90 protein-coding genes, 1 rRNA gene and 2 pseudogenes (2 of these 93 running past the window's edge) are annotated in these 115,343 nt (G+C 46.3%); 50 read left to right on the top strand and 43 right to left on the bottom strand.

The window, feature by feature from the left end; translation table 11 throughout:
* The 11 genes and pseudogenes from L21SP3_RS06705 to L21SP3_RS06660 form a co-directional block, all read right to left on the bottom strand.
* Window positions 1-309, bottom strand: a pseudogene (locus L21SP3_RS06705) (RloB family protein); its annotated part reaches 66 nt to the left of the window's first position; the annotation flags it as partial.
* On the bottom strand, window positions 294-530 hold the full coding sequence (locus L21SP3_RS12220) for an RloB domain-containing protein (RefSeq protein WP_161488128.1): 237 nt from the start codon (window positions 528-530) through the stop codon (window positions 294-296). The pseudogene L21SP3_RS06705 and the gene L21SP3_RS12220, both read right to left, overlap by 16 nt.
* A gap of 13 nt (window positions 531-543) precedes the next feature.
* A complete protein-coding gene (locus tag L21SP3_RS06700; protein ID WP_227806744.1) occupies window positions 544-1,797 on the bottom strand; it encodes an AAA family ATPase in 1,254 nt (417 codons plus the stop codon).
* A gap of 157 nt (window positions 1,798-1,954) precedes the next feature.
* Window positions 1,955-3,016 (bottom strand): VWA domain-containing protein, encoded by a 1,062-nt coding sequence (locus L21SP3_RS06695; RefSeq protein WP_077540116.1) that lies wholly within the window; start codon window positions 3,014-3,016, stop codon window positions 1,955-1,957.
* Entirely contained in the window at window positions 3,009-3,992 is a 984-nt protein-coding gene (locus tag L21SP3_RS06690) for a hypothetical protein (protein ID WP_077540115.1), read from the bottom strand. The genes L21SP3_RS06695 and L21SP3_RS06690 overlap by 8 nt, the downstream gene beginning before the upstream one ends.
* Window positions 3,989-4,876, bottom strand: a complete 888-nt coding sequence (locus L21SP3_RS06685) for a DUF58 domain-containing protein (protein WP_077540114.1) — start codon at window positions 4,874-4,876, stop codon at window positions 3,989-3,991. Before L21SP3_RS06685 ends, L21SP3_RS06690 begins: the two co-directional genes overlap by 4 nt.
* Window positions 4,877-4,910: 34 nt before the next feature.
* Complete coding sequence (locus L21SP3_RS06680) at window positions 4,911-5,900, bottom strand: AAA family ATPase (RefSeq protein WP_077540113.1); 990 nt, start codon at window positions 5,898-5,900, stop codon at window positions 4,911-4,913.
* A 130-nt stretch (window positions 5,901-6,030) separates the two neighbouring features.
* Window positions 6,031-7,242 (bottom strand): putative porin, encoded by a 1,212-nt coding sequence (locus L21SP3_RS06675; protein ID WP_161488127.1) that lies wholly within the window; start codon window positions 7,240-7,242, stop codon window positions 6,031-6,033.
* Window positions 7,243-7,358: 116 nt separating this feature from the next.
* Window positions 7,359-8,714 carry an ISH6 family transposase gene (locus L21SP3_RS06670; RefSeq protein ID WP_077540111.1) on the bottom strand — a complete coding sequence of 452 codons (1,356 nt, stop codon included), beginning with the start codon at window positions 8,712-8,714 and terminating at the stop codon, window positions 7,359-7,361.
* 385 nt (window positions 8,715-9,099) lie between these two features.
* A complete protein-coding gene (gene gap / locus L21SP3_RS06665; RefSeq protein ID WP_077540110.1) occupies window positions 9,100-10,122 on the bottom strand; it encodes a type I glyceraldehyde-3-phosphate dehydrogenase in 1,023 nt (340 codons plus the stop codon).
* Between the two features lie 496 nt (window positions 10,123-10,618).
* Window positions 10,619-12,156 (bottom strand): 16S ribosomal RNA (locus L21SP3_RS06660).
* A gap of 390 nt (window positions 12,157-12,546) precedes the next feature.
* On the opposite strand from L21SP3_RS06660, the gene L21SP3_RS06655 reads away from it, so the two are divergent.
* Window positions 12,547-14,031: a CRTAC1 family protein gene (locus tag L21SP3_RS06655; RefSeq protein ID WP_161488126.1), complete on the top strand. Its 1,485-nt coding sequence runs from the start codon at window positions 12,547-12,549 to the stop codon at window positions 14,029-14,031.
* Between the two features lie 60 nt (window positions 14,032-14,091).
* On the opposite strand, the gene dnaK is transcribed toward L21SP3_RS06655, so the two are convergent.
* The 5 genes from dnaK to L21SP3_RS06625 form a co-directional block, all read right to left on the bottom strand.
* Window positions 14,092-16,023, bottom strand: coding sequence for a molecular chaperone DnaK (gene dnaK, locus L21SP3_RS06650; protein ID WP_077540108.1), 1,932 nt, complete (start codon window positions 16,021-16,023; stop codon window positions 14,092-14,094).
* A 347-nt stretch (window positions 16,024-16,370) separates the two neighbouring features.
* Complete coding sequence (gene gltA / locus L21SP3_RS06640) at window positions 16,371-17,846, bottom strand: NADPH-dependent glutamate synthase (RefSeq protein ID WP_077540106.1); 1,476 nt, start codon at window positions 17,844-17,846, stop codon at window positions 16,371-16,373.
* A complete protein-coding gene (locus tag L21SP3_RS06635; protein WP_077540105.1) occupies window positions 17,846-18,688 on the bottom strand; it encodes a sulfide/dihydroorotate dehydrogenase-like FAD/NAD-binding protein in 843 nt (280 codons plus the stop codon). The genes gltA and L21SP3_RS06635 overlap by 1 nt, the downstream gene beginning before the upstream one ends.
* A gap of 92 nt (window positions 18,689-18,780) precedes the next feature.
* A complete protein-coding gene (locus L21SP3_RS06630) occupies window positions 18,781-19,386 on the bottom strand; it encodes an ATP-dependent Clp protease proteolytic subunit (protein WP_077540104.1) in 606 nt (201 codons plus the stop codon).
* A 48-nt stretch (window positions 19,387-19,434) separates the two neighbouring features.
* A complete protein-coding gene (locus L21SP3_RS06625; RefSeq protein WP_227806743.1) occupies window positions 19,435-20,043 on the bottom strand; it encodes a ClpP family protease in 609 nt (202 codons plus the stop codon).
* A 228-nt stretch (window positions 20,044-20,271) separates the two neighbouring features.
* Between L21SP3_RS06625 and L21SP3_RS06620 the strand changes: the two genes are divergently transcribed.
* From L21SP3_RS06620 to L21SP3_RS06540, 18 genes are all read left to right on the top strand, one after another.
* Window positions 20,272-20,784, top strand: coding sequence for a sigma-70 family RNA polymerase sigma factor (locus tag L21SP3_RS06620; RefSeq protein WP_077540103.1), 513 nt, complete (start codon window positions 20,272-20,274; stop codon window positions 20,782-20,784).
* The gene (locus L21SP3_RS06615) at window positions 20,785-22,497 is read left to right on the top strand and encodes a FecR family protein (RefSeq protein ID WP_077540102.1); all 1,713 of its coding nucleotides are present in this window, start codon (window positions 20,785-20,787) and stop codon (window positions 22,495-22,497) included.
* Between the two features lie 35 nt (window positions 22,498-22,532).
* Window positions 22,533-25,205 (top strand): LamG-like jellyroll fold domain-containing protein, encoded by a 2,673-nt coding sequence (locus L21SP3_RS06610; protein ID WP_077540101.1) that lies wholly within the window; start codon window positions 22,533-22,535, stop codon window positions 25,203-25,205.
* A gap of 24 nt (window positions 25,206-25,229) precedes the next feature.
* Window positions 25,230-25,751 (top strand): sulfatase-like hydrolase/transferase, encoded by a 522-nt coding sequence (locus L21SP3_RS12215; RefSeq protein WP_261340794.1) that lies wholly within the window; start codon window positions 25,230-25,232, stop codon window positions 25,749-25,751.
* Window positions 25,741-26,652 (top strand): sulfatase-like hydrolase/transferase, encoded by a 912-nt coding sequence (locus L21SP3_RS06605; RefSeq protein WP_261340793.1) that lies wholly within the window; start codon window positions 25,741-25,743, stop codon window positions 26,650-26,652. The genes L21SP3_RS12215 and L21SP3_RS06605 overlap by 11 nt, the downstream gene beginning before the upstream one ends.
* A 33-nt stretch (window positions 26,653-26,685) precedes the next feature.
* Entirely contained in the window at window positions 26,686-28,101 is a 1,416-nt protein-coding gene (locus L21SP3_RS06600; RefSeq protein ID WP_227806742.1) for a sulfatase family protein, read from the top strand.
* Between the two features lie 222 nt (window positions 28,102-28,323).
* On the top strand, window positions 28,324-30,468 hold the full coding sequence (locus L21SP3_RS06595; protein ID WP_077540100.1) for a LamG-like jellyroll fold domain-containing protein: 2,145 nt from the start codon (window positions 28,324-28,326) through the stop codon (window positions 30,466-30,468).
* Window positions 30,469-30,505: 37 nt separating this feature from the next.
* Window positions 30,506-32,674 (top strand): LamG-like jellyroll fold domain-containing protein, encoded by a 2,169-nt coding sequence (locus tag L21SP3_RS06590; protein WP_077540099.1) that lies wholly within the window; start codon window positions 30,506-30,508, stop codon window positions 32,672-32,674.
* 245 nt (window positions 32,675-32,919) lie between these two features.
* Entirely contained in the window at window positions 32,920-33,615 is a 696-nt protein-coding gene (locus tag L21SP3_RS06585) for a DUF502 domain-containing protein (protein ID WP_077540098.1), read from the top strand.
* Window positions 33,616-33,663: 48 nt separating this feature from the next.
* Complete coding sequence (hpf, locus tag L21SP3_RS06580; protein WP_077540097.1) at window positions 33,664-33,978, top strand: ribosome hibernation-promoting factor, HPF/YfiA family; 315 nt, start codon at window positions 33,664-33,666, stop codon at window positions 33,976-33,978.
* A 26-nt stretch (window positions 33,979-34,004) separates the two neighbouring features.
* Window positions 34,005-34,475 carry a PTS sugar transporter subunit IIA gene (locus L21SP3_RS06575; RefSeq protein WP_077540096.1) on the top strand — a complete coding sequence of 157 codons (471 nt, stop codon included), beginning with the start codon at window positions 34,005-34,007 and terminating at the stop codon, window positions 34,473-34,475.
* Window positions 34,476-34,494: 19 nt separating this feature from the next.
* Window positions 34,495-34,782 (top strand): HPr family phosphocarrier protein, encoded by a 288-nt coding sequence (locus L21SP3_RS06570; protein WP_077540095.1) that lies wholly within the window; start codon window positions 34,495-34,497, stop codon window positions 34,780-34,782.
* A 30-nt stretch (window positions 34,783-34,812) separates the two neighbouring features.
* Window positions 34,813-36,555 carry a phosphoenolpyruvate--protein phosphotransferase gene (ptsP, locus tag L21SP3_RS06565; protein WP_077540094.1) on the top strand — a complete coding sequence of 581 codons (1,743 nt, stop codon included), beginning with the start codon at window positions 34,813-34,815 and terminating at the stop codon, window positions 36,553-36,555.
* A complete protein-coding gene (locus tag L21SP3_RS06560; protein WP_077540093.1) occupies window positions 36,555-37,205 on the top strand; it encodes a TIGR03936 family radical SAM-associated protein in 651 nt (216 codons plus the stop codon). Before ptsP ends, L21SP3_RS06560 begins: the two co-directional genes overlap by 1 nt.
* A gap of 133 nt (window positions 37,206-37,338) precedes the next feature.
* Window positions 37,339-38,856 carry an Rne/Rng family ribonuclease gene (locus L21SP3_RS06555; protein WP_077540092.1) on the top strand — a complete coding sequence of 506 codons (1,518 nt, stop codon included), beginning with the start codon at window positions 37,339-37,341 and terminating at the stop codon, window positions 38,854-38,856.
* On the top strand, window positions 38,853-39,836 hold the full coding sequence (locus tag L21SP3_RS06550; RefSeq protein ID WP_077540091.1) for a KpsF/GutQ family sugar-phosphate isomerase: 984 nt from the start codon (window positions 38,853-38,855) through the stop codon (window positions 39,834-39,836). Before L21SP3_RS06555 ends, L21SP3_RS06550 begins: the two co-directional genes overlap by 4 nt.
* A 2-nt stretch (window positions 39,837-39,838) precedes the next feature.
* Window positions 39,839-40,372 carry a KdsC family phosphatase gene (locus L21SP3_RS06545; protein ID WP_077540090.1) on the top strand — a complete coding sequence of 178 codons (534 nt, stop codon included), beginning with the start codon at window positions 39,839-39,841 and terminating at the stop codon, window positions 40,370-40,372.
* A gap of 4 nt (window positions 40,373-40,376) precedes the next feature.
* Window positions 40,377-42,965 carry a hypothetical protein gene (locus tag L21SP3_RS06540; RefSeq protein ID WP_077540089.1) on the top strand — a complete coding sequence of 863 codons (2,589 nt, stop codon included), beginning with the start codon at window positions 40,377-40,379 and terminating at the stop codon, window positions 42,963-42,965.
* Window positions 42,966-42,967: 2 nt separating this feature from the next.
* On the opposite strand, the gene ispG is transcribed toward L21SP3_RS06540, so the two are convergent.
* The 9 genes from ispG to L21SP3_RS06495 all read right to left on the bottom strand — a co-directional run bounded on the left by ispG (window position 42,968) and on the right by L21SP3_RS06495 (window position 55,348).
* Window positions 42,968-44,044, bottom strand: a complete 1,077-nt coding sequence (ispG, locus tag L21SP3_RS06535; RefSeq protein WP_077540088.1) for a flavodoxin-dependent (E)-4-hydroxy-3-methylbut-2-enyl-diphosphate synthase — start codon at window positions 44,042-44,044, stop codon at window positions 42,968-42,970.
* A gap of 8 nt (window positions 44,045-44,052) precedes the next feature.
* Window positions 44,053-44,682 (bottom strand): transcriptional repressor LexA, encoded by a 630-nt coding sequence (gene lexA / locus L21SP3_RS06530; RefSeq protein WP_161488125.1) that lies wholly within the window; start codon window positions 44,680-44,682, stop codon window positions 44,053-44,055.
* Window positions 44,683-45,063: 381 nt separating this feature from the next.
* Window positions 45,064-46,182 (bottom strand): DNA-processing protein DprA, encoded by a 1,119-nt coding sequence (gene dprA, locus L21SP3_RS06525; RefSeq protein ID WP_077540086.1) that lies wholly within the window; start codon window positions 46,180-46,182, stop codon window positions 45,064-45,066.
* On the bottom strand, window positions 46,175-47,353 hold the full coding sequence (locus tag L21SP3_RS06520) for a hybrid sensor histidine kinase/response regulator (RefSeq protein ID WP_077540085.1): 1,179 nt from the start codon (window positions 47,351-47,353) through the stop codon (window positions 46,175-46,177). Before L21SP3_RS06520 ends, dprA begins: the two co-directional genes overlap by 8 nt.
* The gene (locus L21SP3_RS06515) at window positions 47,337-50,360 is read right to left on the bottom strand and encodes a response regulator (RefSeq protein WP_077540084.1); all 3,024 of its coding nucleotides are present in this window, start codon (window positions 50,358-50,360) and stop codon (window positions 47,337-47,339) included. Before L21SP3_RS06515 ends, L21SP3_RS06520 begins: the two co-directional genes overlap by 17 nt.
* A gap of 403 nt (window positions 50,361-50,763) precedes the next feature.
* Window positions 50,764-52,185 carry a monomeric [FeFe] hydrogenase gene (locus tag L21SP3_RS06510; RefSeq protein ID WP_077540083.1) on the bottom strand — a complete coding sequence of 474 codons (1,422 nt, stop codon included), beginning with the start codon at window positions 52,183-52,185 and terminating at the stop codon, window positions 50,764-50,766.
* Window positions 52,186-52,443, bottom strand: a complete 258-nt coding sequence (locus L21SP3_RS06505) for an NAD(P)H-dependent oxidoreductase subunit E (RefSeq protein WP_077540082.1) — start codon at window positions 52,441-52,443, stop codon at window positions 52,186-52,188.
* The gene (locus L21SP3_RS06500; protein ID WP_161488124.1) at window positions 52,440-53,546 is read right to left on the bottom strand and encodes a PP2C family protein-serine/threonine phosphatase; all 1,107 of its coding nucleotides are present in this window, start codon (window positions 53,544-53,546) and stop codon (window positions 52,440-52,442) included. The genes L21SP3_RS06505 and L21SP3_RS06500 overlap by 4 nt, the downstream gene beginning before the upstream one ends.
* Window positions 53,547-53,620: 74 nt before the next feature.
* Entirely contained in the window at window positions 53,621-55,348 is a 1,728-nt protein-coding gene (locus L21SP3_RS06495) for a [Fe-Fe] hydrogenase large subunit C-terminal domain-containing protein (protein WP_077540080.1), read from the bottom strand.
* Between the two features lie 392 nt (window positions 55,349-55,740).
* Here L21SP3_RS06495 and L21SP3_RS06490 point away from each other — a divergent pair, with 392 nt between their 5' ends.
* From L21SP3_RS06490 to L21SP3_RS06440, 11 genes are all read left to right on the top strand, one after another.
* Complete coding sequence (locus tag L21SP3_RS06490; RefSeq protein ID WP_077540079.1) at window positions 55,741-56,865, top strand: alpha-L-fucosidase; 1,125 nt, start codon at window positions 55,741-55,743, stop codon at window positions 56,863-56,865.
* Between the two features lie 64 nt (window positions 56,866-56,929).
* Window positions 56,930-58,420 (top strand): glycoside hydrolase family protein, encoded by a 1,491-nt coding sequence (locus tag L21SP3_RS06485; protein WP_077540078.1) that lies wholly within the window; start codon window positions 56,930-56,932, stop codon window positions 58,418-58,420.
* A gap of 31 nt (window positions 58,421-58,451) precedes the next feature.
* On the top strand, window positions 58,452-59,108 hold the full coding sequence (locus L21SP3_RS06480; RefSeq protein ID WP_077540077.1) for an SGNH/GDSL hydrolase family protein: 657 nt from the start codon (window positions 58,452-58,454) through the stop codon (window positions 59,106-59,108).
* A gap of 91 nt (window positions 59,109-59,199) precedes the next feature.
* Window positions 59,200-61,050 (top strand): alpha-L-fucosidase, encoded by a 1,851-nt coding sequence (locus tag L21SP3_RS06475; RefSeq protein WP_315850246.1) that lies wholly within the window; start codon window positions 59,200-59,202, stop codon window positions 61,048-61,050.
* Window positions 61,051-61,793: 743 nt separating this feature from the next.
* Window positions 61,794-62,465, top strand: a complete 672-nt coding sequence (locus L21SP3_RS06470) for a redox-sensing transcriptional repressor Rex (protein WP_118084524.1) — start codon at window positions 61,794-61,796, stop codon at window positions 62,463-62,465.
* Window positions 62,462-62,725, top strand: a complete 264-nt coding sequence (locus L21SP3_RS06465; protein ID WP_077540075.1) for a (2Fe-2S) ferredoxin domain-containing protein — start codon at window positions 62,462-62,464, stop codon at window positions 62,723-62,725. Before L21SP3_RS06470 ends, L21SP3_RS06465 begins: the two co-directional genes overlap by 4 nt.
* 24 nt (window positions 62,726-62,749) lie before the next feature.
* Window positions 62,750-64,495, top strand: coding sequence for a [Fe-Fe] hydrogenase large subunit C-terminal domain-containing protein (locus L21SP3_RS06460; protein ID WP_077540074.1), 1,746 nt, complete (start codon window positions 62,750-62,752; stop codon window positions 64,493-64,495).
* The gene (locus L21SP3_RS06455) at window positions 64,479-65,669 is read left to right on the top strand and encodes a SpoIIE family protein phosphatase (RefSeq protein WP_161488123.1); all 1,191 of its coding nucleotides are present in this window, start codon (window positions 64,479-64,481) and stop codon (window positions 65,667-65,669) included. The genes L21SP3_RS06460 and L21SP3_RS06455 overlap by 17 nt, the downstream gene beginning before the upstream one ends.
* Window positions 65,670-65,714: 45 nt before the next feature.
* Entirely contained in the window at window positions 65,715-66,209 is a 495-nt protein-coding gene (locus L21SP3_RS06450) for an NADH-quinone oxidoreductase subunit NuoE family protein (RefSeq protein ID WP_077540072.1), read from the top strand.
* Window positions 66,209-68,104: an NADH-ubiquinone oxidoreductase-F iron-sulfur binding region domain-containing protein gene (locus L21SP3_RS06445; protein ID WP_077540071.1), complete on the top strand. Its 1,896-nt coding sequence runs from the start codon at window positions 66,209-66,211 to the stop codon at window positions 68,102-68,104. Before L21SP3_RS06450 ends, L21SP3_RS06445 begins: the two co-directional genes overlap by 1 nt.
* Window positions 68,105-68,108: 4 nt before the next feature.
* Complete coding sequence (locus L21SP3_RS06440) at window positions 68,109-70,127, top strand: NADH-dependent [FeFe] hydrogenase, group A6 (RefSeq protein WP_077540070.1); 2,019 nt, start codon at window positions 68,109-68,111, stop codon at window positions 70,125-70,127.
* Window positions 70,128-70,250: 123 nt separating this feature from the next.
* On the opposite strand, the gene lpdA is transcribed toward L21SP3_RS06440, so the two are convergent.
* From lpdA to rfaD, 18 genes are all read right to left on the bottom strand, one after another.
* Window positions 70,251-71,630 carry a dihydrolipoyl dehydrogenase gene (gene lpdA / locus L21SP3_RS06435; protein ID WP_077540069.1) on the bottom strand — a complete coding sequence of 460 codons (1,380 nt, stop codon included), beginning with the start codon at window positions 71,628-71,630 and terminating at the stop codon, window positions 70,251-70,253.
* Window positions 71,631-71,646: 16 nt separating this feature from the next.
* Entirely contained in the window at window positions 71,647-72,201 is a 555-nt protein-coding gene (locus tag L21SP3_RS06430; protein WP_077540068.1) for a hypothetical protein, read from the bottom strand.
* Between the two features lie 2 nt (window positions 72,202-72,203).
* Complete coding sequence (locus L21SP3_RS06425; RefSeq protein WP_227806838.1) at window positions 72,204-73,568, bottom strand: AAA family ATPase; 1,365 nt, start codon at window positions 73,566-73,568, stop codon at window positions 72,204-72,206.
* A 118-nt stretch (window positions 73,569-73,686) separates the two neighbouring features.
* Entirely contained in the window at window positions 73,687-76,440 is a 2,754-nt protein-coding gene (polA, locus tag L21SP3_RS06420; protein WP_077540067.1) for a DNA polymerase I, read from the bottom strand.
* Between the two features lie 34 nt (window positions 76,441-76,474).
* Window positions 76,475-77,374, bottom strand: coding sequence for an HAD-IIB family hydrolase (locus tag L21SP3_RS06415; protein WP_077540066.1), 900 nt, complete (start codon window positions 77,372-77,374; stop codon window positions 76,475-76,477).
* Window positions 77,375-77,380: 6 nt separating this feature from the next.
* Complete coding sequence (locus L21SP3_RS06410) at window positions 77,381-78,061, bottom strand: potassium channel family protein (RefSeq protein ID WP_077540065.1); 681 nt, start codon at window positions 78,059-78,061, stop codon at window positions 77,381-77,383.
* Between the two features lie 98 nt (window positions 78,062-78,159).
* The gene (locus L21SP3_RS06405; protein WP_077540064.1) at window positions 78,160-80,037 is read right to left on the bottom strand and encodes a hypothetical protein; all 1,878 of its coding nucleotides are present in this window, start codon (window positions 80,035-80,037) and stop codon (window positions 78,160-78,162) included.
* 69 nt (window positions 80,038-80,106) lie between these two features.
* Complete coding sequence (locus tag L21SP3_RS06400; RefSeq protein WP_077540063.1) at window positions 80,107-81,153, bottom strand: serine/threonine protein kinase; 1,047 nt, start codon at window positions 81,151-81,153, stop codon at window positions 80,107-80,109.
* Between the two features lie 21 nt (window positions 81,154-81,174).
* Window positions 81,175-82,284 (bottom strand): CvpA family protein, encoded by a 1,110-nt coding sequence (locus L21SP3_RS06395; RefSeq protein ID WP_077540062.1) that lies wholly within the window; start codon window positions 82,282-82,284, stop codon window positions 81,175-81,177.
* 22 nt (window positions 82,285-82,306) lie between these two features.
* On the bottom strand, window positions 82,307-83,938 hold the full coding sequence (locus tag L21SP3_RS06390; protein ID WP_077540061.1) for an ATPase, T2SS/T4P/T4SS family: 1,632 nt from the start codon (window positions 83,936-83,938) through the stop codon (window positions 82,307-82,309).
* Between the two features lie 57 nt (window positions 83,939-83,995).
* Window positions 83,996-85,129 (bottom strand): type IV pilus twitching motility protein PilT, encoded by a 1,134-nt coding sequence (locus L21SP3_RS06385; RefSeq protein ID WP_077540060.1) that lies wholly within the window; start codon window positions 85,127-85,129, stop codon window positions 83,996-83,998.
* 181 nt (window positions 85,130-85,310) lie between these two features.
* A complete protein-coding gene (alr, locus tag L21SP3_RS06380; RefSeq protein ID WP_077540059.1) occupies window positions 85,311-86,450 on the bottom strand; it encodes an alanine racemase in 1,140 nt (379 codons plus the stop codon).
* Window positions 86,450-87,178, bottom strand: coding sequence for a glycosyltransferase family 2 protein (locus L21SP3_RS06375; protein ID WP_077540058.1), 729 nt, complete (start codon window positions 87,176-87,178; stop codon window positions 86,450-86,452). Before L21SP3_RS06375 ends, alr begins: the two co-directional genes overlap by 1 nt.
* Window positions 87,172-89,478 carry a hypothetical protein gene (locus L21SP3_RS06370; RefSeq protein WP_077540057.1) on the bottom strand — a complete coding sequence of 769 codons (2,307 nt, stop codon included), beginning with the start codon at window positions 89,476-89,478 and terminating at the stop codon, window positions 87,172-87,174. Before L21SP3_RS06370 ends, L21SP3_RS06375 begins: the two co-directional genes overlap by 7 nt.
* Window positions 89,463-90,650, bottom strand: a complete 1,188-nt coding sequence (locus L21SP3_RS06365; RefSeq protein WP_077540056.1) for a pyridoxal phosphate-dependent aminotransferase — start codon at window positions 90,648-90,650, stop codon at window positions 89,463-89,465. The genes L21SP3_RS06370 and L21SP3_RS06365 overlap by 16 nt, the downstream gene beginning before the upstream one ends.
* A gap of 135 nt (window positions 90,651-90,785) precedes the next feature.
* The gene (locus L21SP3_RS06360; RefSeq protein ID WP_227806741.1) at window positions 90,786-91,565 is read right to left on the bottom strand and encodes a DNA-methyltransferase; all 780 of its coding nucleotides are present in this window, start codon (window positions 91,563-91,565) and stop codon (window positions 90,786-90,788) included.
* Window positions 91,566-91,668: 103 nt separating this feature from the next.
* Entirely contained in the window at window positions 91,669-92,052 is a 384-nt protein-coding gene (locus tag L21SP3_RS06355; RefSeq protein ID WP_077540054.1) for a hypothetical protein, read from the bottom strand.
* Between the two features lie 121 nt (window positions 92,053-92,173).
* Complete coding sequence (rfaD, locus tag L21SP3_RS06350; RefSeq protein ID WP_077540053.1) at window positions 92,174-93,154, bottom strand: ADP-glyceromanno-heptose 6-epimerase; 981 nt, start codon at window positions 93,152-93,154, stop codon at window positions 92,174-92,176.
* Window positions 93,155-93,384: 230 nt separating this feature from the next.
* On the opposite strand from rfaD, the gene accB reads away from it, so the two are divergent.
* The 20 genes and pseudogenes from accB to L21SP3_RS06250 all read left to right on the top strand — a co-directional run.
* Window positions 93,385-93,894 carry an acetyl-CoA carboxylase biotin carboxyl carrier protein gene (accB, locus tag L21SP3_RS06345; RefSeq protein WP_077540052.1) on the top strand — a complete coding sequence of 170 codons (510 nt, stop codon included), beginning with the start codon at window positions 93,385-93,387 and terminating at the stop codon, window positions 93,892-93,894.
* A 14-nt stretch (window positions 93,895-93,908) separates the two neighbouring features.
* A pseudogene (gene accC / locus L21SP3_RS06340) lies at window positions 93,909-95,251 on the top strand (acetyl-CoA carboxylase biotin carboxylase subunit).
* A gap of 148 nt (window positions 95,252-95,399) precedes the next feature.
* Window positions 95,400-95,834 carry a DUF6941 family protein gene (locus L21SP3_RS06335; RefSeq protein ID WP_077540051.1) on the top strand — a complete coding sequence of 145 codons (435 nt, stop codon included), beginning with the start codon at window positions 95,400-95,402 and terminating at the stop codon, window positions 95,832-95,834.
* Between the two features lie 268 nt (window positions 95,835-96,102).
* Window positions 96,103-96,390 carry an HU family DNA-binding protein gene (locus L21SP3_RS06330; RefSeq protein ID WP_077540050.1) on the top strand — a complete coding sequence of 96 codons (288 nt, stop codon included), beginning with the start codon at window positions 96,103-96,105 and terminating at the stop codon, window positions 96,388-96,390.
* 67 nt (window positions 96,391-96,457) lie between these two features.
* Window positions 96,458-97,681: a competence/damage-inducible protein A gene (locus tag L21SP3_RS06325; RefSeq protein ID WP_077540049.1), complete on the top strand. Its 1,224-nt coding sequence runs from the start codon at window positions 96,458-96,460 to the stop codon at window positions 97,679-97,681.
* 87 nt (window positions 97,682-97,768) lie between these two features.
* Window positions 97,769-99,481 carry a GspE/PulE family protein gene (locus tag L21SP3_RS06320; protein WP_077540048.1) on the top strand — a complete coding sequence of 571 codons (1,713 nt, stop codon included), beginning with the start codon at window positions 97,769-97,771 and terminating at the stop codon, window positions 99,479-99,481.
* Window positions 99,482-99,525: 44 nt separating this feature from the next.
* Window positions 99,526-100,662, top strand: a complete 1,137-nt coding sequence (locus L21SP3_RS06315; protein WP_077540047.1) for a type IV pilus twitching motility protein PilT — start codon at window positions 99,526-99,528, stop codon at window positions 100,660-100,662.
* Between the two features lie 175 nt (window positions 100,663-100,837).
* Window positions 100,838-102,586 carry a GspE/PulE family protein gene (locus L21SP3_RS06310; RefSeq protein WP_077540046.1) on the top strand — a complete coding sequence of 583 codons (1,749 nt, stop codon included), beginning with the start codon at window positions 100,838-100,840 and terminating at the stop codon, window positions 102,584-102,586.
* A gap of 10 nt (window positions 102,587-102,596) precedes the next feature.
* Entirely contained in the window at window positions 102,597-103,850 is a 1,254-nt protein-coding gene (locus L21SP3_RS06305) for a type II secretion system F family protein (RefSeq protein ID WP_077540045.1), read from the top strand.
* Window positions 103,851-103,973: 123 nt separating this feature from the next.
* Window positions 103,974-104,945, top strand: a complete 972-nt coding sequence (locus L21SP3_RS06300; RefSeq protein ID WP_077540044.1) for a type II secretion system protein — start codon at window positions 103,974-103,976, stop codon at window positions 104,943-104,945.
* 66 nt (window positions 104,946-105,011) lie between these two features.
* Complete coding sequence (locus L21SP3_RS06295; RefSeq protein WP_077540043.1) at window positions 105,012-105,629, top strand: type II secretion system protein; 618 nt, start codon at window positions 105,012-105,014, stop codon at window positions 105,627-105,629.
* Between the two features lie 18 nt (window positions 105,630-105,647).
* Window positions 105,648-106,607: a prepilin-type N-terminal cleavage/methylation domain-containing protein gene (locus L21SP3_RS06290; RefSeq protein WP_077540042.1), complete on the top strand. Its 960-nt coding sequence runs from the start codon at window positions 105,648-105,650 to the stop codon at window positions 106,605-106,607.
* Window positions 106,608-106,640: 33 nt separating this feature from the next.
* Entirely contained in the window at window positions 106,641-107,492 is an 852-nt protein-coding gene (locus L21SP3_RS06285) for a type II secretion system protein (protein WP_077540041.1), read from the top strand.
* Window positions 107,493-107,543: 51 nt separating this feature from the next.
* Window positions 107,544-108,338 carry a hypothetical protein gene (locus L21SP3_RS06280; protein ID WP_077540040.1) on the top strand — a complete coding sequence of 265 codons (795 nt, stop codon included), beginning with the start codon at window positions 107,544-107,546 and terminating at the stop codon, window positions 108,336-108,338.
* Window positions 108,338-109,108 carry a type IV pilus modification PilV family protein gene (locus L21SP3_RS06275; RefSeq protein WP_077540039.1) on the top strand — a complete coding sequence of 257 codons (771 nt, stop codon included), beginning with the start codon at window positions 108,338-108,340 and terminating at the stop codon, window positions 109,106-109,108. The genes L21SP3_RS06280 and L21SP3_RS06275 overlap by 1 nt, the downstream gene beginning before the upstream one ends.
* Window positions 109,109-109,112: 4 nt before the next feature.
* On the top strand, window positions 109,113-110,147 hold the full coding sequence (locus tag L21SP3_RS06270) for a hypothetical protein (RefSeq protein WP_077540038.1): 1,035 nt from the start codon (window positions 109,113-109,115) through the stop codon (window positions 110,145-110,147).
* A gap of 22 nt (window positions 110,148-110,169) precedes the next feature.
* Window positions 110,170-113,208: a ComEA family DNA-binding protein gene (locus tag L21SP3_RS06265; protein WP_123785152.1), complete on the top strand. Its 3,039-nt coding sequence runs from the start codon at window positions 110,170-110,172 to the stop codon at window positions 113,206-113,208.
* A gap of 71 nt (window positions 113,209-113,279) precedes the next feature.
* Complete coding sequence (locus tag L21SP3_RS06260; protein WP_077540036.1) at window positions 113,280-114,122, top strand: serine/threonine-protein kinase; 843 nt, start codon at window positions 113,280-113,282, stop codon at window positions 114,120-114,122.
* On the top strand, window positions 114,115-114,969 hold the full coding sequence (locus tag L21SP3_RS06255; RefSeq protein WP_077540035.1) for a metallophosphoesterase: 855 nt from the start codon (window positions 114,115-114,117) through the stop codon (window positions 114,967-114,969). Before L21SP3_RS06260 ends, L21SP3_RS06255 begins: the two co-directional genes overlap by 8 nt.
* A gap of 12 nt (window positions 114,970-114,981) precedes the next feature.
* Window positions 114,982-115,343, top strand: partial view of a glycosyltransferase gene (locus L21SP3_RS06250; protein WP_077540034.1) — the start only. 853 nt of this gene lie beyond the right edge of the window; the window shows 362 of its 1,215 coding nt (coding positions 1-362); its start codon is at window positions 114,982-114,984; its stop codon lies off the right edge, out of view.

The following is a 115,343-nucleotide window of genomic DNA, read 5'->3' as shown; positions in this document are numbered from 1 at the left end:
CTGTTTTGGCCAGCCGGCAGGATTGCTGTTTTGTCTTTTAGCCCTTTCTACAGCTTTCAATATCATTTTGCGGTTAATTTTTGCTGGGTTGATATTTTTTCCATCAACAAGATATTTCTTCAGCCTTTTGGTGCAGGTTTTAGAATCGGAAGCTTTTTTTCCGTCTTCGAAATGAAGCAGCAGCCAATATTCAAATTTGGGATTGCTCACAGCGAGCCCATAATTTTGTCTTTGATCTGCCCATTTTAAAAGCGAAAGCAGCTGGGCATCTTGCCAATTGTCCTTATCTACTACTAACCACGCCTCGTCAGTTTTTTTAAGTTTTCTTCTTTCAGAGCGTCTTTCATTCGTTTCAAAACTTTCTGAGGCGCACTTTTGCTTTTCGCTTTGATTGAGCGTATTGAAATAGCTGAGGCATCGCTGTTAAATAAACTGAAATACTGCGGCTCAGTTTTCTGGCCTTCAACCGACAGCAGGAAAAGCTTTTTGTATCTTCTTCTTTTGGTTGGCCTTGAGAGTTTACCAGCCATAGACTTTCCCCTTTCATCGCGCAGAAACCAAAGGACCTATATTCGGCACGCCGCCCATACGCCCCTGCAGATAGCTCTTTCTGATATCCTTGTCGTATCTGACATCCTCAAAATCGCTTATTGAATAAAGCTTAGAAACGCCTTCTTTATTCCTCTCAGTAAGCCACATTTCATCACGCCTGAATATGCTTTGGTCGAAAAGAGTTAAATCGTGCGTTGTAAACAAAAGCTGAGATCTTGAATCCTTTCCAAAGGCCGAAAGGAAAAAAGAAATCATATTCCTTGAAAGCAGTGAATGAAGGCTCCTGTTGAGCTCATCGATAATGTAAACCCTTGCTGATTTTCTGCTTGAGAGATCAAGGAATGCAGGCAAAAGCTCTACAGCCCTTTTAGAACCGTCTGATTCCTGATTGAGTTCAAATTTATGCTCTGTGCCGTTCTTGTTTTTGTGGTATGTAACGAGCTTTTTGGCAGACAGCCTGCCCTTGTTTTTTGTTACAATAATCCTCTCGTCCTCGAGTCCTGCAATAATAATTTTCGCAGCCTTTCCTTCAGGTATCTCCTCGAGAAGATTATCTTTTTTGCCCTCCGGCAGCGGCAGATTATCTACAGCCACTGTTTCCCCGCCTATATGGTCGATGCCTGTGTCAAGGCCGGAAATAATCTCGTTTATGCTGTCATAAATTTGGCTTTCCTCATTCATCATCTGCTCAAAGGATCCGAATCTTGTGTCAGGTGCGATAAGCATAAGTTTATCCTTGAACCAGTCGTAAACAGGCTTGAAAATTTCTATTCTCTGAGAAACTGAATTGGTAAGAAAAAGCTGGTTTTCTCTTGTCCCTTCAAAAGCAAATTTTAGATGCTGATTTGCTGAGAGAGAACTGCCCAGCTTAAGCTCGCCGTTTATTCTTTCATATAGAAGCTTCTCAGATGAGGGCTTTATCTGGGTTAGTTTTTCCGTTAAAACCTTTTCTGAATTAACAGAAAATTCCAGCTCATAAACTTTACCTTCAGAAAAAACAGCAATATTAAACCAGCTTGGACTTTCCGCAGACTCTTGGTCTAAGCAAAAATTTTGAACAGGGATTGATGTTTCTGGTCTTGTGCCTTCCACAATAAATCTCTTGAGAAATCGGAAGGCCTTGAAAAAGTTCGTCTTGCCCGAGGCATTCCCGCCGTAAACAGCAGAAATTGGAAGCACATTTTTCTTTACTGTCTCAAGTTTTGCAAGCCTTTCTCTGTGCTGTTTTTCTCTTGAAGCAATCATGGAAAAATTTGCTTCATCACGAAATGACATCCAGTTTTTTAAGGAAAAATTCAGCAGCATTTTGTCCCTTTCGCTTAAAATTTCTTATTTAGCTTTGATATTATACGCTTATAAGACAAAAAATCAAAGTGAAAGAGAAAATTTCTCGTAAAATAGCTTAAGGCAGTTTTCTCAGGAGGGTTGTTCTCAGGATAATTTCCAGCAGAAGAGCAGCGAAAGCAGCCATTGCGAAGGGCTCAAACTTCTCTGCATAGTTGTAGTAGGCAACGGATTTGATTTCGGTTTTCTCTAAGCGGTCTATTTTTTCGTATATTTCCCGCAGCTGTTTTGGGCTGTCTGCCCGTGCATAGAATCCGCCTGTTTTTTCGGCAATTGAATTCAAAAGCCTTTCGTTTATCTGGGCTCTGCCTATATTAAAGAACGACCTTTGAGGCATATTAGAGCCTATCCCCACAGCGTAAATCTTAATTCCCCACTCTTCAGCGAGCTGGGCAGCCTTCTCGGGTGTTCTCTCGCCTGCATTGTTCATCCCGTCAGTAAGCAGTATAACAGCCTTGCTCTTGATTTTGAAATCATTGCTGAGCTCTTCGCCGGTGAGCTTTTCAGAGGTTTGTGAAATCTGCTTTTCCGCCTCCTGCAGACGCGCTGCTGCGAGGGCTATCGCATCGCCGATTGCTGTGCCGTCTTCCTGCTTGTATTTCACCGTTTCAGACTGTTTGAGAAAATCTATCAGGATGCTGTGAGTTAGCACGAGCGGGCAGAGCGTGTCGGGGTAGCGGGCGAAAGACACAAGCCCGATCATATCGCCGCTTCTGCCTTTAAGGTTTCCCTTGCCGCCTTTGATGAAATCTTCAATTACCATCTTCACAGCATCGAATCGGCTTATCTTCTGCCCCTTATACACCATCGGCTCATTCATACTGCTCGAACGGTCCACAACCAGCTGCATAGCAACGCCTTCAGTTGATACGTTTGAAAGCTCTGTGCCTTCCCTCGGCCTTGCAGCTGCAAACACAAGCAAAACAAGGCATACCCATCGCAGAAAATCCGGCAGCCATATAAGCCTGCTTCGCCAGCCTGTCCCGCAGTTTGCGAAAACACTCAAATCCGAATACCTTAAAAAGCTTTTCTGCTTTCTGCCCCTGAGCCTCTTCCAGACCAGCAGAAGAAAAACAGCAGCCAGAAGAAGAAACGCAAGCGGGCTGTGAAACTCAAACATCTTCGGCCTCCAGGGCTTTCCCTATAGATTTGGCCTCATCCTCCGGTACAAGGAAGTTATAGTCCTCGGTGGTTCTGATAAATTCCTTCGCAGATACCATCATATCCAGAGCCTGCTGCTGAGAGGGAGAGAATCCCGCAAACTTCACAAGATCGGCCTTTTCAAGAAAACTTTGAAGCGTTTTCCTCTGCTCGTCGGTAAATATGCCTCTGCCGGAAGCGTCTTCGAGGAATTCCTCCGTTGTCATATCCGTTGCAGGCAGACTGAAACGAACCTGAATATAGCTTCGTAAAAGACTGCTGAGGATAAACACGTATTCCTTCATCTGCCCGTTTTGAGGCTGGTTGCGGAATTTGAGCGCTTCGAGGAATCTGTAAGCGGATTTATGGGGCAGGGCGTATTTTACCTCTTCCCGAGCCTTCTTCCTGCGTTTTGAGATGAAGAGCCATATTCCTGCTGCTGCCAGAATCAGCCCGGCAGCCCAAGCGGCAACAGCAAGCTTGTTTATCGGCACCTCAGCAGGTTCAGGCTCAGGGCTTATTCTTTCAACGAGCTTCTCTGCGCCTTCGTTTTCGAGCGTCTTTTTTTCTTCGCTTGTAAGGGCGGATACCGCTTTAAGCTCAATCTTGCCGAAAGGCTGCACCACCTCCTTGTCTTCAAAATCGGTGTAAACAAATTTGAACAGAACCTCAAAGCTGCCCATCTGTTCGGGCTCGATCTCGTAAACGAGCTCTGAGCTGGCTCTGCTTTTCTCGCTCAGCGTTATCTTATCACTGCCCGCCTCGAGCTTTGCCCTGCTTATAACCATTTCACCCTTGCCGGAATACTGCACAACAGCTTCTGAAGTGCTGCCGAAGGTGATTTGGGTGGTCTCAATAGTGAGCGAGGCTTCTATATCCTCGTTTGAGAGCTTCAGATTTGCCGCAAGGCATACCAGCCCCGCAGAAAGTATTAATAAAAAAGCCCTTCTGATCATCTGCGTTTTCTCCGCATATGAAAGAACTTAATAAAATCATTGATATAAGGCTCGCCCGTTTCCACGTCTATAAAGTCGATTTTTGCCCCTCTAAGCTCTGTCTGAAGCTCTTCCTTCCACCTGCGGGACATTTCTTCGAACCTTCTGCGAAGTCCCTTATCCGAACAGTCAACGGTGATTGTCTCGCCTGTTTCGAGGTCTTTCAGGTCTATAAGCCCCGCTGCGGGGAGCCTCTTTTCCATCCTGTCCTGAACGCATATACCCACAACATCATGCCTTCTTCTAAGCAGGCTCAGCGGTCTGATGTAGCTGTCTTTCGCTGAGGGCAGAGGGAAGTCTGATATAAGGAAAACTGTAGAGCGTTTTTTGGCAATCTTTCCTAAATAGTCCAAAGCCGAGGAAATATCCGTTCCCACTCCTTGGCCTGAAAAGCTCAGGATTTCTCGTATTATCCTGAGAACGTGCTTCCTGCCTTTCCTCGGCGGGACAAAAAGCTCGATTTTGTCTGAGAACATCAAAAGCCCCACCTTATCGTTGTTTCTGGTGGCAGCGAAGGCAAGCACAGCTGAGATCTCTGCTGAAAGCTCATTTTTCCGGCGGTCTTTTGTGCCGAACTCGCCCGATGCGCTCACGTCCACAGCGAGGATAACCGTGTTCTCACGCTCCTCCACAAACCGCTTCACATAAGGCTTGGACTCTCGGGCAGTTACGTTCCAGTCTATATCACGCACGTCATCGCCCGGAACGTATTCACGCACGTCTTCAAACTGAATCCCCCGCCCCTTGAAAACGCTCTCATATTCGCCGGCGAAGCTCGCACTGACAAGGTGGGAGGTGTAAAACTGAATTCGCTTTATCTTTGCTGTGAGGTCTTTATCTAACATACCTAAAACCGCTCAAAAGCCATCTGCGTGCTCGCTACGGCACTTCCACATTGTCGAATATCATCTTCACCACATCCTCGCTGGTGATCTCCTGCGCCTCGGCCTCATAGCTAACGATAATCCTGTGCCGGAGCACATCCATTCCGATAGTCTTCACGTCCTGCGGGGTTACGTATCCTCTTCCCTTGAGGAATGCCTGAGCTCTTGCAGCGAGTGCAAGGGCGATTGTAGCTCTCGGGGAGGAACCGAAATTGATAAGCGAGGCAAGGTCTGCATTGATAACCGATGGATGGCGGGTTGTATGCACAACCTCAACGATATAATCCTTCACCTTCTGGTCTATGTAGATCTGCGAGATCACCTCTCTAAGCTCAAATATAGAATCCGGCGAGATAACCGAATTTATCGCCTCGGCTGTCTTGGGATTTGTTTTGAGCTCAAGGATCTGCCTCTCCTCTTCTTTTGTTGGATATCCCACGCTTATCTTAAGCATAAATCTGTCCAGCTGAGCCTCGGGCAGCGGATATGTGCCTTCCTGCTCGATAGGATTCTGCGTTGCAAGAACCAGAAACGGCTGAGGTAGCTGGAAAGATTCATCTCCAATAGTAACCTGCTTTTCCTGCATCGCCTCCAGAAGGGCGCTTTGCACCTTGGCAGGAGCCCTGTTGATCTCGTCTGCAAGGATTATATTTGCGAAAACCGGTCCCTTTCTCGTGTAAAACTCCCCGTCAGACTGTCTGTAGATCTGCGTTCCCGTGAGGTCGGCAGGCAGCAGGTCGGGAGTGAACTGAATCCTGCGGAAATCTGCCTTAATCGCCTGCGAAAGTGCAGTAACAGCGGTGGTTTTCGCAAGCCCGGGCACACCTTCAAGCAGGATATGCCCGTCGCAGAGGATCGCAATCAGCATCCTCTCAAGCATATAACGCTGCCCGATAACAGCTTTTGAGGCCTCTGAAAGAAGAGGCTCTATTATACTGCTTTTTTCCTCAATTTGAGCATTTATTCTGTCAATATCAACCGGCATCTGTAAATCTCCGTTAGAAATAATTTTTGAGCTGAAAGCACGGGCAGAATTATATTTCAGCTCTTATTTAATGCAAGCAGTGTGAAAGCTTTAGAGAACAAAACAGATGCCGGCCGGAGCGTCAAATCTTTCAGAATTTAAGCTTCAAATCCAGCTGGAAGCGGTCGTAGCTGAGCTGAGGCTCTGAAATTTCACCTGTAATAAATGCTGCACCCAGCGAAACATTTTTGTTAAGGGCGTATTTGGCCTGTATTTTGTGGCCGTCGCCGCCTAATCTGCCGCCGAGGAAGTCTGAATCGGTAAATGCGCTCATAGCTGAATCAGATTCAACATCACGGTAGTTGTAGCAGAAGGCCATATCACCTTTCTTCTTCGCGCTGCCCAGCTCGATTCCAGCAAGCCAGCCTGTATCTTCCTGCACGCCCGAGGCGGTGTTGAGAACGTAGTCGCCGAAAAGGGTTATCGGGAATTCTGTCGGCAGGCTAATCTCCCCAAACGCTTCGAAGAGGTTGTAGTCGTAGATGTATTTCTCGATGCCTGCGTCTGAGTAGGTGGAGTTTCCGCCGCTTTCATTAACTTCGTAGATTGTTCGCGAGTCCTGCACATTTCCGTAGTCGAAATAGCCGGCACCAACTAAAACCTCTGTTTCGCCAAGCTTCATTTCGATACCGCCCTGAAGGCCGAAGAGGTCTTGGTCAACATCGCTGCTGTTTTCCTCAACCCACATCCCGCCGGCATTTGCGAAGATGTTCGCCTCGCCGAGCTTGCCGCTGTATTGCAGCGCAGCACCTTCGGGATTTACATCGCTGTCCCAGAGCAGCTGGCTGCCTCCCGGACAGAAAAACGGATTCGATGTTTTACCCAGATTAAGCTGCCAGCCTTCTGCAGGCCGCCATTTCATATATGCCCTGTCCAGCCAGAAATCCTTGCTCGCAAAGCCGCCGTCTAAAGACTGATTCGCTGATACGGGATCATCATTGCCGCTTGCAAGACGCAGATGATAGCTTATCTGATTGGTAATTATCGCCTTCAGGCTGATTCTCGCCCTTATTCTGTTGCGGTGTCTTGAATCTTCGCCTTCCTGATCAATGCTCTCATAGCGATAGCGAAAATCCCCGCTGACCTGCATATCTTTCGTCCAGCCGAAGCCCTCTTCGATCTCTGCAGTCTTTTCCTGCTGGAGCTGCTGTTCGCTTTCGATTTTGCTGAGTCTGGACTTGAGGCTTGCTATCTCCTCGCGGAGCATCTCGATCTCTTCTGCGCTTGCGCTGCCTGAAGCGAAAGTACCGCTCGCTATCACACCGCAAATGGCCGCTGCAATCAGCTTAGTCTTAATCTGCATTTCGTTAAACCTTTCTAACATTAATATGGAATTAGGAAATTATTAGGTTTATAATTGCAGATTGTTAGGCCGAAATTTGCTAATTGTTAGCAGTTGGTTAGAAACGCAAATATTTATTAACGTCCCAAAGTTTGTGGGTTCTGTACTTTTATAGTCTTTAGAGCAAGCATTACATTGTCCAATAACCTCAGTTTTTCGTGCCAGTATTTTTCCCATTGATTTTCTGAAGTAAATCTTTTAATGATAATTCTGGCCATCTTTGCCGCTCCTTCTTCGCTCCAGCCAAATGCGATGCGTTTAAGGCGTCGACCAAGCTCTCGCATCATCCGTTCTATCATGCTGGAAACCCGCGGAGTTACAATACCTGTCTCCAGCCAGCGGCGAGCATAGCTGAACATATTTTTAGCTGAACGGTTCAGGTAATCGGCTGCTATTTTATATTCCTTCTCCAGCAGTTTGCCTATCAGCTTATGAAGATCACTTTCGGCACTATTGACAGCATCTTGCAAATCTTTCTTGTCATCATCACAGACCTTTTCAAAATCTTCCTCGGGAATTTCAATACCAATTACGGCATTCAATTCTTTCTGCTTTTGCTTACGTTCAAGTTTGCCGGCATCATCCTTCCACATCGTATAATCCAGATCCCGAACCAGGTGCCAATGGCTTCTTTGGCTATCATTGCAAAGTTTGGCCAGACTCTTAACCAGACCTGTTTCGCCCTCGCTTACAAGCATATCGGCAACAAGCTCTTTGTTCTTACGTTCGCCCTTGACCAGCGAGGATATCTCGTCCCAGCTTTTACCGCTGAATGCCCCTAAAGGCACCACAGAACTACTTCTGGTGACTCCTAAGGCAACTCTGAGCTCACCGCGATTACTTATGCGTTTGTCCTTATCGGGCCGACGCTTAAAGCCGGTGCCGTCAGCAAAAAGAAGACTGAATGTATCTGTGCCGGTATCAATCTGATCGCACTCGGTCTGTACAACCCAGCGATGGGCAGTGCTCTTTGGAACAGGTATGCTGCCGATAGATTCAAGATGAGTGCTGCTTCGGCGATAACTTTGTTCGCTTACAATTTCTGTAACCAGCTTTTCCAACTCCAATGTCTTTGACTGGTAGGGTGCAAGGCCTAAAAAATCTCTCAAAGGAGTTATTGTCTTGCCGCATTTAACGCACTTTAAGCGACGCCAGCTAATCTTGACTGTGCCGACAGAAGTCCTGAACTGGCGAAGAGACCTGTCATGATATTCAAACCGCTCATTGCAGCAGCATGATTGGCCGGTATTATCCGATTTACCTTGAACAATGTTCATACATATTCGCTCATCAATCAACTGAAGAATCAGGCTTACAAAACCTGCCATAGCCTCAGTTTCAAATAACTCTTTGGTCCTGAAAACCAATTCATCTAAAGAAAATCCATTTTCTGATGTGGCACTTATCAGTTCTAATGATATAATGTTCTGCATGGCTTGAGACTCCTGTGATAAAAGTATTATCTTATCTATAACACTATATCACTTCTCAAGCCTTTTGCAATTTATCCACAAACTTTGGGACGTTATCAAATATTTTTCTAATCTGCCTCTAATGCCGATTACAGCTTGATAATTTTGTTGTATCTTTTCCGAACCAGCCTTGCAGGAGCTTCTCACTAGAGCTGATGAAAGCACGTTTTAACCACGTAATAAGGGTTGTATGTCGTGATAGAGCGGTATGGTTTTGGTGCTGAAGCTGGGTTTGTTTGGTTGTCTTTACCCAGCTGAAAGCCTGTTTAAAACGTGCGCATTAAAAAAGCGGGCAATTTAAAACTGCCCGCTTCTGTATTCTGGTTATTCAAGCATTAAGCCTGATTTACAGCATAGCAGCCATTTTGCTCATAAGGTCTGCTGCGCGGTTTGAGTAGCCCCATTCGTTGTCGTACCATGAGATTACCTTAACCATATTCCCGTCGATAACCATCGTGCTGAGTGCATCGAAGATGCTTGAGTGCGGATCGCCAACGATATCGCTTGATACGATCGGGTCCTCGCAGTAAGACATAATGCCCTTCATCGGGCCTTCAGCGGCCGCTTTAACAGCAGCATTCACGTCTTCAGCAGTAACGTCTTTGCCCAGCTCTGCTGTGAGGTCAACGCATGAGCCGTCAATTACCGGAACACGCATAGCACCGCCGTTGAGCTTGCCGTTAAGGTCAGGAATAACCTTCCCTACTGCAGCAGCAGCTCCTGTGGTGGTCGGGATGATGTTGTCAGCAGCAGCACGTGCCCTGCGGAGGTCCTTGTGGATCATATCGCCAACGTTCTGGTCGTTGGTGTATGCGTGGATAGTTGTCATAAGGCCTCTCTTGATGCCGAAGCTGTCGTTGAGAATCTTCGCTACCGGAGCAAGGCAGTTTGTTGTGCAGCTTGCGTTTGATGCGCAGTCGATGTCTTTTGTCAGGTCTGAGTCGTTTACGCCCAGAACGATTGTGCCGTCGATCTCATCCTTTGCCGGAACAGAAAGAACAACTTTCTTAGCGCCCGCCTTGATGTGATCGCCGTAGCCGCCTTTCGGGCCTTCTTTTGTACGGAAGATACCGGTTGACTCGAGAACGATATCAACGCCCATCTCTTTCCAAGGAAGCTCTGCAGGACTCTTAACAGCAGTAACCTTAATGTCCTTGCCGTTTACAACAAGACCGTCTCCGCTTACGGATACTTCCCCGTCCCATTTGCCCATAACTGTGTCATACTTGAACAGGTGAGCAAGAGCTTTTGGGTCTGCAAGATCGTTGATAGCTACCAGATCAAGGCCGAGGCCTTTGTTCTGGAGGATAACACGAGCTACAGCTCTACCGATTCGACCGAAACCATTGATCGCAACCTTTGTTGCCATAGTTCAATCTCCTATAATATTAAACGTTAAATATATACGTATATACGCACTTTTGATGAACGTACTACAAACTCAGGCAAGTATATTTAAAGTGGTGCAGCAGTCAAGTAAATAATAGCTCCAGGAGGTTGCCGGCGATGGGCAATATTTTTTAGACAGGATTGACAGAGTGTTTTTAAACCAAGAAGGGAGCGAAGGACACGAAGATTTTTGTAAGATATTTTATAGCAATGATTTACATTCATAAAATTATCTGTGCGATCCGTGTCATCTGTGGATAATAAACTTTGATGCGGCATAAATCTGCGAGATTTTTTTTCCGAGCTGCGTTTATAATGCGGCCAAGCCTGTGGGCATTAAAAAAAGCTCGGCGATATTACTCACCGAGCTTTAAATTTCTTATCAGGGCACTGAATCGTTAAGGAGTCTGACGTAAAAGGCTAAGCAGCTAAAATTTTGGCCTAATTGCCTTACTGCTTAGTTTTTCATCCCTTAGAAAGGAGGTGATCCAGCCGCAGGTTCCCCTACGGCTACCTTGTTACGACTTAGTCCCAGTTACCGAGTTCACCGTAGGCAGCCGTCTCTCCGAAGAGTTGACAAGCCGACTTCGGGTGCTCCCGATTTCCATGACTTGACGGGCGGTGTGTACAAGGCTCAGGAACATATTCACCGCGTCATTGCTGATACGCGATTACTAGCGATTCCAACTTCATGTTCTCGAGTTGCCAGAGAACAATCCGAACTGAGGCAGACTTTGTGCGATTTGCTCAACCTCACGGCTTTGCGTCGATCTGTATCTGCCATTGTAGCACGTGTGAAGCCCTGGGCATAAAGGCCATGAGGACTTGACGTCATCCCCGCCTTCCTCCGGTTTAACACCGGCAGTCCCGTTAGAGTCCCCAGCTTAACCTGCTGGCAACTAACGGCAAGGGTTTCGCTCGTTCAAGGACTTAACCCAACATCTCACGACACGAGCTGACGACAGCCATGCAGCACCTGTGTAAGTTTCACTCTCCGAAGAGAGCAGCCCGGTCCTGTTTCCAGGAAGGCATCCAAACATGTCAAACCCAGGTAAGGTTCTGCGCGTTGCTTCGAATTAATCCACATGCTCCACCGCTTGTGTGAGCCCCCGTCAATTCCTTTGAGTTTTAGCCTTGCGACCGTACTCCCCAGGCGGTGCACTTAACACTTTTGCTACGCCCGCAATAATGTCAGAATTACTGCGAACCAGTGCACATCGTTTACGGCATGGACTACCGGGGTATCTAATCCCGTTCGCTACCCATGCTTTCGTACCTCAGCGTCAGGTCATACCCAGCGGGCCGTTTTCACCTCTGGCGTTCCTCTTCATATCTACGCATTCCACCGCTCCACGAAGAGTTCCACCCGCCCCTGTATGCCTCAAGTTTTCCAGTTCGCCCCCCAATTCCCCGGTTGAGCCGGGGGATTTCAGAGAACGCTTAGAAAACCGCCTGCGTACGCTTTAAGCCCAGTGATTCCGAACAACGCTCGCCACCTTCGTATTACCGCGGCTGCTGGCACGAAGTTAGCCGTGACTTCCTTTAGAGTAGTTCTGCTTGCGCTTACTTGCTCTTGACAGCAGTTTACACCCCGAGGGGCTTCTTCCTGCACGCGGCGTCGCTGGGTCAATCTTTCGATCATTGCCCAAGATTCGTTACTGCAGCCCTCCGTGGAGGTCCGGGCAGTGTCTCAGTCCCGATATGGCGGACCAACCTCTCAGTCCCGCTACCCGTCGTTGCCTTGGTGAGCCGTTACCTCACCAACTAACTGATAGGGAATAGGCCGCTCCGATGCCGATAAATCTTTGATTGCCTGCCCTGCAGCTGGCAATGTTATCAGGTATTACCGCCCCTTTCGGTAGAGAGCAAGCTCTCGACGCTATACCTGTGCATCGGGTACGTTACCTATCCGTTACTCATCCTTTCGCCACTAGCCATGAAAGGCTCGTGCGACTTGCATGTCTTAACCACGCCGCCAGCGTTCGTTCTGAGCCAGGATCAAACTCTTCAATTTAAATCCTTATCTCATAAATCTACTGTTTAAGCGATTTGTGTGATTTCTTTTTTACGGATGCTTCACACTCCAGTTTCTCGCAAGGAGTATGATTTATAACACACCTGTGTTATTATTTAAGCCTTAATTATGCGGTGCGAGCCGCAAAAATTAAAGCACTCCTAACGATTCTGGTCTGTACCCTGTTAAGTTGTTAAAGAACTCCTCGACAGCCTTCGCTGACAAGGAACGTGGAATTCTATAGAATTGAGAAGCTAAGTCAAACCAATTCTAAATAAAATTATGAAAAGATTAATTTTTTTATGTTCTATTGGCTGTGAAGGATTAAAATAATGCCCGAAAAGAGTAATGGGGGAGTATAGCTTACTTGGCTTTCAGAGAGAGATTAGATTGAAAACTAATGCTGTAATTATTATTTTTGCTGTTTCTGCATTATTCGCAGAAGTCAGGTTTGAAAACAAAACTTCTCAGCTCGGTCTGAAGCTTAGAAGGGGGCAAACAGCCTGCGCAGACTATAACCGCGACGGCTGGACAGATATATGCAGCAGCGGCGAGCTTTGGCGAAACAATGAAGGCAGAAATTTCGAAAAGGTTTTTCAAAGCCGAGGCAGGGCGGTATTTGCAGATTTCAACAACGACAGCTTCCCGGATATGTTCGTTTACAATAAGCATAAACTGCTGATAAATCAGAGCGGAGAGGGATTTGAAGAAGCAGAATTTCCTGACCTTGAGATTGATTCAAGCCTTGCGGCCTGCTGCGCAGATTTCAATTCAGACGGTTTTACGGATGTTTATGTTGCCGGCTATGAGAACTGGAAGAAAGGGATCACATATCCTGATGCGCTGGTTGTAAATCAGAAGGGCAAAGGCTGGAAGAAGCTTTGGACTGAGAAGAAATATCGAGCCAGAGGGGCGTCTGCCTGCGATTTCGACCGAGATTCAGATGCTGATATTTATGTGTCAAATTACAGGCTCCAGCCGAATCTGCTGCTGATTAACAAGGGCAGCGGTAAATTTGAGAACAAGGCGAAATTTTACAAAGCAGAGGCAGGGAGCAGAAAAATCAGCGGGGGGCATTCGATAGGTGCAGTGTGGGCGGATTTTGATAACGATGGGCTGTTTGATATATTCGCAGGAAATTTCGCCCATAAGGATTCAAGGGGAAGGCAGCCCGAGTCGGTTTTTTTGAGGAATAATGGCTTGCAGAATGATTTCCGATTCGAAAATATGGGGCAGTGCGGCCTGCATTATCAGGAGTCTTATGCATCTCCTGCGGCGGGTGATTACGATAACGACGGGGATCTGGATTTGTTTTTCACCACTGTATACAAGAACGCATCTTTCGGCCGACAGGATCATCCTGTTCTTTACAAAAACGAAGGCAGCTGGCAATTCACAAATGTTACAAAACAGGCAGGGCTTTCCGGTTTGGGGCCAACGTATCAGGCGGCATGGGCGGATTTCAACAACGACGGCTTTCTTGATTTGGTAACGAATCGCAAAGTATTCATCAATCAGGGCAATAAAAATTCATGGCTGAAAGTGGGGTTGGCTGGCGATGGAGAGCAAATTCCAAGAGATGCAGCAGGAACGCAGGTTTTGATTGAAACCGGGGATAAAACTTTAGTAAGGCAGGTTGAGATCGGAACCGGGCAGGGCAATCAGAATGAGAAGACGCTTCATTTCGGATTGGGCAAAAGGCAGAAAGCTGTGGATCTTAAAGTACGCTGGTTCAATGGAGCTGAGCAGAATTCAACCGATACTGCTTTGAACAGCTTAGTAAAGATCGCATTCAGTCCTTCTTCTCAAAAGGGCATCCCAGATCTTAACCCTCGATATAAAGTGCGTTCGGACAGCCCGCTTCTGGGCAAATAAAAAAGGGCTGCTTCTCAAATAGAAACAGCCCCAAAGAAATTGTCTCAATACTGAAAGCTTTTATTCGCTGCTCTCAAATTCAGCATCTATTACGTCATCGTCTTTTTTCTTCTTTGAATCATCGGTTCCCTGTTGTTCTGTCTGCTCGCCGGCCTGCTGCTGTCCGCCTTCAGCCTGCTGATTTTGAGCCGCTTCTTCATAAAGTACTTTTCCAAGCTCCTGCGAGGCTTCGCTGAGCTTTTCGATAGCTTTCTGTATAGCGTCTTTATCCTCACCTTTCTGAGCTTCCTTGAGGTTGTTAAGAGCGTTTTCTATATTGCTCTTTGCCTCTGCGGAAACTTTATCGCCGTGTTCCTTGAGCGTTTTCTCAGTTGAGTAAACAAGCTGGTCTGCCTGATTCCTAACCTCAATAAGCTCTTTGCGTTTCTTGTCTTCTTCAGCGTGCTCCTCGGCATCTTTCTTCATCTTTTCAACTTCTTCTTCGGTAAGCCCGGAGCTGCTCTTAATTTCGATAGACTGCTCTTTCCCGGTGGCAGTGTCTTTTGCGCTTACGTGAAGAATTCCGTTTGCGTCTATATCGAAAGACACCTCAATCTGCGGCACACCTCTCGGGGCTGGCGGAATATCGCTGAGCTGGAATCTTCCAAGCGTTCTGTTGTCCTTGGCGAATTCACGCTCACCCTGAAGAACATGAACATCCACGGCAGTTTGATTGTCTGCTGCTGTTGAGAATACTTCCTTCTTGCTGGTCGGGATTGTAGTATTTTTTTCTATAAGCTTGGTCATTACTCCGCCGAGTGTTTCAATACCCAGAGAAAGCGGGGTAACATCCAGAAGCAGAATATCCTTAACGCCTTCATCGCCTGAGAGAATTGCTCCCTGCACAGCAGCGCCGAGAGATACTACCTCATCAGGGTTGATGCTCTTGTTCGGGTCTTTGCCGAATATGGACTTGGTGATTTCCTGCACCTTCGGAACCCTTGTAGAACCGCCTACAAGAAGAACCTCAGCAATATCTTTAGATTCAAGACCGGCATCTTTTAATGCCTGTTTGCAGGGGCCTTTGAGCTTTTCAAATACATCTTCTGCAAGAGCCTCGAATTTGCTTCTTGAAACATTCATCTGAAGGTGTTTTGGTCCTGAAGAATCTGCTGTGATAAACGGCAGGTTGATGTTTGCCTCAAGCTGGGTTGAGAGTTCGCATTTGGCCTTTTCAGCGGCTTCCTTGAGCCTCTGATGAGCCATTGGGTCTTCTCTCAAGTCTATGCCGTTTTCCTTGCGGAATTCGTCTGCAAGGTGATTCATAAGAACTTCATCGAGGTCGTCGCCGCCGAGGTGCCCGTCGCCGTTTGTGCTGAGAACTTCTACAACGTTCTCGCCGATATCAAGGATTGATATGTCGAATGTACCGCCGCCGAAGTCGAAAACTGCTATCTTTTCGTCTTTCTTTTTCTCGAGCCCGTATGCCAGGGCAGCTGCGGTAGGCTCGTTGATAATTCTTTCAACTTTGAGCCCTGCAATCTTGCCGGCATCTTTAGTTGCCTGCCTCTGAGAATCGTTAAAGTATGCAGGCACAGTGATCACTGCCTGATCTACTGTCTCCCCAAGGTAGTCTTCTGCTGTTTTCCTCAGGTCTTGAAGAATCATAGCGGATATCTCCGGAGGGGTGTAATCCTCCCCGCCCGCATGTATCTTCACAAGCTCATCTGTTCCCCCGCTTACCTTGTAGGGTACGGTTTTCTCTTCAGAGCTCACTTCGCCGTGTTTGCGTCCCATGAAACGCTTTACCGAGAATACGGTATTTTCGGGGTTTGTAACCTGCTGGTGTCTTGCTGTCTGGCCTACAAGCCTTTCACCCTTATCTGTAAACCCGACAACTGACGGGGTAAGTCTTGAACCTGAAGAGTTTACAAGAACCTTCGGGTTAGACCCTTCCATAAGAGCCACAACCGAATTGGTTGTACCAAGATCTATTCCTATAACTTTGCCCATTTTAAAACTCCTATATTCAAAGTTTAAATTTCAAAAAATCGTTCACTGGGCAATATAGCAATCCCCGTGCCACAAGCATTTTGCGTGTGTCAGGCAGTGAAACAGAGGCCGGAACGGTTATATAACCTTTTCAAGGTGTCAATATGACAGTTTGGCAAGCCTTATGTCAGACGGGCATTAGTATAGGAATTGACAGAGTGTTAAATATTATCCTGTCTTTAATGTTTTTATTGCTCGGGTTAATCAGCTGCATAAAAGAGATGTATGCGAGGTTTTTATTAATAATTAAAAAACTGCCCCTGCAAATCAGAGGCAGTTTGCTTGTGTTGTAAATTGAATTTTGTAAATCAGATTTTTTCGTTTGAGAGGTAATCGTTAATTTCTTTTGCTGCCGTTCTTCCGTGCCCCATTGCAAGTATTACAGTAGCCGCGCCGAGTGCGGCGTCTCCTCCCGCATAAACTCCCGGGAGGTTCGTTTCGCAATTATCGCCAATGTTTATATTTCCCCATTTGTTGTATTCAAGCTCAGGGGTGGCTCTTCTGAGCAGGGGGTTGGCCTTGTTTCCAATAGCCACGATTACAGTGTCAATCTCGAATTCCTCTTCCGAGCCTTCTATCGGAACAGGTCTTCTTCTGCCGGAATCGTCCGGTTCGCCGAGCTCAAAGCTCTGACACACCATAGACTTCACCCAGCCTTCATCATCGCCTTTGTATTCAATCGGGCTCTTGAGGATATTCACTTCAACGCCTTCTTCTTTTGCGTGGTGAATTTCTTCAATCCTTGCCGGCATTTCCTGCTCTGTACGTCTGTAAACAAGCTTCACGCTTTCAGCGCCGAGCCTAAGGGCGGTTCTTGCAGCATCCATCGCTACATTGCCCCCGCCAATAACGGCAACCTTTCCGCCCCTGATTATCGGCGTATCAGATTCACTGCCGAATTTGTAGGCGTTCATAAGGTTGGCTCGTGTGAGGTATTCATTAGCGCTGTAAACGCCTATGAGATTCTCGCCCGGTATATTCATAAATCTGGGCAGACCCGCCCCCACAGCGAGAAACATTGCATCGTAGCCGTCTTCATTCATAAGCTGGCTGATTGAGCGAGTTTTGCCGATAATGAAATTGCAGATTATCTCAACATCCATCTGCTGGAGCGTTTCGATCTCTTTTGCTACAAGCTCCTTGGGCAGCCTGAATTCCGGAATACCGTACATAAGTACGCCTCCGGGCTTGTGGAATGCCTCGAATACAGCAACCTTATGGCCAGCTCTTCTGCAGTCCGCAGCGGCAACGAGCCCGCCCGGCCCAGAGCCTACAATAGCTACCTTTTTTCCGGTATCCGGAGCAACCTTGGGTGATTCGGAATCACTTGCGCAGCGGTCTGCCACGTATCTTTCCAGTCTGCCGATAGAGACAGACTTCATCGGATCTTTCATCACCTTGCCCAGAGTGCAGGTTTCCTGACACTGCGTTTCCTGCGGGCATACCCTTCCGCAAACCGCAGGCAGAAGCGAAGTTTGCTTTATTGTGTCAAGGGCCTCGGTGAATTTCCCGTTTGCTATCTGCTTTACGAAGCTTCGTATATCAATCCGCACAGGGCAGCCGTCAATGCAGGGGGCGTTTTTGCAGTCTAGGCATCGCATCGCTTCAATTCTCGCCTGCTGCTCGGTGTATCCTTGGGCAACTTCGTTTATGTTGCTTCGCCTTTCATCGGGATCCTGTTCGGGCATCGGCTGCTGGGGAATCTTCATACGTTCTTTATTTGTAAGCTCGCCGGCAGCCTCTTTCTCCATCAGCTCTTTGAGAAGTTCCATATTGCTTTTCATTACAGTTTGCCCTCCAGTTTGCAGTTATGCTCAGCAACGGCCTGCTGCTCATATTTCTTGTACGAACCGAGTCTTTTGATCAGCTGGTCGAAATCAACCTTGTGTCCGTCGAATTCCGGCCCGTCAACGCAGGTGAATTTCGTTTCCCCGCCAACTTCTACTCTGCAGCCTCCGCACATCCCTGTTCCGTCAACCATTATGCTGTTGAGAGATACTATCGTCGGGATGTTATATTTTTTTGTCGTCTGGCAGCAGAATTTCATCATTACTGCAGGTCCAATAGCACAGCAGAGATCAACATCTCCGCCTGAGCACAGCTCTTCGAGGGGCTCGGTTACCAGAGCCTTTCTTCCGTAGGAGCCGTCGTCTGTTACGGCGATAGTTTTATCGCTAATCTCTTTGAACTGCTCTTCGAGGATGAGAAGCTCCTTTGTTCTTGCACCGAGAATGGAGATAACCTCGTTGCCAGCCTGCTTCAAAGCCTTAGCGATTGGGTAAAGCGGGGCATTGCCGATCCCGCCGCCTACGCAGACAACCCTGCCGTATTTTTCAATATCTGTCGGGTTTCCAAGAGGTCCGGCTACAGCATCAAAGCTGTCTCCAATGTTCAGCGAGGCAAATTCGAGAGTTGATTTGCCTACTGCCTGGAATATAACTGTTATCGTTCCCTTATCAAGATCAACATCAGCAATCGTAAGCGGGATCCTCTCGCTCCTGTCGTTATCGTAAGCGATTAATACGAACTGCCCGGGCTCTCTTGCCTCGGCAACGTATTTCGCTTCAATTTCCATTCTGTAAACATTTTCACTTAATTTTTCTTTGTCAACAATTTTGTGTGCCATAAGCAGTTCCTTAAATACAGCTAATTACCAAAAAGAAAAGCAATCTGCAGTAATTCAAGCAGATTACTTTTTAATGTCAAACTCAACCTGCATTATTTTGCAGGCTCTTTTTCGAGGATCTTATCAGCAAGCCCGTAATCTATTGATTCCTGAGCTTCAAGCCAAAGGTTTCTGTCGCAGTCTTTTACAACCTGCTCCTCGCTTTTTCCTGTGTGGAATGAGAGGATGCTGTATAGTCTCTTGCGAAGACGGATAATCTCCTTCGCCTCAATCTCAAGGTCGGTTGCTGGCCCCTGCATTACGCCGGATATCAGAGGCTGATGCAGCAGTATCCTGCTGTTTGGCAGCATACATCTCTTGCCTTCTGTTCCGCCGGCGAAGAGAACCGCCCCCATACTGGCTGCCTGCCCGATGCAGTATGTTGCAACGTCGCACCGGAGAAAGCGCATTGTATCATAAACAGCCAGCCCCGCGCTTACTGAACCGCCGGGAGAGTTTATGTAGAAATGGATATCTGCCTCGCTGTCTTCATTGCTTAAAAAGAGCAGCTGAGCTATCACCAAATTTGCTATGTTGTCGTCAACTCCGCCGCCGAGAAAAACGATACGGTCTTTCAAAAGACGCGAATAGATGTCGTAAGCTCTTTCTCCGCGTCCTTCCTTTTCTATTACCATCGGTATTAACTGATTCGATACCATTATTTTTCCTTATAAAGTTATTTGCAATCTAATCAAGATAACTGACTATCATTCCGGCGTTTCAAGAACGTCGTCGATAATGCCGTATTTCTTCGCTTCTTCTGCCGTCATATACTTATCTCTTTCGGTGTCTTCCTGAAGCTGCTCAACGGTTTTATTCGTATGCTTAGCGAGGATTCCGTTGATTATATTTTTGCTTCTAATAATCTCTTCGGCCTGAATATGCACGTCTTCTGCCTGGCCTGTTACGCCGCCCCAAGGCTGATGGATCATCACTTTTGCGTGAGGCAGTGCGAAGCGTTTACCTTCCGCTCCGGAGGCAAGTATTATAGCCCCTCCGGACTGAGCCCTTCCGATGCAGTATGTTGAAACAGGCGAGCTGATAAATCGCATTGTATCGTAGATTGCCATCGTATCATCCACGCTGCCTCCGGGAGAATTTATATACATGCTTATCTCCGCCCCGGGCTTATTATTCTCAAGGTGCAGAAGCTTCATAATCACTTCTGTGGACATCCTGTAATTGATTTCGCCTATCATAAACAGAATTCGGTTATCCAGAAGCATCTCGTCGAGAGTCATTTCCCGAGTACGCTGATAAGGAGGGCTGTAAGCTGATGCCCCGTAGAGCATTCTGTCTCTGATTGTTTCGTTCATATATTCGCCTTCTTGTTTATTTGTTATTCTTTATAATAATCCGGATAAAACCTTAAGTTTTGCATTATATATACAGCTTTGAATTTTTCTATGTTTTTTTGTGTCTGCCCAGCCATTATAGTTTTAGGCGGAGCTGTAATAAACAGTCAAAATAAAAATTTTGTTATTTTGCAAAAAAACAGGGCTTAAGCGGATAAACAGTTGAAATGATATTCAGGGGATAGAAATATGAAACGAAAATCAGAAGATTCCGATACGAAATTATTCCTGAATCTGGTTACCCAAAACCAGAGGCTGGTTTTCAGGTACATACTTTCGATTGTACCAAACTATTCTGATGCTGAGGATATTTATCAGGATACGGTAACCTCGCTCTGGGAGAAATTTGACAAATTCGAAAGAGATTCCAGCTTCACTGCATGGGCATGCGTAACAGCAAAATACAAGGCCCTTCAGTTTATAAGGAAGAGCAGGGAATCGAAAATGGTTTTTGATGATGATATATTAGAGCTGCTTAGCGGAGAGCAGGACAGCCCTGAATTAGTAAGGATAAACGGAATACTTAAAGAATGTATAGACCAGCTCCAGTACGGCTTTGCCCAAATAATAGAAATGAGATATCAAAAGGGATGGACAGTAAAGAAAATCGCAACCTTTTACGACAAAAGCATACATACCATTTACCGAAGACTGAACAATATACATCTTGTTTTGCTGAGCTGTATCGAGAGGAAGATGTAAATGTTTAATTCTAAGAATGAAAAAAAACAGTTCGGCCTTAAAGTATTAAAGCTCCTGGAAGGAACTGCGAGCAGAGAGGAATTCGATTCAGTTCAGGAGCTATTAAGAAAAAGTCCTGAGGCCAGAGCACTCTACAAAAAATATATAAATGTTTACGGGACCCTCAAAGAAGTAAACATCTCTTCTGTTCCAAACATAGACGATGAGCTTGCCAAGAAAATTATCGAAGCTGAAAAGCGTGCGCCTGCAATTAGAAAATGCAGGCATGAGAAGAAGCAGCCATGTCTTATTGAAGATGTGCACTACGATATCCCCAAGCGGCATTACAGCAAGTCTTCAGTGGCAGCATTTGCGGTTTCTGTTGCTGCAATGATTGCGATTGCATTGATTCTTACATTTGCACAAAGAACTGATCAGTCGATTAAGGCGGGTTATGTTGAGGATTCATTAAACGCAGAATTTTCCGATTCATCAGCCGCTCTCTCAAGCGGTGATATAATCTGGGCGAATAAAAAGGTAGAACTTTCCGAGGGCTTCCTTGAGCTTAAAACGCCCAGCGATGTCCATATAACGATTGAGGCTCCTGCAGAGTTTGAACTTACCAAGCAGAGCGATATACAGCTGAATTTCGGCAGCATTTATGCAAACGTAGGCGAACAGGGAATCGGATTTACCGTTCATTCCGATAATATGCGCCTTATAGACCTCGGTACTGAATTCGGAATTTATAAAGACAAAAAAGGCTGGACTGAAGCGCACATGATAAAGGGCAAGGCAGCCTTTATAAGCGGTAATTCCTGGCTTAAAAAGACTAAAAAAGAGCTGACAAAGGGAAAAGCTCTCGGAATCTCAGGCGGAAACTCCGATGCGGTAGAGATAAACTCGGAAACCGACAAATTTGCACGCTCTATAGAATCTCAATTCAAGGCTGTTTGGAGAGGGCAGAAAACCCTTGACCTTGCGGATATGGTAGGCGGGGGAAACGGCCTTGGAACAGGCAAATACAAAAGCGGATTAATGACGATAAAAGGAAAATATTCGGATAATATAAAAGACTTTGAATTAGTTTTCCATGAGTACTCTGATTATCAGACAGTGGATTCCCTTCCCCTTATCGATGGTGTCTTTATGCCGGACGGAGGCAAGGGGCCTGTTAAGGTGTCCAGCAAGGGTCATAAATCCAACGGACTTCCCGACACTAACGTAAAGTACAGGACAGGGGTAATAAACGGGGCCTTTCATCCGCGGGTAGGCCCTGTTTTGCCTCATGTGATGACTCTGAAAGGCGTCAGGCAAACATACCCGCAGACCTCCGCTATATATTTGCACCCCGAGCAGGGTGTTACCTTTGACCTTAAAAAGATTAGAGAAATTGCGCCGTATTCTCGTATATCCAGGTTTACTGCGAGATTCGGCCTTTCAGACAGCATTTTTAATGATCAAATATTCGAGAAACCTGAAAAATGGGCTGACAAATCCAGCTTCTCTTCGATTGTATGCGATATGCAGGTTATAGTGGACGGCAAGCTTCGATTTGAGGTGAATAATCAAACGCCGGTAGATAAGCCGGTAGATTTTGATATAAAACTAAACCCGAACGACCGTTTCCTTACGATCTGCTCCTTTGTTCCGGTCGGCAAGGGCAAGGGCAACGCCGGTTTGGCAATGCCGCTCTTCGTAAATCCGAAGCTTCACTTTGAACCGATCGAATAAATTTTGGTATTTTTGTGTTTTTAAGAGATTTAGCTATGTTAAAATTCGTTTATCTTTTAGTTTTCATAAGTTTTTCCTTTGTTCCTGCTTGGGCGGGGGAGATTGTCCCTTGGCTTAATGATTCAGAAGCTCTGGTTGACTATACCGCAGCCAAAGACGGCTCTTCTAATGATGTTCCAGAGCTTGATCCTGAAAGCGAGATTACTTTCGCTGCGAAATTCACTCCTTCTCAGGCGGATTTGGGCGAGCAGACCGGCCCGGTAGTTATAATTGAGGTAGGCGGCGTTTTGCACGGCAGCGGCCTGTATATCTGCGGCGGTCAGCTGGTTTATGCCGTTAGAACTGGGGGCGATGCTCCGGTTCGTGAATTGATGGATTTGGACAATGTTGACGGGGCTCTCTCAGTAGTGCTGGGTGAGCTGGATGCGAATCAGGAGAATAAGGTTTACGTGTCCCTAAACCTTCAGAAGGGTATGGTATTTTCTTCTGTAAATGGCCAGAGGCAGGTTAAATACCTTCTCAATGCCCCGCAGTCAACAGACCTTACCGGCAATCGAACCGCGGCATTTCTGGGCAAGAATCAGCTCTCTATCCATATGGGCGGCTTGAATGACAACTATACAGAACCTCTGCTTAATCAGAAAAACCGTCAGATTTTTCAGGGCGTTCAAGGCGCGCCTGTTAGAGGGCAGATTTTCGATCAGGCTGTAAGCCCTCCTGAGGCCTGCAATCCTTCTCCTGAAAGCGAAGCTGTTGTACCGGTTTCACTGCCTGCGCTGTCTTGGGCAGGCGGGATGTATGCCAGCAGTTACAACGTATATTTCGGCACATCGTATCAGGACGTTATGAATGCTCAGGAGTCTAACCACTTTGGCACGCTGATTTCGCAGCCTCAGATTTCCGGACCTGATTTGCAGGGACGTTTTGAACTTGACCTCGCTGAAAACCAGCTTTTCCTCGATGAGCAGACAACGTATCACTGGAAAGTCGAAGCGATAAATTCAAATTACGCTGAAAGTCCGTGGGAAGGGCAGGTATGGTCTATAACTACCGCTCCACTTGACGCTTCACCGAAGAATTTAAGCGCAAGCGGGATTCTGCCTTCTGTATCTCTCAGCTGGGAAAGGCCGGATGACCTTCTCCCACAGCTCTATCCAGAAGTCCTTTACGATGTTCTTATAGCCTCAGATGAAGGCTTCAATCAGATTGTATCATCCGTTACGGGCATCAGCGAAACTTCCTGGCAGGTTGATACAGCTGGAATGTATGTTGGCGAGCAATACTATTGCCGAGTTGACTGTTATGTCCCCTCGCAGCCAGATGTGCAGGCCGGCAGTGAGGTGCTGGAGCTTTCCTGCGACAATCCGAGAATGATTGAGGATTTCGACCAATACTCCACAGATACTCAGCTGCTTGCTGATTGGCAGGACGGCTCGTCAAATTCCACAGGTTCCTCGATTGAACTTGGCCTTCCCGCATACGGAAAATCCTTGAAAATCAGCTATCAGAATCAAAGCGGTACAGAAAAGTCGGAAGTTAAAAGAATTTTCAACAACCCTAAAGATTTCTCTGCCAGCGGGACTGAGATTTTAGAATTTTATTTAAGAGGAAACCCTGACAATCAGCCTTCAGATTTCTATGTTGAATTGGAAGATTCCGCAGGAAACAGCAGAAAGGCATACTTGCAGGAAGATTTGATTTATCCTGCTGCGTCTCGGGTAAGGATTAAGCTTGAAGAATTCTCAAGCGGGGGCGTTGATATTTCTGAAATTGCTTCTTTGGAATTCGGCCTTGAGAATTCTCCTTCTCAGCCCGCTGCAGGCGTGATTTCAATAGACTCTATAGCTCTGGACATCAAACGCTGCATTGAAAACAGCAATCAGCCTGCCGATATCAATGGCGACTGCCTTATAAACCTTCAGGACCTGCAGCTTTTAGCGGAAAACTGGCTTTTGCAGAGCCACTGGATTTTTGCTGCATCACAAGAGCCCGATGGGCTGGTGGTTTACTATCCATTCGACGAAACCAGCGGGGACGTTGCTCATGACAATTCGGGCAATTCGTACGATGCAGCTGTAGAAGCGGATAATCCGGACTCTGTCTGGGATTCGTCCGGTGCTGAAGGCGGATGTATAGAGCTGGACGGAAGCTTCGGAATAAGCCTTCCTGAGGGCGTTTTTGATTCAGTAAACCATGGATTCACAATCAGTTTCTGGTTTTTGGATCAGCCGGATGTATGGGAAACAAGAAATTCCATTGAATTCTTAAACGCTGCCTCAAGTACAGAGCTTGAGAGCGAGGCAGAGTATGAGTTTCCCGTTAATCCCGATGTTCAGGCCGGCTGGCATCATCTCTGCATTACGAATAAAGCTGGAGAATTAACTAAGATTTATAAGGACGGGGTTTTAGTATCTCAAGGCAAAACCTCGCTTACCTCTGCTGATTATCAAATGGCTGGTGGTTCCAGTATAGGTTCTTCCGCTTCAGGAGAAGGCCACTTCCTTCAGGCGAAAATAGATGAATTCAGGATTTACAACAAAAGCCTGAGCCACGAGGAAGTTGTGTATGTCTATGGCGGTACCTACCAGCTTGTTATGCAGCCGGTTTCGCCGGCGTTATGCCCCAAAGACCCGCTTTCAGATGGTGCTATAGATATTAATGATTTCAATCAAATAGCCATTTTGTGGCAGGAAAACTTTAAGCGGTGAGATTTGTTAAACAGAGCTGATTAAATGAAGAGAAGAAATTTTATAAAATTAGCAGGCTTTGCAGCATTTTCTTCGATGCTCCCGGATGTCTCAGCGGATTATTCTTTCTCAAACGAGACGAATTCATCTCGACCAAACGTGCTTGTGATAATGGCAGACGACTGTACTTTCAGCGACCTGCCCCTCTACAGAGGCCGGAACGCCTATACACCAAATATAAATCAGCTTGCATCTGAAGGGCTTGTTTTCAACAAAGCCTACCTCTCAGAGGCTATGTGTCTGCCTTGCCGCTCGGAATTGCAGACAGGGCTTCACCCAATAAGCAACGGGGCAAGCTGGAATCATTCCAAATGCAGAAACGACATTAAAAGCACGCCTGATTATCTCAGTAATCTGGGATACAGGGCAGGGCTCACTGGCAAGAGGCATTTAAGGCCGAAATCTGAATTCCCGTTTGACTACTTGGACGGCTTTGATTCAAAGTGTGTGAGAAACCCCACCCAGCCCGCACGATACGCAATACATCAGGCAGTATATGGAAGATGATTCTGCCCCGTTCTATCTTGCTGTGTGCCTTGTTGAGCCGCATGCGCCTTGGGTTATGGGGGATGCAAGCAGATATCCGGCGAATCAGCTCAAGCTGCCTCCAAATATGGCAGACACTCAGGAAACACGCGAGAATTTTTCAGACTATCTTGCAGAAATTACCTATATGGATTCGCAGGTAGGCGATATTTTACAAGCCCTTGAGCAGTCCGGAAAGGCGGATAACACCCTTGTGCTTTTCACATCCGAGCAGGGCTCGAAGTTTCCCGGAAATAAATGGACAAATTGGGATACCGGCCTGCATACAGCATTGATTGCCCGCTGGCCCGGGATTTCGCCTGTGAATAAACGCACGGATGCCTTAGTTCAGTACTGCGATTTCCTGCCGACGGTTGTTGAACTTGCCGGCGGGGATCCGGAGCAGTTTGAATTCGACGGGAAAAGCTTTCTCGACGTGATTAAAGGCAATACCCATAAACACCGTGATTACGTGTTCGGCATACACAATAACGTACCCGAAGGACCGCAGTACCCTATCCGGACAGTCTTTGACGGGCAGTATAGATACATACGAAACCTCTGCCCGGATAGGATCTACATTGAAAAACACGTGATGGGTGGTTCAGACTTCTGGCATTCATGGGTCAAGCGTTCTTATAATCAAAAAGACGTGTATGAGTTGGTAGAAAGGTTTACCCGAAGACCGCCCGAGCAGCTTTATCATACAGCAGAAGACCCTTACGAAATGAACAACCTCGCTGATAACCCTAAATACGCCGAAATAAAGAATAAATTAAGCGACAGGCTCGATAAATGGATGGCTCAGGAGAACGACCCCGGGGCTCCAATAGATACAATGCAAGCCTTTAAGGCCGCAAAAAACCAGAATCACATATACTAAATATGAAACCGTGTTTTTTTACAGGAATTAAAAGTGGAAAGAAGAAATTTTATTAAATTAGCCGGCGTTGCAGCATTTTCCGCTGTTCAGTCGAGCAGTATGGCAGAGTCCATTTTTGCATCTGAAAATTTCAAGCTGAATAAGAAGATTAGCAATACGGGCAGTGATAAGCCTAACTTCCTCTTTATAATGGCAGACGACTGCACCTACAGGGATATCGGCTGCTATGGCGGTCAGGCTCATACCCCCAACATCGATAAGCTTGTTCCTGAAGGTATGAAATTTACAAACTGCTTTCAGGCTGCCCCGATGTGCTCGCCCACAAGACATAATATCTACACAGGCCTTTATCCCGTGAAGAGCGGGGCGTATCCCAACCACGCTTTCGCAAAAGAAGGCACTAAAAGCATCGTTCATTATCTTAAGCCGCTGGGGTATAGGGTTGCTCTTTCAGGCAAAACCCACATTGCGCCGGATGAAGTTTTTCCGTTTGAATACAGCGGCAGCAAGAATCCCGATATGGGAGCTGTTGAGAGCTTGTTCTCAGAATGCAAAGATACGCAAACTCCGTTCTGCCTCTTTGCATGCTCAAATGAGCCGCATACTCCTTGGAATAAAGGCAACCCTTCCGCTTACGATGCTGATGAGGTTGAGCTTCGTCCGTATATACCCGACACTCCTGTGGTTAGGGAGTCTATGACGAAATATCTCGCTGAGATCACTTATTTCGACAATCAGGTAGGTCAGCTTCTTAATCTGCTTGATGAATACGGCCTTTCAGATAATACAATGGTAATGGTGGTTTCTGAGCAGGGCAATGCTCTTCCCTTTGCCAAATGGACATGCTATGAAGACGGTCTCGGGTCGATTATGATTGTCCGCTGGCCGGGGAAAGTTGAAGCTGGCAGCATAAGCGAAGCGATCGTGGAATATGTTGATGTTACGCCCACTTTCATTGAAGCAGCAGGCGGAAATCCTCCCGAGGTTCTCGACGGCAAGAGTATGCTCGGCCTGCTCACCGGCAAAACAAAAGAACATAAAGACTATACATTCGGCATACATACATCAACAGGAATACTCAAAAACAAGCAGCCATACCCGATACGCTCTGTGAGGGATGAAAACTACAGGCTGATTTGGAATTTGATGCCAAATAATGAGTTTCAAAATGTAACTACCGAGAACCCAAGCTCGGAATTTCAGTCTATGCTTGATTTAGCCGCAGCCGGCGATGAGCACGCACAGAAATATACGCATAAATATCAGCACCGCCCGGAATTCGAGCTGTACAACATCAAAGAGGATCCTGCAAATATTAACAACCTTGCCGATGAGCCCGGCTATGAAGAGGTTTTCAAAAGACTCAAAACCAAACTTGATGAATGGATGCAAGACCAAGGAGACAGAGGTATTCAGACTGAGCTTAATGCCTACAACCATCAGATTTAATAAATTGTAATGGTTTTTAAGATTAATCGCTTTAAACCTTTTATATGTTATGAAGTTTAAGAGATTGTTAAAATTAAAGTTCAATAAAGGAATGTGTATGGGATATTATCTTTTTTCCTTTGGCTGAATAGAAAATGTTTGTTTCGGCCACAAGTTGGTTTATCACGCCCGTAAAAGTGTGATACTAGTTTTTTAATATTTTATTATTACGGAGGTTTTACAATGAAGAGAAAAATTAAATCTCTAAACCTTTTATTTGTGTTTCTTATTGCTGCCGGGGCATGGTCAGGTGAAATTGTCCCCTGGTTTGATGACGGGGACGCCCTCGTGGACTATACAGCTGCTTTCGATGAGACCGGCAGCGACATTACATCATTGAACCCGGCAAGCAAAATAACCTTTGCCGCCAAATTTACGCCTGCAGAATTAGACGTAACAGAAGAAACAGGCCCAGTTTTGCTGATAGAAACAGGCGGGTCAAAGTTTGGAAGCGGTCTGTATATCTGCAATGGCGAGATTGTTTACGCCCTCAGGACAAGCGGGAACAGCTCGGATAGAGAATTGACCGACCTTGACGGCAGCGACGGTTCTTCTTCCGTTGCAATGGGCAAGGCCTTGGAAGGGCAGGAAAATAAAGTTTATGCATCATTAGACCTTACCACTGGAATGGTATTCAGCTCTGTGAACGGAGTTAGAAAGATCAACTACCTTTACAACGCCCCAACTTCTACAAACCTTACCGGTAATCAGGCTGTTACTTTTCTCGGCGATACAGGATTAGGTTCTACGGGCGGACTCGCCGGGACAAACCCTCTGCTTAGCGATTCTAATGCTTGGATGTTCAGCGGGATAGCAGGCGCACCTGTGAGAGGTCAGATTTTTAATCAGGCGGTTAATCCCAGTGTTATGGCAAACACCCCCTCTCCTCAAGTTAATGAAGAGAATATTGACCCTGCTGTTATTTCAGAGGTAAGCTTCAATACCGCTGAAGACCCTGAAAATGCCGGCTCACAGAACCCTGATGTAACAGGGCACTTTGTTACTTTCTATGAGGGAACTGGCGCAGACCCGAATCTCAGCCTTCCTGAGCTTTACGGAACATTTGTACCGGCCGGGACAGACCCGATTTCGGTAACGGTAAATTCTCCAGAAACTTTTGAGCTTGATCTCGGGCAGACAATTTACTGGAGAGTGGAAGAGCAAATCAGCGGAGCACCTGAAGGTGATGCGGGCAATGTTACAGGCCCGTTCTGGGGCTTCGAAACACTCCCGCCCAAGCCTGCGGCTGATATTCAGCCTGAGGATGAGGCCGTATTTGCTGATCAGCAGGCCGTATTCGAATTCACCTTCACCAGCAAATCCGCAGCAAGCGCTGCCTGGTTTAAGGAAGGCGACCCGGACACCGAACTGCTCGAATCCGATCCGGACGTTACGATTGACCTTGTTCAAAATGGTGATGAATACACATCAACCCTCAGCATAGCTAATCCGGAAGCTGCAGACGAAGGCTACTACTACTGCACAGCAGAAAATGACTTCGGGACAGCAGATTCAGAATCAGTTTCTATGGCTGTTAAACGTATGGTTGTATATTGGCCGTTCGACGGAGACTATATTGATTATTCCGGTGAAGGCAACGACATAACCCCTTATGCAGACCCTGTTCCGGAGCAGTGGGTTGACGGCGTTGATCCTGCAAAAACAGGACAGGCCATCAGCACTATTGGCAATCGTGAATCTGCCGGTGAGACAGACCCGTTGAATGTTGCTGAATATACCAATGAGATTACCGTGTCTGTATGGCTGAAATGGCCTGGGCCGGACAGCTTCTCAACTCTGAATTATCGCCAGATTGTATGCTCTATGGATGACAGCGAAAACAGCTTCTTCCTCGAGATAGACAACAGAGACGGCTGGATTCTGATAAATGCACCGGGATACAGCCCGTATCCATTCTACCAGATAGCAAGGAATGAATGGACTCATATCGCATTTACAGCATCAGCAGATGAAGTGGCAGCGGTTTATGTAAATGGATCTCAATATGATATTACAGAACCCGGAAGATACAGCATAAATCAGGTGTCCAAGCCGATATTCTTCGCATCAGATTTTGAAGACAGCGAAAACCTTAACAATGTGCTGGAAGCTGTTTTTGATGATGTAAGGATCTACAACTATGCCATGAGCCCCGAAGAGATTGCAGGTATCTACTATGATGTCAGCGGCGAGCAGATTTGCGTTGAGCCGAATGCAGACAACCTCAAATACGATTTCAACGGCGACTGTACAGTTGATTTCGATGACCTTGCTGCTCTGTCTATCGACTGGCTCAATGATAAGTTGTATCTGAGCTCATTAGAGTAGTTGGTAATTGTTAATTAAATTTTATGGAGAAGATAAAATGATGAAGATATATAAATTTTTCATACTAATCGTTTGTCTCTCAGTTGCGTCAGCTTCTTTTGCAGGTGATATTGTACCTGGATTTGATGATGCTGATGCGATTGTTGACTATTCAGAACGTCAGCTGCAGAACTCAGATGATATGACAGCAATTGCAGATTCCGGACTTATTACCTTAACAGCCAAGTTTACGCCCACTGAAGCGGATACTACCAAAACAGACGGTCCTGTAATCGTAACAGAAGTAGGCGGGTCTAACTATGGAACCGGCATATTCATTTGCGACGGTATGCTCACGTTTGGTTCTAAAGGAGCCAACGGAAGCGGCGGAGGCAATGCTGTTGTCGAAAGCCTTAATGATACCGATGCCTCCGGAGATGGCGGCGTGGCAGTGGCTCTCGGACCGGTTTATCCGAACATTGAAACCAGGCTCTTTGTTTCGTTCAATTCCGGTACAGGCGAGCTTATAGCGATGATTAACGGCCGGCTTTACACTGAAACGATTACCGGTTCAGTGCAGGTTACAAACCTTGCAGGCAACCGTACTGTCAGCGTTTTGGGCTGGGTTCCAGATCCTGAAGACGGTTACGGTGTGTTTGGAGGACTGAATAATTCCAACAACCCTCCAGCACTTGTTGATCAGGCAAATGTAGTGGCAATGGAAGCGGTTCCCGGAACGCCTATAAGAGGTCAAATTTTCGAAGATGCAGTTAATCCCGACCTTTGGCCGAGAAATCCTGTGCCGGCAAACGGAGAGATTAATGTGGACCCGGCAGCTGTTACCACGCTTCAGTTTGATACTGCCGGCGACCCTGCTGACCCTGCAAATCCGAACCCGGATGTTACAGGACATTTCGTTACAGCCTATTCCACATTCGACCCCGCAGACCCCAACAATAATGTTGAGGCGCTCAGCGCATTCGTGCCGGCAGGCAGCGATCCTGTGCAGGTGCCTTTTACATTTGAACTGGGTGATGAGGTATATTGGCAGGTCGAAGAGCAGATAAACAATGCAGCAGAGGGTTCTGAGGAAAATATAGCAGGCCCGATCTGGCATTTCGAGGCTCTCCCTGCAATACCTGTTATTACTGATTCGCCCGATGATCAGGCAGACTTTTCGGGCGAGCAAATCACTTTCAATGCTGCTTTCACGAGTAAAACAGCCGCCTCTGTTGAGTGGGTAAAGGCAGGCGACCCGGAAACAATAGTTGACGATTCAGACGCTGATATAACTATCGGTGTTTCCCAGCACGGGGACAGCTACACCTCAAGCCTCTCTGTAGCTAATCTTGAAAAGGCAGATCAGGGCGAATACTTCTGTCGTGCGAGCAATGCAGAGGGAAGCGCAGACTCAGATTCTGCAATGCTCGGTGTTAAGCGTATGATTGGCTACTGGCCTCTCGACGGAGATTATACAGATGCTTCAGGCGAAGGCCTTGATGCAGACCCGAACCTTGCACCTCTGCCCGAGCAGTGGGTTGACGGAGTTGACCCGGCAAAGACAGGGCAGGGCTTTGACACTGTTCCCGAGCCTTTGGCAGCTGCAGCAACCGAGCCTATTGTTCCAGCTCCTTATACCGAAGAGCTGACTGTTTCACTTTGGGTTAAGTGGACTGGTGATATTGTTCCGAGCGGGGGTCTGGCAGGGCTGATTTGCAGCTCGGATCCTGACGGCGGAGAAAACAACTGGTTCTTCGATATTCAGCCCGATGGACAGCTAACCGTTAATACTCCGGGTTATGTTCAGTGGGGAGTACCGCAAGACTACTACATTACGCCGGGAGAGTGGATGCATGTTGCGTTTGTCAATGATGCAGACCAGACGGGCAGGCTTTATGTAAACGGATCGCTCGTTCAGACAAACGACGACTTTATGCGCAGTAAATTTGAGCAGCGCGTATATATTATGTGTGTAGGCGAGACAGACGGCCAGCTTGGCAATCCGGGGCTTGGTGTGTTCGATGAAATCAAGATGTACAACTACGCACTCACCAACGAGCAGATTGCCCAGCAGTACTATGATATTATGGGCGAAGATTTCTGTACAGACCCATACTCTGAAAGCCTCAAGTACGACTTCAACGGAGACTGCAAAGTCAATCTGGCTGATTTGGCGATGTTCGCTCTGGACTGGAATGAATCCAATCTCTATCCTCAGCTCGACTAACGCCTTATATTAACATTTCAAAACAAAAAAGCTCTCTCGTTTCGGGGGAGCTTTTTTAGTTTCCCCGCCGGCAAAACTGAAAGATTGCCCTCAGCAGGGATATGAATTTTTGTTTTGGAAGGCCATTTTATTCTGTTAGGTTAATCGGAGGGGTTGATAAATCCATTTTCTGTTGACTATAATCCATTTTAATAGTAAAATTTATTATAGAAATGTAAAAGCTAATTAGGTTAGTCAAAAGACTTATGAGAGTATTCAGGGATATAAGAAACTACTTTCTCCGAGGCGTTGCAGCACTACTCCCGACTATCCTGACTTTCTGGCTGTTTGTTCAGTTTTATCTGTTCATTCAGGAGAATTTGAGCAGGCATATAAACGGCTTCATAGTGAAGCTTATAATTTGGGCAGGCAGCGACCAGCCCAGAGAAGAGCTTGTTGAGTTCTGGGTAAACGGAAAAGGCCAGACAGCGGGTTTTCTGGTTATTTTTATTGTCGTATGTTTTCTCGGTGCTTTTCTTGCCAGCGTTGTCGGGAAAACGATATGGAAATATTTTGAAAATCTTGCGGCAAGGGCTCCGATAGTCAGAAATATATACCCGAATATCAAGCAGGTAACCGACAGCGTTTTTTCTCAGCATTCTATTGCTTTTAAGAAAGTCGTTGCGGTTGAGTATCCCCGTGCGGGGATATGGTCTGTCGGTATGGTAACAGGTTCGGGTATAAAACAGGTTACGGCGAGTTTGGATATGGATCTGGTTTCGATTTTTATCCCGAGCTCTCCTACACCTTTTACCGGATATGTTATTATGGTTCCTGCGGGAAGTGTGATAGATCTGGATATGACTGTAGAAGAAGCGCTTAGGTTCACGATAAGCGGAGGCGTGATAACGCCTTCCGAGTGGGAAGACTTGCAGCTTGAGCAAACACAAGACAGTGAGTGAGCGTATTTTGACTGAGCTGTTAATTAATTAATTATAAAGGAGAAAATTATGGAACTTAAACTGACAGGAAGACATTTCGAGGTAACTCGAGGGATCAAAGAGCACGTAGAGCTTAAGGCTAACAAGCTCCCGAAATTTTACAGTTCAGTTGAGTCTATTGAGACAATAATAGATGGAGGTGAGGGTAAAACTACAAAAGTGGAAGTGATTACAAAAGGCGGTCATAATCCCCCGCTTGTCGTGAAAGAGCAGGGCTCAGAAGATGACAATCTCTTTAAAATAATAGATGAAGCATTTGAAAAGGCCGAAAGGCAGCTGAAAAAAATAAAAGAAAAGGAAAGAAACCCGATGCACGCCGGGTAATTTAAGAATTGAACTTGGAGAATAATATGAAACTGAACGGGCTGGTTTGTCCAGAGGCGATAGTAGTTAAACTTAAATCAACCGATAGAGACGGCGTTATAACTGAGCTGGTTGACAGTCTTGTTGAATCAGGTCAGTTGGATAAGGATAAAAGGGATCAGGCGGTAAAAGCCGTAATAGACAGAGAAAATGAGGCAAGTACGGGAATCGGCAAGGGTGTTGCCGTGCCCCATGTCAAATCTTCTCTCGCAGATACTCCTATAGGCGCTTTCGGTTTGAGCTCAGAAGGCATAGACTTCTTATCTCTGGACAAGCAGCTCGTTTATTCAGTTTTTTTGGTGATAGGCCCCGAAGCAAACCCCGACCAGCACCTACTGGCTATGGAGATTATCTTCAAAAATCTTCAAAAAGATGACTTTAGGAGTTTCCTGAGACAGTCTAAAAGCACTGAAGACGTGGTTACTTTGCTTGAGGAAGCAGACAGAGACGAAATATAGCCAGACAGGTCTTCATAATATGAATGAAATAGTGGTCAAAATTATGATGCCGGAAGGACTGCATATGAGGCCAGCAATGCAGATTTCCGAGATGGCAAGTAATTTCAGCAGTGAGATTACGATTGCTAACGGTGAGAATAGGGTTAACGGCAAGAGCATTATGGAAATAATGACTCTCGTGGTGCCTTCCGGCGAAAATATTACTATTTCAGCAGAGGGTGAAGACGCCATCGAAGCTTTGGAAGCGCTTAGAGAGCTAATTGAAGAGACATTGTTAGAGTCTGAATCTGATGCAGAGAACAGCTGATATGTAATTCTCGCTAAAGGTTGGAAATTGATGGAAATTAAAAACGGAATACCCGTATCCCCGGGAATAATAATATCCAAATGCTGCCTGCTTGAGGCTGAAGATTTCAGGATTCAGCACAAAGCGATTGAATCCGAGCAGATTGAGGATGAGGTTAAGAGGGTTGAAAAGGCTTTCCAGCAGGCCGCAGAGCAGGTACGCGAGCTCAGCAAGAAGTACGGAAGCGATGACAGCGGAATAAGAGATATATTTGCTGTTCACGTGGGCTTTTTGAGCGATGAATCTCTGATCAAAAGGGTCTCTAAGAGAATCAGAGAAAAATCTGTCTGCTCAGAGTATGCAGTGTCGAATGTTTTGAAGGAGATATCAGGAACCCTATCAAGCTCGTCGGACAACTATGTAAGAGAGAGGGTGAGCGATATATACGACATCGAGAAAAGGCTTCTTAGAGTACTTACAAAAAGAGAATACTATGATTTGGGAAGCATAAATGAGGAATGCGTTGTTATAGCCAACGACCTCAGCCCCACTCAAACCGCCTCGCTTAATCTTGATTATGTAAAAGGTTTTGCCACAAACGCAGGCGGGAGAACCAGCCATACTGCTATTGTAGCAAGATCTATCGGAATCCCGGCGATTGTTGCCCTCGAGGATATTACATCGTCCGCTGAAGACGGGGATACTATAATCCTCGACGGCTATAAAGGCACGGTTCTAATACGTCCGGATTCAGAGACTCTTGAGGAATACCGCAGATACAGCGATGATACAATTGCGGTAGAACAGAAGCTTCAGAAAACGTGCGATTTGCCTGCTGAAACAACCGACGGCGTAAAAGTATCGCTTGGAGGAAACATCGAGCTGCCTCAGGAGGCGGATATCGTGGCATCGAAGGGCGGAGAAGGCGTAGGGCTGTACAGAACTGAATTTCTGTATCTGCAAAATGATAAGATGCCTTCCGAGCAGGATCATTACAACGCATATCTGGACGTAATCAGAAGGCTCGGCGGCCGTCCGCTTGTGATAAGAACGATGGACCTCGGGGCAGACAAAATGCCCTCAGACGGGAAATTTCCCGTCGAAACAAACCCTGTTCTCGGACTGCGGTCTATAAGGTACTGTCTCACTACGAAAAATTTGCCTCTTTTCAGAACCCAGCTCAGGGCAATTCTCAGGGCAAGTGCTCAGGGAGATATAAAGATTATGTTCCCGCTTATTACCACCGTAGAAGAGGTGCGTCATGCCAAGATGGTTGTCAGGGATGTAATGGAAGACCTCGCAGACGACGGGTTTGATTACGATTTCAACATCAAGATTGGGATAATGATTGAAACCCCAAGCTCTGCTCTTATTTCAGCCTTCCTCGCAAAAGAGGTGGATTTTTTCAGCATCGGCACCAACGACCTCATTCAGTACACCCTTGCGGTTGACAGGGCAAACGAAAAGCTTGCCAGCCTCTATTCGCCCGGGCAGCCTGCAGTGATAAAGCTGATAAAGGAAGTTGTCCGGAATGCCAAGAAGGCCGGTACAGATGTATGTGTCTGCGGCGAGATGGCCTCAGAACCTGAGTTTGTGCCCCTTCTGTTGGGTCTGGGCGTGCGCAGTTTCTCGGTGGCGGCTCCAAGAATACCGGAGATTAAGCTCGTTATAAGGGCTCTGGACATACCAACTTGTGAAGAGGTGGCAAGAAGAGCTGGCTGCCTTGAAACAAGGCGTTCTGTGATAAACTATCTGAGGGACACTCTCATGGGAATAGTTCCAGAGGTTCAGTGATGCAGGGCGGAGAAGATTTTTCAACGCTTTTTATGGTGTACCAGATTTCAGAAGGTACAGCCTTTCTTTCTCATCAGGAGGTGATGAGGGTTTTAATAAGGGCTTGCATCAGGGCGAAGCTCCCGCTGAGATTTTCCCAAGGCTTCAATCCGCACCCGAGGTTTTCCCTGCCGCTTCCGAAAAATGTCGGCGTGGACTCTCTCTGTGAGCTCTGCGCAGCCCAGCTCGACCGCCCGAACACTCAGATTGACCCTGAGCAATTAAAGGCAGAACTTAATAAACAGCTTCCTCAAGGAATTTTTGTCTCAGCAGCCCAGGTCTTCTCAGGGAAAAAGGGTTGCCAAGTTGGCGATGTTACTTATCTTATCAGGTGCACCCGCGAAGAGGCTGAGGCGATTAAATCTGATATTACAGAAAAAATAGAATCAAGAGATTTTCAGTTTACACGTAAGAAACACAAAACAGGGAAAATAAAGGTTCTTCCATTGGCTCAGCTTATTGAAAAGCTTGAGCTTGAAGACAACGGACTTAAACTGAAGGTCAATTTCTCCAGCTCCGGTACGTTAAAAGCCGGAGAAATTTTAAGGCTGGCCGGTTTTGAAGAAACCGACTTGAGCAGAATATTAAGAACAAATATAGGGTGGGCATAGCAGCTGCAGTTTATTAGGCTTTCTCTAATGAATCAGCGGAATACAAAAGTATTCAGCGGTTTATTGGAAAAAGCTTATCAGGTTTGAAAGTAAAATTCAGCTGCTTAGCCCCTAATTATAAAGGGTTTTAGCAATGTCCAGAGAAATGCTGATAAATGTAACTCAGGGCGAGGAATGCCGAGTTGCAGTTTTGAAGGATGGCGCTCTTGAAGAACTTTACATGGAGCGGGAAGACGATAATTCCTGCGTAAACAATATCTATCTGGGTAAGGTTATAAATGTAGAGTCGAGTATTCAGGCGGCATTCGTAGATTACGGCGAGAAGCGCCACGGTTTCCTTCATATAAGCGATATACATCCAAGGTACTATGTGAATGAAGGAGCTAAAGAGAAGATAGGCAAGCGTACAGGCCTGAAGAAAAGGCCTCCTATCAGAAAGTGCATCAAACCCGGTCAGAAGATCGTTGTGCAGGTTATTAAGGAAGGCGTGGGAACTAAAGGCCCCGCAGTAACAACGTATCTCTCCTTGCCCGGTAAATATTTGGTTTTGATGCCCTGGATGAATAAGGTGGGGGTTTCCCAGAGGATTGAGAATGAGGAGAGCAGGAAGAGGCTTAAGGGGATTATATCCGAGCTTGAGGGGCCTGAGGATGCGGGTTTTATAATAAGAACCGCAGGAGAGCTTGCCAACAAAAGAGATATACAGATGGATCTCAAATACCTGACGAGGCTTTGGGAATCTATCAAAAAGCGAATGAACAAGAGACAGCCTCCCGCAGAGCTGTACAGAGAATCAGACCTTGCAATAAGAGCGGTTAGAGATGTTTTCAATACCACGGTCAAGCGGGTAGTGTGTGATTCCGAGACGGTTACAAACAAGATTAAAGATTTTTTCGAAATCACCCAGCCCAGATACAAGAAGAGAATTAGCTTTTATAATTCCTCAGAGCCGCTGTTCCATAAGTACTGGATTGAGGAGGCGGTGAACAAGGTTAAGCAGCGCAAGGTAGAGCTTCGAGGCGGAGGAACAATCGTTATCGAACAGACCGAAGCTCTTGTGGCAATAGATGTAAACAGCGCAAGGGCGAAGAAGTTCAAGGATATTGAGCAAACCGCTCTTCAGACAAATATCGAAGCGGCAAAAGAAATTGCCCGGCAGCTGAGGCTCAGAGATATGGGCGGGATAATCGTATGTGATTTCATAGATATGGAAAAAGCCCCAAACCGCAGGAGAGTGGAAAAAGAATTCAGAGATGCTGTTAAGCCGGACAGGGCAAAGTATCGAATACTCAGAATGAGCCAGTTTTGCCTTGTTGAGATGACAAGGCAGCGAATGAGGCCTTCTCTGGAGAGAAGTCTTTTCAGGGAATGTCCGCTGTGCGGGGGCTCGGGGCTCATAAAATGCGCAGAGTCTGTAGCTGTGGAGATTCTTCGAGAGGTGCAGATTGCCCTTGCCAACAAGAGAACTGTTAAAGTGCTTGTGGAAACTTCAGCTGAGATTGCTGAACATCTGCTCAACAGCAAAAGGGCGGTGATATGCGAGGCCGAATGCGAAAGCGAGAAGGGTATTGAGATTAGGCAGAGGCCTGAAATGAAGGGCGAGGAATTCACAGTATCCTGCCTGGATGAAAGAGGAAGAATGGTTCTATGACAGAGTTCGACACCAAGTATGCTCAGCAAGTTATAAAAAAAGAAGCTCAGGCTGTTGATTCTCTCTCTGAGCTGGTTTCAGGGGAGAGCTTCATCCAAGCGTGCAGAAGCATTTACGAATGCCGCTCGAATGTAGTGGTGAGCGGGATAGGGAAGGCCGGCCTTATCGGCAGAAAAATATCCGCTACTATGGCCTCTGTCGGCATACCGAGCATCTTTCTGCATCCGAGCGAAGCCGTCCACGGCGACCTCGGAAGGGTTAGCGAGAAAGACCTTGCCGTGCTTATAAGCTTTGGCGGGAAAACAGCTGAGATCCTCAGGCTTATGCAGGTGCTCAAGCAGATGAGCGTGAAGACAATCGCTCTTACCGGCAAACCCGACAGCAGCCTCGCAGAAAATTGCGACGTGTCTCTGGCCTTCGGCTCGCTTACAGAGGCCTGTCCGCTGGGGCTGGCGCCCACAGTTTCTACAACCTGTATGCTGGCTCTCGGCGATGCGCTTGCGCTTACTGTGATGAAGGCGAAAAAATTTACAAAGGAGGATTTTGTAAAGTATCACCCGGGCGGTTCGCTCGGGGCGAAGCTTATTACGGTAGAGCAGTCTATGGACTTCACGAAGACCGACAAGCTTCCGATTGTGGAAAAGGAGCTTACAATTGCTGAAATGCTCGATAAAACCAGCTCCACAAAACGAAGAGGAGCGGTTATGGTCGTAGGTAAGACAGGCAGTCTTGAGGGTATTATAACAGATGCAGACCTTCGCAGGCTGTTTATGGATACTAAATCGGACGGATTCACCCGCAAAGTTGAATCAGTGATGACAGCAAACTGCAAGTATGTAAAAACCAACACCCTCGCATCTGAGGCTATGGCAATCTTCCATAAATACAGAATTGATGAACTGCCCGTTGTTAATGAAGGCCTCAAACCTGTGGGAATGATTGACGTGCAGGATATTGTTTCAATCAAGCTTTCGAGGTAAAAATGTTCAAGCAGGAATACGACAAAGAAAAACTCAAAAACATTCGCCTTCTCGTGCTCGATGTTGACGGAGTTCTTACAGACGGAAGCATCATACTCAATGATTACGGAGTTGAGTCCAAGGCTTTCAATGTACACGACGGCCATGGGATAAAGCTCTGGCACAGAGCGGGGCATCAGTCTGCAATATTGAGCGGAAGGGCGGTTAATGTTACAAACCTCAGGGCTGCCCAGCTCGATATCCAGCACGTTTATCAGGGCTGCAAGCTAAAGCTGCCTGTATTTCAACAGATGCTCGAAACGCTCCAAATTCAGCCTGAGCAAACCGCTTGGATCGGCGATGATGTGGTTGATATGCCGGTGGCAAGGCAGGCAGGCTTCAGTGCTGCTGTGGACAATGCGGTTGACGAGCTGAAATTATGCTCGGATTACGTTTCTAAACGCCCTGGCGGCGGCGGCGCGGTAAGGGAAATAGTGAAGCTGATTCTTGAGCATCAGGATAAATGGCAGGAACTGATGAACAGATATTTGGGCTGATCAGATGATGGAATTCTTTAAGAAGTTTTTATTATTCGCTTTCACCCTCCTCGTTTGCGCAGGCGTGTATTATGCCGTAAGGTTTTACAAAGAGCCTGTGGTTATCGAGGTTGATGATGATTATACTATTGTCGAGGTGGAGCAGGATTCGCAAGGGCAGGATGCTGGTAATGGTGATGGAGATGCAAAGCCTGCTGAAGATAAAAAGGCTGGCAGTATCGGAGATACTGAGATCGGCCAAACCGAACAATCCGAATTCAAACTTCTTGATAAAGATGGAAATGTGGCCAGCAGATTCGGCTTCGAAAAGCTTCTGCATAAGGACGGTATGAGATGGACTATCCGTGAGCCCCGCCTCACAGTTTACGGAGACGGCTATACCTGCAAGCTCAATTCTGTATCTGGAACTATCACCGTAGAGATGCAGACCGGCAAGCCCAAGCCGGTTATTGCGGAGTTTGAAGAAGATGTGCATGTCAAATTTATCTTGGAAGGTCGAAGTGATGTAGATATCGATCTTTCCTCGCTTTCTTACCATATCGAAAGAAACGAGCTCACTAGCGATGGTACGCTTGAGCTCCTCAGCGATTTTCTCGAGCTCAAGGGCAAAGGGCTCAATCTCCGGTACGAATCAAAAGAGAATATGATAAGCTATCTGAAAATTGATTATGTAAACAGTATAAAAGTGTTCGAAGATATCGAAGGCGAAGAGGGCGGTATCGCTTCGGGAGGGCAGGCCTCGCCTGAAAAGACCGGCGATGCTGAAAAGGGTGATTATTACAGCCTCAGCCTCAATGGTGATGTGAACCTGAAATATAAACAGCAAAACGTCAGCTGCGAAAGACTTGTTATAAACAATATACTCTGGAAGGCAGGCGAAAGCGAAAAAGAAAACGGAGATAAAAGCAGCGGGGATGTTGATGCCTATGCCCAGCCAGAAAAGACAGACCAGCCCAAAGGGAAACCTTCGCTTGCTGCCTCCTGCAAAAACGGCCTTGAATTCGCCCCCTCTGAGAAAACTAACCCCGCAGGCAGTATAAGCGTGGAAATTGCCGGTTCTCCTGCAAAGCTGAGCTCACCAGAAGCGAACGCAGATTCCCCCCGCATATTTTACGATACAGCAAAGCAGACAGCTGAGCTTACCTCGAAAGCTGGTGAGAGTGAGATAAAGCTGAGCTCAAAATCCGGGGGCTATCAGCTGCTGTCTTCAAGCAGTATGAGGCTTAGCCGAAAAGATTTTACTGCTTTTGTGGAAGGTCCGGGAAGGCTTGTCTCAGGCGAGCAGGGAAGCCGGTCTGTTTTGAAATTTAAAAGCAGTCTTGATATTGCCCTTACAGAAAAATATAAGCTGAAATCTGCCGAGATTGAAGGCGGGCTCACTGCCGAGCTGCTTTCAGATTCACCGCAAAGCCTTTCAGCGGACAGGGCGTTTTTGAAAGCCTCCCCCGACGGAGAGGGCATAAGCGAATTGAAGCTGCGTGAAAACGTTTCTCTTGTTAATAACACCGGCATTCTGAAAGCGGGCAGTGTTGATGTCAGTTTTGATGAGCAAAGCGGCCGCATGATGCCTGCCGAAGCTCTAGCCACCCAGAATCCTACCCTTTCCGCTTCAGTCAGCGGGGGCGGGCAGAATTCTGCTGTTTTCAGCTCCGAACAGATGGAATACGATTTCACCTCGCAGGCGGCAAGGGCAAGCGGAGATATAAATCTCAGGCTGAACCTGCCTGCTCAAGGAAGAACGCTTCCCCTTGATATAGAATGTGATAATGATGTGGTTTACAACGCGGAATCTGAGAAAATTGAATTTTCCGGAAATGTAGCAGGCAAGAGCAGCACGGAAAATAATTCGATCAGTGAAGTTACAAAGTTTACCTGCGAAGAGATGATTGTTAAGCTCTCGCGCGAGGAGCAAAATCCGGAAGGCGGGATTTCTCCGTCTTCTATTGAGTCTATCTATCTTACTGGTGAGGAGGTTACTGCTTCAAACCGCAAATTCACAGGCGATAAGCTTATCAGCGCTATGAAACTCACAGGAAAAGATATTAACTACAGCGCTGTTGACAAGCAGATTGATGTAAGCGGGCCGGGCAGGATTGAGGTGAACAATAAAAACGTTCAGCCGGACGAATCAAATAAAGATGATTCAGCATTCGATCTTACCGCGCGGTGCTTTGCTCTGGTGGATAATTTCAGCAGGCTTACTATCAACCGAAACCGGCAGTTTATTACTGCACGCCGCGCTGACGAGCCGCTGAGGATAGGTTATATACCCGTTGATTCGCAAGGGCAGGCGGGCAGAGAAAAGCTCCTTGATGCCGGCAGACTCAGGCTTGAATACTCCCAGCAGTCTGAAGAGGGCAAGCTGAAAATTTCAGATGTTTCAGCCTCCGGCGGCGTAAGCTACTTTGAGCCGGACAGATTCACCCTAATAGGAGAAGACCTTTCTTACAGCTCAGAGAGCGGGCTTTTAGAGATTACCGGTTCAGAAGAAAATCCTTGCGTATTGAATAATAATGTGGTTGAAGAAATTATATACAACGTAAAAACCGGCGATTTCAAAACATCTCTGGAAGGCATATCACGAACGTGGTAGTATTACTCAGCCACAAGCAGATTTATCTGTTTTGAAAATTCTGCAAGAAGCTCAGCCTCCGGAACAACCGCAAGCTTTTTCCCGCCGCGGTAGATATATCCCTTCCCGCTGCCTGCGCATACAGCAAGGTCGGCATCTGCCGCTTCGCCCGGGCCGTTTACAATACAGCCCATTACGGCAATTTTCAGCGGTTTTTGAATCTCCTGGACGGCTTGTTTGATTTCTCTTGCAAGCGAGAGCACATCTATCATACATCTTCCGCAGGTAGGGCATACTACGATTCTCGGCGTTTTCTTCTCATAAAGCCCGAAAGAGGCGAGGATATCCTGCGCAGTGATTATTTCATTCTCCGGTTTGCCGGCGAGACTGATTCGCACTGTATCGCCTATCCCTTCGCTAAGAAGACTGCCCACGGCCGCAGCGGAAGGCACAATCCCGTCTTCAGGCAGGCCGGAATGGGTTAGGCCTATGTGGATTGGGTAATCAAAGCCCTCTGAGAATTTTCTGTTTATCTCGATTGTCCTGTTCACATCCACGCTCTTAGCGCTTAATACTATCTCACAAAACCCTCGCTTCTCAAATTCCCGCACATATTCGCTCATCTCTTCAAACATAAGCCCTGTCCTTTCACGGGAAGGCGTGTCTTCCTTGAGATTCCTTATGCTTGCTTCGTTTATGCCGAGTCGCATTGAAATCTTATTTACCTTAGCGCAGGCTATAACCTCATCAAGCTCCTGCCAAGACCTCATATTCCCGGGATTGATTCGTATTTTAGAAGCTCCCGCCTCGATTGCCTCAATTGCCCTTTGAGCGGAGAAGTGTATATCCGCCACAAGAGGCACGTTCACCTGAGCGGCTATCTTGGCGAAGGCCTCGGTATCTTTCTTCGTTGGTACGGCAACGCGCACTATATTACAGCCGCAGTTTTCGAGCCGGCTGATCTGCGCAATGGTCGCCTCGATGTCTGTGGTGAGGGTTTTCGTCATAGACTGCACCGCCACAGGATTTTCCGCGCCAATTGCAGTCGAGCCTATTCGAACTTCTCTGGTTTTGCGTCTTTCGGGTTTGCTGCTGTTCATTAGCTCTCTTAGTGTATATTCCTCAAGAGCCCTGTAACAACGCCTTTGATCAGGCAGTTGGTAACCCGCAGCGTTTCATATTCATCGTTAGACGGCTCAAGTCGGATGCAGTTTTTGTCTTTGTAGAATCTTTTCAGGGTTGCCTCGTTCTCATCCACTAACGCAACCACAATATCGCCGTTTTTTGCCTCGTTTGTATGCCGGCAGATTACATAATCACCCGGGAAAATATTGTCTCCAATCATACTCTCCCCCGAAACTTTAAGTGCAAAAAGGGTTCCTTTAGTGCTGAACTGTGCTGGGATAGACAGTTTCTCGTCTGACTCCAGCGGTTCTACGGGAAACCCCGCTGCCACACTGCCCAGCATTGGGATGCCTTCATTATCGCTCTGGACTGCCTCTACGGCATCATCACCTAAAAGTTCTTCTGCCTTAGCGGTGAGTTTCAAAGAGCGAACCTTGCCCCGGGATGCCGAGAGATACCCCTTTTTTCGAAGGGCGGTGCAGTGTTCGAACACTGTGGTTCTGCTTTTTCCCAGCAGTTCGGCGAGTTCCTTCATCGTCGGGGAATAATGTTTTTCCCGCTGGAAATTTGCGAATATTTCGAGAATATTCATTTTTACTGGTGTCAGCTGCATTGTTCTCCCCATAATTGCAGTCCATTTCAAATGGGCTCGAGTAATTGTGCAGTTCTGCTGTATGCGGGCCGGTGTTAAGAGTCCAAATCAGTTTTTCCGCTAAAGCACAGGAAAAACTCTCAAACAGAACCTTCAAAGCAGAGCTCTGTTCTACTCCCGAATCATAACGGTCCGGCGAGTATTCCGTTTTGTACTCGCCTCCAGGCCCGAAACTGCATAAAGGGCTTTTGCGTTTTTTTCTCATTTTCCTTGCCTCCGATTAAGTCTTCCGTAACTTAACTCTGACGGCTCATTTTGCCGGCAGCAGTAGGCCATTCAGTTTTCATTTTAGCAGATTTTGCTCAACTTCCAAACAAAAACCGAACAAAAACAAAAATTTTTTTATCTCCTCGCAAGCTTATATTTATTCCCGGGCAAACGCTCGATTGCCCCCTTTATTTGCAGCCAAGTTAGGGCGGAATTCACCTCGCCGGCGTTTAGGCCGGTTTCTTCTATTATCTCATCGCTGCTTTTCTCGCCTGAATTGAGAGTTTCAGCGATCAGCTCTTCACTGCTGCCCTTATCGAAAAGCGTTTTGGGCTTACCCTTGAGCTTTGCTTTTTTTGTCGCCGGCTTGTGTTTCTCCATGGGCTCGTTTAGTATATCAGAAATACCTCTGCAAAGCACAGCTCCTTCTTTTATTAGCTTATTCGAGCCGAAGCTGAGCCTGCTGTCTATCCTGCCCGGTACAGCGAAGACCTGCCTGCTGATTTCTCTTGCGAAGCTGGCAGTTTTTATAGCACCCGAATTCGGCCCCGCCTCCACAACCAAAACCTGCTCTGAGAGGCCGGCTATAATCTTGTTTCTCGGAACAAAATGCTCCATTCTCGGCTCTGTGTCAGGGGCAAACTGGCTCAGGCAAACTCCCCTTGCTGCAATCTCTTTGAACAGGCCTTTGTTTTCTGGCGGGTAAATGTGCATAAGCCCGCAGCCGAGAACTGCTATCGTATCTCCGCCTGCGGTAAGTGCTCCATAGTGCGACTCCGAATCAATCCCCCTTGCCATCCCGCTAACAACGCTGAATCCTGCTTCCCCGAGCCCGCAGGCGAGAATTCTGGCCTGCTCTTTGCCGTAGAAGCTGCATCGCCTCGAGCCGACTATCGCGATTGAAGGCTCAAGCCTTTGCAGTTTTTCTATATCTCCGAGATAATACAAAACTGCCGGCGCGTATTTTGTGCTTTTAAGCAGTTCCGGATAGCAGGGCGAATCGAAAGTGAGAATTCCTATCCCGCTGTTCTCGCACAGCTCCAGCTCTTTTGAAGTATCGAGATTGTCAAAGGCTTTGCGCATTGAATCAGCGGTTTTATCCCCGATTCCTTTAACTGCTTTGAGCCCCTCTTTGCCTGCGCCTGCTATCGATTCGATACACCCAAATCTTTCAAGCAGCCTTACAACTCCCGCAGGGCCAACTCCATCAGCTTTAGAGAGCTTCAGCCAGAGCCTTGTTTTCTCTTCATCCATTTTCTTTAATGATAGAATTTTCGCTGAATGTTATAATGAAATCCACACCGTCCTTGGTATTTTCTGCCTCGATGCGTGCGTCATTAATTTGGAATATTCTATTCGTAAGCGCCGGGTCAAGACCAAAATCCCCCTCGCTGCTTATGGTTTGGCCATGGCCGAATTCGCTGAAAAAGTTTGGAAGGATGGCCTCAGGTATGTTCTGCCCTTTTACGCTTAACTTCAAGAGCAGAAGCTTTGAATTCTTGTGTTTGGTTTCCTCGCAGCTGAACTGCATAGAGCAGCTCTCGCTGGATAAAAGCAGGGCAGTTCTTAACAGAGATTCAAAGGCCTTGTCTATCAGAGTCCTGTCTGCATATATGGAAATATCTTCAGGAATTTGCTTGTAATCAAGCGATCGCCCTTTTTCTTTAAGGCTGCTTGTTTGCACGGCTCTTTGCAGAGCAGGCCTCAGCGCAACGTTCTCCCTGCTGAAGGAATTTTGAGAAACTTTGATTTGAGTAAGCAGGGTCGCATCGTTGATAATAGATAAGAGCTTTTCCTTCGAGCCCTCAAACATATCTACGATATCAGATGAAACAGATTTGCATTCATTATCAAGAAGCATCTTCATAACCCCGAGTATGGAATTAAGCGGGGTTCGCAGTTCGTGGGATATCTGCGTAAGGAAATCCGACTTGGCTTTGTCGAGTATCATAAGCCTTTCGTTTGCTTCCTTGAGCTCCCTTGATTTTTGGTCTAACCTGTCCTCAAGGTCTTCGTTGTGTTTTTCAAGCTTCTCTGTAAGTTTCTCAATCTTCAGGTGAGTCTGAATTCTCGCTTCCACCTCTTCAAATTTGAAAGGCTTTGTAATATAGTCCACGCCTCCTGATTTGAAGGCCATTATCTTGTCTTCTGTATTGTTAAGCGCGCTTATGAAAATTATGGGTATCTTTGCCAGTTCAGGGTCGGCCTTGAGCCTTTTGCACACTTCGTATCCGTTCATCTCCGGCATATTTATATCGAGAAGTATCAGCTCAGGCGGGTGTTTTTTTGCTGATTTAATAGCAATCGCGCCTTTCGGGAAGCATGAAACATCATATCCCGAGCCGGTGAGCATCTTGTCGAGAAGCCGCAGGTTGTTGGGCATATCATCAACAACCATCACTTTTGCGTTATCGATTCTCGTCATCTAAATCAATTCCAAATAGTTTGTAGAGCTGTTCATATTCATAGCTTTCTGCGAGGCGGTACAATTTTGCCCCTGCTGCTTTGTCTTTTTTCTTCAGCTTTTCTGTCTGCTCTGTAAATTCCTTCATTCGTCCGTTTTCGAGGTCTGCTTTGAGCGAATTGAATAGCGAGCTTTCGATTCCGGAGAGATACTTAGCCATGTCTTTGAAAGAAAGATTCTGCTCATCAGCGTCAGGTTCCTCATAAACATATTCTGAATTAGTGTACAGGGCGATTTTTTCTAAAAGCTGGTCGATTTCGTAAGGCTTGCTGACAAAATCAGTAGCGCCGGCTTCTTCAGCGAGCTGATGGCTTTTTTCCATTACATCGCCAGAAATTATTATTATGGGGAAATCCTTTATGTTCTGATTTTTCTTGATCTTCTCTATAACTTCCGCACCGGTCATATTAGGCATCATATTATCCAGAAGCAGTATGTCGGGCTGGAATCTCTCGAGCAGGTCAAGGGTTTCCCCTCCGCTTTCCGCAGAGATCACTTGAAATCCGGTGTTATTTAAAATGGCCGCCAGAACCTCTCTGTTATCCCTGTTGTCGTCCGTGATTATCACCAGTTTGCCTTCATGTTCTTCGGTAAGGTTTTTTATTGTTCTTTTGCTGAGCTGCTGATTCTGCTGGTTTCCTTCAGGCAGTTCTGCAGTGAAAGTGAAACTGAAAGTGCTTCCTCTGCCTTTTTGGCTTGTAAAAGTAATGTCTCCGCCCATCTGTCTTGCATAGCCTTTGCTGATTGCAAGCCCCAGTCCGCTGCCGCCGCTCTTAGTGCCAGACTCTGTCTGGTCGAAGTAGCTGAACACTTTCTCCTTTTCGTCTTCGGAAATCCCGTACCCTGTATCTTCCACTTCCACTGTTATTTTCAGGATATTTTCATCGAGCTGCTCGTGCCGAGCGCGAACACGCACGCCTCCTCTGTCTGTAAACTTCACCGCATTGCCCAGAAGATTTATTATAACCTGCCTTATCTTTCCGTCATCTGCATAGACCACTCGGGGGAAATCCGATGGTATATCGTATTCGAGGAATATTGATTTATTTTCCGCCTTCAGGGTGAATATGCTTTTGGTAATGTTCAGCAGGTTGATGAAATCAAAGTTAGTTGGAGAAAGTGTTACTTTCCCTGCATCCATCTTGCTCATCTCTAAGATATCGTTAATCAGATTAAGCAGATGATGGCTGCTTGAGTCAACAATTTCAATCTGTTTTTTCTGTTCGTTTGTGAGATTGTCGGATTTTTTAAGCATCTGTGAATACCCTATGATGGAGTTCATAGGAGTTCGAATCTCATGGCTCATATTGGCGAGGAACTGGCTTTTTGCCTCGCTGGCCTTGTTTGCTGCATCCCTTGCCTTTACCAGCTCCTGTTCGTATTGTTTTATCCTCGAGATATCTCGGCAGAATATGCAGCAAAGCTCCTGTTCTTCGAGCTTGAGGTACTGCCCGCGGATATCTACCGGATATTCAAGGCCGTCTTTTGTTCGGTGGGTGGTTTGCAAGGATATTTTTTTGTCTTTCTTGAGCGTTTCCCAAGTTTCTTTCCACCACTGCCTGGTTTTTTCGGGGTTGAATTCGAATATATCCTTGCTGCCGAGTTTATCCGCCGGGATCCCGAAGTTTCTAAGAGCAGTCTGGTTTGCATATATAAACCGTCCCTGTTTATCGAGGAAATATATTTCATCTGAAGACTCATCTACGGCAAACTGGATTTTGGTCAGGGCAATCTCCATATGCTTTCGGGAGGTAATGTCCTGTATCGTCCCGAAAATGTATTCGCACCGGTTTCCGTTAAACACAGGCTTTATGTTCATCTCTATGTATTTGTATTTTTCCGCAGAGATGAATCTAAGCTCAATTTTTTTACCTTCCCGGTAGCCCGTGAAGATCTTATTGAGCACCTTGTCGAATCTGTCAATGTAGCTCGGGTCTATAAGCTTCCTGAATTTTGATATCGGCACACCTTGCGATATCGGCATACCGAGAATCTTATCTACAATTTTAGAGCACGTGAAGTTGTCGTTGTGAAGCTCGAAATGCCAGTGCCCTATACGCGCTATTTGCTGGGCAAGCAGAAGGTCTTCTCTGCTTTTATTCAGCTCGCTTGTACGCTCTTTAACTTCTTTTTCAAGGTTGTTTTTATGGTTTTCGAGCTCATGTTTGGCCCTCTCCAGTTCTGTTATGTCTGTGCTCGAACCGATTATCCTTATAATCGCTCCGCTTTCGTTTACGACCGGGCTGAGCGTGGTTATGCAAAGAACTGTTTTTTCGTTGGTGATTACACGGCCCTTGAAGCTTATCTTTTTTCTTTCAGATATACATTTTTCTGCATTTTTCAGAAGCTCTTCAATAGTGAATTTCGAAAAATGTTTTGTGAGCTCTTCAAGGGTTTTGTACATAAGGTCTTTTGATCTTATCCCCATTATGTCCTCAAACTTGGTGTTTACGCCGAGGTATCTGAGCTTGCTGTTTTCCTCAACTTCAAGGACAAAAAGACCCACCTGAACATCTTCATAAATGCTTTCAAGAAACTGATTTTGAACCTTGAGCTTATCTTTGAGCTCGAGGGTCTGTTTACCAAGTACGAAATTGTCTATGTGTGTTTTGAGCCTTGCCAGAAGTACATTCGAGCTGTAGGGCTTTGTAACGTAGTCTGTCCCGCCGCACTCAAAAGCCTTGTCTATACCGTCTTCCTGGAGTTTGGCTGTGAGGAATATAATCGGAATGTCTTTTGTCTGGGGCAGGCTGCGCAGCTCACTGCAAACTTCATAGCCGTCCATATCAGGCATCATAATATCCAGAAGTACCGCATCGGGGGAATACTTCTTTGCGCTTTTGAGGCCTTCTTTGCCGTTTTGGGCAAGTATTATCTCATAGCCCATCTTGCTGACAAGACCAGCAACAACACTTAAGTTGCCGGCATTATCGTCAACAATAAGAACTCTTTTTGTAGTCTCATCCATAAAATTACCTGCCCGAACGCTATTAAGGCTTCCTCCCCTCTCAGCGGCATAACTTGTAACATAAAATGCTTATTAAGTCAAATAATATTATAGAGGAATTAGTGATTATATCTAATTTAAACAGAAGAGTTATAAAATGTTAGCAATTCGCGCAATCAAAATCATCAGTGAAAAATCATGGAAGATTATCTGCCGGACAAGGTGGACGAGGTGGACTCGGGTCAGCGGCAGCTGCAGGAGTAAAAACTTCTGCCTTATCATTGCCTTGAACCTATAAAGCCCTGTCTAAAAAAATCCTTAGCGCATCTTAGCGTTTCTCAGTGGCTGAAATATCTCAGCGCTGCTCAGCGGCTGAAATATCTCAGTGCTGTTTTGCTGTTAATGGGCAGGTTAAGAGTTTTTATTATTCGAATGATTTTTCAATCCTCTTTGCAGCCCTTGCAGGTGAGCTGAGATTTCCCGGCCCGCCTACACAACCGCCTTTGCAGTTCATCACTTCCACAAAGTTGGCATCTGTGTTTGCTTTGCACATATCAGAGAGTTTTTTGATGTTTTTTTTGTCCAGCCCGTCTATAAGCTCCGGTTTTATTTCTGTGCTGCCGGAAAGGTGCGTTTTCACGGCGTTGGTAACCCCGCCTGAGACTGCAAATTTTCTCGCCTCAATGCTGGCTGACCCGAGCGTTTCAGCGTGGTTTGTTTCACGTACGAATATATCCTTGGCCACCAAAATCGCCCCCAGCTCCTCGCAGGTTAGTACGTGGTCGATAGAGCTGCCCTCTAGAGCCTCCTGTCTTTTAGCGATGCAGGGGCCTATAAATACCGTAATGCAGTCGGGACTGTCTGCCTTTGCCCTGCGTCCTGCAAATTCCATAGGAGTTGGCGTATCAGATATAAACTCCCACAGTTCGGGGATGTGTTTTTTGGCAGCTTCTTTGTAAACAGGGCAGCAGCTTGATGTCATAAACTTCTGTCCTTCTCTGATTTTTTCTTCGAACTCCTCAGCTTCTTTTTTCGCTGTTATATCTGCCCCTTCGGCCACCTCCAGCACCTCGCCGAATCCCGCCTTGAGGATCGCCCCTTTAAGCTGTTTGAAATCGCAGGGGAACTGGCCTGCAGCCGAGGGGGCTGTAAGCGCAGCAACCCTTCGCCCTTCCGCAAGCTTTTTGGCAACATCAATAATCTGCGAGCGTTCCATAATTGCTCCAAACGGGCACGAGGTCATACATCTGCCGCAGAAGATGCATTTTGAATAGTCGATCTTCTCCTTCCCGCTCTGGTCTTTGCTTATCGCCCCTACAGGGCAGGCACTCTCGCAGGGCACGGGGATCTCAACTATAGCGTTGTATGGGCATACCTTCAGGCATATCCCGCAATTTACGCATCTGTCTTCATCGATTTCCGCTCTGCCGTTGTGAATTTCGATGGCATCTTTCGGGCAGTTTACCATACAAGGCCTCGCAACGCAGCCTCTGCATACGTTTGTTACAAAATGCCTCCCAGAAGGGCACGCACTGCAGGCCTCATCTATGACAGTAAGCACGGGCTCTGTTATCTTCTCTCGATTGAGAGTTTCCTTGGCGTATTCGCTCAAGGGCTTGAGCTCGTCTTGTTCATCTTCAATGCTGCGGCCTAAGATTGCCATTAGACGGTATTTTATCACTGCTCGGTCTTTATGCACGCAGCACCGGTTTGCGGCGCTGTTTTTGGGAATCATATTGATAACAAGCCGGTCTATCTCCTCCTCGAGGTTTTCCTCAAGGCTTAAGCGGGCAGTCTCTACGAGCAGCTTCTTTACTATCCTGCTGGCGTTGTTGTCTGAGAGCATCTAATCGCCCCTCTCTATTTCGTTTATCATCTGAGTTACTCTCAGCAGGTTCGCCTCGGGAACGACCCTCCCGTTGACCTTAACAAAAGGAGCCTGCTCAGCATTCCTTTCCCTGCATAGCCCGATGCAGCTTGTGGCCTTTATTTCCACAATATCTTTAAAGCGGCTTGCGAGCATATCCCGTATTTCCATAATCGCCTCTGAACCCATTACATGGCAGGTTGTACCCGTGCATATTTCAACTAATATTTTTTTCATACCAGCTCTATCTCAACTTTCTTCAAATAATTTTTCTCAAGCACCCTCTTCAGTCTTCGGGCGAGATTCCTGCGGATCTCTACATCAATCGGAAAATCCGGATTGTGATGGGTTTGATTGATTTTCGTGCCTACTATAAGTGTTATTATGTCCGATTCAAGCAGAAGCTCCATTAAAGCCCCTGCCGGCGTGTTTTCTGCTCTTCCGCTGCCTGCAGTATCAAGCATATCCTCGAGCTTTGAGAGCGTGAGTATGCCTTCTGTAACCAGATCTACCCCTTCAATCTCAGATGCAGGAGGAAGGCCTTCCCCGATGTTTGCCGGGTGTGTATGCAGAGGTCTTCCGAGCTTGTCAGCAATTATTTTTGCTGTTGTTCCGCCGCAGATAATTTTAGTCCCGAGGAAATTTTTCAGCCTGTCTGTGATGTATGCATCGAATTTTCTTTGAGAGGGCGGCCCGGTTACCAGCAGTGTCTTCTTCGGCCTTCTGAGGTTTATCACAAGAGCCGTTGCATCATCACTGCACTTCCCGCCTTCGTTTCTTATCGCTGCTTCTACGATATTCTTTGCCATCTGTCTTGCAGAAAGCCCTTTGTTTTCGCTGCATATCCCAGCGCAGAATTTCGCAAGATTTTCTTCCTCCCAGCCCCACTGCATACCTTTTTCGCCTCTGCCTGATTCTGTTACCCCGTCGCTGCAGATTGCAAGCCTGTCGCCTCTTTGCATATCGATTACGCTCTGGAAAACCTCTCTGCTGCCGAGTTTGCCGTATTTTACTGAAACTTTCCTGCGCTTTATCCTCTCGATTCTGCCGTTTCTTATGAGAATCGCAGAGGGGTTGTCAAACTCTATCAGCTTATTGCGTCCGCTCGAATCGATATCTGAAATTGTAAACGTGGAATAGCCCAGATTCCTCTCGCTGCATTCCGGCAGGATCTGGCTTATAATTTCTGCATATCGCCTGAGGTTGGATTCTGAGGCTGCAAAGTGCGTGGCGATTGTTGATGTCAGCGTTGAGAGTATGTGCGCCTTCACGCCCGACCCGAGGCCGTCGCAAAGGGCAGTGATCACCCTTCCCTGATCCTCGAGGCGCAGCTTCTCCACCACATCTCCGCAGAGCCTTTGGCCGTGCTTGAGAGCCTGATAGTGGTCTATCTCTATGAAATTCTCCGCCAGCGCTATTTTTTCACCCCCGTTTTCCTGAAGTTCTTGATTATAGAGTTTAGTATGTCCTCCGATGCTGCGGCGTTTTCCCCCAGCAGATGGGCTATTTTCTTTACTGTATCGAGGTTTTGGTCCATCACTTCCTGCGCCTTGCCGATGATGTGCTCTTTTTCAACTGCCGGCTCAGTTATATCCTGCGCTATGCAGCCTGCCAGCTGATTCTGCTCTATCGTGAAAATCTGCACATTCAGAACGCCCGTTTCACTGCTGATTTCCTTTTCTATAAATCCGTTTTCTTTCTTGATTACCTGCTGGAAGTAGTAGTCGAACGGGACTACCTTCTCAAGGGATGCACCGTTCAGCCCGCCGCAGCTTTCGTAAACAGCGAGATTGTCTTCGCCCATAAGCTCTGCAAATTTCCTGTTGCTTTCCACAACCCTGCTGCCAGAATCTGCGATGATTATCCCGCAGGGCAGGGCGCTTATAACGCTGTCGAGCTTGCTTGCAGCTATCTTCCGCATATTACCTACGCACATTGAGGGTTCGGCCTTTCCGCTGAGCATAGCGCCAGCGAAATTCCTGCATGTATCATAGCCGCAGCAGCCGCAGTTTAATTCATCTTCGGTGCTGTATTTGCCCACCTTTTCAAGAGCCTGCTTTATCTGAGCGGGTCGGTGCTCTGCAGGTATTACCGGTTCAATCCTGTATTCGCCCCTTGTTTCCACTTTCGTGCTTGCTGTGATACTCTCTTTGCGGTAGTTTGCATATTTCAAAACGCTTGCCCTCCCTGAGAGAAGCTTCTTTTTGTCTGAAACCAGCGGGCCGTTTATGCAGCCGCCTTCGCAGGCGAGAAGTTCAAGAAAAAGCGGGGCAGGGGGCTCGTTGTTCTCAAGGTCTTCCATAACCTTTCGCATATTTTCAATCCCTGAAAACGACGCATAACTGCTCTCAATTGAGCTGCACCCGTGCTTTATCCCAGAGAGCATTCCGCCCTCTACCGGGTACAATGCCCCGTTCGCTGCCCTGTTCGGGCTGAATCGTTCCATATTTTCAGATATATGCTCCGGGTTTATACCCTCAGCCTCAAACCAGCCCCTGAGCTCTTCAAACGTTATCGCAGCGCTGAGCAGTTCGGGGTTTGAATCGGCCTCCAGCTTCTTGCCTGCACAAGGCCCAATGAATACAACTGATGTATCCTCGCCGTAAATCTGCTTGAGCATTCGGCAGTGCACCAGCAGGGGTGAGAACAGCGGGGCTATACTTTCGCCCTGAGACGGGTAATACTTCTTTATAAACTCTACCGTCACAGGGCAGGCAGAGGATATGCATACATCCGGCTTCTCATCGCGGAGGTGTTTCACCGTGGCAGCGGAGACCTGCTCCGCACCAAGCGCGGTTTCTGATACTATATCAAAGCCAAGCATCTTAACGGCCTTGATAAAGCTTGAAACCGGCAGATCAGAAAATTCGGAGATAAAGCTCGGCGCAACAGAAGCAGCCACTTTCCTGCCCAAAGCCTTGTATTTAGATATCGTGTTTGCGGCGAACTGAATATCTCTGCGGTATCTCTTTGCACCCTGCGGGCATACGTTAAGGCAGTGCCCGCAGCTTATGCAGAGCTCATGAACAACGCTCGCACTGCCCGAGGATACCTTCACCGCCTTCACCGGGCATTCCCGAAGGCATTTGTAGCAGTCCTGACAGTCCGTGGTTATTGTGTATATTGGTTTTAATTCCTGCATTGTTTCGGCCTTTGTCTTAACTTTGATAAAAATATATCAATATCCGGCCGCAATGTCAAGCCTTTTGTGAAATTTTTGAACAAAAAATAAATTACACTTGCCTCGACATTATATATCGCAAAAGCTGATAGTTGGGTGTAATGGGAATCTGCTGTTCATTTGTTACATCCGCCTCTGGCGGACTTCTTGCACGGGTCTGATTAAGGGGATTATCCAGATTCAATGAAAAATAATCTACAGAAATGATCTTGCATAATCGTATTTGCCTTTATTGTGAAGCAAAAAAAAGCAAAAAAATGGCTGCAAAAAAAATACACTGGATTACGATATATAATATAACAGTAAACAGATTGAATTGCTATTTCTTTTGTATTTCATAGGGAAAATACTAAATGCTAAACAGGCGCGAATTTACCAAAATAATGGGTGCTGCCGGGCTAATAGGTTTGCCGGCATTTTCTACAGGTCAGTTTAATTCTTCAGCACCTTCATATTTAAAAGGTTTTGCTCAGGATTACTCTGCCAAACCTCATTCTTCTTCAATGGATTGGTTTAGAGCAGCAAAGTTTGGCCTTTTCCTTCATTACGGGCTTTACAGTCTGCTTGGACGGGGGGAATGGGTTCAGATTAAGGAGAAAATACATGTTAAAGAGTATGAGAAGCTTATTGAACTCTTTACTGCTGAAAACTTTGATGCTGATGAAATCACTGATCTGGCTCTTCGCGCTGAAATGAAGTATGTGAATATTACAACTCGCCATCACGACAGTTTTTGTTTGTTTGATACAAAATCGACCGATTTCAACAGTGTTAAATCGCCAGCAAAAAGAGATCTTGTTGCCGAGCTGGCCGAAGCCTGCGAGAAAAAGGGGCTTGGGTTATGTCTTTATTTTTCTCACGGAAGGGATTGGCGTCATCCGCATGCTCCAAATAATGATAAATGGGGAAGCTTTGCACGCCCGAAGTATTATGAGCCTGAGCTGTATTACAAATACGGCAAGGAGCACGATTTAGATATTTATATAGAGTATATGCACCAGCAGATTAATGAGCTGCTTACTCAATACGGCCCAATTGCCAGCATTTGGCTTGATGGGCATGGCGTTCCTATGAGCGGGCCTATTGAGAAGTTTCGAGTTGATGATACATACAAGCTTATCCGGAAACTCCAGCCCCAATGTTTGATTACATCAAAATGGGGCTACAATGGTCAAGAGGATTATTATTCCCCTGAGATTCACTGGCTCAAAGATAAGGAAAAGGTAAAGAAAAAACAGGCAGCCGGAAAGCCTTTTGAGATATGCACCGCTATTGCCGGCTGGGGATATACCAAAAAACATGACGGCAATCACAGAGGTTTTGATTCTGTGCTGGATAATTTGAAATATGCTGCTGATTATGATGCTAATCTCCTGTTGAATACAGGGCCTCTCCCTGACGGCTCTCTTGACAAGCAGGACGTAAATACGCTGCATAAAGTTGGTGAATATATCAGGAAAAATGGTTTCCCAAAGTAGAGTTGATTCCAAGATGATGAAAACGTGTTAACATTGCTAATAGAGATATAGAACAGGATTTAATATGAAATATTTAATTTATAAAAGTTTATTTTTAGCGGCATTCGTTTTGCTGTTTAATAATTTCGTTAAAGCTGACAGTTGGAAAGTAGAAACTAAAAAGCAGTGGAAGCAGCTTCGAAAGGCATACAGCGCGATATATTTTGAAGATGACACAGTTTGCCCGTCCATTGAAAAAGGTTATTACACAAGCAAGGTGAAGCGCTTCGATAAAAAGATGTCTGCTAAGTCTATCACAATATCTCAGTCAGCGGTTTGGGAGAACTGGAAGCCTGTAAAAAATCTTGGCCCTGATAATTTTCATAATGCACCTGTTATGCTTATTCTTGGACAGGACAACTATTGGATGTTTGGGCAGTATGTTAAAATTAAAGGTGAGGACAGCTTTAAAGCGGAAGCTGCTTCTCTTGATGGTTTTGATGTTCCTCTGAAAACTACACCGCTTCCAAATGTGTACAACGCCCCGGGCGGTCTTAAAAAGGGTTTTGGCGGATATCACGCATGGCAGAGCAGGGATATGAAAAACTGGGTACATCACGGGCCTGTTACCAAACATTTTTCTCGGTGGGTTACAACAGCAGAATATTCTGACGGGAAGGCTTACATCTATTACGACTACCCAAACGACCAGGACCCGCATCTTTACATTGATGACGATCTCACCGACGGCGAACCCGGGAAGAATATGGGGCTCGCTTTTGCAGACCCTTCTGACGGTTCCGATTGTGCGTTTTTCCGTGATAAAGAAGGGAGTTTCCATGTGATCTATGAAGACTGGAGCCCGATAAATGCCTCTAAACATTCGTGGGATTCGCCTCTGGCAGGGCACGCCGTGAGTAAAAACGGGATCACTGATTTTGAGATACTGGATTTTGCTGTTGATAATCGCACCAAGCCTACAGGCAAAGTTGGCGAGTATAAGCATCCTCACTGGCTTCAGCATCCGGACTGGAAAAGCAATGCAGCTAAATACAACGTCCACAAGCCGGAACAGGAAGCCTACGGCGACTGGGCGATGATTAGTATTGGTGAGCAGTATTATCTTTTTGGTGATTTTGATCCCGTCGGCGGCCATGATATGAGTGTTTGCTGGTTTACTTCTGATTCGCTGAATAAGAAGTTCCAGTGGTGCGGGAATATTGGAAAGGGGCATCCTGATCCGGATATTTGTTTTGCGGAAGGTCAGTTCTATCTCGTAACGCAGATGGATACAGATTATGTGAGTCCCGGACCGTGGGTTGAGAAAGTAACAGCCAGAGTTGGGGCTGATACTGACAATGATGGTGAGGCCGAACTCTGGACTAAGTGGCAGGAAGTAAAGGAAAACTATGACTATATCGAGGGTTTTGCAAAGCGGATAGAACGCAGGAATGCGAGTATGGATATTAGCTTCCTTCCTCCAGCTTACGGTTTCTGCTTTGAATTCAAACTTGAAGATACAACAGAAAACCCCTCAAAGCCAATGATTGATAGTGTTGAAATTGAATTTGAATAATCTTCTATAAAAAGCTGAAAAGGAAAGTATAATGAAACGCATGTTCTGTGCTATTTTGATAGTTTCTTCTATTGTGGCTGCATCACAAGATAAGCTTGCGAATGTGTTAATAATTGGTGATTCCATATCAATAGGTTACACGCCACACGTTCGCCAGCTCTTGCAGGGTAAGGCAAATGTTATACATAACGAAGGCAATGCAGGCCCAACCAGCAAAGGGCTTGAGGAAATAGAAAAGTGGCTGGGTGATAAAAAATTGGATTTGATTCATTTTAACTGGGGCCTCCATGACCTTTGCTATCGCAATCCAGAGTCTAATCGACTTAATAAACGTGACAAAAAACACGGCACGATTACTAATTCGCTTGAGCAGTATGAGAAAAATCTCGAAATACTCGTAGATAGGCTAAAAAAAACTGGAGCAAAGCTGATTTGGGCATCCACAACAGTTGTTCCCGAAGGTGAGCCGGGAAGAATTGCAGGAGATGAAGTTAAGTACAATAAATTGGCAAAAAAGGTAATCAGAAAGCATGGAATTCCTATTAACGATCTCTATGCTATGACAAAAATTTTTCCAGAGCAGCTGTTCAACGCTCCCGGTAATGTGCATTTAACTAAAAAAGGATATCAAATTCTCGCAAGGCAAACAGCTTTGCATATTGACTATCAGTTAGAGCTTCAAAAGTAGATTTCGTTGCGCAGGTGTATTTGTCAGTTCTGAAGGTGCGTTGTGTCGAAATTAAAGAATATTGTTTTTAAAATTTTATAGTGAGGTTATCGTGAGAAATCAGGTCGCAGTTAAGGTGCTTTTATCTTTTTTAATTTTTGCTGTATTTTGTAGTTTAGCAGAGGCAAATGATACTTCTTGGCCCTATGCAAACGAAACAAAAGAACAGCGGAATCAAAGAATGGACTGGTGGCGAGATGCCCGCTTTGGAATGTTCATTCATTGGGGCGTTTATTCCGTCCCTGCCGGCATTTACAAAGGACATAAGGTTAAGGGTATTGGGGAGTGGATAATGAATCGCGGTAAAATACCCGTTGCTGAATATAAAGAGTATGCTGAAGGATTTAACCCTGTAAATTATGACCCTGATAAATGGGTTATGCTTGCAAAAAATGCAGGGATTAAATACATTGTTATCACTTCAAAACACCACGACGGGTTTGCTCTGTATAATTCCAAGGTTACAGATTGGGATGTGGTTGACGCAACGCCTTACGGCAAAGACCTCTTAAAGCCGCTGGCTGAGGCTTGCAAAAAACACGGCATTAAGCTTGGCTTTTACTATTCTCAGGCCCAGGACTGGTGCCATAAAGGAGGGGCGGTAATGCGGGTTCCTGCAAAAGCAGGCTGGGATAACCCCGATCATGAAAAAATCGACAAGTTTACTGCCGAGCATTCCGGCCATTGGGACCCCGCCCAGCTTGGGAGCATGGATGAATACATTAAGAATATCGCAGCCCCGCAGGTTAGAGAAATACTTACTAACTACGGCGATATTGCGGTTTTGTGGTGGGATACACCGGTTGATATGAACAAGGAAAGAGCTGATATGCTCCAGCCGCTTATAAGTCTTCAGCCCGGTATAATCACAAACAATCGTCTTGGAGGAGGCTATCCGGGCGATTTAAAAACGCCGGAGCAGCATATCCCGGCAAAAGGCCTTGATTATGACTGGGAAGCATGTATGACTATGAACGATACATGGGGTTTTAAAAGCTATGACCATAACTGGAAATCAGCAAAAAATCTCATTCGCAACCTCGTTGATATTGCAAGTAAAGGCGGTAATTACCTGCTTAATGTAGGCCCAACTTCGAAGGGTGAGATACCTCAAGAATCAGTTGAAAGGCTCAAAGAGATTGGCAAATGGATGAGCGTAAACAGCAGGTCTATATACGAGACAACGGCGAGTCCTTTCGCAAAGCTGAGTTGGGGAAGATGCACTAAAAAAACATACATCAATGGGGCAGATCTTTATTTGCATATTTTCGACTGGCCAGAAGACGGAAAGCTCATCCTGCCCGGGCTTAAAAACAAGGTTCAGCAGGCTTACCTGCTGGAAAATATGAAAAAGCTTAAAGCCGCTTCTGTCTCAGATGGAGTTATGGTTGAGCTGCCTTCTGAGCCTCTTAACGAAATTGATACTGTTGCAGTTTTGAAGGTTAAAGGCGAGCTTGACATAGACAAGATTATTCCATCCGCTAACGCTCAGGGTGAGATAGTTTTGAAAGCTGAGCTTGCCAATATTCACAACCCGGGATACGGCTCTAAAGCCAAATTAGAAACGATAAACAGCAAAAAAAACATTGGTTTCTGGACAGATGCAAGAGTTTGGATTGAATGGCCTTTTGAAGTGGAAAAGAAAGCTGAATTTTCTGTAAAAACCGATGTTGCTCTGACTGATAAAGCATCTGAGATAACCATAGAAATTGATGATAAGAAATACCGGGCTGAGCTTAACCCCACTGGAAGCTATTCAAATTTTAAAACCGTTAGTATTGTAGATAAAATAACATTAAATCCAGGTGAACACCGCCTTAAAATACGACCTTTGAGGGGAAAGTGGAGCCCTGTTAATCTCAGGGATGTAACCCTTAAATCTTTAAAAATCTCGGGCAGATAATTATTATACTCCCGGAATTTTTAGGTATTTGAAAAGACTTGAGCTTTGATATGGTATTTATACGTTAAGAAGCTTTTGTCATAGGATTTTAAGCCGCGTATGATATTATAAAATTAAATATTCGGTTAGCAGATGAAAAGATAGGCAAGAAAATTGTTCAGGGCAAGCCTTAGATTTTCAGTTTTCCTGCTGCAGCATTCTCTCTATAAATACCAAGGTCGGCTGAATCGTCATTTTCGAACTTTCGTTGGAATTGTTGAGACACGGTGTCCCCGGCTTAAGTGTTGTAATTGGGGTCAGACGAATATCCTGTTAAGTGATTTTCTTGTTCTTAAACTATATCAGCCAAAGAGATCAGAATAGAAACGATAGTTGCAGAAGTTGTTAATGAACAGAAGTATCCTCCAAACAGCAAAAACCTTAATAGTGCCATAGGAAATATTCCGGTGCAAAAGAGTACTGCTCACTGCTGGTCTGCACAAAGCGATTGCAACCAAACTGACCAGAGCGTGGGATCATCTGATATGCTTTTTACTGATGGGACAGCGTGCAAAAGAAGTCCGAGTTAAGAAGCTCAAAATTACAGGCAATTTAACACTTGTGCTAATAAGTCTAACTGCTAATAACCTGCAAACTTTGGGATGATAATAAAATTTTAAAAAGTCCTTGAAATTCGTTTAGAGTGTGATAAAATACCCTCGATAAAAAAATATCGATATTAAAATATCTTTGAAAGAGTATGTATGATTATGAAAGTTTCATCAGTTTCACTGCCCACAATCAAGAGGCTTCCCTCATATCTGCATATACTCAGGCAGGCATTGGAAGAGGGGCACGAAAATATCAGCAGCGCGTATATAGCACGTGCATTGCATCTTGAGGCTATTCAGGTTCGCAAAGACCTCTCGGCCACAGGCATTTCCGGGCAGTCCGGAGTAGGCTTTAATATTGCCGGCCTGATCAAACACCTTGAGGACTTTCTCGGCTGGAACAACAGCAGAGATGCCTTTCTCGTAGGCTGCGGCAATCTCGGGGTGGCTCTTATGGGATACGAAGGATTCCGCGAGCGGGGGCTGAATATAGTTGCCGGCTTTGATGTTGATAAAAACAAAATCGGCAAAGAGATCAGCGGGAAGAAAATTTTCAGCCTTGAGAAATTCCCCGATCTGTTAGAAAGGCTGCATATAAAAATAGGCGTGCTTACCGTCCCGCAGAACAGGGCTCAGCAGGTGGCAGGGTATATGGTGGAATCTGGGATTGAGGCAATCTGGAACTTTACATCTGTCCGTCTGGATATTCCCGAGCACATAATCGTTGAGCGGGTGGAGCTTGAATGTTCGCTTGCGGTTCTCTCAAGCAGGCTTCGAGAGAAGAACGAAGAATCGGCAGAGGAATTCAGCGGTGCAAATGTATGAACGGAAAAGTGAAAATAAGGCTCTGTATGGGAAGCTCCTGCTTTACACGCGGGAATAATAAGGCCATAGAGCTCATCAAAGAGTATATCTCTGAAAACAATCTTGAACAGAGCATTGAGCTTTCAGGGAGCCTTTGCGAGGGTAAATGCAGCAGCGGCCCTCACATTACGATTGATGATAAAGAGTATGATGATATTAAGCCAGAATCAGTTTTAGACCTTATCAGAATCCATCTGAGAGAAAAGGGCATAATAAACTGACCAGCGGCTTTGAAAGGGTATAGTATGGATTTTATGGAACCAGTTTACACTCAGGCAGCGGAATGCCAGGACTGCTACAAGTGCCTGCGCCGATGCCCTGTAAAATCGATACAGATACAGGACGGCCACGCAAGGATAATGAACGACAGCTGCATTATGTGCGGTACGTGCGTTCGAACCTGCCCGGCAGGCGCAAAAAAGATACGAAACGACCTCCAGAGGGCACGCCTTCTGCTGAAAAGCAGAGAAAAGGTATATATGTCTATAGCTCCCAGCTGGAGGGCGGAGTTTGAAGGCAGCGAGGACAAGCTCATAGCAGCGGTTAAGAAGCTCGGCTTTGCGGGCGTTTCAGAGACCGCTCTCGGGGCGCAGGAAGTTTCTGCAAATACTGCGGAAATACTCGCCGAAGGCAGCCCCGGCGTTTACATCTCAAGCGCCTGTCCTACCGTGGTTGAGTATGTGCTTAAATATATGCCTCAGCTTGCAGGCAGCATTACAGGCATTCTCTCGCCCCTTCTTGCGCACTGCAAGATGCTCCGCAAGGAATACGGGGAGGATATTGGGATCGTCTTTGCAGGCCCCTGCATAGGCAAGAAGAAGGAATCGGACACCTCAGAAGGCCTTCTGGATGTTGCGATAACCTTCCAAGACCTGAAGCAGTGGCTTATGGATGAAGAGATTGACCAGGCAGCTCTTGAGCCCGATAAGACCGGGGATGCGTTTGTTCCGCAGAGGGCGGCAGAGGGCAGTCTCTATCCCGTAGACGGCGGGATGATAGCAGGCATCAAGGCCAACTGCGATGTTACTGATGCAGGCTATATGACATTCTCCGGAATGGATAATATAATGCAGGTTCTTGAAGGGCTCGAGAATTTCAAGCCCGATAAGCCTGTATTCCTCGAACTGCTCTCCTGCGACGGCGGATGCGTTAACGGCCCGGCAGCCCAGAGCGGAAAGAGCAGCGCATTAAAACGGCTTGATGTTTTGTCAGGCAGCGAATATGAAAAGGAAAATATACCCAGAAAGCCTGGCATCGATATAACTGCCAGCTTCAGCCCCGACCCGAAGGAAGAAAAGAAATATCCCGAGCATAAGATAAGAGAAGCCCTTGAGCGTGTTGGCAAATACCGCCCCGAGGACGAGCTCAACTGCAGCGGCTGCGGGTATGATTCCTGCAGGCAGTTTGCCGAGGCGCTTCTTGAAGGCAGGGCGGAGGAGAGTATGTGCGTAAGCTATATGCGTCAGCTCGCCCATAAGAAGGCCGATATGCTTATCAAAACAATGCCCGGCGGGGTAGTGATTGTGGATGAGAAGCTTGAGGTGGTAGAGTCTAACAGGCGTTTTGCCTCTATGCTTGGAAGCGATACCGAAGAGCTGTACGCTCAGATTCCCGGGCTGGAGAAGGCAAAAATCGAAAAACTCCTGCCCAGCGCTGAGATGTTTCGAAGGGCAATAGAGAGCCGTGAGCAGGTTATCGAGAAGGACATAAAGCTCAATAACGCCGTTCTGCATATTACCGTTTTCACTATCGAGCAGGGAAGGCTCGCAGGTGCGTTTCTGCAGGATATTACCGCTCCGGCAGTCGCCAAGGAGCAGATAATAAACAAGGCGAAAAACGTTATAGAGAAAAACCTTCAGACTGTTCAGCAGATTGCCTATCTTCTCGGGGAGAATGCTTCTGACTCAGAGGTGATTCTCAATTCTATTGTAGAGTCTTTCCAGACAGGCAGCGAAGAGAGCGAAAGGGGCAATGATGCTCACAAAGAATGATTTCTTCGTAGAGGTCGGCTCTTTCCAGAAGAGCAAGGAAGGTATGGGCTCTCCCGGCGATGTTTTTTATTCCAGCAGGACAGAAGACGGCCAGAGAACTATCTGCATACTCGCTGACGGGCTCGGAAGCGGGATTAAGGCCAACGTCCTTGCTACCCTAACCTCTACGATGGCAATGAACTACATCAAGAGCGATATAGATCTCAAGCGCGCCTCAGAGATCATTATGGCCACTCTGCCGGTATGCAGCGTTCGGAAAGTGGGGTATTCCACTTTCACCATAGTTGATGTGAGTTATGAGGGGCGGGTGCGGATAATTGAATATGACAATCCCTGCTGCCTTCTTCTCAGGAACGGCAGAAAGATTGAGCTGGAAAGAAGCAGCCACAGGATAGATGCCGGCTCAGCAGGACAGAGAGAGCTCAAATATACAAGCTTTGATGCGGTCAAAGGTGATAAGCTTTTTTTCTGCAGCGACGGCGTTACCCAGTCCGGGATGGGAACAGACTCTATGCCTCTTGGCTGGACATCTCAGGGAGCTGAGGAATATATAACCGCTCAGCTGGGCGGGTTAGAATCTGTTTCAGCGAGGAAGCTTGCCCGCAGGATTGTTGAAAGGGCTCTGAAGAACGACGGCAATAAAGCCAAAGACGATATAAGCGCAGCAGTAATCTCTTTCAGGCATCCCCGCAGAACGCTTGTGATAACAGGCCCTCCGTACAATCAGAGCAATGACGGCCTGCTCGCTTCAAAGTTTGAAGAGTTCAGCGGAAGAAAGCTTGTCTGCGGAGGAACAACTGCGAGGATTATCGCAAATCAGACGAAAAGGGATGTGAAGATAGACCTCAGCTGGACCGATCCCTATATCCCTCCGGCCTCTAAGATGGAAGGCGCAGAGCTGGTTACTGAGGGTACGGTAACGTTGAGCAGGGCGCTTGAACTGCTAAAAAGCAGAGGCGAAATTGACCCGCCTGCAAAAAATCCCGCTGAAAAATTAGTGGAATACCTGCTCGAGAGCGACAGCATACATTTTATCGTGGGAACGAAGATTAACGAAGCCCACCAGGACCCGAACTTGCCGGCGTCTTTGGATATTAGAAGAAATATGCTCAGAGAAATTGTTGATACGCTCAATAACAAGCATTTAAAAAGCTCTGATATGGAGCTGATATAAGAGTAAAAGAAGTAGTTTAGTGATAATTGAATAAAGGAAATATTGATGTCTTGTGAAGCCTGTAAAAAGCAGAAGTTTGAGAAGGTTTGCCGGATACTTGAAGAACATCAGGCAGACAAATCAAATCTCATACCAATACTCCACGCAGTGCAGAGGGAGTACAGGTATCTGCCGGAAGAAATTTTAACATATATTGCAACAAGTCTGAAAATGCCGCCGGCAAAGGTTTATGGAGTGGCAAGTTTTTACGCACACTTCGCACTTGAGCCGAAAGGCAAGTATGTAATCCATGTATGCGACGGAACAGCCTGCCATGTAAAGGGCTCGATAGCGATCCTTGAGGCAATGCAGGGAAAGCTCGGCCTTGACAAGGAAAAATGCACAACAGACGACCAGCTTTTTACAGTGGAAACTGTCAGCTGTCTCGGTGCATGCGGGATGGCTCCGGTGATTACTATAAACGAAGATGTTTACGGGCTTGTAACGCCGGAGAAGGCGGGAAATCTTATCGAAGAAATTCTTGAAAAGGAGAAGGCCTGATGATTGCGGCAACCGTAAATTTGGAATCAATAAAAGAAAACTACCTCAAAGCCCTTGAGAAAACCCAGAGGCAGATTGTGGTCTGCGCAGGTACGGCCTGCGTTGCAAACGGGTCTTTGAAGGTCTTTGAGGCTATAAAAGAGCAGGTGGAAAAGAAAGACTTAAACGTTTCGGTAAAGCTCGAATCTGATAAGGATGCTGATGTGGTTATGGCCAAAACAGGCTGCCGCGGGTTCTGTCAGGTTGGGCCGCTGGTAACGGTGCGTCCGCAGGAATATCATTATGTGCGGGTGAAGCCGGAGGATGCTGCTGAAATTGTTGAATCCTCAGTAGCTGATGATAAGCCTGTGGAAAGACTTCTATACTCCGATCCGGCTACCGGAAACACCTGCAAAACCACCAAGGACATCCCCTTTTATACAAGGCAGAAACGTACGGTTCTCGATGAGTGCGGCAAGATTGATGCCTGCAATATAGAAGAGTATATCTCACATGAGGGATACTTCGCAGCGAGAAAAGCGTTTACACAGATGCAGCCTCAGCAGATATATGATGAAGTTCTCGAATCTGGTCTGCGAGGCAGAGGCGGGGGCGGATTCCCCACAGGGAAAAAATGGGCGCTCACTCTCCCCCAGCCCGGCGAGAAGAAATATGTAATCTGCAACGGCGACGAAGGCGATCCGGGCGCTTTTATGGACAGAAGCCTTATGGAAGGCAATCCGCACCGAGTGTTAGAAGGGATGATGATTGCTGCAAGGGCTATCGGAGCAGATGAGGCCTATGTTTATGTTCGTGCGGAGTATCCGCTTGCCGTAAGCAGGGTCAGCGAGGCGGTAAGAGATGCCGAGGCTCTGGGCATATTGGGCGATGATGTATTCGGCACTGGAGAGAGCCTTAAGATAAAGGTGCTTGAAGGAGCCGGCGCATTTGTCTGTGGCGAGGAAACAGCCCTCATCGCTTCCATTGAAGGGCGCAGGGGTATGCCGAATCCAAAGCCTCCATTTCCCGCACAAAGCGGGCTCTGGGGCAGGCCAACCTGCATTAACAATGTGGAAACGCTCGCAACAGTTCCGCTGATAATCCAGCACGGGGCAGAGTATTTCAAGTCTATGGGTACGGAGAACTCAGCGGGCACGAAGACTTTCGCTCTCACCGGCCACGTTGCAAATACCGGTCTTATCGAAGTGCCCTTCGGCCTAACTCTGCGAGAGATTGTATTCGGCATCGGAGGCGGCGTAACAGACGACGACGGGAATATATTCGAAGACGGCTTCAAGGCCGTTCAGTGCGGAGGCCCTTCAGGCGGCTGCCTCACAGAAGAACACCTCGATCTGCCTATAGATTACGACAACCTGCGGAATATCGGTGCAATGGTGGGCTCAGGCGGGCTTGTGGTGATGAACAAGAAAACCTGTATGGTGCAGATTGCGCACTTCTTTATGCAGTTTACGCAGAACGAATCCTGCGGAAAGTGCGTCCCGTGCCGAGAGGGTACAAAACAGATGCTCAGGCTCCTTGAGGATATCATCGAGGCAAGGGCAACACTGGAAACGATCGACCTGCTCGAAAGGGTGGCAAGCGCGGTATCCAAAGGCTCGCTTTGCGGCCTCGGGAAAACCGCACCTAACCCCGTGCTTACTACGCTGAAATACTTCCGCGATGAATATACCGCTCACGTAGTGCACGGGAAATGCCCGGCAGGGCAGTGCAAGGCCTTCGCAATGCCTGAGATCGATCCGGAGAAATGTATCGGCTGCGGGCTCTGCAAGAAGAAATGTCCGGTAGATGCGATTGAGGGCGAGAAAAAGCAGCCCCACGTAATCGATCAGGATAAGTGCATCAAATGCGGAGCGTGCGCAGAAGCTTGTAAATTTAACGCAGTAATTGGGATGTAGAAAAATGGCTGATAAGAAATACTTAACAATAGACAACCGCAGGGTTGAAATCAAAAACGAAAGAAACCTGCTTGAAATAATAAGACGAACAGGCATAGACCTGCCGACATTCTGCTACCACTCAGAGCTGAGCATCTACGGAGCTTGCAGGCTCTGCGTTGTGGAGATTGAGGGAATGGGCATCGTTACATCATGCAGCACAACGCCTCAGGAAGGTATGGTAGTTAGCACCAATACAAACGAGCTGCGCGAGATGCGAAAGGTGTATCTCAAGCTCCTGCTTGCAAATCATCACCAAACCTGCACAACCTGCTCAAAGTCCGGAGCTTGCAGGCTTCAGGATCTCTCCAACAGGCTCGGGATAAGGGAGATTCCCTTCTCTGAGGAGTATAAGCCAAAGCCTGTGGATTCAAGCAGTCCGTCTCTTATTCGCGATCCGAATAAATGCGTCCTCTGCGGCGACTGCGTCCGTGCTTGTGAGGAGATCCAGAGCGTGGGGGCGATTGATTTTGCAAACCGAGGAGCAGATACGATTGTCTCGCCTGCGTTTCTCAAAAATCTTGATGCGGTAGAATGCGTTTACTGCGGAATGTGTGCAGGTGTCTGCCCCACAGGTTCTATAACGCCAAAATTTGAAACAGAGAAGGTTTGGAATGCGCTAAACGACAAGAAAAAAACTGTAGCGGTTCAGATAGCTCCTGCAATCAGGGTAGCTATAGGCGAGATGTTCGGCCTTGAGCCCGGCGAGGTGTCAACGGGAAGGCTCGTAGCTGCGATGAAGCTGCTCGGGTTTGATCAGGTTTACGACACTTCATTCGCCGCAGACCTTACAGTGCTGGAGGAATCAACTGAATTTATCGATAGAAAGACCAAGGGCGAAAAACTGCCGCTTTTCACCTCGTGCTGCCCGGCTTGGGTTAAGTTTGCAGAGCAGTTCTATCCTGACCTTCTGGGCAATCTCTCTTCCTGCAGGAGCCCTCAGCAGATGTTCGGCTCTGTTGCACGCAAGACACTCCCCGAACAGCTCAATGTGAAGAATGAAGATTTGTACCTTGTTTCAATTATGCCCTGCACGGCCAAAAAATTTGAAGCCCAGAGGGATGAATTCAAGACAGACGGCCACAGAGATGTGGATGTAGTGCTCACTACTCAGGAGCTGGGGATGATGATCAAGGAAGCGGGGATCGATTTCAGCGGCCTAACTCCCGAATCTCTCGATATGCCCATGGGCTTTAAAACCGGCGCTGGAGTTATCTTCGGGGTAACCGGAGGCGTGAGCGAGGCAGTGCTCAGATTTGCTGCAGAAAAGCTTACGGGCAAAAAGGTCGCCGAGACAGACTACAATCAGGTGCGGGGGAATGAAGATATACGAGAAACTGAGATTGAAATCGGAGATATTAAGCTCAAGCTCGCAGTAGTGCACGGTTTGAAAAATGCCCGCAAGGTGGCAGAGATGATAAGGGCAGGTGAGTGCGACTACGATTTTGTGGAAGTGATGTCTTGTCCGGGCGGGTGCATTGCAGGGGCAGGCCAGCCTTTCAGCAAAGACTACAACTACAAGCAGAAGCGTCAGAACGGGCTTTATGTGAGCGATAAAGGTTTACAGCTGCATAAATCTCAGGACAACCCTTATCTGCAGAGCTGTTATGCCGATGCCCTCGGAGGCGAACCCGGCAGCCATACTGCCCATGAACTCCTGCATACGAAGTACAAAACCCGCAGAAGGATCGAAAGCGATCACATCGAAATAGGCAGCGAAGATGAGGCCAAAATCTCTGTGAACGTATGCGTGGGTACGAGCTGTCATCTCAGGGGCTCAAGGAAAATTCTGCAGGATATGATGGACTATGTCCACCAGAAAGACCTCGAGGACAAGGTGAACATTCAGGCCACCTTCTGCTTTGAGAAATGCGATAAAGGGCCGAATGTGCGCATTGATGATAAGATTATCAGCAAGTGCGATTCAGCAAAGGCTGTTGAAGAGCTCAATAATGCCCTTGCAGAGGTGTCATCGAAAAAATGAAAATCCTTTCATTCAACTAATAGAACACACATACAATACTCTTTCGGGCGTTCGGATTCATTCCGGCGCCCATTTTTATTTCCCCTTCGGCATTTTGAGCGTGCAGGTCTTGAGCTGAGTTTTCTATTTTTGGGGCGGCAGATGAATGCTCTCGCCGTATGCACCCATCCAAGCCTCCTTGAGCACTTCTGATACTGTAGGATGGGGGAAGCTAACCTCGCCGGCCTTTTCGTTTGTACCAATAATCAGCCTCGCTGTGCTGATCATTTCAGTTGCCGATTCTCCTACCATGCTCACTCCGACTATACGGCCGTCAGCTTTGTCTTTTATAATCCGCACCTCGCCGGCTGTCTGATTATGGGCAAGGCTTCTTCCGTTTGCGAGAAACCCCGATTTGGTAACGCTGTAATCAATGCCTTTCTCCCGAGCCTCTTTCTCTGTAAGCCCGACGCCTGCCGCTTCGGGGAAGGAATATACAGCCCTTGGAACCAGATGGTAGTCTTTGATTTGCCCGCCTTTGCCCGCGAGAATGTCTGCGAGGATCTCCGCCTCCAAATATGCGCCGTGAGCGAGGTATGTTTTCCCGGCAAGGTCTCCGAGTGCGTAAACGCCTTTAGCGGATGTCTGCATTTTCTCATCTATTACCACCTCGCCGACGCTGAGCTCAAGGCTTAAGGCCTTGGCGGTTTCCTCGCTTATTACAGGCCTTCTTCCCACAGCAACTAAAACCTTCTCGCTCTCAAGCACCTCGCCTGAGGATAGATGAAGCCTGCATAGATCGCCTGAGGTTTCCGCAGAGCTCACTTTAACATCAGTAAGGGCTTTAAGGTTTATCTTTCTGAATTCCTTCTCAAGCAGCCTGCCTGCCCAATCGTCCTCCCTTGGAAGCAGTCTCGGAAGGGCTTCGATAATTGTGGTTTTACAGCCCATTGAGGCATAAAGACAGCCCATCTCGCAGCCGATTACCCCGCCGCCGATTATTACCATGGATTTGGGTATTTCTTTAAGGTTCAAAGCCTCTTTGCTGGAAATTACCTTTTTCCCGTCGAATGGGATTGAGGGAATCCCTTTTGGCTCAGACCCGCTTGCCAGAATTATGTGTTCGCAGCTGATTTCTCTGCCGGCATTTTTCAGCCTCACCGAGCCATTTTCCTTTACTTCGGCATCATCTATAATCAGCTCCGCTCCGTTCGAACGCAGCAGCCCTTCAACGCCGGATGTGAAGCTCTTTACTATTGCATCTTTGCGGGATTGAATCCTGCCCCAGTTCGGCTCGCCGAAAGATACATCAAGCCCCATCAGGTTTGCGTGTCTGGCTTTAATTATAAACTCCGCAGACCCAAGCAGCGCCTTCGAAGGTATGCAGCCGTAATTCAAACACGTCCCTCCGGGCTTGTCTCGCTCTATAACAGCGGTTTTGAGGCCGTTTCTTGCGCATTTTATCCCTGCGGCATAGCCTCCCGGCCCCGCTCCTATTATCACTGCATCGTAATCTTTTGCCATAATCAAACGCTTATTCTTATGTTCTTAAAAAAATAGGTGAACTGCCGGCATTTATGCTCAAAGGTTTCTCAGGTGTACTATCGGTGCTGAAATATTCCCGTTTTTTTCTTGTGTTGGTTTTAGCTATTCTTTTTTTGTGCAGCAATATAAAATGTTTTTTTGCTTTAGATAAGGATTTTATCTCATAGAAATTTATAAGGATGGAGTTTATATATTCAAATAGACAAACTGAACTTTTGAATTGACTTGAATACTTGCTGCCTTTGAGTTTTTTCGACTTAAGCTCTATGAAAACCAAATCAGGGGGCGATTCTTCTGTATTTTGATATATCAGAAGGTAATCGCATCTTATGTTATGGTCTTTTGTTGAACTGAAAATATATTCAGGACACTTGCAAGCATCTATTTTCAGTATTAATGAATTATCCGGTATGTTGCTGAGTTTCACATGTTTTAGTTTGGCTTCTTTTCCAGATTCCCTTAAAACAGCTGTATTTTTCCCTTGGGAAACATTTAAATCCAAGGTAAATTTTCTATGAAAGATGCTTTTAAGTGTATCAGTCTGCAGCAAATTTATTCCTCTGATTCAAAAAGAAGGCTGTTTTGGATTCTTTCCATTGCTTCAATTGATTCATCAAAACTGGCCACTTCAATTCCAAGTTCTTTATCGATATCTGCCGGGATTAAAGTCAGGCCTGTAGTTTTTCGTTTATTTCCGTCTTTGAGAATTTTCGCTTTTTCAGCAGTATAAACCTTAAATTTAGAAGAAGATAATGATTCTTTTTTAGAATAATTTGCCTTTTCCATTATCTTTAGATGTGAGGTGTTTTCAGGGTCAAACATAATCAAAGAATTCAGCTCCTTTATCAGGTAATCGCTGTGAGTGGTTACAAAGATTTTTATTCCAAGGTTGATTAATCTTGCAAAAAGCCTTGCTATCTTTCTTTGATTTTCCGGGTGCATATTAAGTTCAGGTTCATCCACCATAAGCAAATCACCTTTTCGGCAGATATGTTTAAGATAAAAACCTAAATCAAGCAGAGAACGAACAGAGCTTGAGCTTTCATCCATGGTCAGCTTTACTCTTTTATCTTTATTTGGGATAAAGTATAATTCATCGCTATTTGTTACTTTGTATGTTCCCCCAATAATATCTGCAAATTCTTGGAGCAGATCATGGTGTTCGACAGCTAAAAAGCTTTCTCTCTTAGCTACATTTTCTATATTTCTAATGAATTCAACGTTTTGCTTAACCGGAAGTGCATAATCTGAATAAACTTTGTTTATCAGTTCAAAAGGGTTAAACGAAGTCTTTTCCATAGAGCTAACTTCTTCCAGCAGTCTGTTTCTTGCGAAATTAAGCTCAGAGCGGAAAATTGCAGCTCCAGTTCTTTCCTCACTTATAATGAATGGTTTGGGGAATAAATGGCCAAAAAGAACCTGACGGATAGTTTCTCCAATCGCATTATCTATAAGGTCTTTGTGAAGTTCTTGGCCTCCATTTTGTATCATCAGGCTTGCGGTGATTTTATTTGCATTTTTGGGTTTATTTAATTTTAGAATATTCTTTTTATTGGTTCCGTAATTTACTTCGATTTCCTTGGCAGGGAATTCTTCAGGCTCATCTAAGCTCACGAGGAATTTAACATTTTCAAAGTTCCTCTTATTTGCAGCAAATACATTGGGAAGAAGTTTCTTGTATTCTCGGCATGCATCTGAAAGTATTCTGTTTCTTTTTTTGGAGTAATTATCTAATGGAATTTCTGCTGAGCCATTTTCCAGTAGATTTTTTATAAGATTGTCCGGGACATCCAAATGGTAATGGTTGTTAAAGAAATCTATAAAACCATAAAGGGCGTAAGTTGCGTATGTTTTGCCGGTATTATTCTTACCGCAAATTATGGTAAAATCCCCCAGCTCAAATTCCGCTTTTTCTATCGGCCCTAGATTTTAGACAGATATTTTCATTGTTAGCCCTTAGTTGTAATAAATTATTTTATTAAACAATTATATATTATACGAAGTTTTTAGTTTTTCAATCAATAAGACTTTTTTATCAATGCCCGGTCATCCAGTTTTCGCCCCAGCCGGTGTCCACCTTCAGTCTAACCCTGAGCTCTATTGCGTTTTCCATTATCTCGCTGATGAGCTTTGCGTTTTGCTCAGCATCGTCTCTGCTGCATTCGAAAACCAGCTCATCGTGAATCTGGATAATCATCTTAGCTTTGAGTTTTTCTGCGTCAATTTGATTCTGCACCTCAATCATAGCAGCCTTAATCAAATCCGCAGCCGAGCCTTGTATTGTGGTATTGAAGGCCATCCGCTCGGCAGAAGATTTCTCGCGTTTTGCTGAGGAGTTTATCCCGGGCACAGCTCTGCGTCTTCCGAGTATTGTGCTTACATAACCGTTGGTTTTTGCCCCGTCGATTACGCTCTGCATAAAATCCTTTATCGAGCTGTACCGATGAAAGTAGCTGTCGATAAATTCCTTCGCCTCGCTTTGTGTTATCCCCAGAGACTGCGAAAGGGCATAAGGCCCTTGGCCGTAAATAATGCCGAAATTCACAGCCTTTGCCTTGGCTCTCAGCTCGGGCTCTGGGTTCTCAGTATCTGCCCCGAGAAGTTCACTTGCCACGAAGCTGTGTATATCCATATCGCTGTTGAATGCTTCCAGAAGCTGGCTGTCCTGAGAGAAATGGGCGAGGAGCCTGAGCTCCACCTGTGAGTAGTCGGCGCTCAATATTACGCCGTCTTTCTCCCCCGGCACAAACGCAGCGCGAATCTTCCGTCCTATATCTGTACGTATCGGGATATTCTGCAAGTTCGGATTGGATGAACTCAGCCTTCCTGTGGCGGTTATTGTCTGGTTGAAGCTGCAATGCAGGCGGTTTGTTTTCGGGTTAACCATAGCCCCGAGCTTGTCAATGTATGTGCCTTTGAGCTTTACGAGCTGGCGGAACTGCTGCACATCCTCGATCACCGGATGGAAATCTGCGAGCTTTTCCAGAACAGATGCATCGGTGCTCCGTTTCTTTATCTGAGGGAGCTTGAGCTTGTCAAACAGCACCTCAGAAAGCTGCTTGGGAGATTCTATATTGAAAACCGAGCCGGTTTGCGCAAAGATTGAATCTCTTAACGTTTCTATCTGAGAAGAGATTTCCCTGCTCATCTTCTCAAGCACCGAACAGTCTATGCTCACGCCTTCAATCTCCATCCTGCAAAGCACCTTCATTAGAGGCATCTCGAGCTCTTCAAAAAGCTTCATAAGCTTTGGCTGCTGGTTCAGTCTCTGATTGAGATACTCATACAGCCTGAATGTGATATCTGCATCCTCGCAGGCATAATCTGCCGCATCCTCGGCGGGAACCTTATCGAATGTTATCTGCGATTTGCCCTTGCCTATCAAATCGCTTATCGGCTGGCATTCATAGTTGAGATAGTCCTTGGCCATAGCATCCATTGAGTTGCTGCTTCTCTCGGCATTTAGCAGATACGAAGCAATCATCGTATCAAAGCTCACGCCTTCAAGGCTCAGCCCTGAATTCCAGAGCACCTCGATATCGTACTTTACGTTTTGCCCGGCCTTCTTTATATTTGGATTTCTGAGGATGCCCCCGAGCTTTTCTTTGAGCTTATCGGTGCTGATGGTCTTTGCGTTTCCGCCAGCCTTTACGGGTATATAATAGGCTTCGTTCTGCTTCCATGAAATGCTTACACCAACCAGTTCGGCCTTCATAGGCTCAATGCTGGATGTTTCGGTGTCGATTGCGAAAATCGTTTGTTTCTCAAGCTTCCCGCAAAGCTCTTCAAGCTCTTCTTCGCTCCCCACAAGCCTGTAGTTTTGCCTGCCGTCTTTCATACTTTCATATTCTGATTCATTGTCAAACAGGGCGGTCTGCTTTTTCTTTCCCTTGCCTTCTGTTTTTGTTTCTGTTTTGATCTCTTCGAGTTTACCCTCAAGTCCCACTGTCTTATACAATCTCTGAAAGCCCAGTTCGTAGAAGATTTCTGCAAGCCTGTCGTAGTCAAAATCCGAAAGCCGGAATGCCTGCTTTCTCAGCTCAACAGGACAGTCCCGTTTTATCTCCACAAGCTCTCTGCTGAGCTTGGCCTCTTCTTTGCTGTCTCTGAGTGAATTGCCTCTCTTGCCTTTGATCTCGCCGGCATTTTCATAGAGCTTTTCGAGAGAGCCGTATTTCCTGATCCACTGCTCAGCAGTTTTCGGCCCAACATCCGGGACACCCGGGATATTGTCTGCAGTATCTCCCATAAGAGCAAGTGCATCAAGAAACTGCTCCGGGGTGAGCTGTTTTTCTGTCTCCAGCCAGTTCAAATCTTTCACGGAATCTTTTTTTATGTCGTAAACGAACACGTTCTTTTCGATAAGCTGCAGCATATCCTTGTCGCCGGAGCATATATAGGTTTGTAACCCCTCTTTTGAGGCCTTTTCGGAAAGTGTTCCAATAATATCATCGGCTTCATATTTTTTCACTCTCAAAACAGGAATCTTCATAGCCTCGAGGATCTGCTCAATCCTCTCGATCTGCTGAGGCATATCTTCAGGCATTGGAGGCCTCTGCGCCTTATACTCGGGAAAAATATCAGATCGGAACGATTTTTCCCTGCTGTCCATCGCCACAGCAAGCATGTCCGGATTTTTGCGGTTTATCAGCCCGAGCAGTGTGGTTGTGAATATGTATGAGGCCTTTGTGGGCTCGCCTGAAGGGCTTGAAAGGTTTGTCCGCATCGGAGCAAAATAGCTCGAATATATTAAGGCGTGGCCGTCTATAAGATAAAATTTTTCGGGCATTTTGCCCTCCTAACGCATAAAGTTTTTTCTATAATCATACAGATTCTGCTGAACAGCCAGCTCTGTTTTTTTCTCTGAAATCTTTTTCTATAAATTTAACAACGCCGTCTTCAGTGTTGCTTTTGCAGATTAGACTTGCTTCTCTTTTTATTGATTCAGCTGCATTTGCAACGCATACGCTCTGAAGCCCCTGCGAATTGAGTCTCAGCATCGGCAGGTCGTTTGTGTTGTCCCCGAAAACCACTATATCGCTCAAATCTGTGCAGAGCTCTTCGGCCAGGCTTAAAACACCTTCTGATTTCCTCGCCCGTGAGCTGTGTATAGTGAGCCAGTGCCATTCGGGACAGTACGGGTTTGCAAAGCAGTAGCAGTCTATTTTTTGGCTGAATCTGCTCTCGATATCACCCCTTATATTTTCGATTTGAGTTTGAGAGCCTATCACAATAAAACCGGCCGTTTCATTTTGAAAAACAGAGTCGTCAATTAAGACCTGCTCAGACCTGCCTCTGTGGTCTTCTGATTTGTCGTTTAAAAACCAGCGCATACCTTCATTTGCAAGTCCTTCGTAGAAAACTCTGTCTTTACCTTCTGCGCAGCAGAAAATGAACGGCATTGCCTGATAAAAGTCTATGATTTTGTGTATTTCTCTGCAGACGCCTTCTTCCATTGGTTCGCTCAGCAGATGCTCGCCGGTGTTAATGTCGGTTATAAACGCCCCGTTCACTTCAATTACAGGAAGGTTGAGTTCAACTTCTCGCATAATCTTTCTTATCGAAGCAATGCTTCTTGCGCTTGCTAAGGTAATCCTGCAGCCTTCTGATATCAGTTCATTGAGTTTGTGTTTAGTGAAATCTGAAACAGCTGCGTTTTCATCCAGCAGTGTTCCGTCGAGGTCTGTAATATAAAGCGGGCTTATTTTTGGTGGATTATTCATAAAAGCTCAATCCTGCGGCAGTTTTGCGAGATTAATATCAGAGCCTGACACCATCAAAATATCCTCTTTATATATTATTGTCTTGGGCATAGGTACGTTAATAATCTTGCCTTCTTTCTCATCTGCCGCAAATTTACCTCTCTTAATAGCGATTAGGTTCACGTTGAATTTCTTTCTGAGCTGAAGGTCAACCAGCGTTTTGCTGTGAAAGCTGTCGCCTGCGCTTATCCTTGCGAGACTGTAGCCCGGGGCAAAATCAATCTTGTCTGTAACCTGCGGGGCGATAAGCTTATACGCCCACCGCTGCGCTGCCTCTATCTCAGGATAAACTACTTCCGTTGCCCCTACAGCCTTGAATACCTGACCTGATACCAGATTGATGGCTCTTGCATAGATATTCTTTACGCCCATATTCTTCAGGTTTACTACTGTAAGAATAGCCGCCTCAAAGCCGCCTCTTCTCTGGCCTATCCCCACTACAGCTACATCGGCCTTGTCAACGCCCTGAGAAATCAGTGCCTGCTCATCGGTGCTGTCCAGACGTACCGCATGGCTTACCTGATCCCTGATCGAGTCTATTTCATCTCGTTTTATGTCTATCGCTATAACTTCCGCCTCGCTCATTGAAAGCGCAACGGCCAGTTTTTTGCCAAATCTGCCGAGCCCTATAACAGCGAATTTTTTCATTTCTTTCCCTTCAAAAATAAAAGGCTTATTATAGTGAAGGAGGAAATCTCTGCAAACCTGCCGAGTTTAAAGCGGGGCTGTAAGCTATCTGGACAAGCTTATTCCTGAGGCCAGATATCCTCGAGGCGAGGGTCTGATAAATCCAGCCTGTACATTATCTGATTGTAGTCGTATCTGGGTGTTGGGTTCTTGTTGCTGGTGTAAGTTGTAACGTATGTCCCCTCAAAGTAGATATTTCCCCTGCTGTTGAATTCAGGGTGGTAAGATACGTTGTAGAATGTGTAGTCTTCAAGATTGCCTGAAGCGTCGTGAGTTGCAATTTTCTTCGCCTTTCTCCAAGGCCCTTCCGGATTTTCTGAGGCAGCAATCCATATCTCGCCAAGAAACGAATCTCCCCATTTCTGATTGCCTGTCATAATCCAGCAGTCCTTATCGGCGTTGTATCCGGCAGACCCGAACGCTAACTGAACCTTTTTCCCTGTTTTTGCGTCAGTCAGCCTGTTCCAAGCTTCTTTTGGGGATGCCTTTCCTGTCTCCACCAGCTTCTGCCATTGATTGTCGTTCAATGGAGAGGCGTTTTTCTTCCAGCCCCATACAATATTGCCGTTTTCATCCCTTTCAACTTGCGATTTTTCTCCTTCAAATGCAGTTCCGGGCATGAGGCAGGTATAAGCCTCGTAATCCTGAGGGTTTGCGAAAGCTTCTAACTCAGCCTTGATTCTCGCAGCGGGGTAGGGGCAGTTAACATAAACGTATCCGTTTCTTTTGCCGGCCTGACCTGAGAGAACTATATTGTGCTCATCTTGGAAAACCGTAAGCGTTTCAAACTCCTGCTTTGAATCATTGAAAACCGCAATCCCTTTCTCTCCCTTTGCCTTTCCCTTTATCACCCCATAGCTTGCAATAAGTCTCTCGCCGGTCTTTCCCTGAACGCTTGCAAGGGTGTTCATCCATACTACCTGCCCCTTCGGGTGGGGGAACATCTGCTTGCTGAAGCCGCTGCTGTTGGTGAAGTAATCGAGATTTATGCCCTCATCAGGGCTCAGTCCGCCCGAGCCTTGCAGAAGAGATACTGCTGAAGATGTTTTAAAATTCCCGAGGGGATAAGAAGGACGGTCGGTATCGCCCCAGAGCCAGAAATACCTGCCCCTGTATTCGGTCATAGCTACGGTGTCCTGCCCGAGCACCTTCCCTGCAAGCAGGGGCTTTTCCAGCGGCACATCTCTGCCGAGAAGAACGCTGTGTCTGTAAATCCCGCCGCCGGTGATTCGGTAGAGACGCTCTGCTATGTTTATTCTGTCTAAGTAGATAACAGCGTTTCCATTTGGTTTGGGGATTAGTGTTTTACCTCCTCCCGCAGCGCTTTTATATCCGTAGCTGTCTATATGGAAAAATATTTTCTCGCTCATAAGCCCGGGTTCGAAGAATGCAATCCTTCCTGCGCTGTCGGTATGATATGTTAATCCCTGCTCAGTTTTCAGCTGAACCAGCGGCACGCCTCTTCCTGTTTCGCTGTCTCGAACTGTTATCTCGAACGGCAAATATGCATCCGAGCTGGCAACGTAATTGTTTTTCAGTCTGTAATGCTCCAGTTTGCTGTATTCGGTCGAATCAGCGGTGTTGGGGTCTGGTGCGAGTGTGAATTCAGTTTTCTCGCCCGGGGAAGGGCTGAGGCTGACGCCTCTGTACCCAAAGCCGTCTTTCTCGAGATCGATGTATCCGTGAGGAGCTTCAACATAAAAGAAAACTTTTCCCGCATCCATAAGCCCGGGCTCGAGAAATGCAATCTTTCCTCTGCTGTCAGTCAGGTATGATATTTTGTTTATGGTTTTGAGCTCTGTCAGGGGTACAGGCTCTCCTGTTGCGGAGTTTTTCACTGTAATAACGAACGGTTCGCAGGGGATTTCTGCGTTGGAAAAAGCAGAAGAAATCAATAACAATAAAAACGAAAGGTAAATTCTGAACTGTTTTATCATTTTTTTTCTGCCTTCGGTGAAGCGGCCTATTGTTAAGGCGTATATAATTCTGGATTATTCTGGTTCAGGTCAGCCGGCAGCGGTAAAAATGAGAAGTATAAGAAGCAGAAGGCATACTGCTGAGAGAACCGCAACAATAATCCTGTATTTAACTATAACCCCGTAGCTGTATTGACTGCTTTCATCTCTTTCAACCGCCTCGCCTTCTTCAAGCTCCTCCAGCTCGCTTACATCTATAGTCTGTCTTGCAAATACGGGAGGCATACCGTTGTTTACAGATTCAAGGTCTTTAAGCAAATCGCTCGGGTTTGCGTATCTTTCGCTTCGTTTTTTTGCGAGCATAGTTTCAATTATCTCGCAGAACCCGCTTGAAAGCTTTGTGTTTATATGGTCGGGCGGGGTGAGCGGTTCGTTTAGATGTTTGCGCATCACTTCCGCCGGCTTTTGAGCCTTGAACGGAACTGTGCCGGTAACCATATGATAAAGAGTTGCCCCGAGGCCGTATATATCTGCACGGCCGTCTATATCCACTTCCCCCTTGATCTGCTCTGGGGCGATGTAGAAAGGGGTTCCGAAGGCCTTGCCTTTTTCCGCACTTGCTGCTTCAGAGTCGTCCGTTGTCCGGGCAAGCCCGAGGTCTGCAAGCTTAACAACGCCTTCTTTGGTAATCATTATATTTTTTGGTTTGATATCTCGGTGTATCAGGCCCTGTGCGTGGGCGTGCTCTAATGCCTTGGCCAGCTGGATCATTATCTCGAGGGCTTTTTTCTCTTCAAATATCTTTCCCTTCGAAAGATCGTCGTATATAGACTTGCCTTCTACATACTCCATCACGAAATAGTATAACCCTTTCGCCTCCCCAACATCATATGCCTGAACGATATTGTTGTGGTTAAGCCTTCCTGCAAGCCGGCCTTCTTTGTAGAACCGCTCCACATAGTTGCTCTTCCCGACAAATTTATTCGGCAAAACCTTTATTGCTACTGTTCTGTCTAAGCTAACCTGCTTGGCCTTGTAAACCACTGCCATTGCTCCAGAACCCAGTTTGCCAAGTATTTTATAACCGGGAATCTGTCCTGCAGCATTTTCAGGTTTCGCTTTGTTTTCGTTTTCCATTAGTTATTAAAGTTTCCAGAATTATCCGTTTTGTTCTGATTGCTCTTCTTCAGGCTCTGCGTTTACATTTGGAACCCTGGCAATATCGTCCTGTCTCAATTCCAATGCTACAGGTACGTAGCCTTCAGGAACATAAAACCCTACGTCTAATACCGCATTTTTGTTTTTATCGGGTTTGTGCGGAAGAAGATTAAATTTTGATTTTAGGTCAAATTTTTTGAATTTGCTGTTATCTGTAACATAGCCCACAGGGAAAACAGAAAGCCCGTCGCCCTTGAACATATCAGCGTAGTTTTTGTTGCAGATAAGGCGAAGCTGGGCAGGGCCTATTTCGTATCCGCCGCCTTTTTCTATTATTCCCCCGTTTTTCACTTTATCCTGAGATATCTCTACCTTCACCAGAAACATCTGCTTGCCGGAAATCTTCTTCACTACTTGATTGACCTCGTCGTATTTCATAAGCTTGGGCGCCTTGCGAACTGCCTGAGGTGTATTCGGTACATCGATAGCTTTCTCGCCGGCTATTGGGGAAACTCCTTCCTCATAAAGAGCTCTGTCGAGGAAGTTGGTGTCTATGAAGTTGTCGTGAACTATACCGAAATTCTTATCTCCGCTAAGGCTTCCTGCAGAGAGCATATTGTAGAATCCGGTAACCGCTGAATCGAGATTCAGGAAAGTATTGTCCGGTGCAATCTCATAGTTGCTGTTTGTAACTATCGGCTTGTTTGCGTATCTGGGGTAAGGGTACTTTGATTCCATGGGCATCATCGAGAGAAAAACAATTATCATTCCCGTAACAAAAAAGCTGAATATCAAAGAGAACAAAGCCGAAAAAGACCTGTTTACAATGTCGGGGAGTTTCAATTCCGGGCGAATTGTGAAATCTCCAAGCAGTTTCAGGATTGCGAAGGATATTCCGAAAATAAGAACGAATGACAGTCCTTCTGCTGCCGCCGGGAACCAGTTTATCTTTGATACAATCTTAGAAAGCGGCTCGAAAAACGAGAACGCAAATACAAGCCCGCTCACCATCGAGAACAGCATTATTACATACTTATAAAAATTCGGCTTTACAATCGCCTCGGCTAATATTGCCAGTGTTATTACTGCGAAAAGACCAATTACTATCATTTCAAAACCTCAGTAAGGATGATTAACCGTTTAATACCTTCAATACTCGTATCATTTCGTTGATGCTTGTGCTTCCATCTGATATTTTCTGCGTGAGTCTTTCCTGGAAAAACTGCATCCCGTTTCGTTTCAGCGAAGCGCTGATTTCCTTTATACTCTTAGCCGCAAGCATCTCTTTTCTAACCTCTTCGCTTAATACGAAGGACTCATAAACGCCCACTCGGCCTTTGTAGCCCTGTCCCTGGCAGTTTTCGCAGAGAATTGGTTTTCCGCCTCTGGTGTATTCGATATCTCCAGGTCTCCATAGAGATTTAACCCTCTCAGGAGCTATGCTGAGTTTCTTGAGTGTGCCGGGGTTCGGGATGTATTCTTCCCTGCACTCCTCGCAAAGCCTTCTTACAAGGTGGCTGGAGGCAAGTCCTATCAAGGGTTCAATAGCCTCTTTTTTGTCGCCAACCATCTTTATCCAATGTGCAAGGCCTTTAAGAGCTGTCTTTGATTCTATTGATACGTAAATTAGCTTCTTCTTCGAGGCCTCGCATGCAGCCTTTGCTGTTTCAGGGTCGTTGCAGTCGAACACGCCCACAATATCAGGGCCTCTTCTTATCAGAGCCTTAAGCCGCTCTGCATAGCTCATTCCCTCGCTAGGGTCGTAAACATTCTGAATAATGCTTTGTACGTCGCCTGCGGGTGATTTCTCAAGTGTGTTGATGCTGTTGAGGAACGGATCGTGATTTCTCAGCAGCGTGTAGTGGCAGGAGGTAAGACCAGAGCCTTTTGTCCCAGCAACAAGGAACAGTCCCTTCGGGGCGTCCTTGAGTTTTTTCAGCTCGTCGATCTGGTCGGATTCAAAGCCCAGCTCTGCAAAAGACATCAGGCTGAACTGTACATCCTTCTTTATAGTAATGTGTTCGCCCTGTCTTGAACCGGCAGTAGTGATATGCCAGCTTGACTTATCGCCGTCTTTTTTCGTTTGGAATTTTCCTGTCTGCGGCTTTCTTTTCTCCTCCACATCCAAATCTGCAAGCTGTTTGAGATAGTAGAGCAGGTAGGGCATTTCTTCAGCTTCTATTGGGTCGGCATCGTTTTTCAGTCCGTCTATTACGTAATTAACTTTGTATTCTTCTTCCCCGGGCGTGATCTTGATCAGCTCAGCCCTTTTCCAGATCGCATCATCAAGCAGATAGCAGGCTGTTTTGAAGCCGTATGCCTCTTTCGTTTTGGGCTCGGGTATCTCAACGGGGTTGCCGTTTGCAGTTACGAAACTGAATCCGCGAGCGGCTTTTTCGATTTTTGCAGATTCGTTGCTCAAAAGCCCTTTGATATGGTTTAGCGTGAGTACTTTTTCAAAATCAGCAACAAGTGAGTTTCTGTGGATCACGTAAACCATTATTGTGGTGATCATTAAGAGCAGATAAGATGAGAAGCCGATTATAAATACAGGCACAAAAAGCCATAGGCACATCGCCATAAGCCCGCCTGCAGTAATAATCGAAACCCATTTCATTGTGTCTGTCTGAACGGCCTTTGTGTCGAAATGAACCCAATTGACAAGCAGAAGCCATAAATAAAACAGCAAAACAAATGGTATAAATTTGTAGATCGCAATATAGCCGGAGAAGGATATATCTGCTAAAAGGGATAAGTAATACATCTATTATGCTCCGTTAATCTGTTTGTATTTAGTTTTCAAAGCCTACCCTGCTGCACATTAGAGAATTGCGCTTGAATTAGCTCTGATTCCTTTTATTGCCATCCTCAGCTCTTCTTTGTTCGGTGCGTATACCAGGGCGTTGTCGAGGTCTATAAGTTCTTTTTCTATAAGTATTCTCAGGCTTTCTGTCAAGTCCTGCATACCTTCATTTTGTGATGAGCGTATTACAGAAGGGATGTCATCTTCCCTTTCCTCTTTCAGCAGCTTCCTCACCGATGGATTTGCTACCATAATCTCAAGCGCCGGAACCCTCTTAACTTTCGGGTCAATACTCGGAAGCAGCATCTGGGCGATGATTCCCCTGATAGTAAGTGCAAATGTCTGCCTTGCAAGTTCCCTTTCTTCCTGCGGGAACATATCTAGAATACGCTGTATAGTCTGAGAAGCGCTTGCTGCGTGAAGTGTACCAAATACAAGATGGCCTGTCTCTGCCGCCTGCATAGCTGCTTCCAGCGTTTCCACGTCTCGAATTTCACCCACAAGCACTACATCCGGATCCTGCCTCATAAGGCTACGCAGAGCGTCCTTAAAGTCAACACAGTCTATGCCCACCTCACGCTGATTAACATTGGCCTTTCTGTCCTGATGGACATATTCGATAGGATCCTCAACGGTTACTATATGGCAGGCACGCTCTCTGTTGATTTTGTCTATCATTGATGCAATTGTAGTACTCTTGCCTGAGCCGGTAGGCCCTACCACAAGCACAAGCCCAGTGGGATATTCTGCTATATCTCGAATAATGGGGGGCAGGTTCAGCTTTTCAAAAGGCGGGATATTCGAATCAATACGCCTTGCAACAAGCCCTATGTATCCCTTCTGGCGGAATACGTTCACACGGAATCTGTCAATCTCAGTTAGGGCGTGGGCAAAGTCTATTGAGCCGCGCTTGAGGAAGAATTTTTTCTGCTCTTCTGTGAGAAGATCGAAGATAAGATCTTCCATTGTCTCTTCTGTGATTACGTCTGCCTTCATCTTCTTGAGAACACCGTCTATACGCATCTTAGGCGGAAGGCCTACTTTAAGATGGAGGTCGCTCGCTTTGTATGAGATAACGGTTTTAAAAAACTTGTTTATTTTCGGATTATGATTTACGCTCCGATGACTGTCTATTGGTTGTCCCTTTGTCATTTTTATTGTCCTCTGAAAGATAAAAATTTGAATAAAATAAGAACAGAATCGAAATTTTAGTAATAACAAATTGACTGTCAATCAATACATTCCGCTTTAGCTTCGAAGGTATGAGTTTAACAAATTATCAGCGATAAATCCAGAAGACCCTGATAAAAACTTTCCCAAAACGAAAAAATAGTCAGATTACTGTTCGTCTTACGTGTTCATGTACGCTGATTAGTATCTCATAGCAGATTGTGTTTGAGGCATTCGCAAGGCAGTAGGCACCTGCCGGAGAGCTCTGGTCGTTGTCTATTATAACAGCGAACTGGCCTACCTTCGCTTCAGGGATATCTGTTACATCGGCCATTATCTGATCCATACATACCCTGCCTATAACAGGAGCAAACTTTTCGCCTATCCTCACAAAAGCATTATTCGAATAAAGCCTTGAATACCCGTCTGCATAGCCGGAGGGGATTATCGCCGTTGCCGTTTCACGTTTGGTGAAATAAGACCGCCCGTAGCTTACAGACCTGCCCGCAGGCAGCTTTTTGATATGCACTATCGGCGCCTCAAGCTTCATCACAGGGCTCAAATTTACGGGGGCGTGTCTCTGCGATCTGGAGAAATAACCGTACATACTGATCCCGCATCTTACCATATCAAAATGAGATTCTGGTATCTTAATGCATGCGGCGCTGTTTGCGGCATGCCGGATTACGTTTTCATCTAAGAAGTTCTGATTGGTTTTAATAAATCGCTTAAAATTTTCGAGCTGTTCATAAGCGAAAGAGAGGTCATCTTCGTCCGCGGTTGCGAAATGCGTGTAAATCCCTGCCAATTCGAGTTTGGGCGAGTCTGCTATGAAGTTTATAAGCTCTTCTGCCTGAGTTGGTTCGAGCCCGAGCCTTCCCATTCCGGTTTCTATATTGATATGCAGTTTCAGCTTTTTCCCGCCGGCAAGCTGCGATGCCCTTTTAGCTGCTTCGAGTGAGCATATTGCCCAGTGTACATCATTTCTGCAAGCGAAATCTATATATTTGGCGGGTGTGCAGATATTAAGCGGCTCGAATACAAGGATGTTTTGACGACTAATCAAAGGCTTTATGTAAACAGCCTCAAAAATACTCGCAACTGCAAAAAAATCCACATCCTCATCTTTCAGCAGGTTAGCAACTTCCCTGATACCGTGTCCATAGGCGTTTGCTTTTACTACGGCGCAGAATTTATTATCCGCCGGCGTGAGTCCGCGGAGCTGATTAACATTGCCGGTTAGTCTTCGAGAATCTATGCTGGCCCTGAGGTCGGGCCTGAAAAAAGTATCTGAACAAGCCATTAGTGATCCGTCACTATATCAAGCCACAATTTTGAAAGCTCTGCAAACGCTTTGAAAACTACAGCAGGTTTGGCCCCGGAAGACTCCCCGTAAACCCTCGGGTAATGTCTGACCGGCAGCTGAGTAATCCTAAACCCCTTCTTACGGGCTCTCACGAGTATTTCAGTGTCTATAAGCGCTCCTGAGCTCTTGAGCTTAATATTATCAAATATTTCTCTGCGGTAAAGCTTAAAAGCGCAGTCGATATCCTTGAGCTTAAAGCCGAAGAGCAGGCACATAAGGATGTTCCAAGTATGTCCGGTGAGTTTCCTGAAGATGTTGTCCTGACGGTTTTGACGGTAGCAGGAGACGATATCCGCTGGTGCATCTTCGCCTGCTGCAAGCGGGATAATCCTGCTCAAATCTTTAATCGAAAACTGCTTATCACCGTCTGTGTAGAAAACATACTCTTTACTCGCTTCTCTGAAGCCGGTTTTGAGAGCCTCTCCGTATCCCTTGTTGGAATCGTGGCTCACTAATCTCACTCTTGAATCTTTTCGGGCGTATTCTTGAGCGATTTGGGCTGTTTTGTCTGTACTGCCGTCGTCAACTGCTATTATCTCAAAATTATCGCTTATTTCAGGCAGGAAGCTGAGCGTTTCCTCAATGAGTCCGCCCAGATTTTGCTCTTCATTGAAGCACGGGAAGAAAACACTCAGTGCCGGCTTAAGAGCTTCTTCGTTTACCATTTAGTTGCTTCCCTGATTCGCCCTGTCTCTTCTTTGAGCTGCTCCCTGTAAGACTTGTAAACCGAGATCTTGTTTTTGTCGCTTGCAAAATCTTTGCTGTTATTTATAACAAACTTCAGGCATATATCAGCAATGCTGTACTTATTTATATACCCGTCCTGCTTGTGGAGCTGGTCTTTCTCTTTCACAAAATCGGATATCTCTGCTTTGCAGTATTCATACGCCTTCTCTTTTAGCTCTTTGGTTCTTGCTGAATCTGTGAGCAGTTTCATTGCAAGAAGTTCTTCGGATTTCTCGTAGAGTTTGCGTGCCCGCCTGTACGCCTCTTCCGGCTTTGAACCGATCAGATAATGAATGAGCGAGGTTTTCCGTATGTGTTCTGAAGGGTACTTGGTATCGCCGTTGAAAAGCCCCTTGTAGAGCTCAAGCCCTTTTTCCGTGTCAGTGTCAACAAATATAGACTGCTTGCCGTCGATATAAACCGGTTTCCAGTCGCTGTTGTACCGCATAAGGGTCATAAAACCGCTTTTAACAGCATTTGAAGGCATCAGATATATCCATACTTCTTTGCTGTTGAGCCTTTCATCCATTTTCTTCGAGGCCTCTCTGAGCTCTTCTTTGAAGCTTGATAGCCTTTTTCTCTGGCGCCTTGCTTTTTGGGCAATTCTTCGGAAGTCTTCCCCGCCGCTCATTATTTCGTTTTTATAAGTTCTGAACATCTCGATATCATAGGCCGCCTGAGCACGTCCGTCCATAAACAGCTTTAGCGGGATAAAGCCAGTTTCGGGGTCGGGGTTTTGCATAAATGCTATGAAGCCGCCTTCTGTCCAGTAGTTGAGCATATTTCCGGATAGATTGTTTTCCCGAATAAATTCACATGCCTCAAACGGTTTGGCGTAAGAAGCGGTCATACGCATAAAAATGCTGTTGTACGTATCGTCGAGGCAGAATGGGTCTAAATAAACCTTCTTGAATTTGCCCGCCCAAAGCACGCCCGGGATAAGCACGAAAGCTGCAAATGCTGCTATTGATATTTTTTCTAAGAGGCGCTTCCTGTCGGGCATTGCAGATAGGTTATTTGAGATTTTGTTTATGGCCTGCTGGGCTATCATAGCAAGAAGCGGGCAGAAGGCTGCAGATGCAATTGGAATAAATCTTCTCGAGCTTACTGCCATCCACAATGAGAATAAAACTATAGCGATATAAGCAGGGTCAATTTGAGGCTTTCCGGGAGGCTCTGAATCTGCTGATATATTTTTCGTTTTGTTTGCTTGCAATCTGCCAGCCTTTTTTATCTTGGCAACAGTGATTATTCCCCAGACAAGCAGGGCCGCACCGCCCAGCCCGAGCATTATGATAAACGGAATCGAAGTTCCCACCGGATTGCTCAGCTCAAAAGCGCTGTGCCATTCGTTTACATCTTTCCATTCTGAAGCATGCTCGCTGACTGTAATTATGAACGTATGGGTGAGGTTGGTCAGGTGGTAGGGGTTTAAGATTACCATCGCTATAAACGATGCAGCACCTGCAAGCATTGTGTCGATTATAAGCTGGCCTGAGCAAAGCTTGCAGAATCGCGGCTTAAACTTCCAGACAATCAGGTTGATTGCCCAGAAAAGAAACAACGTAATGAAGGCGTAAAGGTATCCGCCGTGTACATTGCCCCAGAAAACAATAAGCGGGACGCTCAGCCATATAAACCGTCTGTTTTTCCGCTGGCTCAAAAGCAGAATCAGGATAAATACCGGCACAAGCATATTCGAAAATACAGCAGGTCGGATGTCGTAGAAGCTTCTGCCCACAAATACAGAAACCGCTGCAAAAAACGCTGCGTTTATCTTTCCTGCCCCGAGAAGGCGTGAGCTATAGTAAACGCTGCATATTACAAGCAGGCAGATGATAAACTTCCATACAACCATAGCGTTGTAGTTCAGCCTGTCGTAGTTTGTTTTGCTGCCCTCGCCTCCGGCTATTTCAAAGAATATGAGCTGAGTAAGCCAGTTTTGATTTATCCAGCCTGTTGGATGGTATTCTTTCAGGAAATCGTGGGTAAATTCCGGCCAGGGCTCAAGGTCTTCTTCGGTAGGCCCTGTAGAGTGAGAGTTAGCGCTGAACGGCTCTACAGTATCAACGCCGTGGTTCGAAAAATGCCTGCCGCAGGCCATTGCTACCCACGTATCACCTGCGGCAACCATATGAGAAAAACAGTGGCCGGCATATACAAAAAAAGCCAGCCACACTAAAATACTTACGATTTGATGCTTGCTGGGTTTTGAGTTCGCCTTCAGCTCGTCAGCCATTGCTCAAGCCTGTCTATTCCTTTTTCGATATTTTCCATTGAACAGGCAAAGCTCAGCCTGATGTTTTTATCGCATCCAAATGGCCCGCCCGGAACCATCGCAACGTTAGCCTGCTCCAGGAGCCCTTTAGCAAAGTCCATACTTCCGTTTATGATCTCCCCGCCGATTTTCTTGCCGTAGAAGCTGCTTACATCCGGGAAGCAGTAGAAAGCTCCGGTAGGTCTGTCGCAGTGAACACCGTAGATGCCGTTAAGACGGTTGTAGGTGTATTCTGCTCTTTTTTCGAATTCGCTTCGCATTTTCTCTACTTCATCTGCGCAGTCAAATGCTGCGATGCCTGCATACTGAACAAAGCTTACAGGATTCTGCGTCATATGAGACTGAATTCTGCCCATCGCCGAGATTATATCCTGCGGGCCGGCAGTGAAGCCTAACCGCCAGCCGGTCATGGCGTATGCCTTGCTCCAGCCGTTGATGGTTACCGTTCTTTCTAATGCGTCATTGCTTACAGCAGCAAAGCTCATAAATTCTGTGTCGCCGTAAACAAGCTTTTCGTATATCTCGTCTGAGATTACTGTGATATCGGTACCTTCAAGAACCTCGGCTATTTTCCGCAGTTCTTCAGGTGTATAGGTAAATCCGCCAGGGTTGTTTGGAGAGTTCAGCAGAAGGGCGGCAGTTTTATCTGTTATTGCAGCCTTAATCTGCTCTGCACTAACCTTATGCTGATTTTCTTCTTGACCTGCTATTGCTACAGGCTTGCCGCCGGCAAGTTTAATTGCCTCCGGGTAAGTTACCCAGTACGGGGCAGGAAGTAGAATCTCATCCCCTGGATCCACAATTGCCTGCATTGTTGAATAGATTGAATGTTTCGCACCTACGTTGATAATCACCTGAGTAGGTTCGTATTCGAGGTCGTTGTCTCTTTTGAGTTTATCTGCAACAGCTTCTCTGAGCTCAGGAATTCCAGGCGTTGGAGTGTAGCCTGTTTTTCCGTCTTTCAAAGCCTTAACAGCAGCCTGCTTAATATGTTCCGGTGTGTCAAAATCCGGCTCGCCTGCACCGAAACTGACTACATCTACCCCTTGAGCCTTCAGCTCTTTAGCCCTTGATGCAACAGCCATAGTAGCTGAAGCCGGCACTTCTTTCGCTCTTCGACTTACTTTTACCATCGGTTCCCCAATTTTAGATAAATAGTTTTTTGTTTTGAAATTACGCCGGAGCAACATTAGAACAAAAAGTGTGTTTAAGGTCAATTGAAAAACTCCACAGCCGGGCTGTAATTTTTCTAATCACATTGGGGATATTTAAAGGCAGTTTCTGTCCCAGAAACATCCATCTTTATATCCTTGGATAGATTTGCTTTCCCTTGTGTTTTCAAGCCTTTTTTCAGTGAGGCAGCAGTAATACTTTTCCCGTTCAACGCCTGCAAAATTTCTGCTCAGCTTCTTTGCGGCAACGCTCGTGGTTCCGCTGCCGAGAAACGGGTCGAATACAAAATCTCCTTCATTGCTGCTTGCAAGAATCAGCTTGGCAATCAGCTTTTCAGGCTTCTGTGTGGGATGTCCGGTATTCTCGGCCATGCTCCAAAATGGAACAGTAATATCAAACCAGATATTGGAAGGGTGCGTGAGCCGGAATGCACCTTTTCCTTCTTTCTGCCAGTCTTTAGGCTCGCCGAGTTTATCCCTGTAAGGTGCGATTACCTTTTTCTTCTGCTTCACTTTCTCAATATTGAAGGTATAATCAGCACCTGCCGTACAAAACCAGATGTCCTCGCTTGAGTTTTTCCAGTTCATCTTTGCCCCGCGGCCCTTTTCTCTCTGCCATGTGATTCTGTTTTGAATCTTGAAATGCCTCGATGCAGCCCGCTGCACTGCCCCTGAGCACTGCCATTCACTGCAGATGTAAACAGATGCGTTCGGCTTGAGCGTATGCTTGAGCGAGCTTATCCAGCTTTCGGTATATTCTTCATACTCGTTCTCTGAGCACCGTGAAAAGCTTGTTCCGTTGTAGCTTTTGCTCATATTGTAGGGCGGGTCTGCGATTAAAAGGTCAACAAATCCTTGAGGCAGAAATCTGCTCACTTCAAAAATGCTTTGATGAAATGTCTTGCCTTTCAGTTCATTTTCATCGGCGAGTCTGCTGAGCGTTTCAACACGCTTATACAGCTCCTTCTGTTCGCACGTTTCAAGCTTTATCGTCTTGTTCTTTGCTGAGCTCAGATTTGCCTCCTGAATTTTCTTGTTCTTTCTCCGGAAGCAGTGCCTCTATGAATTTACGCCTCGATCTCCTGCTTTGCATAGAGGCCAAGAGCAGAAGTATAAAGGCAATCCCGAGTCCGGAGTAAAAGCCGAACATAATACACTCTTTGGTATAATAGCCTAACATCGCCTGAATCTGCTGAGGCTGATAACTTACCTCACTTGAATCAGTTACTGTAATATAAAGCAGAGCGTCTTCTGTATTTACCGAAGCTACTCTGTGCTCTATCATATTAAGACTGAAATAAAGTATCGGAATCAGAAGTAAAATTGAAACGCCGAGAATCCAGAAGGCTATTTTTTCCTGCAAATGCGTTCGAACGTGGTCTAATACTGCTTCAAGCTCTTTAGTTCCCAGCTCTTCGGTTTTATAGCCTCTTTTAGCGAGGTATTTTTTTGCATCGTTGGTGTATGGATGCTGTTTTTTCTTTTTAGCTGTGATAATAGTTCCCTTTCTGAAGGTAATTTTGTACGCAGTCTCTTACAGCCTCTTCAAATTCGGCAGTATCATTATTGTAGCCGGCATTTCTGAGTTTTCTCATATCAGCCTTAGTATAATACTGATATTTGCCTTTTAGATGATCCGGCATATCAATGTATTCAATTTCTGGCTCTTTGTTCATTGCGGAAAACACCGCCTTGGCTAGCCTGTTCCAGCTCTTTGCCTCCCCAGTGCCTGCATTGAATATCCCGTTTACGTTCCTGCGTTCCAGTGCGAAAAGTGTCATAGCAGTTACGTCTTTTACGTAAACGAAGTCTCTAAGCTGCTCGCCGTGGCCGTAATCGGGGCTTTCGCTTTTGAAAAGCCGAACCTTGCCGGTATCCCTTATCTGCTCATAGGCCTTCAAAACAAAGCTTCTCATAGAGCCCTTATGGTATTCGTTTGGGCCGAATACATTAAAGTATTTAAATCCTGCTATAAAGTTCAGTGCTCCTCCGGCAAGAGCCCACTTATCAAATAGGTGTTTAGAATAGCCGTACATATTCAGCGGCTCAAGGGAATTCAGCAGGCTGTGTTCATCGCTGAAACCGCTTGCCCCGCTGCCGTAAGTGGCAGCGCTGGAGGCATATACAAAACGGACAGCATTTTCTATCGCCCATTTGCAAAGAATTTTGCTGTATTTGAAATTGTTATTTATCAAATAGGAGCAGTTGGTTTCTGTTGTGCTGGAACAAGCACCCATATGCAAAACAGCCGATATGTTTTTCCGTAAAGAAATATCATCATCAAGAATAAGACTTAAGAAATCGTCCTTTTCTATATAATCTTTTATTTTGAGTTGCCTGAGATTTTTCCATTTTTCATCACAGCCCAATTCATCTATAGCTAAAATGTCCTCAACGCCCCGTCTGTTGAGCTCTGCTATAAGGCAGGAACCTATAAATCCTGCGGCGCCTGTTACTGCTATCATTTTCAATTCCTCTTAGAAAGACAATTGTCGTTTTATTATCCGTAAGAAGAGAGTTATTTCAATAATTAAAGGCTCATTTGGCCTGAAGATTTGCCGATTTTTAATTTTTTGTTTCACTGAGGATTAAATTAACAGCCGTATAGCTGCTTGTATTGATTTTGTTTGAACGAACTTAATATTTGGCTATAATTCCGCAACGGTTTACCTCGTTAAAATTGAAAGGCTTTATTATGTCAGAGAAAATTAACAGAGACGATGTAAAGGTCGTTAGGGAGCTCGTGAAAATGATGAAAACAAACGAGCTTGTAGAGATAAAAGTAAAAGACGAAGAAAAAACAATTCATTTGCGCAGGCCGGAACCGCAGTCTGAAAGGATTGTGCAGCAAATGCCGCCTCAGTTTGTGAATACTGCCCCGCAGCAGCCCCAGTCTGCCCAGCCTCAGGCACCTGCCCAGCAGGAGCAGGCAAATCTCGGAAGCTCTCAGCAGGACGATGCCGGTATGGATGCTGTTTCCAGCCCGATTGTGGGAACTTTCTACACAGCGGCGAGTCCGGATGCCGAACCATTTGTTAAGGTTGGCGACAGGGTAACCCCCGAAACTGTGGTTTGCATCGTTGAGGCGATGAAAGTGATGAATGAAATCAAGGCGGAAACCTCCGGGGTTATAGAAAAGGTTCTTGTATCCAACGGCGAATCAGTTGAGTACGGACAGGAGCTGTTTAAGGTTAAACCCGACTAAGAAGGGCTTTCGATATGTTTTCAAGAATTTTGATTGCAAACAGGGGCGAGGTTGCCCTTCGGGTAATTCGTGCCTGTAAAGAGCTTGGTATAGAATCTGTAGCAGTGTTTTCAGAGGCGGATAGAAACGCCTCCTATGTTAAGTTCGCAGACCATGCAGTTTGTATCGGTCCTGCCCAGCCTGCTAAAAGCTATCTGAATGTGCAGGCTATTATAAGCGCAGCGGAAATAACAGATGTTGATGCGATTCATCCCGGCTACGGATTTCTTGCAGAGAATGCGGAGTTTGCCGAGATATGCGCAGACTGCGGGATTACATTTATCGGCCCATCGCCGGAATCTATGAAGCAGCTTGGGGATAAGGTAAAGGCAAGAGAGATTGCCTTGAAGGCCGATGTGCCCGTTGTTCCGGGCTCTGATGGGGCGATTGAATCTGAGGCTCAGGCTTTCGAGCTTGCAAAAGAGATTGGATTTCCAGTTATAGTAAAGGCTTCCGCAGGCGGAGGCGGCAGGGGAATGAGGGTTGTTCACAACGACCTGAACCTGAAAAATGCCCTTACTGCTGCAAAAAGCGAGGCGGAGATTGCCTTCAAGAATGATGAGGTTTACATAGAGAAGTTCATCGAACGCCCCAGGCACGTTGAGGTGCAGGCATTGGCGGATACTTACGGAAATGTGGTTCACTTCTACGAACGAGACTGCTCTGTCCAGAGAAGGCATCAGAAGCTAATCGAAGAAGCTCCATGTCCGGTGATTAAGCCTGAAACAAGGGAAAAGCTCTGCGAAGCCGCAAAGAGACTGCTGAAAGAGGCGAACTACCACAACGCTGCTACAATTGAATTCCTCCTCGACAAGGATAACAACTTCTACTTTATTGAAGTTAATACCAGGATACAGGTTGAGCACCCTGTTTCTGAGCTTGTTACGGGCCAAGACCTTATCAAGCATCAGATACTTGTGGCAGCGGGACTGCCCCTGCCGGTATCTCAGGATGATATAAAGCTTGAGGGATGCGCGATAGAGTGCAGGATAAACGCTGAGAATCCCCAGATGAATTTCGCCCCAGCCCCGGGCCTATAGATGAGTTTTTTGTGCCGGGCGGTTTTGGCGTACGTGTGGAAACTTTCCTCAAGCAGGGGGATTTTATCTCGCCGAATTATGATTCTATGATTGCAAAGCTGCTCGTTCACCAGCCCGACAGGGAAACGGCTCTTGCTACTATGAAACGCGCCTTGCAGGAATTCCGTATAGCTCCGATCAAAACTACAATACCTGCTTCGCTCCAGATAATTGATCACCCCTCATACAGGAACAACCAAATTGATACTGGATTCCTCGAGAGCGAAATGGAATTTTAAATAAGTTAAAATGTTTCGCCTGCGAATGGCTTAACCCTGTTGCCAATAGGCATTATTAACTTGTTAATCAGCAGCTTTATGTTAGAATAAACTTGATTTTTAAGGTTATTCTGCCCCTGATTTTTAATTTTAAATGGATGGATTCATAATGTCAGAAGTACCTCCAGTTATGCTTTCGGCGATTACCTGCGACAGGGTGATTTTTGACCGAATATCCGGTATGCCGAGTATTATAAATATCGTGCAGGTAGTAAATTCTGTAAATTTCCCATTGCGTCATTCCGAGCTGGTGTTTTTCTGCGAACTTACTAACGGCCACGGACAGACGGAAGTAGAGATAGTTCTTGTTGACTTGGAAGAAGACGACAAAGTCCTGTTTAATCAGAAAAAAACTGTCGAATTTCGAGATGTAAGACACATTCTCACCCTTGCCCTGAAAATGCAGGGTGTTGTTTTCCCTGAACCCGGGGAATACCGCTTCCAGATTTACGCTAACGGAACGATGCTTGGCGAAAGAAGGATTGTATGCCGTAAGGTTGAAAAGCCCCCGCAGAAAGACGCTGACGGCGGCGTGAGTTTTTAATCTTTAAACTCAAATTCAACTGTGCGGATAGGCTTTCTGCGAATTTGCATATCGCTTTTCCCTCAAGAAGATGTTTCAGAAAACTGTTTACTAAGCGAAAAAAACCTCTTAAAATCCGCTAAGCTAAAATATACACAAAAAGCTTGATTAAAAGTTGAATTTTTAACTTGCTGAATGGAAGTCTTTACGTTATAGTTACTTGCCGCGTTTGGCTTTGTAGAAGAAAAGATGGCTGATTTTAAGATCATACATTACTGAAGAGGGTCTAATGAATACCGTCACCAAAAAAGAGTTGATTGACAGAATAGCAGAAAAGACTGGCGAAAAAAGAGTTGCGGTCAAGGTTGTAGTGCAGACATTCCTTGATGAAATTGTGGAAGAGCTCGAACAGGGCAACAGGCTCGAGTTTCGTGATTTCGGTGTGTTTGAAACTAAAAACAGGGCTCATAGAGTAGCTCAGAATCCTAAAACTCTTGAGAAAGTTCAGGTGCCTTCGAAAAGGACTGTTAAATTTAAGCCGGGAAGAATGATGAAAAACAAGGTTTCCGGCGATTAGAAGGCTCTAAGTTTGAATTGCAGGGCTTCGACGGCCTTCCGGCCGCGGAGCTTTTTTTTATTTTATTATGAAAAAAGCGGCGATAATATCTGTAGGAAACGAACTCATTAACGGCAGCTGTTATGACAGCAATTCCGAATGGCTTAAGGAAAAGCTGATAGACTTAAATTTTGAGCTTTCGCTTTCAATGAAGCTCCCGGATGAACATTGGGCTCTGGCGGAGGCCTTAGATTATGCCTCAAGGTTTTCTGATATCTGCATAATAACCGGGGGCCTAGGCCCAACCAAAGATGATATTACTCGTGATGCTCTATCTGTTTGGACTGGAAGACCGCTTGTTTACAAAGACAGCCTTTTTGCTCATATCGAAAGTTATTTTCAAAAGCGACGCCGCAGGATGAGCGAGATAAACTCAGTGCAGGCATACATCCCTGAGGGCAGTCAGCCTCTTTTGAATAATAACGGAACGGCCCCGGGCATAAAGATTTCTTCCGGTTCATTCGCTGTCTATTCGCTCCCGGGCGTACCCTCTGAGATGAAGGCGATGTTTGAGCAGCATATAGCCCCTGAGATTTCAGGCCAAGCCTTTGCTGATAGAAGAGTTCTCAAAGTTTTTGGCCTTGGAGAATCGAGCGTAGCCGAGCTGCTGGGCGATATGATGGACAGAGGCGCAAACCCAGAGATCAACTGTACGGTAAAAGAATACGTTATAACTCTTTCGTTTCTTGCAAGGGCAGGATCGAAGGAAGCCGAAGATTTGCTTAGTAACTCAGTGGATAAGGCGAAATCTCTTCTGGGCGAATACGTGTATGCAGATGAGGATATAAGTCTTCCGGAAGCCGCAGTTCGAAGGCTGCTGGATGCCGGCAAAACTGTAACCACAGCTGAGTCCTGCACGGGCGGGCTGATTGCCAAACTGCTCACCGATGTTCCCGGTTCCAGCGGCTGTTTCCAAATCGGCTGGGTTAGCTATTCAAATGAGGCAAAATCCGAAAGGCTCGGTGTATGCCCGGACACTCTAAAGCAGTACGGGGCAGTGAGCGAGCAGACAGTACGTGAGATGGCCGAAAATGCACTGAAAATCTCTGCGGCAGATTTTTCTGTCTCTGTTTCCGGGGTTGCCGGCCCTTCTGGCGGGACTGAACAAAAACCGGTCGGGACGGTATATATCTGCGTTGCTTCTAAAGAAAAATGTGTTGTCCGGAAGCTGTTCTACCCGGGAGGAAGGAAAGGATGCAGGCTTAGAGCAGCGCTTACTGGTATTGACGTACTCCGCAGAGAATTTTTATAGCTTTGTTTGACTAAAAACAAAGCCTTTATATAATTCCAAAAATGCAGGCTTTAATTTTGTTAATGATTCAATTCAGGCATAAATCCAATGGCTAAGAAAAAAAGAATTGGAGAAATTCTTTACGGTAGGAATCTCGTTGATAAGCTGCCTCTGGCAAAAGCAGTAAAAACTGCTCAAAAGACAGACCGGCTTACAGGCGAGGTTCTTGTAGAAATGGGCGCGGTAACCGAGGATGATGTGGCTTCGGCTCTTGCCAAGCAGGCAGGAATGAAATACGCCGATTTCGATCAGATCAGGCTCCCTGAAAACGTAGAGACTTATCTCCCCAAGGACATCGTAAAATCCCTACAGGCAATCCCGTTCGGCGAAGAGAACGGAAAAATGAAAATAATCATCTCAGACCCTCGAAATCTCGAGGCTCTCGACACGCTCCGCTTCAAATTCAACAAAGACCTCGAATGTTATGTAGGCAGTCCAACTCGAATTCGGGAATACATCAATAAGGCTACAGATGTAATACGAGACAGCATCGATAAGGCTACTGAAGACCTCTTCGAAGAGGGCGAGACAATTGAAAGCACAATCAAGATTGCAGGCAATGCCGAGCAGGCCGATGATGACGGGCCTGTAATCAAGCTTGCTAATCTGATTATTGATGAAGCGGTTAATATGGGGGCTTCGGATATTCATATTGAATCAATGGCCTCAAGGGTGCGTATTCGCTACAGAATCGACGGCGTGTGCATAGAGCGAAGCGATGTGCCCAAGAATATGCAGAATCCGCTGATTGCCCGTTTCAAGATTCTTTCCAATATGGATATTGCGGAAAGAAGGATTCCTCAGGACGGCCGTATTAAGAGGGAGTACAAAGGAACGCAGATCGATTTTCGTGTATCCTGCCTTCCCGGGTATCACGGCCCGAGCATTGTTCTTCGTATTCTGCGTCCGGATAATGTTAATATCGGTATTCAGGCACTCGGGTTTGATGACGAGCTTTACGGCAGATTTGAAAAAATTATCAAGAGGCCGAACGGTATTTTCCTTGTTACCGGCCCAACGGGTTCTGGTAAAACAACTACGCTCTACTCAGCTCTGAAAGAGCTTAACCGTCCGGATAAGAAGATTATTACCGCTGAAGACCCTGTTGAGTATATGGTAGGCGGAATAAATCAGTGTCAGGTTAATACGGAAATCAAACTTGATTTTTCCACTATCCTGCGTTCTATGCTGAGGCAGTCGCCGAATGTTATTCTTGTTGGTGAGATTCGAGACGGCGAGGTGGCTGATATCGCCATTCAGGCAGCTCTCACAGGACACTTGGTATTCAGTACACTCCATACAAACGATGCCTCAAGTGCTGTAGCTCGTTTGATTGACATGGGCGTTAAGCCTTTCCTCGTGGCAAGTTCGATACAGGCCATTATGGCTCAGAGGCTTGTAAGAAGGATTTGCTCTGAATGCAAGGAGGTTGACCATGAACCCGATTCAAGATACCTTCGTGCATTGAACATTCAAAATGAAGACTTCAAAGAAAAACCAATATACAAAGGAAAAGGCTGCAGCAGGTGCAACGGCACAGGCTATAAGGGGCGTATGGCTATTTTCGAAATGCTCGAAATGAATACAGAATTGAGAGAGCTTGCGTTTGCCTGCGCTCCTACTCAGGAGCTTCGAAAAGCTGCCCTTTCAAGCGGGATGAGGCCTCTGGTTGAAGACGGGATTAAGAAGATCTTCTCAGGCTACACAACGCCCGAAGAGGTGGCCAGAGTTGCGCAGAGCGACGAGATTGTTATCGAATAAAAAATTATTTATAATATCATTATAAAATTACAGGATTTACATAAATGGCAACTATACAAATTGACAGGTTACTTGATGCTTGTATCAGAATGGGGGGCTCAGATATACATATTGTCGTAGGCCGCCCGCCGACACTTCGTATCAGCGGATCGCTCAAATCACTGGATACAAAAGTGCTGGATTCTGAGGACACTACAGCCCTTATGAAAAGTATTACGCCGGAGAAAAATCAGCAGCAGCTTCAGGAAGACGGAAGCTGCGATTTTGGTTTCGCTTTCGGCGATTACGGTCGTTTCCGTGTGGCGGTTTTCAGGCAGAAGAGCAATATTTCGATGGTTCTTCGTCTGATTCCCTCAAAGTTTTTATCATTTGATCAGATTGGCCTCCCCGGCCCAACTGCCAGCCTTTGCAGACGCCCGAGAGGCCTGTTCCTCGTTACCGGCCCAACTGGTTCGGGTAAAACGACAACGCTTGCAAGTATGATTAACTATATCAACGAAAATCTTGATACACATATCATTACTGTGGAAGAGCCGATTGAGTATTATCATAACCACAAAAGGGCGGTTATAAACCAGCGTGAGGTAGGGCTTGATGTGCCCACTTTTGCTGAGGCACTGAAGAGATCTCTGCGTCAGGACCCCGATGTTATTCTCGTAGGTGAGCTTCGCGATCTCGATACAATCGAGGCTGCTATAAGTGCCGCAGAGACTGGACACTTGGTATTTGGAACGCTTCACACCACCGGCTGTCAGGGAACTGTAAACAGGATTATTGATGCCTTCCCTACCAATCAGCAGGAAATGATCAGGGTGCAGCTCAGTACCAACCTTATTGCCGTGCTTTCTCAAACGCTTTGTCCGGTTAAGAATGCAAAAGGCAGGGTAGCGGCATACGAGTTTATGCTTGTTACTCCAGCTATTTCAAACCTTATCAGGGAAAATAAGACCTATAGGATTGAATCAACCATACAGACATGCCGCAATCTGGGTATGAGGCTTCTTGACGACCACTTATGGGAGCTTTATCAGAAGGGGCAGATTTCCCTTATGGAGCTGGTTGACAAATCCAGAAACCCCGCAGAGATGCTCAAGAAGGCAAGGGAAAACTTCCCCAAAGACCCCGACCACGCAAAAATGGGGCCGATCATTGGAGAAATGCAGACTCTCGGCCAGGCCTGAGACGCCCAAAATTTGGATGTTTCAAAAGCCCAAATCCGCATTCTATACAAAGAGGCTGTTTCAATTACTAAGTGTCTAACCTTTTTATTGCTTGTAATGCGGTTTTTCAGTGTTATATTAATGTTAGAGCTTCAATAATGCTCGAGTTTCGCAAAGAAGACGGAGAAAGCTAATTATGGCTAAAGAAGTCCCATTAGATCAACTCAGGGGTAGATACCTTGGAAGGGTCCTTATAAAGAAGGGCATCCTTACGAGGAATGTTCTGCATGAATGCATCAAGCTGCAGAAGTCCGAGATGGCGGGGCAAAAGCTTGGGCAGATCCTGATATCCCAGGGGCACATTACCCAGCAGCAGCTGAACGTAGCATTGGCCGCGCAGAGGGGAATGGAATACAGCGAGATTGAAGGGATGGAGCTCAGCGACGAGGTGGCCAGCACTATTCCGGCACAAATGGCAGCCTCCTACAGGATTGTTCCTGTTGATTTCAGCAAGTCAGATAACCTTCTCACCATAGCAATAGACGACCCGAACAATTTCAGGGCTACAGATGAGCTCAAGAGTTTGATGGGCTATAATGTCAAGGCTGTGGTTACATCTAAAAATTCCCTTGATCAGGTGCTGGACAGGTACTACTCAAAAGACAAGGGCAACATAAACGAAATTATCGGAGAGATCGAGAAGGATTCCTTCCTTACAAGTATGGAAGGCCGCGATGAGAGTATCGACCTCGACGAGATCTCCGAGCTTGCCGAATCCAGCTCTGTTAAGAAGCTGCTGAATCTTGTTTTGATTCAGGCGATAAACGACAAGGCCTCCGATATACACTTCGAGCCTTTTGAAGAGAGCTACCGCATGCGCTACCGTATTGACGGGGTGCTCTACGAGATGGTTCCTCCGCCTAAGCATATTGCTGTAGCTCTCAGTTCGAGGGTTAAGGTAATGGCGGATCTGGATATTTCCGAAAGGCGTCTCCCTCAGGACGGCCGTATCTCGCTTACTCTCAACAACCGACAGGTGGATATGCGTGTGAGCATACTGCCCACGGTATTCGGCGAGAGCGTAGTGCTTCGTGTTTTAGACCGCTCCCAGATTGAGCTTACAATGAGTGAGCTCGGCCTCGGGCCTAGGGAGGTTGATCTTATGGAGCAGGTTATCGGAAGGCCGAACGGGATTGTCATCGTTACCGGCCCAACCGGCTCAGGAAAAACAACCACACTCTATGCAGGCCTCAAAGAGCTCAACAGCATTGAAAGAAAGGTAATCACAACTGAGGATCCGGTAGAGTACGATGTTGAAGGCCTTCATCAGGTTCAGATAAGAACGGATATCGGCCTCACGTTCCCTGCCTGTTTGAGATCAATCTTAAGGCAGGACCCAGACGTGATAATGGTTGGTGAGATTCGAGATTTTCAGACAGCCCAGATCTCTGCTGAAGCTGCCCTAACAGGACACCTCGTTTTAACTACGGTTCACACCAACGACGCACCGAGTGCTGTGGCTCGTCTGTTGGACCTCGGCCTCGAGAAATTCCTCGTTACTGCAACTGTAGAGGCTATCGTTGCACAGCGTCTTGTAAGGCGTGTATGCCAGAACTGCAAAAGGGAGTATCAGCCGGCCGAAGAAGAGCTTATGGAACTCGGCCTAACCCCCTCCGATGTGAAGGGTAAAAAGTTTTACAGGGGCAGAGGCTGCGATGTTTGCAACAACACAGGTTACAAAGGCAGACTCGGCATTTTTGAAATTATGGCCTTCAACGATGAAATTCGTGATTTGATAATGAATGACGCCTCAACTGCCGTTCTCAGGAACTCTGCAAGAAAAGGCGGTATGGTATTACTTAGAGAAAGCGGGCTCAGGGCAATCTATGATGGGCTTACGACCATTGAAGAAGTTGTCAAGGAGACCATTGCTGATGAAGAGTAAGGAGTGAGAAATGCCAGTTTTTGAATATATAGCCTTAGATGCCAACGGCAAGGAATTCAAGGCCGAAATTGAAGCCCTTAACAGCAAGGAGGCCGGAAGCAAGATACGCAATCAGGGCAATTATCCAACAAAGATAAAGGCCAAAGGCGGTGGGAAAAAGGTTAAAGTGGATACAAGCCGGCGAAGAGGCCGGTTTGGTGTGAATAAAAGGGTCGGTACAAAAGACGTTACCCAGTTCGCAAGGCAGCTCAGTACGCTTCAGGATGCAGGACTTTCGGTTTTGCGCTCTCTCCAGATTCTCGAGGAGCAGCAGAAAAAGGGCAAGCCGCTCAAGAAGATTATTTCTGCTATGTCTGAGGATATTGAAGGCGGTTTGAGCCTTTCAGAGTCTATGGCGAAGTACAACAAATGTTTCGACACCCTTTTCGTTAATATGATTGCTGCCGGCGAGCTCGGCGGTGTTCTCGATGTTATTCTCAATCGTGTTGCAGATTTCTACGAATCTGCTGAAAAGCTCAAATCAAGGGTAAAAAGTGCTCTTACCTACCCTACTGTAGTTCTTGCGATAGCTATTTTAATTCTTTTGGGTTTGATGAAATTTATCGTGCCTCAGTTTGCTGAGGTGCTTGTAGATATGACCGACGGAAAGGCAGAGCTGCCCGGAATTACGCTCGCCCTTATGGACTTGAGCGACTGGATCTCAAACCAGTACGGCTGGGTCTATGTGATAGCTTTTCCGATAGCCTTCAAGATTTTTCTTAAATTTATACGCAAATTCCGTTTCGGAAGGCTCGTTCTTGATAAGATTAAGCTCAGGCTGCCTGTCGTAGGTGTTCTTTCATACAAAATCTGTGTTGCCCGCTGGACAAGAACGCTCGGTACGCTTATCAGCGCAGGTGTTCCTATTCTCGACGCAATCAATATCACGAGAGACACAGCTGACAATGAGATTTATGCCGGCGTGCTCGATAAGGTGCATGTGGCTATCAGGCAGGGTGATACATTCGCAAATCCGCTAAGGAAAACAAAATCCGTTGACCCGCTCGTTGTCAATATGATTGATGTGGGCGAGGAAACAGGTGATCTCGATAAAATGCTCTACAAAGTTGCAGACAACTTCGATGAAGATGTGGATGTACTTGTAGGTTCTCTGATGTCTCTTATTGAGCCTTTGATGATTGTCGGACTCGGCCTTATCGTAGGAACGATTGTTCTTGCTATGTTCCTGCCGATTGTAACTATCATTACAGCTCTTATGGGATGATCAGGAAAGCAAAAAATAAAAATTGAAAATTTTGAATCGTAAATCTGAAATCTAATAAATGCCGATTTCCGGCCGGTCAGTAAGCCGGGCTTGTTAAAAAGTAATATCGAAAGGACAGGAATTATGAAAAGGTCTAAAGGTTTCACAATTGTGGAGATGCTTACCGTTATGGGGATCATCGTGATTCTCATCAGTCTGCTTCTTCCGGCGCTCCAGCAGGTGCGCGACTACTCCAAGGTAATCCAGCAGAAGGCTCAGTTCCACAGTATTGAAGTGGGCATTGAGCTGTTCCAGTCGGACTTTGGCGAGATGCCGGATTCATACGACAACATTAACGAAGACAATAACGACTTAACTCCGGAGAGAACCTGTGCCGGAAGCTCTCAGGAAGACACAAATCATTACGTTGGTGCCAATAAGCTTGCAGAGGCTATGATGGGCTTAGATATGCTCGGCTTCCATCCTTCTTCAGGTTTCTGGAGCGATGGAGAGGCCTGCGTGAGATATGATGATGGTACAAGAGGTCTTGAAGAGGTTTACAACGCAGAAACAGACACTGCCCAATGGCAGACAGCTGAAGAAAATCTTGATGCAAGAACTGGGCCTTATCTCGATCTTGAAAATGCCAACGCATTCCAGATGAGCGATGTTTACGAAAATACGGCAAACTTTGCTGCTGATTCTCTTGTTCTCTGCGATATCTTCGCAAAAACCAGAAGAGCCAGCGGGCTGAAAACCGGTATGCCGATTCTTTACTTCAAGGCAAGAACTCAGTTCAGCCGTCAGGATTATACGCACGACGAGAACGATCAGGATGACCTCGATGAGTATCAGGACGACATCTACTACTCTATCGACAACTATGCCCTGATAGATGAAGGCGTACCCGGTTCGCAGAATGAAGAACATCCGTTTATTTACGAAGCAGACGAAACATACAGTGAAGATAAGCTCGAAGATCTCATCCTCAACGAGAAAGTTGACTCTATCAAAAGGCCTTACAGAGCGAACTCATATATCCTTTGGTCTGCCGGCAAAGACGGTCTCTACGGAACTGCCGACGACCTTACAAACTTTGACAACGAAAAAGAATAATCCTGTTAAGACTTAATAAGCCCGGCCGCTCTCTGCGGCCGGCGGCCTGCAGGGAAGGAATGTGCCATGCGCCCGCGCAAACTAAAAGCTTTTACGATTGTTGAGCTGCTGATTGTTTCAGCTGTTCTGCTTATAATAGCAGGCGTGGCGGTGCCGTTTTCTGTCAAAGTGAAGAACCAGTTCAAGCTTAAAGACACTAAAGCACTTTTAACGGTTCTTGCTGATGCTGTGGAGCGATATCAGAATGCCCGAGGCGACGTTCCTTTTACAACACTAGATGATTCAGGGAATATCAGATTGCCTCAGCCTGATGAGCTCAAAGAGATTATTGAGGCCGAAATCTCGGGCAGCCCGGAAGCTGATGGCGGCGCGGTTACGCTTCTTCCTGAACCCTCTGTTCATAACAGCTTCGCCGGCTCTGAAGCGCTTTATTTTATTCTTTCAAGATGCCCTGATTCAGCGAAGTTTCTCGAAGAGATCTCCTCTGATATGATAACTGCAAAATATGACGGCCAAACGCTCAAGGCAGCTTATGCCGGCAAAGAGTATATACTCCCGAGGATTACAGACTCTTGGGGCAATGCAATACGGTATTATTACAAAGCTGAATGGACGTTCCCGAGGATTGTTTCAGCAGGCCCGGACTGCGAGTTCGATACCGAAGACGATATAAGTAATTTCTGATTTTATGGAAGGTTTCAAATGAAAGCTCCTGACAATAATAAAGGTTTTACAATCATTGAGCTTCTCGTGGTGATTTCAATTATCGCCATGCTGATGTCTGTGATTGGTGTGGCTGCCGGAAGGGTGCGGATTGTATCCAAGAATATGCAGCAGGCCGCAAATATTCATTCTATGGGAGTGGGGCTGGAGCTTTTTGAAAAGGAATTCGGCTTTTATCCCGATTCCACGCGTATGCCTCTCGGAGGCAGTTATGTTTACGGAGCCCAGCAGCTTGCAGAGGGGCTTGTAGGAAGAGACCTTGCCGGCGTTGACGAGGATTCAGGCTTCTACGTAGCCTCAAGAGAGCAGAAAAGAATCGATAATGAGCCAACTTACTACGATGCTGAAGAGGAGAAAAGCCGGAACAACAGGGTTGGGCCGTATCTCAATATAGACAGAGAAAGCATAAACGTTGTAGAGCCAAGCCAGCTTTATGATGACTACAGCGACGGCGGTATCTACTGCCAGTACGATGCAGACTCCCACAGCATAAGCAATGGCTACCAGCGGGCTCCGGTAATCAGCGACAACTACAGTATGAAGCGAGTGGAGCTGGAGAGCGGCTCGGTTGTTCAGGCTGGAACTCCAGTGCTGTATTTCAGGTCTAATCCTTCGGCGAAATATTTTCGTCCGGGTGAAAACACAAGCTGGACGAGCATGGATGAAGAGGCGTCCAGCTATTCGGTTTACAATTATTACGACAACATCGGCTTCTTCGAAATGGAAAACCTCAAGAATCCTGATGAGCCTCACAGATTCGCTGAGGGCGATGAAGACGGAAACGGGAAAGACGGCAAGCAGGAATTCTACGAGTTTATTACAAGCCGGAAGGTCGGGTCGTATGATATGCCTGTCCGCAAAGATTCATATATAATAATCTCCGCCGGCTACGACGGCGCTTTCGGAACTGATGATGATATCACGAATTTTGATAATTAAGGCTTTAGCAGCTTCTATTTAGAGGATTGAAATATGAAAAAGATAAATAAATCAAAGGCTTTCACGCTCGTTGAGCTTCTAACGGTGATATCAATAATTGCTGTTTTGCTGGTGCTGCTGATTCCTGCACTAAATCAGGTGGCAAATGTAGGCCAGAAGGTTAGGCAGACATCCCAGCTTACTACAATCGCAGTTGCCCTCGAAACGTTCAATAACGACTTCGGCCAGTATCCCGATTCTGACAATACAGATTCAGACGGGAACGCTTATTACGGAAGCCAGAAGCTCTCAGAAGCGCTTCTCGGATATGATATGCTTGGGCTTCACCCAGATGCTCTACCGCAGTTTGACGCAGATGATGATAACAACCTCTATGCAGATGATGACGGCAATGTACTCAATCTCGATTCCCGCTCCGGCCCATACATCGAGCCGGATAAGATAAATCCTGTTGAATCTGGCCATACGCAAGACGCTCTGGATTTAGCAGCGGGCGGATACTACATAGCAGATGTGTTCAAGAGAGACTCTGCTGAATACGGTATGCCGGTTCTTTACTACAGGGCTAATACAAACAACAAGCTGCAGACAGCAGCAGGCGCATCAAGCGTTTATGACGTAAGCGACAGCAATGTACCTTTCGATACGGATAACTCAGATTATTCACAATTCTTTAATGGCCTTGAGCGTCCTTGGGAAGACCCGGACGGGGCTTTAACTGATCAGGAAGTTTTTAATCAGTATATCAAGAATGAGTCTATCTCATCAGCGGATGACAGCAAAATCGTTCCATACCGCCCTCAGTCTTTCCTGCTTATCACAGCGGGCAAAGACGGCAAGTTCGGCACAGAAGACGACATAACGAATTTCAGCCAAAATCAGTAGAAATTAAGCGGCTGGTGCGCTTGGTTTTAAGCTTGAAAAGCGGGGCCGCAGATGGATATAAATTTGAATAAAAAAGCCTATACAATCGTTGAGCTCCTGGTGGTTCTGTCATTGATGCTCGTTCTGGCATTTCTGGCAATCCCTCCGGCAGCAGCACTCAAGGATTCCTTCATATCTGAGGGTATCGTTGTTAATACGGTTGAATCTGCGCTTGCAAATGCCCGTGCAAGGGCGGTAAGCGAGGGGAAACCCGTAGGCGTGCGCTTCCAGCGCAGCAAAGACGGGAGCCAGTATATGGTTTTTGTGCGGTTTATAGGTGATATCGAAGGGATGCACTCAAGCAGGCAGTATGCTTTTGAGCCCGTCCCGGGCAGAAAGCCCGTGAATCTCCCCGCAGGTTATTCAATCTGCGATATGCGCAAAAGAAGCAATTATTCAAACGAAAAGATATATGAAAGCGATCCGCTTGGAAACCCTGTAGAACCGAAGAACCTGAACGATACTACCACCTTTACCGTTTGCTTCAGCCCGGCGGGCAAGGCGGTTGTTAGAAAGGTGCGCATCTTCCCTGATTACCGCAAGACAAACAGTGAAGATATTCTCTTCGGTGAGTACGAGGATTACTTCAATCAGGGAAATCTGCAGGACTCAAAGATACTCTTAAGCGCTGATAACAGCGCCGAAAACGGCTACGGCGGCGAAAAAAGCAGACTTAGCAGAATATCTGTTTTCAAAAATCTCGACTTCCAGAAGGCGGAGGATAAGGGCTTATTTCTGTTCCAGCTTCCGAAATACCGAATCAACACTTGGACAGGCGGCCTTCTTAAAACAGAAGCGGTAGAATAATGAGAAACAGAACAAACAAAAAGGCATTCACTCTCACCGAGGTTCTCATGTCTATGGGTATCTTTGTGATAGGTATGTCCCTTGTTGCAAGCGTTTTTCCGCTTGGAATCTCGCTCACCGCAAAAAACGCCGAGAAAACGATAGGCTCGCTCGCAGCTGAAAAGTTCGAGACGGATATGAAGATCCTCGCAAAGCCCTCAACCGCTGCTGGTTTTGAAGATGTATTCAGCAATCTCAGCAGAGATGTCTCTGAATACAGAGTAAAAGATGAACAAGGCTCAAGCGAGTATCTTATTGCTCCGCTTCTCAGCCCTCCGGCAGGTCAGGCTAGGAGGCTCTTGATTGTACCGTGCAGAAAGATATTTAAAAACAGCCTCTACAGAACTAATGATAACAAATTCTCTCAAAACCCCGATGACTGGGCAGATTACCCGAACTTAATAGCCCTTCCTCTGGATGATGAAATTGATGATGCAAGGCCCGGGAATCTCTTGAAGCTTCACAGCTCGCTCGCTTCAAGAACAGCCCCCTCTTGGAAAGAGCTTATTGTAAAAGAGGCGATTGTCATAGCTGATAACACAGGCAATGATTATCAGATAGAGGACATCTTCACCGAAGGAGCAGATGTTTATATCAGGATAGATAAGTTCCTTGAGGATTCTGACAGGGATAATATCACCACTGTCTGGACAGTTCCCCCGGCAGCGAACGGCGGGATGCGTTCGCCTGCTATCAGCGTTTACGAAACGGTTTTGAATTTTGAAAGCTGAGAATATGAACAGAAAAGCAATGACAATTGTTGAAATGCTTATATCAGCGGCTCTTGTGGTTATCATCCTTGCCACCGGAGCGGCGGTATTTCACGAGGCAGCCCGAGCGCAGAAGGCCTCCTCGCATGTGAATTCTGTTATGGACAGGCTCAGCGTTTCTAAAGACGTATTGTCTAACGACCTTGAGGCTCTTATAAAAGACGCCCCGTTTGCCGTGTGGTTCAGCGAAAACGGAGACGCCAGAATGCAGTTCTTCTCTTCGGCAGGCTTCAGCGGTTATGCAAATCCGCTAACCGAGGCCGAAGAGATAGAAGGCTCATCTGCAAGGGTGCTTTATTCTATAGATAAAGATAATAACAAGCTCATCCGCCAGGTGAATATTATAGACCAGTATCAGTACGATCTCGGTCATTCAAATCAGGATCCTTTCCCCACGATAAACGGACCAATGTTAGCTCCTCAGAGCCTGTTTGACAGCCATAAAAAGGGCTACGACAGTATTTCCCTTTTGAGATGGAATTCGCTTTTTCAAAATGAATTAAATGTTTTGGCTTACCTGGGCTATCTGAGAGAATTTAATTCTGAGCTGTTCTCGCCTGAAACCTCTGATTCCGAGTGGAACAGCGAGTTTTGGCCGATTCTTCTTTTCGACGGCGTAAAGAGCCTTCAGATCCAAACAGGCCTTGGAGCAGAGAAAGACCGCCTCCCAGACGGCAGCGAGCCGTATATAACAAGGTGGTTCCCGGATTCAGACCCATACACCTCTCATACCGGCAATGATTCGGATTACGATTTGATTGGCAGTGATGAATTCGGCGTTTACTTCAATATGGCCGGCTTTGATTTGACCGGCGAAGGCTGGTTCACTCCCGGAGACGGAGAGCTCGAGCGAATAGAGCTCAGCGGCAATTCTGCTCAAGCTGCGCCGATAGAGGCCGGCCTGAAGCCTATAGCCGTCAGGTTCCGCTTCGAATTTGAAAAAGATTTGGACGATTCAGGAAACGTAAAAACCTTCAGCCAGACAGTTTACTTAGACTGATTCGCCTGATTAAGTGAGTGTTATGATGAAAAGCTTAAAACAAAACAGCAAAGCCTCGGCAATGATTATTGTGCTGGTTCTTATGGCAGTTCTCGCTGCTGTAGGGCTTACAATGCTCTCTGTTGCGAGGATAAGCAATCTAAAGCTCACTGCTGAGAAAAAAGACGCATACACAGAAACCGCCTCGGGTGTGGTAGTGGAGCTTATAGCAGATGAGATCGCTAAGGACTGCTCAGCTTCAAGCGAACCGTTTGACTATCCGGGCCCCGCTGACCCTTGGCTTGCCAGCCTTGAGCCGTATTACTCCGGCGAGGATTTAAATAATGGCGGGGGCGTGGTTAAATATCAAAACGAAACCGGCAGAGACGTTGTAAAATGGCTGCAGATAAGCAAGCCGAGTTTCGCTGATTTCGGCGCGGAATCTCAAAACGATATGAATGTTGACCCGCCCGGAACAATGAAAAATATCCCGGACTATCAGGAATTTTACAAATTTATAGATGATAAAGACGAAGATGATGAGCTCACCGCGGAAGATATTAAAGGCCTCCCTGCAGATGCGGATGGAGACGGCGTAGTAGATGCGAGGTGGTTTGAAGTTCCAGATATGAAAACCCCGGCAGGGCAGAGCTATTTCGCCGCAGTGCGGATTATAGACAATTCAGCTATGGTCAACGTAAACACTGCTTACTTCAATGATATTGAACAAAATAGCGGCAATGAAGAATATAAATATTCCGGCGAGTCTCCGCTTTGCGTTGGGATGAATTTTCTGCTCAATACCAATAACAATAAATACGGCGGTCCTTTCTGGTATGCGCCAGTTATTCCAGAGGCCGATAATATTGATGATTTCCACAATTCAAGATGCAGGCCGGGAGTTCAGGATGACTGGTTCAGCTATACGGAAAACGCAGCTCTGAGGATTGAAAATACTTCCTCTGAAGGCCTTAGCTACTACCGCCCCTACAGCCTCGACGATGAGTTTGAGCTGAGGCACCGCTTCTGCATAAATTCAAGTTTTACATCACGCCTTGAATCACTGCTTCCGGCAACTGTCGGAGCAGATGAGGATGATCCCGCTAATGACAGCTACTGGGGCGATATGTACAAGATGTACGGCGCTGACACCAGAGTTTCTAATGTTGATGCGCTTGAGAGCTGGTACATTGGCATTTTCGGAGGCGGCGAGATTGACGAGAAAACAGTCAATCCCGAAAGACGCCACCTCTTTACTGCAATGAGCAAATCACGCCAGATTACGCCTGATTTGGGAGTAAAGGCTTTCCCCGAAGAGATAACCGGCGAGGAAGGCGTAGCTGATTATGAATTCGCAGAAATTCGTGAAGCAGTATTTAGCGTACTGAACGACAGCCCTCACGAGGAATTCGGAGCGGGGTATTCAGCCGGAAGGCTTAGCACCCAGTTCGCACTGAACCTGCTCGACTGGCAGGACTCTGACAGCGAAGGCAGCGATCATTACGACAGCGATTCCAATATCCTTTATTACGGCTATGACGGCGCAGAGGAGCTCAAGGATATAACGCTCCACTGCAGCGCCATCGGCATCTATGATCATACAGACCCGCAAAATTTGGGCACTGTACCTACAGGCACATATTACCTGCTCGAATTCTTCCGTGAAGGCGGGATGACTGTAGCCTCAAGCAATGAATACGAGATTCATATCGTTAGAGACGGCTTTGTTGTCAATGAATTCAATTTATCTGATGTGGTTGACGATGATATACCAGCAGATGGATTTGCTGCAGTAACCAACCTTGCAGACCAGCAGGACGCAGAAGAGATTTTCAAGGATTCCTTCGATTACTATTCCTATCCATCCCTCTCACTGCAAAACGGTGATATTGTAAAGATCTACAAAAAAGACTACCCGGCATCAGGAGATACCCTCCTGGTTGACTGGGCAGAGGTTAAGTTAAACACCCCTGTTGCACCGGACGAAGAGAAATTCCAGAAGAAGCAAGGCCAGCTCGTTGATGAAGATGGCGATAATACAGGCCTCCTGCTGCCTGATTCTTTCGTTAATGTTAACGCCTTCATCTTAATAGGTCAGGACATTACAGGGGAGCTGAATAATATTCAGATGCAGCTCAAGCCTTCAAATGAGCCGATCTTCTCGCCAGCCCAGATCGTTATGGCGCCGGCGGTTTGTTCATTCACAGATCAGGACGACCCAAACGATTCACAGACCTTTGCAGGAGCCGTGCAAACTCACCAGCAGAGGGCAGGCTCTCTCGGGGCAGACGGGATATCAATATTCGACAGCTTCGGCCGGTTCGACCTTGCAGACCATCGCTATGCAGACCTTGCGAACGTGTTCACTGTTATGACTACCCTCAAGGACGGCGAAGATTACTACGAAACAGCCCCCGCTTATGATGGAATCAACAACGACGGAGCAAGGCTTACAACAGATGATCCGCTCGGCGACGGCATAGACAACAACGGCGACGGCGATATTGACAACCAAGACGAGGATTCTGCACGATACAGAGAAACAGTCTCCTACGGCCTGATAAACATAAACACAGCTCCGAAGGCAGTGCTTATGACTCTCCCGTGGGTGGATGAAGAGCTTGCAGAGGCAATAATCGCATACCGCGATATGACAGGCGTTGGCGTTGGCGAATCCGAGCAGCCCGATTATTCCGCAGGCAATACCGCCCGGCGGGACGACAGGGCGGCCGAAAAAGGCTTCAGCTCGATATATGAGCTTATCAACGTTACAAATGATTCCGGCCTTGCTGATTACGATTTCCAGCAGCTGGCCAAAGACGGCCAGAAGCTTTCAGATTCCGAAAATTCACACATAGACCTCACCGAAGGCTCTGTGATGGATGATTTTGAAGAAAGGAACATAATCCTCGAACGGCTTGCCAATCTTACCACTGTTCGAAGCGATGTGTTTACAGCATACATATTGGTTAGAGAGGGTGTTTCAGGCGTTCAGAAGCGTAAGGTTTGCATAATAGACAGAAGCAATGTTTGGGAGAGTTCAGACAAACCTGAAATATTTATTAAAGATGTTGAAGAGTGAGGCAAACAGATTGACACTTCCGTTTAGCCGGCTATAATTTCCCGCTTTTCGGATTTTTCTGGTTCATTGATATGAGAATACCCGGTTTCACTATAAGAAAAACTCTCGGCACAGGTGCCAAGAGCACTATTTACGAAGCTCAGGACCACCAGACAGGCGATGTCGTAGCCCTGAAACGTGTCCTTGTGGAGCATAATGATGATATGCGCTTTGTCGAGCAGGTGGATACCGAGCTCAAGGTGGCTTCTCAGATAGACAATAAGTACATAAGAAAGTGCTACAGGGTTATAAAAAGGCGCAGGCTCTTGAAAACCACCGAAGTACTTATGACAATGGAGCTGTTCAACGGCCTCCCGCTGGACAGTATGAACAGGCTCAGCCTCATAGATGTGATGCTTATTTTCCGCATGGCTTCTATAGGGCTCAACGAGATGCACCGTTCGGGCTTCGTCCACTGCGATATTAAGCCAAACAACATACTTGTAAATATGGGCAGAGGCGAGATAAAGATAATAGACCTCGGCCAGTCCTGCCCTGTGGGTACGGTGAAGGCAAGGGTGCAGGGAACTCCGGACTATATCGCCCCCGAGCAGGTGCGAAAGCAGCCTATAACCCACCGTACAGACGTTTTCAATCTCGGAGCTGCTTTCTATTGGGTGCTAACCGGCAAAAAAGTGCCTACTGTTCTGCCCAAGCAGAATGATATTGCCGCAGGCGTCGGCTTTGAGGAATCAAAAAAGCCCGAAAGCCCAAGCCGGATTTACAGCAAAATCCCAATGACGCTTTCAAATCTCATCATGGATTGCGTAAATGCAAACCCTGCTGAAAGGCCTTCAGGTATGCACATTCTGATTTCGAGGCTCGATGATATGATAAAAACAGTCGCTGCAAAGAGGAACGGAAAAAATGCATAAATCCGCTCAGCAGTACATAGAGACATTGAAAGAGGCCTGCGCATTAAACAGGCATCAGGCAGTTAGAGACGGCAATATAATCAAGCTTCCCGATAAGGGCAGGGTTATTGTTGCCGGAGATCTCCACGGCTATGACTCTGCTTTCGACAAGATAGAAAAATATGCGGATCTCGAGAACAACCCGGACACTCATCTAATTGTGCAGGAAATAGTTCACGGAGGACCGAAGGACGCCTATGGAGGCGGGCTGTCTTTCAGACTGCTCAAAAAGGTATGCGAGCTGAAAACCGCCTTCCCGGAAAACGTGCATATGATCCTCAGCAATCACGACTGCTCTACGATAACAGGCTCGGATGTCCTGAAGGCAGGCGAGGAGATGCGCAAACGATTTGAAAAAGGCCTTCAGAACACATTCGATGATAAATGGGAAGACGTTCTTCTTGCAATTAAGCAGCTTTTGTTTTATCAGTCTATAGCCGTTAGAACCGAAAACGGCTTTTTTATCAGCCATTCCCTCCCGATGGAGAGATTCAAGGACGAGTTTGAGCAGGATGTATTTTCCCGGCCTCTGCTTATTTCGGATATGAACAGGCCGAATTCAGTCTATTCTCTTACTTGGGGCAAAAAGCATTCGCAGGAATTCCTTACAGAGCTTGCAGACAAGCTGAGTACTAAATTTTTCATCCTTGGCCATCAAAATTACCCCGAAGGATATTTGATTTCTCCGCCAAATACCGTTATTATTACCACCGAGCACAGCAATGGCTGTATATGCGAATTGGATTTGGCGAGGGAATATGAATTTTCCGAAGTCGTCGAATCTGTGAAAAGATTGAACGACCTTTAATGAGGTAAAAGTGTGCACATAGAATGGTATCAGACTGTTTCTCTGCTGTTTGTAATTACTCAGCTATGCTTCCTTGAGTTTATCAGAAGAAACAATCAGCATAATCTTAAGAGAAAAGAAAAGGACAGCCTGAACGATTTCTCGCCTAATGTTTACCTTACGATTCCCTGCAAAGGGCTTGATACCGAATTCGAAAAAAACATTTCAGCTTTCTTTGAGCTGGCTTACCAAAACTATCACCTTTCTTTTGTCGTGGAGAGCGAGCAGGACCCGGCTTACCCTGTCCTTTGCAGATTGAAGGAGAAATTTGAAGGCCGAACAAAAGCCCTAAGCGTGATGATAAGCGTTGCGGGGGTGTCTGAAAATGCCTGCCA

Source organism: Sedimentisphaera cyanobacteriorum, assembly GCF_001997385.1.
Lineage (GTDB): Bacteria > Planctomycetota > Phycisphaerae > Sedimentisphaerales > Sedimentisphaeraceae > Sedimentisphaera > Sedimentisphaera cyanobacteriorum.
Note: the sequence above shows the minus strand (reverse complement) of the source record. Positions and strands in the feature narration are given on the sequence as shown.

Coding starts and splice junctions, on each gene's coding strand:
- L21SP3_RS06300 (WP_077540044.1), top strand. CDS start 103,974: ATGAAAAGGTCTAAAGGTTTCACAATTGTGGAGATGCTTACCGTTATG.
- L21SP3_RS06415 (WP_077540066.1), bottom strand. CDS start 77,374: ATGAATAATCCACCAAAAATAAGCCCGCTTTATATTACAGACCTCGAC.
- L21SP3_RS06690 (WP_077540115.1), bottom strand. CDS start 3,992: ATGATCAGAAGGGCTTTTTTATTAATACTTTCTGCGGGGCTGGTATGC.
- L21SP3_RS06515 (WP_077540084.1), bottom strand. CDS start 50,360: ATGGATGAGACTACAAAAAGAGTTCTTATTGTTGACGATAATGCCGGC.
- L21SP3_RS06410 (WP_077540065.1), bottom strand. CDS start 78,061: ATGAAAAAATTCGCTGTTATAGGGCTCGGCAGATTTGGCAAAAAACTG.
- L21SP3_RS06270 (WP_077540038.1), top strand. CDS start 109,113: ATGAACAGAAAAGCAATGACAATTGTTGAAATGCTTATATCAGCGGCT.
- L21SP3_RS06265 (WP_123785152.1), top strand. CDS start 110,170: ATGATGAAAAGCTTAAAACAAAACAGCAAAGCCTCGGCAATGATTATT.
- L21SP3_RS06700 (WP_227806744.1), bottom strand. CDS start 1,797: ATGATTGCTTCAAGAGAAAAACAGCACAGAGAAAGGCTTGCAAAACTT.
- L21SP3_RS06275 (WP_077540039.1), top strand. CDS start 108,338: ATGAGAAACAGAACAAACAAAAAGGCATTCACTCTCACCGAGGTTCTC.
- L21SP3_RS06560 (WP_077540093.1), top strand. CDS start 36,555: ATGCAGGGCGGAGAAGATTTTTCAACGCTTTTTATGGTGTACCAGATT.
- L21SP3_RS06440 (WP_077540070.1), top strand. CDS start 68,109: ATGGCTGATAAGAAATACTTAACAATAGACAACCGCAGGGTTGAAATC.
- L21SP3_RS06375 (WP_077540058.1), bottom strand. CDS start 87,178: ATGGTAAACGAAGAAGCTCTTAAGCCGGCACTGAGTGTTTTCTTCCCG.
- L21SP3_RS06305 (WP_077540045.1), top strand. CDS start 102,597: ATGCCAGTTTTTGAATATATAGCCTTAGATGCCAACGGCAAGGAATTC.
- L21SP3_RS06285 (WP_077540041.1), top strand. CDS start 106,641: ATGAAAAAGATAAATAAATCAAAGGCTTTCACGCTCGTTGAGCTTCTA.
- L21SP3_RS06320 (WP_077540048.1), top strand. CDS start 97,769: ATGGCTAAGAAAAAAAGAATTGGAGAAATTCTTTACGGTAGGAATCTC.
- L21SP3_RS06550 (WP_077540091.1), top strand. CDS start 38,853: ATGACAGAGTTCGACACCAAGTATGCTCAGCAAGTTATAAAAAAAGAA.
- L21SP3_RS06370 (WP_077540057.1), bottom strand. CDS start 89,478: ATGGCTGACGAGCTGAAGGCGAACTCAAAACCCAGCAAGCATCAAATC.
- polA (WP_077540067.1), bottom strand. CDS start 76,440: ATGCCCGAAAAATTTTATCTTATAGACGGCCACGCCTTAATATATTCG.
- L21SP3_RS12215 (WP_261340794.1), top strand. CDS start 25,230: ATGAAGAGAAGAAATTTTATAAAATTAGCAGGCTTTGCAGCATTTTCT.
- L21SP3_RS06610 (WP_077540101.1), top strand. CDS start 22,533: ATGTTAAAATTCGTTTATCTTTTAGTTTTCATAAGTTTTTCCTTTGTT.
- L21SP3_RS06695 (WP_077540116.1), bottom strand. CDS start 3,016: ATGTTTGAGTTTCACAGCCCGCTTGCGTTTCTTCTTCTGGCTGCTGTT.
- L21SP3_RS06330 (WP_077540050.1), top strand. CDS start 96,103: ATGAATACCGTCACCAAAAAAGAGTTGATTGACAGAATAGCAGAAAAG.
- L21SP3_RS06480 (WP_077540077.1), top strand. CDS start 58,452: ATGAAACGCATGTTCTGTGCTATTTTGATAGTTTCTTCTATTGTGGCT.
- dprA (WP_077540086.1), bottom strand. CDS start 46,182: ATGGATGAAGAGAAAACAAGGCTCTGGCTGAAGCTCTCTAAAGCTGAT.
- L21SP3_RS06405 (WP_077540064.1), bottom strand. CDS start 80,037: ATGATAAAACAGTTCAGAATTTACCTTTCGTTTTTATTGTTATTGATT.
- L21SP3_RS06445 (WP_077540071.1), top strand. CDS start 66,209: ATGATTGCGGCAACCGTAAATTTGGAATCAATAAAAGAAAACTACCTC.
- gap (WP_077540110.1), bottom strand. CDS start 10,122: ATGGCAACAAAGGTTGCGATCAATGGTTTCGGTCGAATCGGTAGAGCT.
- ptsP (WP_077540094.1), top strand. CDS start 34,813: ATGGAAATTAAAAACGGAATACCCGTATCCCCGGGAATAATAATATCC.
- L21SP3_RS06675 (WP_161488127.1), bottom strand. CDS start 7,242: ATGCAGATTAAGACTAAGCTGATTGCAGCGGCCATTTGCGGTGTGATA.
- L21SP3_RS12220 (WP_161488128.1), bottom strand. CDS start 530: ATGGCTGGTAAACTCTCAAGGCCAACCAAAAGAAGAAGATACAAAAAG.
- hpf (WP_077540097.1), top strand. CDS start 33,664: ATGGAACTTAAACTGACAGGAAGACATTTCGAGGTAACTCGAGGGATC.
- L21SP3_RS06685 (WP_077540114.1), bottom strand. CDS start 4,876: ATGTTAGATAAAGACCTCACAGCAAAGATAAAGCGAATTCAGTTTTAC.
- L21SP3_RS06680 (WP_077540113.1), bottom strand. CDS start 5,900: ATGCCGGTTGATATTGACAGAATAAATGCTCAAATTGAGGAAAAAAGC.
- L21SP3_RS06315 (WP_077540047.1), top strand. CDS start 99,526: ATGGCAACTATACAAATTGACAGGTTACTTGATGCTTGTATCAGAATG.
- L21SP3_RS06625 (WP_227806743.1), bottom strand. CDS start 20,043: ATGAACGAAACAATCAGAGACAGAATGCTCTACGGGGCATCAGCTTAC.
- L21SP3_RS06620 (WP_077540103.1), top strand. CDS start 20,272: ATGAAACGAAAATCAGAAGATTCCGATACGAAATTATTCCTGAATCTG.
- L21SP3_RS06630 (WP_077540104.1), bottom strand. CDS start 19,386: ATGGTATCGAATCAGTTAATACCGATGGTAATAGAAAAGGAAGGACGC.
- L21SP3_RS06255 (WP_077540035.1), top strand. CDS start 114,115: ATGCATAAATCCGCTCAGCAGTACATAGAGACATTGAAAGAGGCCTGC.
- L21SP3_RS06465 (WP_077540075.1), top strand. CDS start 62,462: ATGAACGGAAAAGTGAAAATAAGGCTCTGTATGGGAAGCTCCTGCTTT.
- L21SP3_RS06490 (WP_077540079.1), top strand. CDS start 55,741: ATGCTAAACAGGCGCGAATTTACCAAAATAATGGGTGCTGCCGGGCTA.
- L21SP3_RS06590 (WP_077540099.1), top strand. CDS start 30,506: ATGATGAAGATATATAAATTTTTCATACTAATCGTTTGTCTCTCAGTT.
- L21SP3_RS06365 (WP_077540056.1), bottom strand. CDS start 90,650: ATGGTAAAAGTAAGTCGAAGAGCGAAAGAAGTGCCGGCTTCAGCTACT.
- L21SP3_RS06290 (WP_077540042.1), top strand. CDS start 105,648: ATGAAAGCTCCTGACAATAATAAAGGTTTTACAATCATTGAGCTTCTC.
- L21SP3_RS06635 (WP_077540105.1), bottom strand. CDS start 18,688: ATGGCACACAAAATTGTTGACAAAGAAAAATTAAGTGAAAATGTTTAC.
- L21SP3_RS06335 (WP_077540051.1), top strand. CDS start 95,400: ATGTCAGAAGTACCTCCAGTTATGCTTTCGGCGATTACCTGCGACAGG.
- L21SP3_RS06605 (WP_261340793.1), top strand. CDS start 25,741: ATGGAAGATGATTCTGCCCCGTTCTATCTTGCTGTGTGCCTTGTTGAG.
- L21SP3_RS06585 (WP_077540098.1), top strand. CDS start 32,920: ATGAGAGTATTCAGGGATATAAGAAACTACTTTCTCCGAGGCGTTGCA.
- L21SP3_RS06455 (WP_161488123.1), top strand. CDS start 64,479: ATGCTCACAAAGAATGATTTCTTCGTAGAGGTCGGCTCTTTCCAGAAG.
- lpdA (WP_077540069.1), bottom strand. CDS start 71,630: ATGGCAAAAGATTACGATGCAGTGATAATAGGAGCGGGGCCGGGAGGC.
- dnaK (WP_077540108.1), bottom strand. CDS start 16,023: ATGGGCAAAGTTATAGGAATAGATCTTGGTACAACCAATTCGGTTGTG.
- L21SP3_RS06670 (WP_077540111.1), bottom strand. CDS start 8,714: ATGCAGAACATTATATCATTAGAACTGATAAGTGCCACATCAGAAAAT.
- ispG (WP_077540088.1), bottom strand. CDS start 44,044: ATGAACAGCAGCAAACCCGAAAGACGCAAAACCAGAGAAGTTCGAATA.
- L21SP3_RS06400 (WP_077540063.1), bottom strand. CDS start 81,153: ATGGAAAACGAAAACAAAGCGAAACCTGAAAATGCTGCAGGACAGATT.
- L21SP3_RS06615 (WP_077540102.1), top strand. CDS start 20,785: ATGTTTAATTCTAAGAATGAAAAAAAACAGTTCGGCCTTAAAGTATTA.
- L21SP3_RS06450 (WP_077540072.1), top strand. CDS start 65,715: ATGTCTTGTGAAGCCTGTAAAAAGCAGAAGTTTGAGAAGGTTTGCCGG.
- L21SP3_RS06570 (WP_077540095.1), top strand. CDS start 34,495: ATGAATGAAATAGTGGTCAAAATTATGATGCCGGAAGGACTGCATATG.
- L21SP3_RS06385 (WP_077540060.1), bottom strand. CDS start 85,129: ATGACAAAGGGACAACCAATAGACAGTCATCGGAGCGTAAATCATAAT.
- L21SP3_RS06485 (WP_077540078.1), top strand. CDS start 56,930: ATGAAATATTTAATTTATAAAAGTTTATTTTTAGCGGCATTCGTTTTG.
- L21SP3_RS06470 (WP_118084524.1), top strand. CDS start 61,794: ATGATTATGAAAGTTTCATCAGTTTCACTGCCCACAATCAAGAGGCTT.
- L21SP3_RS06310 (WP_077540046.1), top strand. CDS start 100,838: ATGGCTAAAGAAGTCCCATTAGATCAACTCAGGGGTAGATACCTTGGA.
- rfaD (WP_077540053.1), bottom strand. CDS start 93,154: ATGATAGCAGTAACAGGCGCCGCAGGATTTATAGGTTCCTGCCTTATA.
- accB (WP_077540052.1), top strand. CDS start 93,385: ATGTCAGAGAAAATTAACAGAGACGATGTAAAGGTCGTTAGGGAGCTC.
- L21SP3_RS06495 (WP_077540080.1), bottom strand. CDS start 55,348: ATGCAGGAATTAAAACCAATATACACAATAACCACGGACTGTCAGGAC.
- L21SP3_RS06295 (WP_077540043.1), top strand. CDS start 105,012: ATGCGCCCGCGCAAACTAAAAGCTTTTACGATTGTTGAGCTGCTGATT.
- L21SP3_RS06555 (WP_077540092.1), top strand. CDS start 37,339: ATGTCCAGAGAAATGCTGATAAATGTAACTCAGGGCGAGGAATGCCGA.
- lexA (WP_161488125.1), bottom strand. CDS start 44,682: ATGCAGCTGACACCAGTAAAAATGAATATTCTCGAAATATTCGCAAAT.
- L21SP3_RS06260 (WP_077540036.1), top strand. CDS start 113,280: ATGAGAATACCCGGTTTCACTATAAGAAAAACTCTCGGCACAGGTGCC.
- L21SP3_RS06505 (WP_077540082.1), bottom strand. CDS start 52,443: ATGAAAAAAATATTAGTTGAAATATGCACGGGTACAACCTGCCATGTA.
- gltA (WP_077540106.1), bottom strand. CDS start 17,846: ATGAAAAGCAATATGGAACTTCTCAAAGAGCTGATGGAGAAAGAGGCT.
- L21SP3_RS06460 (WP_077540074.1), top strand. CDS start 62,750: ATGGATTTTATGGAACCAGTTTACACTCAGGCAGCGGAATGCCAGGAC.
- L21SP3_RS06545 (WP_077540090.1), top strand. CDS start 39,839: ATGTTCAAGCAGGAATACGACAAAGAAAAACTCAAAAACATTCGCCTT.
- L21SP3_RS06395 (WP_077540062.1), bottom strand. CDS start 82,284: ATGATAGTAATTGGTCTTTTCGCAGTAATAACACTGGCAATATTAGCC.
- L21SP3_RS06540 (WP_077540089.1), top strand. CDS start 40,377: ATGATGGAATTCTTTAAGAAGTTTTTATTATTCGCTTTCACCCTCCTC.
- L21SP3_RS06280 (WP_077540040.1), top strand. CDS start 107,544: ATGGATATAAATTTGAATAAAAAAGCCTATACAATCGTTGAGCTCCTG.
- L21SP3_RS06595 (WP_077540100.1), top strand. CDS start 28,324: ATGAAGAGAAAAATTAAATCTCTAAACCTTTTATTTGTGTTTCTTATT.
- L21SP3_RS06325 (WP_077540049.1), top strand. CDS start 96,458: ATGAAAAAAGCGGCGATAATATCTGTAGGAAACGAACTCATTAACGGC.
- L21SP3_RS06575 (WP_077540096.1), top strand. CDS start 34,005: ATGAAACTGAACGGGCTGGTTTGTCCAGAGGCGATAGTAGTTAAACTT.
- L21SP3_RS06520 (WP_077540085.1), bottom strand. CDS start 47,353: ATGACGAGAATCGATAACGCAAAAGTGATGGTTGTTGATGATATGCCC.
- alr (WP_077540059.1), bottom strand. CDS start 86,450: ATGGCTTGTTCAGATACTTTTTTCAGGCCCGACCTCAGGGCCAGCATA.
- L21SP3_RS06390 (WP_077540061.1), bottom strand. CDS start 83,938: ATGTATTACTTATCCCTTTTAGCAGATATATCCTTCTCCGGCTATATT.
- L21SP3_RS06510 (WP_077540083.1), bottom strand. CDS start 52,185: ATGCTCTCAGACAACAACGCCAGCAGGATAGTAAAGAAGCTGCTCGTA.